This window comes from Pseudomonas sp. KT_2_4 (assembly GCF_041410225.1).
In the GTDB taxonomy this organism is placed as follows: domain Bacteria; phylum Pseudomonadota; class Gammaproteobacteria; order Pseudomonadales; family Pseudomonadaceae; genus Aquipseudomonas; species Aquipseudomonas paracarnis.
Map to the genome: position 1 here is coordinate 1717836 of NZ_CP166962.1, position 110350 is coordinate 1828185.

Consider the following 110350-nt stretch of genomic DNA (forward strand, 5'->3'; position numbering starts at 1 on the left):
CACCTCGGCCTACCGATCGGCAACCTGTCGTCGCAGTTCTTCGCCAACGTCTACCTCGACGCCCTAGACCAGTTCGCCAAGCACCAGCTGAGGGCCAAGCACTACATCCGGTACGTGGATGACTTTGTGTTCCTGCATGAGTCGCCGCAGCAGCTCAACCAGTGGCTGGCCGAGGTCGAAGCTTTCCTGCCCAAGCTCGGCGCCAAGCTGAACCCCACCAATACGATCCTGCAGCCCGTGGATCGCGGCGTCGACTTCGTGGGCCACGTCATCAAGCCGTGGAGGCGCACAACTCGTAAGCGATCACTGGCCCAGGCACTGAAGCGCACTGCCGCGGCGCCCGCCGAGGATCTGCGCGAGCCAGCCAACAGCTACTTCGGCCTGCTCAGTCAGGCCAGCCACAGCCATACGGACCGGGCAGCACTCGCCCGCGTCGTGCTGAAGCGCGGCAATAGCGTCAACGCCGCGCTGACCAAGACCTTCCAAAAAAAGTAACTCCCCCACTCCACCGCCCGGGCATGGCCCGTCAAGGACTCCCCGTGAAACGAATTTACCTCAGCGGGCCCATGAGCGGCTTGCCCGGGCTGAACTTCCCCACCTTCCACAGCATGACCGCCAGCCTCCGCGCCAGCGGCCACACAGTCACCAACCCCCGCCGAGATCAACCCAGAAGGCGGCACCTGGACCGACTGTATGCGCCGCGACATTGCCGCCCTGATGGACTGCGACACCGTGGCCACCCTGCCCGGCTGGGAGAATTCAAAGGGCGCAAAACTGGAAGTCCTGATCGCCGAGAAGCTCGGCATGACCGTTGTGGATGCCCATGATCTGGTAACGAGGGAGGCTGTATGAGCGGCCAAGGTCACAGCAACAATAGGATGGCACGGGCAAAGCTGGGGCTTGTGTCTCACGACAACACTGGCGGTTATTTCATTGTCGAGTGCCAGGGGTGCGGGGTTGTTTATCCCAGCTTTCAGTGCGGTGGCGGTGACGCGATAGCCGATACCGGCGACTACAACGACGCCATATGCCCTCACTGTGGACAGGAATCGCCGGAGGAATGCAGCAATGTCGGCCTGGTCTGGAACACACAGCAGCTCAAAATCAACGAGCTGCAACAACGCCTGAACGCAGCGGATGAGTGTTGGGACAAGTTGGTCAGTGCGGTACGGTCAATCAACCGCAGCCCGCACTACATGGTCAAAGCGATCGACGACGACCAGCCGCAGTACAGGCAGCGCAAGGAATGGATTGATTGGGTGCTTGGGCTTTGCGATGCAGCGCCTAGCACCAAAGAGCGATCCAACAAGGACTACGCCATCGAGCACGCCGAATACATGGCCAAGTCAGCCGATGATGTGCTGGCGAAGTTCCAGGCATACGGCCTGGCCCTTCTGGCCGTCGATGAAGGCGGCGACGACGGTGAAGGTGAGCTGTTCGAGAATATCGACTCCGCCCGTGGCAACCTGCAGGAGTCACTGGTGGATCTGCGCAGCATGGTTTACGAATTTCGAAAGCGTGCCGCCAAATCCCGATAGGAGTACATCCGTACTCCTGCGCAATACATGTAACCCCTCCCCCTTCAAAGTCAGCCGCTATAGCGGCAAGGACGAAGTCATGCCTGAAGAAATCAACAAAGCCTGGCCGGACCACTTCCGCTATATCGACACCATTGGCCCGGAAGGCCTGGAGGTGCACTGCATCACCTATCAGGTGATCGGCGAAACCGCGCAGTGCTTCTACATCGGCGATAACCATACCTGCGACTTGGTCAAAGGCCCGCAATACAGCTGGACCGCTGAGGCGGTTAAGAAGCGCAGAAAGCGCGTGCTGAAAGACGGTGGCAACTGGGGCCGTCGATTCGCCTACACCGACAAGGCACTGGCACTGCGCTCTTACAAGGCACGCAAGGCCTGGCAGCTGCGACACGCTCGTCTGTCAATGGAGCGGGCCCAGGCGGCAATCGGGTACTTCGGCGATGGCCGGGCAGAAAGTGTGATACCGGGTGCGGCAGTGACAATCCCGAACGAATACATCCAGGGCTTAAATTGGGAGGACTACTGATGATTGCCACCCTCTGGTTCGCCTACGTCTTCATCTACAAGGGGCCAAGGCCATGAAACAGCATCGCGTTTTGATCGGCGACTGCATTGAGTCGATGCGGACGCTGCCAGACCAATCAGTGAGCACCTGTGTCACGTCTCCGCCCTACTACGGCCTGCGCGATTACGGCATGGCCGGTCAGATCGGCCTTGAGGAAACTCCTGCGGAATTCGTGGCGCGCCTGGTGGACGTATTTCGGGAGGTCCGACGGGTGTTGCGCGATGATGGCACGGCATGGGTGAACATGGGCGATAGCTATGCCAATGGGGGCAGGACTACTCGCGGCGCAGATGAAAAGCTGGACGCTCGCACAATGAGCGTTCGCCCTCGAGATCCGGCCGGCATCAAGCCGAAAGACCTCATGGGCATCCCCTGGCGCCTCGCCTTCGCCCTTCAAGATGATGGCTGGTACCTGCGCCAAGACATCATTTGGCACAAGCCGAATCCGATGCCTGAATCCACCAGGGACCGGTGCACAAAGGCGCACGAGTACCTGTTTCTCTTGAGCAAGTCACCACGCTATTACTATGACCAGGATGCGATCAAGGAGCCTGTAGCGCTGAGTTCGATCACACGAATGGCTCAGGATCTCGAGCAACAGCGAGGCAGTGATCGAGTGCCCGGAAAGTCGAACGGCCCAATGAAAGCGGTGCGCAGCAAGCGGGATAGTTTCAAGCGCGATGATTCAAAGCGAGAGCAAGCTATCCCTGGGCAATCACTGGGAACACACCGGCCAGATCGAGAGGAAAGCGCCTGGCCCTTGGACACTCGAAACAAGCGCAGTGTGTGGACGGTGCCGACGCAAGGTTTCAAGGGTGCGCACTTCGCCACTTTCCCGCCTGACCTGATCAGACCTTGCATTCTGGCCGGCGCACCACTGGGCGGCGTCGTGCTTGACCCGTTCGGCGGTGCCGGTACGACGGCGGTGGTCGCCATGCAAGAAGGCCGAAAATCGATCCTGTGCGAACTGAACCCGGAATATGCCGCAATGGCTGAACGCCGGATCGCGGCCGCCTGGCTCGACGGCGCGGCGCAGATGGATGTCTTCCGCGACACAGTGCAACACCCAGCAGCCTAACCCCAATCCCCCACATGCCTGCCGGTGAGCGGAGTCAGGGCAACTGACTGTCGATCCATCGTTCAGCTGCCGCCATTGCCTCATCAAGCGCTGCCGGATAGTCAGGCCAGGGGCCTTCCAACTCTGCTGCAACCTCACCCAAGCCATTGATGGGTGCTGGCTCAATGATCTTCGCGGCAACAGGGCTCTGGTCGTTCGGGCGACGCCAATCGAACTTGAGAAAAATCACGTGGCCCCGGTAAGCGTGCGCTATCGGAGCATCGAAGTTGTGTGACACGTCCATGCCTCATCACGAACTTAGTTGAACCCTTTTGTACACCGCTTCGGTCCTTTTTGAAAGATAGGCAGAAAGCTATCACTCCAACCCCCTATATGCCGCCCCGCGCGGCTAGGACACACCCCATGTTCGCTATGAAACTCACCCTGATACTCCTGGGCGCTTTTCTGTACCTGGCAGGAACCATCGGCTGGTTCGGCTGGCTCGGGCTCGATCTGCTGGACACCGGCACCACCGAGGCACTGCTCTACGCCTTCGCCGGCACATGCGCCTGGCTGCTGATCTCCTTTGGCCTGGCAATCCACATCATCAAGACAGCGCGGCCCACGGTGGGCGGGAGGTAGGTATGGGCGCGCAACAACTGATACCTCGATTCATCCGAGCAAAGGAAGCGCCTGGGTACCTGGGCATGTGCCGGGCAATTTTCGACGAGACCGTCAGGCCCTTCGTCAGCGAGTTCCCCATTGGCGGACGCGGCGTTGGCTTTGATCGACAGGAGCTTGACGACTGGGCCACGGCGTACGTCGAGGCAAAGGCGATTGATAAAAAAGGCGCAACGGAGCAACAATCGCCCCGCAGCGAGCGCCAGAAAGGAGATAAATCATGGCGCGAAAATCGATCACAGGCCTCTCCCAAAGGAAAGGTATCTGGCATATCGACAAGAAAATCAACGGAGAACGACTTTACGAAAGCACTGGAACTGGTGACCGGGAGGAAGCGGAGCGCTACCTGATCTTCAGGTTGGAGCAGATCCGGCAGCAGAAGGTGTACGGTGTGAAGAAGGTCAGGACCTGGCGGGAGGCGGCGACTCGCTTCCTGCTGGAGTTCAAGGATCAGCCTTCAATCAAGCTTTCGGCCCACCACCTTTCTCAGCTCGACCCATTCATTGGCGAAATGCCGCTGACCCACATTGATGACCAGGCCCTGGTGCCATTCATCAAAGACAGGTTGGCGACGAAAAAGCTTGAAGGTGGGAAGGTAAAGAAAGGTGTCAGCAACAGAACGGTGAATATCTCGATCGAGCGAGTGGTTCGTGTTTTGTCGTTGTGTGCCAGGAAGTGGCGAGACGATGAGCGCAGGCCGTGGCTGGATAGCGTGCCGATGCTCACAAAGCTGGAAGAGAATAAGTCGAGCCGCAAGCCGTACCCGATGTCATGGCCGGAGCAGTCGATTCTTTTCGGAGAGTTGCCGGCTCACCTGCAAACGATGGCGCTGTTCAAGGTGAACACCGGCACACGGGAGCAGGAGGTCTGCAAGCTGAGGTGGGATTGGGAGATTGCGGTACCGGAACTGGGCACCAGCGTATTTCTGATACCCGCCGACTTTGGCGGTCGGCATGAGCGCTCAGGCGTGAAGAACGGTGACGAGCGGCTGGTGGTGCTGAACAGTGTGGCCAGGTCGATCATCGAGAAGCAGCGCGGCATCAGCAAGGAATGGGTTTTCCCATACAACGGCACCGCGATGCACCGCATGAACGACTCGGCCTGGAAAAAGGCGCGGGTGAGAGCGGCGAAACTCTGGCAGGAGGAAAACCTTCGCCCCGCTCACCCTGGGTATGCATCCATCAGGATCCATGACCTTAAACACACCTTTGGCCGTCGGCTACGCGCAGCAGGCGTAACTGAGGAAGACCGCAAGGCCCTTTTGGGGCACAAGAACGGCAGCATCACCAGTCACTACTCGGGCGCTGAGCTCGGGCATCTGATTGAAGCTGCGAACATGGTATCAGCAACCGATTCTCGCGGACCGGTGCTGACAATCTTGAAGAGGAAGCAGGCGTGAAAAAACGACGAGTCACGCAAATGTCACGCACATGAAAAAGGCCAATGCTGTGAACATTGGCCTAAGTCATTGAATAATATGGTCGGGACGGAGTGATTCGAACACTCGACCCCTAGCACCCCATGCTAGTGCGCTACCGGACTGCGCTACGCCCCGACTAGGCGTGTTACTGGGTTCGCTTCTTAACGAAGCGAACAGGAATATACCGCAAGCTTTTGAAATGTGGAAGTATTTTTAAAGCTTGAATCATTTTTTCAGCACCACCAGTACATCTTCCAATTCGGAGATCATCTGGCGGATCAGTTGCTTGTATTGGGTGGTGTCGTCTTTGGCTTCATCACCGGACATACGCTGGCGTGCGCCGCTGATGGTGAACCCCTGGTCGTACAGCAACGCGCGGATCTGTCGGATCATCAGCACGTCCTGGCGCTGATAATACCGACGGTTCCCGGTGCGTTTGACGGGGTTGAGTTGAGGAAACTCCTGCTCCCAATAGCGCAGCACGTGCGGTTTTACCGCACACAGCTCGCTGACTTCACCAATGGTGAAGTAGCGTTTGCCTGGGATGACGGGTAGCTCGTCGTTATGACTTGGTTCCAGCATAAGCCTCAACTCGGGCCTTCAACTTCTGCCCTGGACGAAAGGTGACCACACGGCGAGCCGTGATCGGGATTTCTTCTCCCGTTTTTGGATTGCGGCCAGGCCGCTGGCGTTTGTCTCGCAGGTCAAAATTGCCGAAACCGGACAATTTGACCTGTTCGTTGTCTTCCAGAGCGTGTCTGATCTCTTCAAAAAACAGCTCAACCAATTCCTTGGCCTCGCGCTTGTTCAGACCCAACTCTTCGTACAGACGTTCCGCCATCTCAGCTTTCGTCAAAGCCCCCATACGTCACTTCCTTAACGTGGCGTTCAACCTTTGTTCGAGCGAGGTGAGGATATTTTGCGTCGTGGTATTCACCTCATCGTCATTAAGAGTGCGCGATGGATGCTGCCAGGTCAAGCCAACTGCAAGGCTTTTTCTATGCGGATCAATGCCTTTACCCTGATAGACGTCAAATAGCCTGAGGTCTGTCAGCCATTCCCCTGCATTTTCACGGATTACATCCAGAACTGCAGTGGCAGCGACTTCACGGTCGGCAATCAGGGCCAGGTCGCGACGCACTTCAGGGAAGCGCGACAACTCGCTGAATTTAGGCATCTTGCCCGACGCAACTTCAGCCAAGACTAGCTCAAACACAAAGACTGGACGGTCCAGCCCCAAGGTTTTCGACAGTTCTGGGTGAATGGCGCCCACGAAGCCTACCAAGCGACCTTCACGCTCGATACGTGCAGTCTGGCCTGGATGCAAGGCTGGGTGGCTACCCGGCACGAACGTAAAGGCGTCCAACGCACCGGCAAAGCCGAGCACCGCTTCCACGTCTGCCTTGACGTCGAAGAAGTCCACGACCTCACGGCCTTGCGCCCAGCCTTCTGGCAGACGGCTGCCGCAAACGACGCCCGCCAGCATCGGCTCTTGCTTCAAGCCATCAAGCTGGCCGACGAAACGCAAGCCGCTTTCGAACAGACGCACGCGGTCTTGCTGGCGGTTCAGGTTGTGGGAAAGCGCCTTCACCAGGCCCGGCCACAGCGACGAACGCATGGCAGCCATATCGTTGGAGATCGGGTTGGCCAGCAGCAACGGCTCAACGCCAGGGTTGAACAGTTCGAACTGCTTTGGATCGATGAAGCTATAGGTCACAGCTTCCTGATAACCACGGGCCACCAGCAAGCGACGCAGTTCAGGCAGGTGCGCACGCGCTTCGGCCTTGGGTTGCGGTGCCAGGCGTGCTTGCGGATAGCGAACCGGCAGGCGGTTGTAACCGTACAGGCGCGCCAGCTCTTCGATCAGGTCGACTTCCAGGCTGATGTCGAAGCGATGGCTAGGTACTGCAACCTGCCACTGCCCTTCCCCACCCGCAGAAATACCCAGTCCGAGCGCGGACAGCAGTTGCTCGATTTCAGCCGGTTCGATGACCAGGCCGAGCATTTGCTCAACGCTTTTGGCACGCAAGGTGATCGGCGCAATCGACGGCAGGAACTGTTCGTTGACGGTTTCGGTAATCGGGCCGGCTTCACCACCGGTAATTTCCAGCAGCAGGCCGGTAGCACGCTCCATGGCTTCACGGGCGAGCTTCCAGTCCACACCACGCTCGTAGCGGTGCGACGCATCGGTGTGCAGGCCGTAGGAACGAGCCTTGCCAGCGATCGCGATCTGGTCGAAGAACGCGCTTTCAAGGAATACATCACGAGTGGTAGCGGATACACCGCTGTGCTCGCCACCCATCACGCCGGCAATCGCCAGGGCGCGAGCGTGGTCGGCGATGACCAGAGTGTCGGCACGCAGGCTGACTTCCTGGCCATCGAGTAGCACCAGCTTCTCGCCTTCTTCGGCCATACGCACGCGGATGCCGCCATTGATTTCGGCAAGATCAAACGCATGCAACGGCTGGCCGAGTTCCAGCATCACGTAGTTGGTGATGTCGACGGCGGCGTCGATGCTGCGTACATCGGCACGACGCAGGCGCTCGACCATCCACAGCGGGGTTGGCTTGGACAGGTCGACGTTACGGATCACACGCCCCAGGTAACGCGGGCAAGCGTTGGGCGCCAATACTTCAATCGAGCGTACTTCGTCGTGTACCGCAGGTACGGCAGCGACCGCTGGACGGGTGACAGGCGCGTTGTACAGCGCACCCACTTCACGGGCCAGGCCAGCCAGGGACAGGCAGTCGCCGCGGTTGGGGGTCAGGTCGACCTCGATGCTGGCGTCTTCCAGTTCCAGGTAAGCACGAATGTCCTGACCCACTGGCGCGTCGGCCGGCAGCTCCATCAGGCCATCATTGCCCTCACCTACTTGCAGCTCGGCCTGGGAGCACAGCATGCCGTTGGATTCAACGCCACGCAGCTTGGCCTTCTTGATCTTGAAGTCGCCCGGCAACTGGGCGCCGATCATGGCGAACGGGATCTTCAGGCCCGGGCGCACGTTAGGCGCTCCGCACACGACCTGAAAGGTTTCCGAGCCGTTGCTGACCTGGCACACACGCAATTTGTCGGCATCCGGGTGCTGCTCGGTGCTCAACACCTCGCCCACCACCACACCACTGAAAACACCGGCGGCCGGCGTAACGCTATCGACCTCAAGACCGGCCATCGACAGACGAGCAACCAACTCGTCGCGATCTACCTGCGGGCTTACCCAGCCACGCAGCCATTGTTCACTGAATTTCATCCTGCTCTCCTAAAGATTCGTTACGACTAGCGAAATTGCGCGAGGAACCGCAAGTCGTTGTCGAAGAACAGACGCAAGTCGTTCACGCCGTAACGCAGCATGGCCAGACGCTCAACGCCCATGCCGAAGGCAAAGCCCGAGAACTCTTCCGGGTCGATCCCGGACATGCGCAGCACGTTGGGGTGAACCATGCCGCAGCCCATCACTTCCAGCCAGCCGGTCTGCTTGCACACACGGCAGCCTTTACCGCTGCACATCACGCATTCCATGTCGACTTCAGCCGATGGCTCGGTGAACGGGAAGAACGAAGGACGGAAACGTACCGCCAACTCTTTTTCGAAGAACACCCGCAGGAATTCTTCGATGGTGCCTTTGAGGTCGGCGAAATTGATATCGCGATCAACCAGCAGGCCTTCGACCTGGTGGAACATCGGCGAATGGGTGATATCCGAGTCGCTACGGTACACACGGCCTGGGCAGACAATGCGGATCGGCGGCTTGTTCGCTTCCATGGTGCGGACCTGTACCGGCGAGGTATGGGTGCGCAGCAGCATGTTGGCGTTGAAATAGAAGGTGTCGTGCATCGACCGGGCCGGGTGATGGCCTGGGATGTTGAGCGCCTCGAAGTTGTGGTAGTCGTCTTCGACCTCAGGGCCTTCGGCAATGCCGTAGCCGATGTGGGTAAAGAACTGTTCGATACGTTCCAGAGTCCGGGTGATCGGATGCAGACCGCCCGAGGCCTGGCCACGACCAGGCAAGGTCACGTCAATGGACTCGGCGGCGAGCTTGGCCGCAAGATCGGCCTCCTCGAGCGACGCCTTGCGCGCATTGAGAACCTCTGTGACACGCTCCTTGGCGACGTTGATCAGCGCACCGACTTGCGGACGCTCTTCAGCAGGCAGATTTCCCAGGGTCTTCATCACCTGAGTCAATTCACCTTTCTTGCCAAGGTAGTGAACCCGGATTTGCTCCAGGGCATTTACATCTTCAGCGCTTTGCACAGCCTCAAGGGCTTGGGCGACGAGCGCGTCCAGGTTTTCCATGTACAGACTCCAGATACAAAATAGGGGAAGAGCTTGAAGGCTCTTCCCCTATTTATGACGTTTACCACCTTGGGCCACAGGAGTAGCCCAGGGTGACTGTCGGGGGTACTTAAGCCAAGGAGGCTTTAGCTTTCTCGACAATCGCAGCAAACACCGCTTTTTCGTTCACGGCCAGTTCAGCCAGAACCTTACGGTCGATTTCGATGGACGCTTTTTTCAGGCCAGCGATGAAACGGCTGTAGGACAGACCGTTAACACGTGCACCAGCATTGATACGAGCGATCCACAGAGCGCGGAACTGACGTTTTTTCTGACGACGGTCGCGGTAGGCGTATTGGCCTGCCTTGATTACCGCTTGCTTGGCAACACGGAATACGCGTGAACGCGCGCCGTAGTAGCCTTTAGCAAGTTTCAGAATTTTTTTGTGACGCTTACGGGCCATGACGCCACGCTTTACACGAGCCATGAGTTACTTCCTCTATTCTTGAACCAAAATTAACGAAGGCGCAGCATGCGCTCGACTTTTGCCACGTCAGACGGATGCAGCAAGCTGCTACCGCGCAGTTGACGCTTACGCTTGGTCGACATTTTGGTCAGGATGTGGCTCTTGAAAGCGTGCTTGTGCTTGATGCCGTTAGCAGTTTTCAGAAACCGCTTAGCAGCACCACTTTTAGTTTTCATCTTTGGCATGTTCGGTACTCCGCATTCAGTTGATAAACATAATCAGAAGGCCTGCCGTGCCCTGTTGATTACTTCTTCTTTTTCGGGGCGATGACCATAATAAGCTGGCGTCCTTCCATCTTAGGATGCTGTTCGACCGAACCGTACTCGAGCAGGTCAGCTTCAACCCGCTTGAGGAGTTCCATCCCCAGCTCCTGGTGGGCCATCTCACGGCCGCGGAATCGCAAGGATACCTTGGCCCTGTCCCCATCACTCAGGAAACGTACCAGGTTGCGCAGTTTTACCTGGTAATCCCCTTCCTCCGTCCCTGGACGAAACTTGATTTCTTTTACTTGAATCTGCTTCTGGTTCTTCTTCGCTGCGGCAACCTGCTTCTTCTTTTCGAAGATCGATTTGCCGTAGTCCATCACCCGACAAACAGGTGGGATTGCATCGGCGGAGATTTCCACCAGGTCCAGCTTGGACTCTTCTGCAATACGAAGCGCTTCATCAATCGAGACGATGCCAATCTGCTCGCCATCAGCGCCAATTAACCGAACCTCGCGTGCCGAGATATTCTCGTTGATCGGGGCTTTCGGTGCAGCTCGTTTATCTTGTCTCATTTCACGCTTAATAATAATTACTCCGAATCTGGGCGACCACGCCGGGAAACCGCTTGCGCGAGGAACTCAGCGAACTGGGCGACGGGCATCGAGCCCAGGTCAGCACCTTCACGAGTACGCACAGCGACAGTCTGCATCTCGACTTCCCGATCTCCGATAACCAAGAGATAGGGAACCTTGAGCAAGGTATGCTCGCGGATTTTAAAGCCGATCTTTTCATTTCTCAAGTCGGACTTGGCACGAAACCCGCTTTCGTTGAGAGTTTTTTCAACTTCAGCGGCAAAATCTGCCTGTTTATCAGTGATATTCATGATCACTGCCTGAGTCGGAGCCAGCCACGCAGGGAACGCGCCCTCGTAGTGCTCGATCAGGATACCGACGAACCGCTCGAACGAACCGAGGATCGCCCGGTGCAGCATAACCGGGTGTTTACGGCTGTTGTCTTCGGAGACGTATTCGGCTCCCAGACGGATCGGCAGGTTAAAATCGAGCTGCAGGGTACCACACTGCCAGACACGGCCAAGGCAATCTTTGAGCGAGAACTCGATCTTCGGACCGTAGAAGGCGCCCTCACCCGGCTGCAGATCGTACGCAAGGCCCGCACTGTCGAGCGCAGCGGCCAGTGCCGCTTCAGCGCGATCCCACAGCTCGTCGGAACCGACGCGCTTTTCCGGACGAGTGGACAGCTTCATCTCGACTTCGGTAAAGCCGAAATCGCGATAAACGTCCATGGTCAGCTTGATGAACGCCGCGGACTCGGCCTGCATCTGCTCTTCGGTGCAGAAGATGTGGGCGTCGTCCTGGGTGAAGCCACGCACGCGCATGATGCCGTGCAGCGCACCCGATGGCTCGTTACGGTGGCAGGCACCGAATTCGGCCAGGCGCATCGGCAACTCGCGGTAGCTCTTCAGGCCCTGATTGAAGACCTGCACGTGGCACGGGCAGTTCATCGGCTTGATGGCGTAGTCGCGGTTTTCCGACTGGGTGGTGAACATGTTGTCGGCGTAGTTGGCCCAGTGCCCGGATTTCTCCCACAGGCTGCGATCGACCACCTGTGGAGTCTTGATCTCCAGGTAACCGTTTTCGCGCTGCACCTTGCGCATGTACTGCTCAAGCACCTGGTACAGGGTCCAGCCATTCGGGTGCCAGAACACCATGCCCGGCGCTTCTTCCTGAAGGTGGAATAGGTTCAGGCGCTTGCCGATCTTGCGGTGGTCGCGCTTTTCGGCTTCTTCGATGCGCTGGATGTAGGCGGCCAGCTGTTTCTTGTCAGCCCAGGCAGTGCCGTAGATCCGTTGCAGTTGCTCGTTCTTTGCATCGCCGCGCCAGTAGGCACCGGACAGCTTGGTCAGCTTGAACGACTTGAGAAAGCGCGTGTTCGGCACGTGCGGGCCACGGCACATGTCGACGTATTCTTCGTGGTAGTACAGGCCCATGGCCTGCTCGTCCGGCATGTCTTCCACCAGGCGCAGCTTGTAGTCTTCGCCACGCGCGGTAAACACGTCGATCACTTCGGCACGGGGGGTGACTTTCTTGATGACGTCGTAATCTTTTTCGATCAGCGCGTGCATGCGCTGCTCGATGGCCGCCAGGTCGTCCGGAGTAAAAGGACGCTCATAGGCGATGTCGTAATAGAAGCCTTCTTCAATGACCGGCCCGATCACCATCTTGGCGGTTGGATACAGTTGCTTGACCGCATGGCCAATCAAGTGCGCGCAAGAGTGGCGAATGATCTCCAGCCCCTCTTGGTCCTTGGGCGTGATGATTTGCAGGCTGGCGTCGCTGGTGATCAGGTCGCTGGCGTCAACCAGCTTGCCGTCGACCTTGCCGGCCACGGTGGCCTTGGCCAGGCCAGCACCAATGGATGCGGCGACCTCGGCTACGGAAACCGGATGATCGAATGAACGTTGACTGCCGTCGGGAAGAGTAATAGTTGGCATGGCGCCTCCTCTCCTAGTGGTGACCCCTACCAAAGGTCACGTGGGTTGGGATGAGCCAGTACAAGATCCAACACCAGGCCGTTCAATGAAGAACGCCTGCCTTACAGCGGCAGGAGCCTTTCGGCCAACCGATAATCGAACCAGAGTGACTGGAGTGAACAAAAAGGACCTGGCAAGGCGGCAAATGGCGCGCCCGGAAATAGCCAGGCAAGGATGCTAGCACAGATGAACGGTCATCGCGTCGGCCAAGAGTTGGGTAAAGAGCAATTCATGGCTTTATAGCTGCGAAAGTGAACTTGAGCTGTACGCAGGGCCTCAAAGCCACTGAGAATCGCCGTTCGTCCTCGACCCAAAGGAGCATCCCATGATGCGTTTTACCTCTACCCTCGCTGTCGCCGCTACCCTGAGCCTCCTTTCCCTCGGCGCGCAGGCTGCAGCGCCTTCCAACTGGCCAGCCGGCGCCCGTGACGCCTTCGTCAACGACTGCAGTGCCGCCGCCAGCCAGAACGTGGACGTCAAGACCGCCAAGGCCCACTGCGAATGCGGCGCTGACAAGATCAATGCCGAATTGAGCACTGCCGAGATCAAGGAATTGATGACCAACCAGAACGCCAGCCCGGAGCTTAAAAACAAAGCGGTCGCGGCTATTTCGTCCTGCAAAGTGGTGAAGAAAAAGTAAGATTGGCTGACGATTCGACGGCCATTTCGCTGGAAAAACAGCCTGAAAACTGCCATTTCACACAAATTATGCAGGTTTTACGGCTTTTTTTAACAGCTGATATTTCGTCGCAAAGCCCCGTAAATCGGGGCTTTCAGCCGAATGATGAATCAAACGCAAAGCGATTGATTAGCAAACAGTGCCTTGGGGGGGCTCCCAAGCCGAACATTTCGACTATGATAGCCCAGTGTGCCCAGTTGGCCTGAGCAGCACAGCACTACTGAAAATATATGTTTCTTGGAGATACACCATGTCTAATCGCCAAACCGGCACCGTTAAATGGTTCAACGATGAAAAAGGCTTCGGCTTCATCACTCCTACAGGTGGCGGTGACGACTTGTTCGTACACTTCAAAGCTATCGAAAGCGACGGTTTCAAAAGCCTGAAAGAAGGCCAAACCGTTTCCTTCGTGGCTGAGAAAGGCCAAAAGGGTATGCAAGCTGCACAGGTTCGCGGCGAGTAATTCTCCGCTGAGCTAAAAAAACCCCGTCCATGTGACGGGGTTTTTTATGGGTAATGCAAAAGCCGTATCAGCCGCAGTTAACCCGGTTGATCACCAGATTGTTGTCGGTGTTCAGGTTCAAGCGGTCGGAGCGATATTCCAGCGTGATCATGTCATTGGGCTTGAGAATGCGTGCATTCTGCGCGCCGGCACGTGTGCGAGCTTGCTCCAGCAACTGGGGCGAGGCCTTCTGGCCGATGGCGAACTCTGCAGCCTTCGACTCACAGCGGCTATGACCGGCATCGGTCGCAGTGGCAGCTTTGCCTGGCTCAGAGGCACCCGGGGTGCTGCAACCTGCCAACGCGAGCGCAGCCAACAAAGTACCGAATGATGCGAGCTTCCAAGGCATGAAGCCTCCTATGATAAAAAGTGGAGAGAGATCGTGCGACATCAGTCAAAGCGATTGGTTTCAAGACGTTAACCGCTTGTGGGCAAGTCTGCCTGACTCACTGCTGGCAAGCGCCCTGTCAATCGTGACTAGATATGAACGCACTTAGTAGATGTCGATATAGTCTGACGTCGCTGTAGGCCAATTCTGCTTCAGCGCGTTAAAAATCTGCATGACCCACACTTCATCACTGGCCGCCACGAGGCCGACATAACCGGAACCCTTGGCCCAGGTCTCCAGGCGAAACAGCAGGCCACCGATATCAGCCCCACCGACTACGCCGGAAGAAATGTAGGCAACGCCTGCCTTGCTCACCCGCAGCTGGGTATGTTCGTCGTCACTGGCGCTGCCAAGCAGTTGGCGCACGGCCTCCAGCGTCAGGTTGTCGGGGTTGCTCAAATCGATTTGCACGCGGTGTTTCCGGGCCATTTAACAGGCCGACAGTGTCGCACAGCCGCTGCTTCATGCCTAAGTAGCAGTGCCAAATGCCGTACAAAATGCTTAACTGCGCCCATCTGGAACGGCGTTCCAGTGCACTACCCCGCATTTTCAGCCCGTGAGATTTCCATGACCACCGTAACGCTTCAAGCCGACATCAAAGCCAAGTGGCCCCAAGGGCAAAGTTCCTACAGCCCCGGAAGCCCGGAAGAACTGGCGATCATTGGTATCGATCTGTTGGTCAAGGAACTGGGCACCCAGGCGGCGCAAGCGTTCATCGGCCAGATATTCGAGAAATACCCGGCCGACTACAGGGGCGCCCAAGAGCGCGATTAGAACCGGGCGACGAGTGCCGCCCCGCTAACTTACTTCAGACGCGCCAGGCGCTCGGTCAACAGATCGAAGAAGCCCTGGGCGTCGCCATTCTCAACCCAGAACACATTCTTTGGCTGCTTGAGCCCATCGTACCAATCGACGATGGTCTGGCCGAAGGTCGGGCCTTCGCGGCTGTCGACTACCATATTGGCCTCACGACCGCTGAACAGCGAAGGCTTGAGCAGGTACGCCACCACGGTAGCGTCATGGACCGGGCCACCCGGAATGCCGTAGTGCTCCATATCGCCTTTGACGTACTCATTCAGAATACTGCTGACGACCTTGCTCGCGTTGTTGTTCAGGTCCGCAATCTTCTTCAGGCGGGCGTCGCTGGTGAGGACTTTATGGGTCACGTCCAACGGCAGGTAGGTCAACTTCACACCGCTTTTGAGCACGATCTCCGCCGCCACCGGATCGGCGAACAGGTTGAACTCAGCCACTGGGGTGATATTGCCGCCATTGAAGTGGGCGCCGCCCATCACGACCACTTCCTTGATGCCCTGGGTGATTTCGGGCGCTTGAGTCAGTGCCAGTGCCAGGTTGGTCTGCGGGCCGAGCATGGCGATGGTGATGCTGTGCGGCTTGGCGCTGCTCAGGGTGTTGATCAGATAGTCGACCGCATTGCCTTCGGCCAGACCTTTTTTCGGTTCATGCACCGTGACGCCCGAGATGCCTTCCTTGCCATGAATATTCTCGGCGTAGATCGGTTTGCGCAGCAGCGGCGCTGGCGCACCGGCGTACACCGGGATGTCCTCGCGCCCTGCCCACTCGCGCGCCAGGCGTGCGTTGCGGGAGGTCTTGTCCAGGCGCACATTGCCGGCGACGGTGGTCAGCGCACGAATGCTCAACTCCTGCGGCGAGGCCATGGCGAACAGCAAGGCCACCACGTCATCGGCACCCGGGTCGGTATCGATGATCAGGTCGATTTTTTCCGCCGCTTGGGCGCTTGCAGCAGTGAGCGCGGACAAAAGCAGAACACTCCGGAACAGGTTTTTCAGGGTAGGTAGACCACGTTGCATAAAGCACTCCTTGTCATTGGGGGGACGCTAGAACGTTACGCCGGACACCAGCGCGATATTGCAGTACGGCTGGCATTCGCCAGTGCGCACCACGGCGCGGGCATTGCGGCTCAATTGCTTGAATTGGTCATGGCTGAGCAGGCGGCGCTCACCCAGTGCAGCCTGCTCTGTGAGCGCATTTAGCGCGGTCAGCGCGGGCGGTTGCTTCAGCAGGATCTCTTCTGCCAGCACATGGCTTTCCACCTGCATTTCGCTAAGCACGATGCGCAAGGTGCTGATGAAGTCAGGGATGCCCTGAGTCAGTGCCAGGTCGATCAGTTCGACGCCGGGAGGCACCGGCAGGCCGGCATCGCCGATGACCAGGATGTCGCCGTGACCCAGGGACGCGATCACGCGCGACAGGGCGATATTCAGCAAAGGTGTCTTTTTCATGCGGGCACAAAACCTTGTACGTCGTGCAGCGTAGGAATGGAAGGCTGAGCGCCGGCGCGGGTCACTGACAATGCCGCCGCCACCTGGCCAAAACGGATCGCCCGGGCTTCGCTCTGGCCCGCGGCCAGCGCGGCGGCAAAGCCACCGACAAAGGTATCGCCAGCAGCGGTGGTATCCACCGCCTTGACCTTCGGCGCCACCAGGTGCTCAAAGCTCTGGCCGTCGGCAAACAGCGCGCCCTGGGCGCCCAGGGTGATGATGACCTTACCGGCGCCCGCCTGGATCAGCGCGGTCGCGGCGACCTTGGCGCTGTCGAGGGAGTCGACCGTCACGCCACTCAGAGCGCTGGCCTCGCTTTCATTGGGGATCAGATAATCGATCGAGGCATACCAATCAGCGGGCAACGGCCCGCTTGCCGGGGCCGGGTTGAGAATGACCGTCTTGCCCAGTTCGCGCCCCCGCTGGAGCGCATACCCAACAGTCTCCATCGGCACCTCAAGCTGGCAGATGATCACGTCTGCCGCCTGCAGCACAGCGTCGCACGTTCGCAGCGACGCAGGCGTCAGCTCACCGTTGCTGCCGGCCACAATGACAATGGCGTTCTGGCTGCTGTCATCGACCACGATCAATGCCACACCGCTGGAGCCGTCCACCGTGCTGACGGCCTGGCAATCGATCCCTTCCACCAACAGCGCATCGCGCAATTGGCTGCCATAGGCGTCGGTACCGATGCATCCCACCATGGCGACACTCGCCCCCAGGCGTGCCGAGGCGACGGCCTGGTTGGCGCCCTTGCCGCCGGGCACAGTGGAGAACGTCTGGCCGATCAGGGTTTCACCGGCACGCGGCAAGCGACTGGCGCGAGTGACCAGGTCCATGTTCAAGCTGCCTATTACCACTACTTTTGCTGGCATACATCAGTACTCATCAATTCGGTTCAGCGGTATTGGGCGAACACATCAGCCAATGGCGCAGTCGACTCACGCAAAACAATACTGGGCGTCACGATACGTTGATCGATCGGCAGTTGGGGTGTTGCTATTCGTTGCAGTAACAATTCGGCCGCAGTCTCGCCCAATTGCAGGATCGACTGGCCGACCGTCGTCAGCGCGGGGTAGACGTAGCGCCCCATCTGGATGTCATCGAAACCGATGACCGACAGCTCGCCCGGCACCCGCACATTGCGCTCGGCGGCGGCGCGCAGCACGCCAAAACCAATCATATCGTTGCTGGCGAAAATCGCGCTGGGCGGGTGTTGCGATAATAACTCTACGGCTGCGGCATACCCGCCCGTGCTGGTGAAATCGCTTTCCAGGGTACGACTGGCCAACACCTCGATGCCCGCCTCACGCAATGCACGCTGGTAACCCGCCAGGCGCATCTGCGCCACGCGGGTATGCCCAGGGCCGCCGATACAGGCGATGTCCCGGTGCCCCAGTTCAAGCAAGTGCCGGGTCGCCAGGTAAGCGCCCTCTTCGTGATCGATGCGCACCAGGTCCACATCAATCCCATCCAGCGCCCGGTCGACAATCACCATGGGCGTGCGCACTGCACTCAAGCCCGCGGCAAGGCCACTGTCATCGCCGCCCACGGATGTCACGATCAAGCCATCGACGCGCTTTTCCAGCAACACGCGCAAGTAACTGCGCTGTTTCTCTGCGTCGTCATCCGAGTTGCAGAGGATCACGCAATAACCATTACGCTCGCAGTAATCCTCGATACCCCGAGCCAGTTCGGCAAAATACGGGTTGAGGCTATTGGGCACCAGCAGGCCGATGGTGGCCGTGGTCTTGGCCTTGAGCGAGCGTGCGACGGCACTGGGCACGTAGTCCAACTGCTTGATCGCCGCCTCGACCTTGATGCGTACCGGCTCGCTGACTGGGCGCGTCTTGTTCACCACATGGGACACGGTGGTGTAGGAAATACCTGCAAGCGCTGCCACATCCTTGATCGTTGCCATGGTTCAGCCCCGCCGACTGGCGCGCTGGCTGCGGTAAGTGTCGAGGACCACGGCAATCACGATCACGGCACCAGTAATGATGCGTTTAGTCGGTTCCGTCGCACCGATCTGTGCCAGCCCGGCGGCCAAGACCGAAATAATCAACACCCCGAAGAACGTACTGATGACCGAGCCACGCCCGCCCATCAGGCTGGTGCCGCCGATCACCACGGCGGCGATCACTTGCAGCTCCAGGCCCGAACCGGCATTCGGGTCCGCCGCTTCCAGGCGCGAAATCTGGAACAGCGCCGCCACACCGGCCAGCAGGCCCATCAGGCTGAACACCAGAATCTTGTATGGCTTGGGGTTAATACCCGCCAGGCGCACCGCTTCTTCGTTGGTACCGATGCCGATCAGGTAACGCCCGAACACAGTACGGGTCAGCACCAACTGGGCCGCGATGATCACCAGCAAGGCGATGATGAACGACGGGGAAATACCAAAAGCAATCGGGTTGGACAGCCAGGCAAACGAGTCACCGATATAAGCGGTGCGCGAGCCCGTCATCTGGTAGGCCACGCCGCGGGCCATCTCCAGCACGCCGAGGGATACGATAAATGAGGGAATGCGCCAGGCCACCGTGATGGAACCGGTGATGGTGCCGGCCAACGCCGCGCAGCCCATGCCCAACAGGGCGGCGGGCAACACGCTCCAGCCCCAGCCCAGGATCGCCACGCTGACTGCCGAGGCTGCCAATGCCAACACCGAGCCCACGGACAGGTCGATGCCGCCAATGATCAGGATGAAGGTCATGCCCACCGCGAGCACCATCAGGTCAGGAATCTGGTTGGCCAGGGTGCTGAAGGTGTCATAGGACAGGAAGTGATCGCTGAGCACCGAGAACAGCGCAATCATCGCCAGCAAGGCACCTGCCAGCCCCAGGTAAGTACCCAGGCCATAGAAGTTGCCGCCAGTTTTACCGGGGGAAATGCTTGTTTTCATGGGGTATTCCTAGGCGCGGCTTCGTTGAGCAGCGCATCACGTTTCTGATAGCCGGCAAAGGCGGCGGCGAGCAATTCGTCCTGGGTCCAGCTGTCACGCTCGAAGGTCTCGATCAGCCGCCCGGCGGACAACACACCGATGCGGTCACAGATCAGCATCAGCTCACGCAGGTCACTGGACACCACTACCAGCGCTTTGCCCTGACGGGTCAACTCACCGAGCAAAGCGTAGATGTCGAACTTGGCACCGACGTCGATACCACGGGTGGGCTCATCGAACAGCATCACCGCGCAATCGCGCTCCAGCCAGCGGCCAATCACCACCTTCTGCTGGTTACCACCCGACAGCTCGGACACCAGTTGCGTCGGGCTGGAACTGCGGATACGCATGGCGTCGATCTGGCGCTTGGCCAGAGCGGTTTCGTTGCGACTGTTGACGACGCCACCGCCGGAAATTTCCGGCATGTTGCCCAGGGCGATGTTGGCGCTGATGGATTGGGTCAACAGCAGGCCCTCACCCTTGCGGTCTTCGGTGATCAAGGCAATACCATGACCGACCGCGTCCACCGGCGAGCGAATGCTCACCACCTTGGCCGGCGAACCCAAGGCCACGGTGCCGCTGTCGGCCGGGTCGGCGCCGAAGATCAGGCGCAGCAATTCGGTGCGGCCGGCGCCGATCAGGCCGGAAATGCCATAGATTTCACCGGCGCGCACTTCAAAGGACACATCGCGGACCTTGTCCGAACGGGTCAGGCCCTTCACCGTCAAGGCCGGGCCTCCGATGGTGCGCGGGCCCAAATCGATGTGTTCACCCAGTTCGCGACCGACCATCAAGGTCACCAACTGCTCACTGTTGTAATTGGCCATCGGCTCGACGCAGACCAGCTTGCCGTCGCGCAATACCGCAATGCGCTGGGCGACACGGGCCAACTCTTCGAGCCGGTGAGAAATATAAATGATCGCCACGCCTCGAGCCTGCAGGCGCGTGATTTGTTCGAACAGCATCTCGACTTCACGAGCAGTAAGCATCGCCGTGGGCTCGTCGAGGATCAGTACATGGCAGTCGCCGATCAGGTTACGGGCGATCTCGACCATTTGCTGGTGACCGATGCCCAGGCTGCCCACCAGCGTGTCCGGGTCGATCGCGTCCAGGCCGACTTGGGCCATGGCTTCGATCGCGGCTTTGCGCAGTTGTTTGCGGCTGATCCAGCCACAGCGGCTCGGCAGGTTATCCAGGAATAGGTTCTCAGCCACGGTCAGCGTCGGCAGCAGGTTGAGTTCCTGCATGACCATGCGCACGCCCAAGGCTTCGGCTTGGGTGCGGCTGGCGGGGCGGTAATCCTGACCATTGAATTGCATGTGCCCGGTAGTGGGCGTGACCAAGCCACCGATGATCTTCGACAAGGTGCTTTTGCCTGCGCCGTTCTCACCGGTCAGCGCCAACACTTCCCCGCGATTGAGCGTCAGGGTGATGTCGGACAGAACCGGTTGGGCATAGGTCTTACCGATACCGCTGACCGAGAGGACAGCGTTCGGGGCGGAAGATGACATAGGAAAATCTCCAGGCGCCCGCTCAGGACGAGCAGGCGCTGTTGGGTACTGCCAGGATTACTGCTTGATGACGAGCTCGACCGGGGTTTCGATCACGCCATCTTTGGCATCGACTTTCTCACCCTTGACCAGCTTCAGCGCGTTCTGGATACCAAACACGGCTTGCTGGGCAGCGGCCTGGTCAGCGGTGGCCAACACACGACCGTCCTTGAGCATTGGTTTGATCGCGTCAATGTTGTCATAACCCACAACCAGCACCTTGCCGGCCTTGCCTGCCGCACGCACGGCGGAAACAGCGCCCAGGGCCATGTTGTCGTTACCGGCCAACAGCGCCTTGATATCCGGTGTTTCGCTCAGCATCGCTGCCGCGATCTTGTTGCCTTGGTCGATTTCCCAGTTACCGGATTGGGTGGAAACAATCTTCATGCCTGCCGCGTCCATCGCATCCTTGAAGCCTGCGGTGCGCTGCTGGGCATTGGTGGTAGTGGGGACGCCCTCGATGATGCCGACCTTGTCACCGGCGGCCAGTTGCTTGGCCAGGTAGTCGCCCACCAGCTTGGAGCCTTTGCGGTTATCCGGGCCTACGAACGGGATATTGAGGTTTTTGCTTTTGAGTACTTCCGGGTCCAGGCGGTTGTCGATGTTGACGACTTTGATACCGGCATCGGAAGCTTTCTTCAGCACACTGGCGAGTGCCTTGGAGTCGGCGGGAGCGATGACAAGCGCATCGACCTTGGCGTTGATCATTTCGTTGACAATGGCGATCTGCGCGCTGGTATCGGTTTCGTTCTTGATGCCGTTGGAGATCAACTTGAATTCTGTTGCGTGCGCTTTCTGGTAGTCCTTCGCACCGTCGGTCATGGTGACGAAAAACTCATTGGCAAGGGACTTCATCACCAAACCCACGGTAGGCGTTTTGGCAGCGTCATCGGCAAATGCAGAAGAGAGAGGCAAAGCGGCGGATGCGGCAGCAAGCACAGCAACAGCAAGAAGACGTCCAGCAAATGGCAGCTTCATGGGTTTACTCCGATCTTATGATTATTGTGAGCAACGCTTGCACCGAAGACCCCTTCGGCAGCCCTCCCACCTGGGCGGCTGATACGAGCTGTCACGATGTGCCAAGGGCGCAGTGAAACATCTCGCAAACGTTTGCGTTGAGCAAACTATGAGAACCTTGTCGAGATTTGTCAACGGTAGCAGCAAGGCTTTCATGGACGCCCTCCAGGCCCTTCCTTCAGCTATCGGCCGCTGATACGTTTAAGCAAGCTCGCCCTCTCTGACCTTCGCTGAAACGACAGCCTGGGGGGCGAATGATCATGCAGGGTGCCCGGACAAATGGTGAACGCTTTTCGGACAACCGAACACCACAGCCCTTCTCGTTCGGAAAGCCGGACAGCACCGACCCCCACCAAACCGAAATCTTGCTTTAAGTTGTTTTAAATCAATAAGTTAATTTAAAAAAACCAACATACTCAGCCTGGTACAAATCCTGCTCTTTCTCAGCACCTCGCGGCGTTCAGAACCGCCCGGGTGTTCTAGATGAACCTGCTACAGCACTCATCAAAAACCAGAGAGAAAAATAATGAAATCTGCATTGAAGAACGTTATTCCGGGCGCCCTGGCCCTTCTGCTGCTGTTCCCCGTTGCCGCCCAGGCAAAGGAAGTTGAAAGCAAGACCAAACTGTCCAACGTGGTCATCCTCGCCACCGGCGGCACCATCGCTGGCGCCGGCGCCAGCGCGGCCAACAGCGCCACCTACCAGGCAGCCAAAGTCGGCATCGAACAACTGATCGCCGGCGTTCCTGAGCTTAGCCAGATCGCCAATGTTCGCGGCGAACAAGTAATGCAAATTGCGTCGGAAAGCATCAATAACGAAAACCTGCTGCAATTGGGTCGCCGTGTCGCCGAATTGGCCGACAGCAAGGACGTGGATGGCATCGTGATCACCCACGGCACCGACACCCTTGAAGAAACCGCCTACTTCCTGAACCTTGTGGAAAAAACCGACAAGCCTATCGTGGTCGTCGGCTCCATGCGCCCAGGCACCGCGATGTCGGCAGACGGCATGCTCAACCTGTACAACGCCGTTGCGGTCGCAGGCAGCAAGGAAGCCCGCGGCAAAGGCGTGCTGGTGACCATGAACGACGAGATCCAATCGGGTCGCGACGTCAGCAAGATGATCAACATCAAAACCGAAGCCTTCAAGAGCCCATGGGGGCCAATGGGCATGGTCGTTGAAGGCAAATCCTACTGGTTCCGCCTGCCGGCCAAGCGTCACACCATGGATTCTGAGTTCGACATCAAGACCATCAAAAGCCTGCCTGACGTTGAAATTGCCTACGGCTACGGCAACGTGAGCGACACCGCTTACAAAGCATTGGCCCAAGCGGGCGCCAAAGCGATCATTCACGCCGGTACCGGCAATGGCTCGGTATCGTCCAAGGTCGTTCCAGCATTGGTGGAATTGCGCAAGCAAGGCGTGCAGATCATTCGTTCTTCCCACGTCAACGCCGGTGGCATGGTTCTGCGTAACGCCGAACAGCCAGACGACAAATACGACTGGGTCGCCGCCCTTGACCTGAACCCGCAGAAAGCCCGCATCCTGGCCATGGTCGCACTGACCAAGACCCAGGACAGCAAGGAACTGCAACGGATCTTCTGGGAATACTGATCCCTGCTGATTCACCTGTAGATGCTTTTGTGGCGAGGGAGCTTGCTCCCTCACCATATTCAACCCCTCTCCCCCCGCACCTCAACAAACTTCCTGATTCGCTGTCAGACGAACTTCTTGAAATTTAAGCAGTTGCGAAATTTCCTACAGTTAAATACTGTATGTGCGTACAGCCAATTAAGGAATGTTCTGTGGCAAAGCCCTCTTCCGCAGCCCCTGCATCGCCTGACGCCTACCAGCGCCTGGCTATCCGCGTGCAAAAAATCATCAATTCGACCAACGCCCAAAAAGCCAAGGCAGCGTTGATCTTCCGTTTACCCGATGAACCGGAGACCGATTGGCAACGTTTACTGGAAGAGATTTCGGAAAACGACAACGTCACCCTCGCCTATCGAGATGACGGTGGCGTGCAGATTTTCTGGGTTGTGCCGAAGGAAGATTGATTCAATGAGTGCCCGTTTTATTGCTGTGTGCTGTCTGTTTTTAACCGTCACCGCCAACGCCCAAGCCCCTCGAACCTTCAGCGAAGCCAAGAAAATCGCCTGGAAGCTCTACGCGCCGCAATCCACCGAATTTTATTGCGGCTGCAAATACACCGGTAACCGGGTCAACCTGAAAGCCTGCGGTTACATCCCCCGCAAAAACGCCAACCGCGCCGCGCGCATTGAGTGGGAACACATCGTACCGGCCTGGCAAATCGGGCATCTGCGCCAATGCTGGCAAAATGGCGGGCGAAAAAACTGCACGCGCCATGATGAGGTGTTCAAGCGCGCCGAGGCAGACCTGCACAACCTGGTGCCGAGCATCGGCGAAGTGAATGGCGACCGTAACAACTTCAGCTTTGGCTGGCTGCCGGTGCAAAGCGGGCAGTATGGCTCATGCCTGACCCAGGTGGACTTCAAGGCAAAGAAAGTCATGCCGCGCCCGTCCATTCGCGGAATGATCGCACGTACGTATTTTTATATGAGCAAGCAATACGGCCTACGCCTGTCGAAGCAGGACCGGCAATTGTATGAAGCCTGGAACAAGACCTATCCGGTGCAAACCTGGGAGCGCCAGCGCAACCAGACCGTGGCTTGCGTGATGGGGCGCGGCAATGAGTTCGTCGGCCCGGTCAACCTGAAGGCCTGCGGCTGAACGTGGGCGGGGCTGCCCGCCCACCTGGCCTGCTGCTACTGCGCAGCCTTGTGTTCGATGATCTCCGACACGGTGTCGTTTTTCTTGGCCCGTGCCATTTTTTCGTTTAGCAGCGCCTGCTTGGCTTCGGCCTCGGCTTTGGTCGCGAACGGCCCCAATAGCACCTCATCCTTGCCGTCGACTTTGACGATATAGAAATTGAAGCCGTGTTCCAGCAACCAGGCGGTCAGGTCGGTGATCGCCTGCAGCTTGTGGTCCGGCGGGCCGACCCGTATATCCCACTCCTGAGCGGCAATCGCACCGGTTTGCGGCAGGCTTTCGGTCACGGCAGGCTTGGCCTTGGGGGCATCGACCGACTTACCTTCACCGCATCCGGCCAACGCCAACACCACAATTGCCATCGCTACTTTACGCACTGCCCTGCTCCTTTGAGGATCAAAGAGGCAACTTTACCATTCACTGTCTATTCTGGCCGTCATAAACGTTGGCTTAAACAATGCGAATCATGTATCGCGACCTGTATGATACCGCCATGGGAATTAATGTCGCCTCTATGCGTCCTAGAAAGAGGCAGTCACAGGGAAGCGCTTCGCAGTAAGCTACACACATCCGACACCTACCCTGTCTGAAACATGTGTCCTTAAAAGTAATTCAAGGAGAAGTCCATGCTTATACTCACCCGCAAAGTCGGTGAAAGCATAAACATCGGTGATGACATTACGATCACCATCCTGGGCGTTAGCGGCCAGCAAGTACGAATCGGCATCAACGCCCCTAAGGATGTTGCCGTGCATCGCGAGGAGATTTACCAGCGTATCCAGGCCGGCCTGACTGCACCCGATAAAAACCAGACGCCTTGAAACGCCTCCAGTAGCCAGCCTTTTCGTTCACTGTAACGGCTGGCGAAAACCCAATTGGCCTGCTCGCGTTTCCCCGCGTGACCAGCGCGCCTTGAGCTTTCCCTTCGCTGCAAGATGAAACTGTCAGGGTATCCGGAACTTGTCGCGCTATTGGCAGCCCAATTTCTGACACTTTATCCTGCCATCCGAGTGCATTTCAGGAACACGTCGATGAGGCCAGCCGCGTCGCAATCCCTTGTTTCCAGATCCTGGATGATTGCCCTGTTGATAGGGCTGACCTTCGTGGCACTCGGGTGTGGCCTGAGAATGGAAGTTGAAGGGGCCGATCCCGACACCCATTCCTGGGTGGATCTGGCGCTTCTACTCTGTGGCTACCTGCTTGTGTTCTGCCTCAAGCCCATCCAGAAGGTGATCTTGCGCAAGCTGTGTCAGCGCGCCGCTCATCGCGCCCATGAAAAAGCCGCACGCTGAGGGAGTTTAGCGGTTATCGGATCGCCGGTATTTACACCGCCGCACCACCACCTATCATTGGGCTTGCGTTGCGCAGCTAATCAAAGGTGCAAAAGCAGATGGACACCCTCAACAAATCCCAAATCGAAAAAGCCTTGGCAGAACGCCTGCCGAGCTACAGGGTTGAGTGCACGCTGCATGCCGACGGCACCCTGTCAGCCGTGCTCAGCGGCCCAGAGACCGATCACTTCGCGATTACCGGCATCGTGCGTGCGCACTATCACGGTACAGAGGCCATCAACCAGCTCGCCACCGAGATACTCAGGGAAATGGTGATGTCGCGCCAAGGCATGAAAAACAGCCGGTTGCAGGCGCTATCAGACTCCCTCGACTGCCTGGAAGGCCGAGACCGGTAACGGACTTAAGGACAGCAAGCCATCAGCCCCACGCTCGGCTTTCAACGCACTATATTCCTCGATGCAAGCATGGGCAGTCATCATCGGCGCCATGTGTGTCGAGGTCACCACCATGATATCCGCCCCCGCCGCTTCCCCAGCCTGAATGCCCACTGTGACGTCCTCGAACACCAGGCAGTCTTGCACCGGCACGCCCAGGCGCTGGGCACCCAGCACATAACAGGCCGGATCGGGCTTGCCCGTCTTTACATCTTCGGCTGTCACCAGTACCGCCGGCACCGGAATGCCCGCCGCTTGCAGCCGGCGCACGGCCAACGCTTTTGGCGCAGAGGTGACCAACGCCCATTGATCGACGGGCAGGCTGGCCAAAAACGCCACCGCGCCGGGAACTGCCACGATGCCTTCGACATCGTCCAGCTCAGCCTCGGTGATCCACTGGGCTTCTACCTGTGGATCGACACCCGGCAACGCCTGGCGGGTGATCGTATCAATTGCGCGGGCACCATGAATGGTGTGCAGGAACGCTTCCACATCCAAGCCATGCCGTGCAGCCCAGATGCCCCACACGCGCTCCGCAGCCGCAATGGAGTTGAGCAGGGTCCCGTCCATATCGAACAGAAAGGCGCGGTAACGCCGGGTAAATACGTTTGGAGTTGGGCTGGACACTGCACGGCTTCCTCATGGGCTGGGCCCCTGCAATCTACGGATCACCTTGACGCTTGTAAACGCCGAGATCTGGCCCGTCAGTTCCGAGGCAAAAATGACGAACTTGTCATGATCCTGTTGGTTGGCTGTTGGGGTCGCCTGGTTACCGTGAGCTCACTACCCACCCGGAACGTGAGACACCACCATGAAACTGATTGCCCTGGGCTTCGCCGCTTTGCTCGTCACTGGCTCGGTATTCGCTGCCGACGCCGCCCCTGCCGCCAACGTGATCCATGACAAGACCGGCTTCTTCGTGCACCTGGATGTCGCCAAGGTGCTGTCGAGCACCGACACCTACGGCCAATGCGGGGTTGTGCCGGCGCAACTGCGCTACCTGGACCACCAAGACCGCGAACATGTGCTGGATTACCAAGTCCAGGGCACCGGTTGCGCCAATGACAATTGATCGGGCTACACTGGCGCAACTTATTGAAGCAGAGCACTTCCCATGAACATCCTTGTAGTCGAAGACGAACCCAAGGCCGGCAATTATCTGCTCAATGGCCTGCAGGAACTGGGGCATTGTGTGAGCCTGGCCCGCGATGGCGTGGACGGTTTGCACCAGGCCCTTGAAACGCCCTTCGACGTGATCGTACTCGACGTGATGATGCCGAAAATGGATGGCTGGGAAGTGCTGCGTCGCCTGCGCAAAGAGGCCGATACGCCGGTGCTGTTCCTCACCGCCCGCGATGACATCGCCGACCGCATCAAAGGCCTTGAACTGGGTGCCGATGACTACCTGATCAAGCCCTTTTCGTTCGCCGAACTGGTGGCGCGCCTGCGTACCCTCAACCGTCGTGGCCCGAGCCGGGATGAAGAGCAACTGCACATCGCCGACCTGCACATTGACGTACTCAAACGTCGGGTCACCCGCGCCGGCACGCGCATTACCCTGACCAACAAAGAGTTCGCCCTTCTGCACCTGTTTGCCACGCACCAGGACCAAGTGCTGTCCCGCTCGCTGATTGCTTCGCGGGTATGGGACATGAACTTCGACAGCGACACTAATGTGGTGGATGTCGCCGTGCGCCGCCTGCGCCTGAAAATCGACGACCCGTTCCAGCTCAAGCTGATCCACAGCGTGCGGGGCATTGGCTACCGCTTCGATACCCAGCCATGAGCCGCCAGCACCCTTACTCCCTGACCCTGCGCCTGGCATTGATCTTCGCCCTGCTCGCCTTCGCCCTGCTGGCAACCCTGGGCGTGGCGCTGTACCGGGAGCTGGAGCGCGAACTGATCCGCCGCGATGACGCCGCGCTGATATCGCGAGTGGATCAGTTGCGCAACCTGCTTAACGACAGCAATACCTTGGACTTGATCAAGACCAAGCCAGAGCTGTTCCAGAACATGTTGGGCAACCGCGAATCGGTGCTGAGTATCGCCGCACCCGGCCAGCAGCCGCTGCTGCTGGTAAACCCGGGAAATATTGAGTTGCCGTCGATCCAGCCGCTGCCCAAGGATCACCGGCTCATATTGAGCGACGTGCAACATTTGCCAGGCCTGAACGGCATTCCCTTCTCGCTGGTGGCCGTGGACATCGACTCCGGCGACCTGGGCAGCTTGCAAATCACCAGCGGCCGCCTGATGACCGAGCGCACCGCCGTGCTCGCCAGTTATCGACTCAGCGTCTACATCCAGGCGAGTATCGCCGCGATCATCCTGGCGCTGGTGGGTTACCTGCTGGTTCATCGCGGCTTGCTGCCGTTGCGCCGCCTGGCCCGGCATGCCCAAGGGATCGGCGTCAGCAACCTGGCCGAACGCCTCGACAGCCAAGGCGCGCCGAAAGAATTGCTGCCCATGATCGACTCGTTCAACACCATGCTTGAGCGCCTGGCCAAAGGCTTTGTACAACTGGGCCAAGTGTCCACCGATATGGCCCACGAACTGCGCACCCCGATCAACAACCTGCTCGGCGAAACCCAGGTGGCCCTGCAGCAGCAGCGCAGCATCGAGAGCTACCAGCAACTGCTGGCCTCCAATGTCGAAGAGCTGGAACGCCTGGCGCGAATGCTCGACAACATGCTGTTCCTGGCCCGCACCGACCCCGCCAGCGCACTGCGCCAACGCCAGGCGCTGGACGCGGCGGATGAAGTGGAACGCATCGCGGATTACTTCGAGGGGCTGGCCGGTGATGTGGACATGCACATCACGGCCTTGGGCGAAGGGGTGATCTGGGCTGAACCAATGCTGCTGCGCCGTGCCTTGGCCAACCTGTGTGCCAACGCCATCAAGTATGGCGCGCCGGGCTCGGAGCTGAGTATCCAGGCAGTGCCGGATGGCGCGGGCATCAACCTGAAAGTCAGCAACCAAGGCCAGACGATCCCGGCTGAGCACCTGCCGCGGCTGTTCGAACGGTTCTACCGGGTCGATGAATCCCGCGAGCGGTCATCCCAGTCCAACGGCCTGGGACTCTCGATCGTGGCGACCATCATGCAGCTGCATAACGGGCGGTACCGTGTAAGCAGTGAAGATGGCGTGACCTGTTTTGAGTTGTTTTTCCCCGGCCGTGAAGCCTGAGGGCGCTGCACCTCAATCAAACGCACCGTTCAGAACTTCGTAGATGATACCGGTCGCAATGGCCACCAATATCAAGTCGGTTCCCGCTTGCTGCCATTCGTAACCATCATAACGAGGCAACTGCCCCAGCAAGCGGCCGTCCAGCTTCTTGGCGATACCAGGCGGCAGGGGCTTGCCGCGTGCCAGGTTTTTCTGAATGCCAGGCGGTAAGGCTGGCCCTGGGCGCCAATAATCGCGGTGACCGCCCAGCACGTTCAGTACAAGACCGCGATCAACGCTGAAGTCATTTCTGGATTGGCCGCCCTTGTCTTTGGCCTTACCCGGCCCGCCCTGGGCATTACCTTTGTTATTACCGTGACCTTTGCCGTTGTCCTGCCCACCATAGGCATCACCCTTGTTATTGCCTTGGCCTTTGCCATTACCTGGATCTGCAAGGGCAAGGCCACTGGTGACGGACAGTGCAAGCGACAACGCAGCCGATACAAGTTTCGTACGCTTTAACATGGCGACTTTCCGAGGCAAGGGTGTGCTGGAACTGTAGTTGAAATTGCAACACAGCGTACAGCTGTCAGCTGATCTGGCCACCGGCAAGGACGACATCCGCCTGGGTTTGCCAGGCTGCCAGCGCCGCAACCCGCAGCCCTTCCACGGTTGTCGATAGCACCATCGACGGCTCGCTCGATCCGGGCAAGCCGGGAACGTGAATAAACCCACTGCGCACCCCAGTCCCCACCAAGGCGTGCTGCAAACGATAAAACACCTGGTTGCACACAAACGTCCCCGCCGTCTGCGATACCGAGGCCGCAATACCCGCCTCACGCACCGCCTTGACCATGCCCTTGATCGGCAACGTCGAGAAGTACGCCGCCGGGCCGCCCTCCACCACTGAGGTATCAATTGGCTGAACGCCCAGATTGTCGGGAATACGCGCATCGTTAACGTTGATCGCAACGCGCTCGATGGAAATATCACTGCGCCCAGGCCCCAGGCCCGTGGCGATGACCATTGCCGGCTGCAGTTCGTTGATCAACTGCAGCAAGGTCTCGGCGGCGGTGGCAAATGCGCAGGGCAAGCAACGCGCAACTATCTTCACGCCCTCGCTCAACGGCACACCGTCCAACTGGCGCACGGCCTCCCAAGAAGGGTTTACCGCCGCCTTATCAAAGGGCTCGAAGCCCGTCAGCAATACGTTTTGCACAATGACCTCACATCAACAGGTAAAGCAGCACGATATTGACCACCAGCATCATCAGCGCCGTGGGTATCTGGGCCTTGATCACCGCATTTTTGTCCGGCAGTTCCAGTAGCGCCGCCGGTACGATATTGAAGTTGGCCGCCATGGGCGTCATCAACGTACCGCAATAGCCCGAGAACATACCAATGGCCGCCATCACCGCAGGGTTGCCACCGTAAATCCCCACCAGCACCGGCACGCCGACGCCACCGGTCATCACCGGAAAGGCCGCAAAACCATTGCCCATGATCACGGTAAACAAGGCCATGCCCAGCACATAGACCATCACCGCCACCAACTTGTAGTCCAGGTTGATGTAGGTGGTGGTGACATGAGCGACCGCCGTGCCCACCCCGGCCTCATTGAACAACAGCCCGAGCATCGCCAGCATTTGCGGAAGCACCATGGCCCAGCCCAGGGCTTCGGTCAGGCGACGGGATTCGCGTAACGCTTGTACCGGCGTATCCCGGGTCAGCCAGCAGGCCAGGCCAAGGGCAATCAGGCAACCGATGCCCAGGGAGACGAAGGTGGTGTTCTTCGGGTCCAGCAGCGGTACACCACCGATTTCGGTGTGTTTGAGCAACACTGAGCCAATCACCGTGGTCAGCGGAATCGCCAACGCCGGGATGAACAATTTGTGGCCCAGGCGCCCGGCACTGGCGCGAGACGCCTTGTCGTGCAATTGGGCATGCTGGCCACGACCAACGCCGCCCAAGCCCGCAATCAATGCCATCACCACCACACCCACTCCGATGACCACCGAGGGCAGCCGCTCGCCTATAAGGAACGGTACGGCGAACAACAACCAGAACAGCGCACTGGACCAGCGCTTGGGGTGGGAACGGTCGAGCAGGATCATGCCGGCGGTGATCAGCAACAGCACACCCGCCAGCCAGTACAGGTATTGAATGGAAATAATCATTGAGCAGCCTCCACTGGGGCGGTGGCCGAGCTCATTTCGCGGGTCAAGCGCCGGTCGAAACGATGCAGCCGGACAGCGTGGATGATGAAGGCACAGATCGCCGTCGGGATGCCCCACACCGCAATGTGCAGCGGCTCCACATCAATCCCCGAGCCGAGCAGGAAGGTGTGCATCAACGCAATCGCACCAAAGGCCACGAAGATGTCCTCACCAAAGAACAACCCGACGTTGTCGGTGGCAGCGCACATGGCCAGTACCTTGTGGCGTAGCTTGTCAGGCAGCTTGCCATAACGTTTTTCTGCGGCGCCCTCGGCCATCGGCGCCAGCAGCGGCCGCACCATCTGCGGATGCCCACCCAGGCTCGTCAACCCCATGGCCGCCGTGGACTCACGCACAAACAGATAGATGATCAACAAACGCCCGACCGTGGCGCGTTCGAAGCGTGCAATCCAGTTCTGCGCATGCAGGCGCAGGCCATGGCGTTCCAGCAGGCCAATCACCGCCAGCGGCAATAACAGAATCAGTTGCAAGGCACGGGTCTGAAGGAAGCCATCGCCCATGGTGGCGAGAATTTTTTCCAGCGGGAACTGGGCGGCAAGCCCGGTGGCGATGGCGGCCGCGGTGACCACCAACAGCGGATTGAAGCGCAATACAAAGCCGACCACGATGACAAGTACGCCGATCAACGGCCATAAGTTCACAACAGTTTGCATGGCGAAGAGGTCCTTTAGTGCGCGCTGCGGCGCCATTACAGCAGGATGTGGGCAAAGGGCTCACAGCATGAAAATGGCGTGCAATCGGCTCGGTTTTTTATTGTTGACCTGGAAGGTCGAGCGTCAGTGGCGGCAACTTTGCTGCCTGGGGACGGGGGTGTCCAACAAGAAAAATTGTTGCTGCAAACCAATAATTTTTGTGGGGGGATGGCATCGGGGGTACGGCACCATGGAGAGATTCAGCGCAGTTTTTTTGGAAAAGACGTGAGGATGAACTCGCTATGGCGTCGGCAGGGAAAATTCCTGATCTGCACCTATACTCCACGGTGCAGCTGTGTGTGCTTGCAGTTCATTCACGGTGTCACGCCGACAATGAGGGTTCCCGCTATGTATGCCGGACAAATGAGTAATATGGCGACCACGCTTGGCGAAATACGCTGCCAGCTGTTCGCCCAGGTAATTTGCCTGCTGGCGGTGGCGACGCTTTTCGCCTGATTGGACATACAAGCCCTGAAAGGACGCCGCCCGGCGTCTTGACTTTCCTTTGCCCAAATTTCAGGCAACAAAAAAGGGCCCACCTTTCGGTGAGCCCTTCCAGACCGCCCAGCAGAGCGGATTTTGTTTGGTAGGCGCGATTGGACTCGAACCAACGACCCCCACCATGTCAAGGTGGTGCTCTAACCAACTGAGCTACGTGCCTGCTGTGAGGCGGCATTCTACGGAATTCCGGAGGGGTGTCAACATCTTTTTTGCAGCTAACCCTATGAATATGCGAATTTTTTATTTGCGTCGGGTACACCCGTGATTTCCGGGTGGCTGGCAGGCAATTTTCAACTCAGGTAGGATCGGCGCACTCGTAAAAAATATAAAACAGAGGTTCCAGAATGGCGAACACCCCCTACCCCCAGTCGTATTACGCCGCTTCTGCGAATGAAGTCCCGCCCCGTCCTGTGCTGCAAGGTGAAGTCGAGACCGACGTGTGCGTGATCGGGGCTGGCTATACCGGGCTTTCCAGTGCGCTGTTTTTGCTGGAGAAGGGCTTTCGCGTCACGGTGCTGGAAGCCGCCAAGGTCGGTTTTGGTGCTTCGGGCCGCAACGGTGGGCAGATCGTCAACAGTTACAGCCGCGATATCGATGTGATCGAGCGCAGTGTCGGGCCTCAGCAGGCGCAGTTGTTGGGGCAGATGGCGTTTGAAGGCGGCAGGATCATCCGTGAGCGCGTGGCCAAGTATCAGATCCAGTGCGACTTGAAGGACGGCGGCGTGTTCGCCGCCCTCAATAGCAAGCACATGGGCCACTTGGAGTCGCAGAAGCGCCTGTGGGAGCGCTACGGCCATACGCAACTGGAGTTGTTGGACGAGCACCGCATCCGCGAAGTGGTGGCCTGTGACAACTATGTGGGCGGCCTGCTGGACATGAGCGGCGGTCATATCCACCCGCTCAACCTGGCGCTCGGTGAAGCCGCGGCCGTGGAATCCCTGGGCGGCACGATCTATGAGCAATCGGCAGCGGTGCGCATCGAGCGCGGCGCTAATCCGGTGGTGCATACCGCCGAAGGCAAGGTCAGGGCCAAATTCATTATCGTCGCGGGGAACGCTTACCTGGGCAATCTGGTCCCGGAGCTGGCGGCCAAGTCGATGCCGTGTGGCACCCAAGTGATCACCACGGCGCCACTGGGCGATGAAGTAGCCAAGACTTTATTGCCACAAGATTACTGTGTCGAGGACTGCAACTACCTGCTCGACTACTACCGCCTCACCAGCGACAAGCGCCTGATCTTCGGCGGCGGCGTGGTGTATGGCGCGCGGGACCCGGCGAATATCGAAGCGATTATACGGCCGAAAATGCTCAAGGCATTTCCGCAACTGAAGAACGTGAAGATCGACTACGCCTGGACTGGCAATTTCCTGCTGACCCTGTCGCGTTTGCCGCAGGTCGGTCGCCTGGGTGACAACATCTATTACTCCCAGGGCTGTAGCGGCCATGGCGTGACGTACACGCACCTGGCAGGCAAAGTACTGGCAGAGGCCTTGCGGGGTCAGGCAGAGCGTTTTGATGCGTTTGCGGGTTTGCCGCATTACCCGTTCCCGGGTGGGCAAATGTTGCGCACGCCGTTTGCGGCGCTGGGGGCTTGGTACTACGGGTTGCGAGATAAATTCGGGATGTAAACACTGTAGGAGCGAGCTTGCTCGCTCCTACAGGGCTGCGCTTCAGAGCCGGTCGCGAGCAATCCCGCTGCGAATCCGCACGATATCCGCCAATACCGCCAACGCAATTTCCGACGGCGTCCTGCTCCCCAGGTTAAGCCCGATGGGCGCGTGTATCCGCGCCAGTTCAGGCTCCCCCAACCCACCGATGCGGCGCAGTCGCTCAAAGCGCTTCTGCGAGGTCTGCAACGACCCCATCACGCCAATGTAGAACGCGTCGGTACGCACCGCTTCCATCATCGCCAGATCGTCGATACGCGGGTCATGCGTCAGCGCAACCACCGCCGTATCACGGTGACAGCCGCCATCGGCAATAAACACCGACGGCAACTGGCGACGAATCTCCACGCCATTGAGCACCACGCCTTCGAGCACTTCATCGCGTGGGTCGCAGAGAATCACTTCGAACCCGAGGCCGACTGCAAACTCGGCACACGCCTGCGCCACGCTGGAGTACCCGGCCAGCAATAGACGCTGAGCCGCACCGACGCGGAGGCGCACCCGCTCACTGTCACGCTCGATGCGCGCGCCCTGCTCACAATCAGCGACCAGGCGGCGCGCCCCGCTGGCCAGGTCGACCTGGCGAATCAAGCGCCGCTGCCCGAGCAGCGCCGACTCCACTTCACGCAGGTGCGCCTGCACCTCGCAGTCAGGCTCGAACTTCTCAACCAATACTTCGAGAATGCCGCCGCAGGGCAGGCTGACCCGCGAGCGCGGATCGTCCCCTGCGCCGTAGCGCACCACGTTGACCGCATCGAGAAACGCACCGTCAGCGACGCGTTCGAGAAAGTCTTCCTCGACGCAACCACCCGACAACGACCCAATCCACTGCCCTGCGGCGTTCACTGCCAGCAACGAACCCGGCGCACGCGGCGCCGAGCCGTAGGTGGCCAGTACCGTACAGAGCCAGATGCGTTGCCCGGCCACCGACCACTCCAGCGCCCGTCGTATCACCTGCAGGTCCAGATGCTGCATGTCAGTGCGCCTTGTGCTCGATGGACGGCGCCTCAGCCTGCAACTTCTGCACATCGCTCACCGCCAGCTCCGCCGATTGCCCGCCCCAGCCTTGGCGCAGGTAATTGATCAGATCGGTGAGTTGCGCCGGGCTAAGTTTTCCAGCGAAGCCCGGCATCGGTTGCATGTGCTCGAACCCGGAGAACTTCTGCTCACCGATCCCGTCCTCGATCACCCGCACCAGGTTGCGCGGGTCTTCCAGACGCAGCGTGGTGTTGCCGCGCATCGCCACCGCGATGTGCGGCTTGCCTTCACCACCGGCGGCATGGCAACCGGCACAGACGTTCAGGTATTCCTGGCGGCCGCGCTGAGCGCTCGGGCCGAGCTTGTCCACCGGCACTTCGACCAACGCCTTGGCTGCCGGCGGTTTATCGCCGAGCAGGAAGGTCGCCATCGCGGCCAGGTCCGCATCGCTCAGGCCCTGGGTGCTGTTGTGGAACACCGGGAACATCTCGTTGAACATCGTCCCTTGTGCGCTCATGCCGTGCTTGAGGAACGTGGCCAGGTCCTGCTCATTCCAGCCGCGTGCGGCCAGGTCCGTGGCGAGCAGGCTGGGCGCCAGATAGCCATTGAGGATGCCGCCGGTCAGGCGCTTGTCCAGCTCCATCGCACCGGGCAGGCCACGTGGCGTGTGGCATTCGCCGCAGTGGCCGAGCACTTCGACCATGTACTGGCCGCGCTTCCAGGCTTCGCTCTTGCCTTCGGCCGGTTCCAGTTTCAGCGCTTTGCCGTACAACACGTTCCAGCCCATCAAGCCCAGGCGCACGTTGAAGGGAAAGCTCAGGCTCGTGACCGGCGCTGCGCGCTCGATCGGCTCGATGGTTTTGAGGTACGCATGAATGGCGTCCGAGTCTTCACGCGGCATCAGGTGGTACGAGGTGTAGGGCATCGCCGGATACAAGTACGCACCGTCGCGACGCTTGCCTTCGGTCAACGCAGCGAAGAACTCGTCATCGCTGTACAAGCCGATGCCGTGTTCTTTGCTTGGCGTGATATTGGTGCCATAGATGGTGCCAAACGGCGAGACAATCGGCAGGCCGCCGGCAAACGGCGCACCGCCCGGTGCAGTGTGGCAGGCCATGCAGTCAGCGGCGCGGGCGAGGTATTCGCCGCGCTTGGCTTGATCATCAGCGTGGGCAAACAATACCGGCGCGGCCAGGCCGGCCGCCAAGGCCAAGCGGGTCAGAAAAAGCTTCATGCTTAACCCTCCTTGACCAGGCCGAGATCGGTCAGCACGTTGCGGGTGGCGTTGTAATAACGCACGTACCCGGTACAACGGCAGACGTGATGACCGAGGCTGTCCTCGATGATTTGTTCCAGCTTGCTGTACACGGTCGGCTGGCGTTGCAGTTTCTCCACTAACACGGTCGCCGCATTGACGAAGCCCGGCGCGCAATAGCTGCACTGAAAGGCGAACTCATCCACGAAGCGCTGCTGGATCGGGTTGAGCTCAGTGACCTGGCCCGACTCATCGCGCTTGGCGTGGCCTTCGATAGTGCGCACTTGCTTGCCTTCAAAGTAATGCGCGCCGGTGATGCAGGTGCGCACTTCTTCGCTGGTGCCGTCCGGGTTGTCGACGATCACCACACAGGCGTGGCAAATGCCTTGGCCACAGCCCAGCCGCGAGCCCGTGAGGTTTTTGTATTCGTGCAGGTAGTCGATCATCGGCAGGTCATCAGGGATGTCCACCGGGCCGACGGGTTGACCATTGAGGGTCAGTTGAAGCGGACGGTTAGCCATTGAGGGCCTCCTTGATGCGTGCAGCCGTGATTGGCAGGTCGCGAACACGTTTACCGATGGCGTGTGCCACCGCATTACCAATGGCCCCGACAATCGGGATCATCACCACTTCAGCGATACCTTTGGACGGGTCGCTTGGCGACAGCGCCGGCAGAATCTCCGAGGTCTGTTTCCATACGGCAACGTGACGCGCCATCGGCAGACGGTAGCGGTTGAAGTTCCAGTCGCCCTCCCCCGGCCCGCCTTCGTACAACGGCATTTCCTCCATCAACGCGTGACCGATACCCATGGCCACTCCACCTTCGAGCTGGCCTTTGACCAACTCTTCAACCAGCACACGCCCGCACTCGACCCATGAATGGTGATTGAGCACTTCGACCTGCGCCGAACCCTTGTTGACCTTCAACTCGACCAACGTGGCGACGGGGCTGTAGTACGTCACCGCAGCGTTATTCAACTGGGTGGCGGGATAGCTGACGTTCTGGCGATCGAGCAGGTGGAAACCGGCAGTGCTCATCAGCGCCTGCTTGGCTTTCGGTGCGCCATCGCCGTATTTCACCGCCAGACCGTCGAGCGGCAGGCGCTCGCGCACACCGTCGATGCTGTACTCAGCCTCGGCCCAGCTCCAGCGGTTGAACCCGTGGACCGTGGCAGCGGTGACCAGGCCGCGCTCATGAGCGCGCTTGGCCAGTTCTTCAAAGCTCAATGGCTGCATGCCGTTGGCAGTGAGCTTGCCGTCCACCCAATGTGCGTCTTCGCGGCGCACCACATAGGGGTTGGCCTGGCCGCCGAACGGGCCCTGGCGCCAGATCTCCAGCGCCGCTGGCCACAGGCCGTGGTTGAACAGCACACGCGCCGCTTCACGGGTGGCGTGGCTGAAGTAGTACGCCGAGTTGGTCGCGGACGACGCCGACGCGAGCTTGCCCACCCAACGCGGGTTGCGCAGCAGGTTGTCCTGCTCGGCCTGGCTCATGGTGTAGGGGTTGCCGCCGGTGACCAGTTGCATTTCCTGCCATTGTGTTTCGCCGGTCTTCACTTCGTGGGCCGGGCTGCCAAGGAAGTCGGCGACCACCAGCGATTGCGAAGTGGACATGCCGGTGCCGATTTCGATCCCGATGTGGCGCAGGCTGATGCGGCCGTCAGCGCTGAATTCAACACTGGCCATCGGCGCTTCGGAACCGGTGCCGAAGTCTTTCTGGCAGATGGCAAAACCGACGCCATACCAGTTATCCGGGTCTGCGGCTTCGCGCTGTTGCTTGATCGCGTCGCGGTTTTTCCATACGTCGTGCGCAGCGGCCTTGTCGAGAATTTCGTGCAGCCGCAACGCACCGGCAGGGATCGCTCCCTGGGTGTTCTTCATGCCCGAACGCAGTGCGTTCTTGCGCCGCAATTCAATGGCATCCACACCGAGGCGACCGGCGATTTCGTCGACCATCATTTCGGTCGCCGCCATGCTTTGCAGGGTGCCGTAGCCCCGCATCGAACCGGCTTCAACGCCACGGGAATGGTACGCGGTGACTTGCAGGTCGTTCTGCGGCATGTAGTAGATCGACTGCGCCGCCGTGGCGCCGACCGCAGCCACCGACGGGCTGTAGTTGATCCGGCCACCGCCGTCGACGCTCATGTCGGCGAGGAAGATTTTGAAGCTGTGGTCGTTCTTGTCGACCGCCAACTGATAGCGGATATCGAACGGGTGACGCTTGATGCCGCTCTGGAATTGCTCGTAACGATCATTGGCCAGACGCACCGGTACACCGGCGCCATACAACGCAGCGAGGGCGGCGTAGTAGACGAAAATGTTGTGGTCTTTGGAACCGTAACCCACGGTATAACCCGGATGCGTGTTCAGGTGGGCCAGGCCGAAGCGCGACGGCGAGATCATCTTGGCGGTCTCGGTCGCCACTTCCAATGGGCACTGGGTGGCCACCACAAAGTGTAGGGTCTTGGTCGCCGGATCGTACCAACCGTTGCCGTTGTCCGGCTCCATGGCGGCCGGTTCGATCGATGGGGTTTTGTAGCGCTCGTCAAACACCAGCCAGTTGTCCGGTGGCGTGTTGATCTGGCTCTTCATGCGCTCGGCGTAGAACAGCCCGCGCTCGGTCAGGTTGCCGTGCAGGTTTGGCTGGGAATTCCACACCGGGCGACGGTTTTTCAGCATCGGGAACAGGATCGAATCCTTGAGGCTGGCGAATTCGTCTTCGTCGGCCGAGGTCGGGCCACCCACGCGCACGTAGCGGAAGCTACCGTAGGGGTCACCTTCGTAATACGGCACTTTGGCACCGTAACGAATCGCCTTGTCATTGAACTTGAGCTTGTTCTTGGCCTGACGGAAACGCTCGAAGTCGTTCCAGATCAGGATCGCCACCGGGTGACCGATGAACATCGGCACTTTGCCCTCGGGCAACAACGGATCCGGCGCATGTTCTTCCGGGAAGACGATACCGTCTTTGTCCAGGTCGGCAGCGGTGACAATGCGGTCCGGCTGCAACTCGGCGCCAAGCCACGACAGGTCGTAGCCCGCGTAGATGTGGTCGGCCTTGATGGTTTTGAGCAACATGGCGTGACCTTGCTGCTGGGGCCAGCCAGGCATGTCCTTGGAACGGATGTCGCGGGCAAACACCTTGCTGCCGCAGACTTTCGACAAGGCATCGTTACGCTGGCGCGCCTTGCCGTTATGGCCGAGCCACTTTTCAGACGGCACGGTCACGCTGTTTTCCATCAAGGCAGCCAGCGCCTGGGTGCTGAGCGGCGTGAGCGTGACACTCACACCCGCCACCAGCCCGCCCTGAAGGAACGAGCGCCGGGTTATTTCACGGTTGGACATGGATCATCCTCTGAGCGGTTATAAATCCGCCCTTATGGTTAAGTACACCGAATCTGGAGACTTGCAGAAGCCTTTCTCGACGAATCAAAAGGCCATGATGACAGTGCAAAGTTGACCGAAGGGTTAACTTTAAAGGTTTCTGCGCCTGCGGCAAATAACCACATTGAAATTTTTTGACACAAGAACGCAAAAACGGCCGACAGAATCGAAATGATCTGTCGGCCGTTTGCCGATAATGAGCGCTGGTGGTAGCGAAGAAGATGAGGTTTTTTCCAAACCCCAGACACAAAAAACCCCGGTCTTTCGACCAGGGTCTTTGCTATCGGATCAAGGTGAGCCAGTGGCTTTCCTTGTGCTTCAAGGCGTTCAGTGGGCCTTGAGGCAGATATGGCGCAGCGGACGGGACTCGAACCCGCGACCCCCGGCGTGACAGGCCGGTATTCTAACCGACTGAACTACCGCTGCGTATCGCTTGGCTGATTGAGCATGAACCCTCAACCACCTTTAAACATCTGATCGATCAGCCTTGGCTGTTCAATCTCAAGCCCGACAGATCGAACCTGGAAAATATGGCGCAGCGGACGGGACTCGAACCCGCGACCCCCGGCGTGACAGGCCGGTATTCTAACCGACTGAACTACCGCTGCGCGTCGGTGCAACCTTTAACGTTGCGTCTTGCCCTAGGGGCAAAACTCTCAAGAAGTGGTGGGTGATGACGGGATCGAACCGCCGACCCTCTGCTTGTAAGGCAGATGCTCTCCCAGCTGAGCTAATCACCCTTTGCTTCGTTGAGGCCGCGAAATTTACGCAGGTAGCGGACCTAAGTCAATAGCCTGCTTGAAGTTTTTCTGAAAAAGACAAAATAACTTCAAGGCGGCTACCCGCCCTACTCGCTGTAAATCATCTTCTTGCTCATGCCGCCGTCCACCACGAACTCTTGCCCGGTGACGAACCCGGCCTGGCGTGACAACAACCAGGCCACCATCGCCGCCACGTCCTCCACCGTCCCCACCCTGCCCGCCGGATGCTGGGCATGATCGGCGTCGGTGAGCGGCTCTGCACGCCGCGCAGCCGGGTCACGTGCGTCGATCCAGCCAGGGCTGACCGCATTGACCCGCACTTCGGGACCCAGGCTCATGGCCAACGCGTGGGTCAGGGCCAACAGCCCACCTTTGCTGGCCGCATAGGCTTCGGTGTCCGGCTCGGATTGACGCGCCCGGGTCGAGGCCAGGTTGACGATAGCGCCGCCGTGGGCACGCAGGTAAGGCGCGCAGTGCTTGGCCAACAGCATCGGCCCGCTGAGGTTGACCGCCAGCACCCGATTCCAATACGTCAGATCGAGGCTTTCCAGGGTGATATTGCGCGGGTCGGCCACCGCCGCATTGCACACCAACGCATCCAGGCGCCCGAACTGCCCCAGCACCTCGGCGACACCCTGGGCCACTTGCTTCTCGTCGGCCACGTCCATGGTGATAAACCAGGCATTGTCGCCCAGCACCTTGGACACCTTGGCACCGCGCTCGCGGTCCAGGTCGGTCAGTACCACCTGCCAACCTTCACTGATCAGCCACGCGGCAATCCCGAGGCCAATGCCCCGCGCCGCGCCCGTCACCAGCGCCACGCGCCCGTTACTGGCCGCCGCAGCCTCCATGGACCACTCGATCACAAGGCCGCCAGCCCGCGGGCCAGGTCTGCCTGCAAGTCAGCAACATCTTCCAGGCCCACCGCGATGCGAATCAGGCTGTCCCGGATGCCGGCCGCTTCACGCTCCTGCGGCGCCAGGCGCCCGTGGGAGGTGGTGCTCGGGTGGGTGATGGTGGTCTTGCTGTCACCCAGGTTGGCGGTAATGGAGATCAAGCGCGTCGCGTCGATGAAGCGCCAGGCGCCGTCTTTGCCGCCCTTCACTTCAAAACTCACCACCGCCCCGAAACCACGCTGCTGGCGCTGGGCCAAGGCGTGTTGCGGGTGGCTCTTGAGGCCGGCGTAATGCACTTTCTCGATACCGTCCTGCTGCTCCAGCCACTCGGCCAGGGCCTGGGCGTTGGCACAATGGGCTTTCATGCGCAGGCTGAGGGTTTCCAGGCCTTTGAGGAAGATCCAGGCGTTGAACGGGCTGAGGGTCGGGCCGGCGGTGCGCAGGAAGCCCACCACTTCCTTCATCTGCTCGCTGCGACCGGCCACCACGCCGCCCATGCAACGGCCCTGGCCGTCGATAAACTTGGTTGCCGAGTGCACCACGATGTCCGCACCCAGCTTCAGCGGTTGCTGCAAGGCCGGGGTGCAGAAGCAGTTGTCCACCACCAGCATCGCGCCCTTGGCATGGGCGACTTCGGACAGCGCGGCGATGTCCACCAGCTCAGCGAGCGGGTTGGACGGCGATTCGACGAACAACAGCTTGGTATTGGCCTTGATGGCCGCCTCCCAACCGGACAGGTCCGCCAGGGGCACGTAATCGACTTCAATACCGAAACGCTTGAAGTACTTCTCGAACAGGCTGATGGTCGAGCCGAACACGCTGCGCGATACCAGCACATGGTCGCCGGCGCTGCACAGGCTCATCACCACCGCCAGGATGGCCGCCATGCCGGTGGCAGTCGCCACGGCCTGCTCGGCACCTTCCAGGGCCGCAATGCGCTCTTCAAACGCACGCACGGTCGGGTTGGTGTAGCGCGAATACACGTTGCCCGGCACTTCGCCAGCAAACCGCGCAGCGGCGTCGGCGGCAGTACGGAACACGTAGCTGGAGGTGAAGAACATCGGGTCGCCGTGCTCACCTTCCGGGGTACGGTGCTGGCCGGCGCGCACAGCCAGGGTATCGAAAGCTACGCCATCGAGGTCGCTGTCCAACCGACCGGCATCCCATTCCTGACTCATGCTGCGACTCCTTACTCAATGCTTTATTTAAGATACAAAACCGGCCCCTCAGGGCCGGTGTTTACTCAGTTGTTATACAGGTCGATGATCGCGCTGACCGCCTGGGTCTTGATCTTCGACGAGTCGTTGCGCGCTTGCTCGATCTTGTTCAGGTAGGCCTCGTCGACATCGCCGGTGACGTACTTGCCGTCGAACACGGCGCAGTCGAACTGCTCGATCTTGATCTTGCCACCGCCAACCGCTTCGATCAGGTCCGGCAGGTCCTGGTAGATCAGCCAGTCGGCGCCGATCAGGTCGGCCACGTCCTGGGTCGAACGGTTATGCGCGATCAGCTCATGGGCGCTCGGCATGTCGATACCGTACACGTTCGGGTAACGCACCGCAGGCGCAGCGGAACAGAAGTACACGTTCTTCGCCCCGGCTTCGCGGGCCATCTGGATAATCTGCTTGCAAGTGGTGCCGCGCACGATGGAGTCATCCACCAGCATCACGTTCTTGCCGCGGAACTCAAGCTCGATGGCGTTGAGCTTCTGGCGTACCGACTTCTTGCGCGCAGCCTGGCCGGGCATGATGAACGTACGACCGATGTAGCGGTTCTTCACGAAGCCTTCGCGGAATTTGACGCCCAGATGGTTGGCCAGCTCCAGCGCGGCGGTGCGGCTGGTGTCCGGAATCGGGATGACCACATCGATATCGTGCTCGGGACGCTCGCGCAGGATCTTCTCGGCCAGCTTCTCGCCCATGCGCAGACGCGCCTTGTAGACCGAGACGCCGTCGATGATCGAATCCGGACGCGCCAGGTAGACGTGTTCGAAGATGCACGGGGTGAGTTTCGGCGCTACGGCGCACTGGCGGGTGTGCAGCTTGCCGTCTTCGGTGATGTAGACAGCCTCGCCCGGCGCCAGGTCGCGGATCAGGGTGAAGCCCAGCACGTCCAGGGACACGCTTTCGGAGGCGATCATGTACTCGACGCCTTCGTCGGTGTGACGCTGGCCGAATACGATCGGACGAATGCCGTGGGGGTCGCGGAAACCGACGATGCCGTAACCGGTGATCATCGCCACCACCGCATAACCACCGACGCAACGGTTGTGCACGTCGATCACGGCGGCGAACACGTCTTCTTCGGTCGGCTGCAGCTTGCCGCGCTGGGCCAGCTCGTGGGCGAACACGTTGAGCAACACTTCCGAATCGGAGCTGGTGTTGACGTGGCGCAGGTCAGATTCGTAGATCTCCTTGGCCAGTTGTTCAACGTTGGTCAGGTTACCGTTGTGCGCCAAAGTGATGCCGTAAGGCGAGTTGACGTAGAAAGGTTGAGCTTCGGCCGAGGTCGAGCTACCGGCAGTCGGGTAGCGCACATGGCCAATGCCCATGTGCCCGACGAGGCGCTGCATGTGACGCTGATGGAACACGTCACGCACCAGGCCATTGTCCTTGCGCAGGAATAACCGGCCGTCGTGGCTGGTCACAATACCGGCAGCGTCCTGGCCGCGGTGCTGGAGGACGGTTAGCGCGTCATACAGCGCCTGATTGACGTTCGACTTACCGACGATACCGACGATGCCACACATGCGACGCAACCCCTACTTAATGAATCTTGACTGAACACAGCTTACTGAGGCGTTTTGGCCGGTAAGAGGTGTTCCTTGAACGGAAGATCAGCGGGTACGCTGATTCCGCTGGCCAGCCACTGACTGCTCCACCCCAGAATGAGGTTCTTGGACCAGTCTGCAACCAATAGAAATTTTGGCACGAGTACCGACTCCTGCCACCACGAATCCTGCTGTACCGGCCCCAGGCTCAACAGCCCGACCGCCACGACCACCAGCAGCGCGCCACGCGCAGCCCCGAAGGCCATGCCGAGAAATCGATCGGTCCCTTCGATGCCGGTGACACGTATCAACTCGCCAATAAGATAATTGACCATTGCCCCCACCAACAGCGTGGCGATGAACATGATGGCGCAGCCCGCGATGACGCGAGCCGAAGGTGTCTCTATGTACCCGGCCAGGTAGACCGACAGTGAACCACCGAACATCCAGGCTACGACTCCTGCAATGATCCAGGTCAGCAACGACAGTGCTTCTTTTACGAAGCCGCGGCTCAGACTGATCAAAGCGGAGATGGCGACGATTGCAACGATCGCCCAATCAACCCAGGTAAATGGCACAGTGCAGCCTACGTACGGATAAGGCGGCGCATTTTAGCAGAGCGCCGGGCTATCGGTAAGCGGTGATTGCGGCTGCTTTGCAAATCAATAGATTGGGCGGTGTGAACGCCATTTCAAGCCCACCATAAATCAATGTGGGAGCTGGCTTGCCTGCGATGAGGGCGGCACATTCGACATCGTTGTCGATTGAACCACCGCCATCGCAGGCAAGCCAGCTCCCACATTTAGAGCATATTGTCCGTTCAGCCGCGCTCGGGCTGGAAACGCACCACAAACCCGTTGAGGTTCTGCTGACGACCCAGCAAATCGCGCAGGCGATCTGCCTCGGCACGCTCGATCAGCGGCCCCACGAACACACGGTTCTTGCCATCGGCACTGCGGATATAGGCGTTATATCCCTGGGCACGCAGCTTTTTCTGCAAGGCATCGGCGCTTTCGCGATTGGCCAGGCTGGCGAGCTGGATCGACCAACTGATCGGCAAGCCATTAGGGTCGATGCGGCTCTGACCCACATCCGGCTTACCCGGTGCAGCAGGCTGCGGCGCCACAGGCTTGGGCGCTGGCGCCGGTGCAGCCGGTTTGGCGGCGACAGCCGGGGCTGGCGTCGGCTTGACCACCGGCACACTTGGCTGCACCGGCATCGAAGGGGCCTGCGAAGGTGCCTGTTGGGTGACGACCTCCTCCTCGACGGGCACAGGTTCTTCCGGCAACACCTGAGGCTCAGGCACAACTACCGGTTCGACTTGAACCTGGGGCACCACCGGCGCCTGGGGCGCAGCGGGAGCTTCAACCACCACCTGGCGCTGTTCGTCCTGGCGGGAAAACAGCATCGGCAGAAAGATTACCGCCAACGCCACCAGCACCAGGGCCCCGACCATTCGCTGCTTGTATGCGCTATCCAGTAATGCCATGTGCAGCTTCCTCCGTGGAGCGCCGGGCCAGCCATTCAAGCGCCTCGGCAACACAATAAAATGATCCGAACAACAGGATTTCGTCTTCGGCCGCAGCCAGCGCACACTGCGCCTCAAGGGCGGCAGTGATGCTTGCATACGACGTCACGGGCGCGCCAAGGTTCTGCAAGGCAGTTTCCAGCTCAACCGCAGGACGGCTGCGCGGCGTATCCAGCGGCGCAACGGCCCAAGACTGTACGCTGCCAAACAACGGCGCTATTACGCCATCAAGATCCTTGTCGGCCAGCAACCCGAACACCGCCAGGCGGCGGCCGGCCGGTGGTGTGCGCGCCAGGCGCTGAGCCAGATAGTGAGCCGCATGGGGGTTATGCCCGACATCCAGCAACAGGTTCAGGCGCTTGCCTTGCCAGTCCAGCACCCGGCGATCCAGGCGCCCCACCACCTTCGTCGCTCGCAGGGTTGCGCCGATCTGCTTGGCATCCCACGGCAGATCCAGCAGCAAATAGGCTTGCAGCGCGAGTGCGGCGTTTTCCATCGGCAGGTTCAGCAACGGCAAATCGAGCAGCTCTACCACCTTGCCACGGGCATCACGCCCACGCCATTGCCAGTGGGTCGCACCGATGTCGAGATTGAATTCACGACCTCGCAGGTAGAACGGGCAATCCAGCTCGCGCACCTTGTCCAGCAAAGGTTGCGGCGGATCCAGGTCGCCACAGAGCGCGGGCCTGCTCTGGCGGAAGATCCCGGCCTTTTCATAGGCCACAGACTCGCGGGTATTGCCTAGATAGTCGGCGTGATCAACACCGATGCTGGTGACCAGCGCCAGGTCCGCATCCACCACGTTGACCGTATCCAGGCGCCCGCCGAGGCCGACTTCCAGCACGACCACATCCAGCTGCGCACGCTCGAACAGCCAGAACGCCGCCAGGGTGCCCATTTCGAAATAGGTCAGGGAAGTCTCGCCACGCCCGGCCTCCAGGGCCGCGAAGGCTTCGCACAGTTGGGCATCAGTGGCTTCTACGCCATTGAGCTGCACCCGCTCGTTGTAGCGCAGCAGGTGCGGCGAGCTGTACACGCCGACTTTGAGGCCCTGGGCCTGCAACAGCGCGGCGACAAAGGCACAGGTAGAGCCCTTGCCGTTGGTGCCGGTCACCGTGATCACACGCGGTGCCGGCTGACCCAACCCGAGGCGGGCCGCTACCTGTTGCGAGCGCTCCAGGCCCATGTCGATGGCGGACGGATGCAACTGCTCAAGGTAGGCGAGCCATTCGCCCAGGGTACGTTGGGTCATAGGTTTGCAGGCACCGGCGGCACGACGATCGGCTCGACTTTAGGCGCGACGTACACAGGCGTCGGCAGGCCCATCATTTGCGCCAGCAGGCTGCCCAGGCGCGGGCGCAACTCGCCACGCGGGATGATCAGGTCGATTGCACCGTGCTCCAGCAGGAACTCGCTGCGCTGGAAGCCTTCCGGCAGTTTCTCCCGCACGGTCTGCTCGATCACGCGTGGGCCGGCAAAGCCGATCAGGGCTTTAGGCTCGCCAACGATCACATCGCCCAACATTGCCAGGCTGGCGGACACGCCGCCGTAGACCGGGTCGGTCAATACGGAGATGAACGGAATGCCTTCTTCACGCAGACGCGCCAGTACCGCCGAGGTCTTGGCCATTTGCATCAGGGAAATCAGGGCTTCCTGCATACGCGCACCACCGGAGGCGGCGAAGCAGATCATCGGGCAACGGTTTTCCAGGGCATAGTTGGCAGCGCGAACAAAGCGCTCACCGACGATGGCACCCATGGAACCGCCCATGAAGGAGAATTCGAAGGCCGAAACCACCACCGGCATGCCCAGCAGCTTGCCGCTGACCGAAATCAGCGCGTCTTTCTCGCCGGTCTGCTTCTGCGCGCCGACCAGACGGTCCTTGTACTTCTTGCTGTCGCGGAACTTGAGACGGTCAACCGGCTCAAGGTCGGCGCCTAGCTCATTACGGCCGTCGGCATCCAGGAAGATGTCGATACGGGCGCGGGCGCCAATACGCATGTGGTGGTTGCACTTGGGGCAAACGTCCAGGGTCTTTTCCAGCTCCGGGCGATACAGTACCGCGTCGCAGGATGGGCATTTGTGCCACAGACCTTCAGGAACCGAGCTTTTCTTCACCTCGGAACGCATGATCGAAGGGATCAGTTTGTCTACTAACCAGTTGCTCATGCTTTCTTTTCTCCAGTACCGGTGGCTTGAACACAGCCCCGCGTATGCCCTTGAGCTAAATTCATATGTGGCGATGACACAGGCGGGACGGGGTCAGACGTTGGACCTGCCATTTCCCGCCCGTATCCTCAGCCTTCCAGACAACCTGCCAGCGCAGGGTTGCCACTTCGTTTCCGGGCCACCCACAGGCGGCGCCGGGCTGTTTTACACAGTGGTAGTTATGGACGGCGGCAGACTGCCAGCCGTCACATCCCACCCCTGCTGTTGCGCACGGCCTGCATGAACGCGCGAATCTTGCTCGGGTCCTTGATCCCCTTGCCCTGCTCCACCCCACCGCTGACGTCGACGGCATACGGCCGAACCTGTTCGATGGCCGCCTGGACGTTCTCTGAGGTGAGCCCACCCGCGAGAATAACCGGCTTGCTCAACCCCTCGGGAATCAGCGACCAGTCGAACGCCTCGCCCGTACCACCGGGTACGCCTTCGACGTAGGTGTCCAGCAGAATCCCGCGAGCGCCGGCATACGCGGCGCAGGCTGCGGCAATATCGTCCCCGGCCTTGACCCGCAACGCCTTGATGTACGGGCGCTGATAGCTTTCGCATTCCTCTGGCGATTCGTCGCCGTGGAACTGCAACATATCCAGCGCCACCGCATCCAGGGTCTCGTTGAGCTCGCAGCGGCTGGCGTTGACAAACAACCCCACGGTGGTCACGAAGGGCGGCAACGCAGCGATAATCGCCCGCGCCTGCAGCACATTTACCGCCCGTGGGCTCTTGGCATAAAACACCAGGCCAATGGCATCCGCCCCCGCTTCGACTGCCGCCAGCGCGTCTTCTATGCGGGTAATCCCGCAAATCTTGCTGCGAACGGCTGACATGTCGTAGGAACCTCAGGGTTGGTCCGAGAAAGTCCCGGATGGTAACAAAAGCTTTTCCGGGCGTCAGCCGCCAAGTTCGCTGAAACCGGTGAGGAAGTGCGGCCCGATAAAGCGTTCCGGCAGTTCGAACTCGTCGCGGTACTCCACATCCACCAGATACAGGCCGAACGGATGCGCCGTGACCCCGCCCGTGCGGCGGATGCGGCTTTCCAGCACTTCCTTGGCCCACTCCACCGGGCGTTCACCGGTGCCGATGGTCATCAGCACCCCAGCGATATTGCGCACCATATGATGCAGAAAGGCCCCGGCACGGATATCCAGCACGATCATCTTGCCGTGGCGCGTCACCCGCAGGTGGTGGACTTCCTTGATCGGCGACTTGGCCTGGCACTGCCCGGCACGGAAGGCGCTGAAGTCATGCACCCCCACCAGATGCTGCGCGGCTTCGGCCATACGCTCGGCATCCAGCGGGCGGTGGTTCCAGGTGATTTCTTCATTGAGGTGCGCCGGGCGGATCTGATCGTTGTAGATCACGTAGCGGTAACGCCGGGCGATGGCCTTGAAACGGGCGTGAAAATGCGCGGGCATGACCTTGGCCCAGCTGACACTGACATCATGGGGCAAATTGATATTGGCCCCCATCACCCACGCCTTCATCGACCGCTCGGCCTGGGTGTCGAAGTGCACCACTTGGCCACACGCGTGCACGCCGGCATCGGTGCGCCCGGCACACATCAGCGACACCGGCGAGTTGGCGACTTTGGACAGGGCGTTTTCCAGGGTTTCCTGCACCGTCAGCACCCCGGAGGCCTGACGCTGCCAGCCGCGATAGCGCGAGCCTTTGTATTCCACGCCCAGGGCGATGCGGTAAAAGCCTGCGGCCGCCATTTCGGCAGCCGCGTTATCTATATTTGCCAAGAACTGAGAGCCTGATGAGTTGCGCAAAGGCGGGCATTATAGGGCGTCAGGGTGCATAAGAGGGGGCTTTTAATCTGGGGCTTTTGTGGCGAGGGAGCTTGCTCCCGTTCGACAGCGCAGCTGGAGCCCGCTTTTCAGGGGCGCTACGCACCCCAGCGGGAGCAAGCTCCCTCGCCACAACAAGCCCGCTCCCACATTTTTCTGCGTCGGCCGTTAGATTCTGCCGAGCATTTCCTTGGCTTCGCTACGCTGACCCTCGTCGCCTTCGGTCAACACTTCGGACAGGATATCTCGCGCGCCGTCCGCATCGCCCATGTCGATGTAGGCCTGGGCCAAGTCGAGCTTGGTGGCCACTTCATCAGTGCCAGAGAGGAAATCGAACTCTGGCTCATCCTCAGCACCCAGCGCGGCATCTTCAGCCGTGAAGGAAGGCTCGATCGGCGGATGCTCCAGACTCTGTGACAAACGATCCAGTTCAGCGTTGACGTCGTCCAGCTCCGAAGCAAAAGCATCGGGCTTGGCTGCCGGGGCGCTCGGCTCGTCCGCCAGCGAGAGGTCAAAGTCTTCTGGCAGGTCGAATTCGTCCAGCGCGGCCGGCGTCAGGGTCGGCGGCTCAACCGGCGGGATATCCTTGATCTGCCCTTCAAGGCCCGACAGGAAGTCGTCATCGGATTGCGACGTCGGCGGGTCCAGTTGCAGGTCCAGATCGAAGTCCGACAGGTCCGGCGCATCGGCCTTGGGCTCAGTCTGTTGTTTGAGCAGCGATTCAAAGGTTTGCTGGTCTTGCGCGATCTCGGCCGGCGAGGCGGCTTCTAGGTCATCCAGACTCAGGTCGAAATCGGTGTCGAAGGTGTCTGCCTGCGGGGCCGGGGTCGGCTTGTCATCGAGCAGGTCCTTGACGTACTGCGCATCCAGGGCCGCGGCAGCCACTGCGGCACTGACACCCGCCGCCAACACGGCCATGGCCGGGAAACGCGCCTTGAGCTGCTCGACCTGGGCATGGTTCTCACCGTTGGCCACCAACTGGCGCTCCTGGGTGACGAACCCGTCCTTGTTGTTCTGCAGCCCATAGACTTCCATCAGCTTCAAACGCAGGTCGCTGCGCTTGGGCTCGCGCTTGATGGCTTGTTCAAGCACATCCGCCGCCTGGTTCAGATGGCCACGGTCGATATGGGATTGGGCCTGGGCTAGGGCGTCACTGGCGTTTTCCTGAGCCACGGCAACCGCCAACGGCGCCAGCACGGAGGCGACCGTCGGTGCCACTACCGTCTCAACCACCGGCGCCGGCGCGGGCGCAGATGCTGGCGGCGTTGCGGTGGCGAGCTTGACGCTCGGCGGCGGCACTTCAAGGCCCTCGAAGCTGTCAGGCGGCAGGTCTTGATCGATATTGGAAACGAACTCAGGCTCTTCGGCCAACGCCCGTGCCATACGCAGATGTTTCTCTTCTTCGCGGCGAGCATTGCGATGGCGTGCCCACAGCAGCAGAAGCAGCAACACCACCAGCAGGGCCGCACCGCCAAGGATGCCGAGCACAATCGGGTTGGTCAGCAGGTCGTTGAACTTGCCTTCGGTGCTGGCCGGCGCAGCAGCCGGCTTGGCCGGTTCAGGCACTGGCGCTGGTGTTGCAACGGGGGCCGCCGGCTCAGCTGCCGGTTCACCCGGCAACTGCGCGGGCATCGCGGCTGTCTGTGGCTCGCCCGTTTGCGCTTGCAAACGAGCCAATTGGTCATTCTTCAGCTGGATCAGCTTCTGCAGCTTGTCCAACTGGCTTTGCAAGTCGGCGGCACGGCTTTTCAGTTCTTCGTTGTCGCGCCGCGTGGTGTCGAGCTCTTCCTGGGTCATTGCCAGCTTGTCGCTCAGGGCGCGGCTGTCACCGACGGTGCCCTTCGCGCCTTTCTTGGCAGCTTCGGCCGACACCAGGCTCAGGTTATCCTTGGCCTGGGTACTCGACGGCGCATTGCCGGCCTGGGTGCGTTTGGTCGCGTCCAACTGCGGCTTGCCGGCCACTTGGCTCTGAGGGCCACGGCGGCCCTGGCGCCAGGCGGCGTTCTGCGCGCTCACTTCGGCAATCGCTTGCGGCTGCGCCAGCGCTGTACTTTGCGTGGTATCTGGCAGGCGCAGGACCTGGCCGGTTTTCAGGCGGTTGATATTGCCGTCGACAAAGGCATCCGGGTTAAGCGCCTGGATGGCCAGCATCGTTTGCTGGACCGAGGCGCCATTGCGGTTCTTTGCGGCAATTTCCCACAAGGTGTCGCGGGACGTGGTGGTGTGCTGGGCAGGCGTGCTGGCGGCTGGCGCGGTGCTGGCCGGCGCGCTCGCTGTCGGCGCTGGCTGATCGAACTTGGCCGGGTCGAGCAGTACGCTGTAGTCACGCATCAAACGGCCATTGGGCCATTGCACCTGCATGAGAAAGCGCACATAGGAATCGGGCAGAGGCTTGCTGGAGGTCACGCGCACCACACTGCGCCCCTCGGGGTTGATCACCGGGGTGAACGTCAGGTCATCGAGAAACGCCTGGCGGTCGACACCCGCATCCACGAAGGCCTGGGCCGACGCCAGGCTAGGGGTGATCTCGGACGCCGTAAGGCCGCCCACATCGCGCAATTCGATTTCCACCGACAGCGGCTGGTTCAACTTCGACTTGAGGGTCATCTCCCCAAGTTGCAGCGCCTGCGCCATACCGGAGGACAGCGCCGAGGCGGCCGCTATTGCTAACACCAGTTTGCGAACTTGAACCATAGCCTCATCCTTTGTTTGAACGCTTCCCGCCCTGCGAGAAGGTTGGTAACCGCTGCCATTAGGCATGGCGAGCCGATAGGTCACCGACGCGCTTGTGTTTCACTTGGGACCAAGCATAGCGCCTGGTTAGAATCAATCTACAAATTGCCGCCAAGTATCTTTTACACAAGGCCTTTTATCAACAACTGCGCCAGCTCCACGGCGTTCAGGGCCGAGCCTTTGCGTACGTTATCTGACGTCAGCCAAAGATTTAGTTCCGCCGGGTCGTCGATACCGGCGCGAACTCGCCCTACATACACCACGTCCTGGCCGACGGCGTCGCCTACGGCCGTGGGGTAATCGCCCTCCTCGACCCGCTCTATTCCCGGTGCAGCGTCGAGCGCACGGTTCACCGCGTCCAGGTCGACCGGCGCGGCCAGTTGCAGCGACACAGCCAGGCTATCGCCGAAAAACACCGGGGCTTGAACGCAGGTGGCGGAAATCTTTAGTAAAGGTGTTTCCAGCACCGCACGCAGTTCGTGTACGAGACGTTTCTCTAGGGCGGTATGACCTTGGGCATCCGGCGTGCCGACTTGCGCCAGCAGGTTGAACGCCACTTGCCGATCAAAGAACGCCGGTTCCAAGGGACGCACGTTCAACAGTTCAGCGGTCTGGCGCGCCAACTCGCTGACGGCCTCGCGGCCCTGGGCAGAGATGGCCAGGTTAGCGGTGACGCTCACGCGCTGGATGTCCACCACACCGCGCAAGGGCGCCAGCACCACCGCGAGGTACGTGGCACAGGGGCTCGGGCTGCCGAGTTGAAAAGGCTTTTTCAACGCGTTCAGCACATGGGCGTTGGCCTGCGGTACCACTTGCGGCGCCTGCTCGGCGGGCAATGCGCCGGACAAGTCAATCACCGCGCAACCAGCGGCGGTGGCACGCGGGGCGAAGCTCAAGGTCACCGCCGGGCCTGCAGCGAAGAACGCCAACTGCACCTTGCTGAAGTCAAACGTGTCGACTTCTTTGACCCGCACGTTCTTGCCCCGAAACGGCACCGAAGCCCCCGCCGAGTTGCTGCCCGCCAGCAGGTACAAGGTGCCAACCGGGAACTCCAGTTCTTCGAGAATCTGCACCAGGGTTTCACCCACGGTACCGGTGGCGCCGATCACGGCGATTTCAAAGGTCTGGGTCATGGGGTTGCCTCGGGCATTACGGGGGAGCGGCACTTTACCGGGTGGTAGAGGGTGAGGCAATTACAGCCCCCCTGATCGTTCCCACGCTCTGCGTGGGAATGCCTCCTGTGACGCTCCGCGTCACGCCTCTAAAGCAGACGCAGAGCGTCCAGAGCTGCATTCCCACGCAGAGCGTGGGAATGATCACAAAGGCAACAAAAAACCCGCGCCTGTCACCAGAACGCGGGTTTCTGTTATTGCCTCAAGCGATCAACGCTCCAGCAAAATCCGCAACATGCGACGCAACGGCTCAGCCGCGCCCCACAGCAGTTGGTCGCCGACGGTGAACGCGCCGAGGAACTGGCTGCCCATGTTCAGCTTGCGCAGACGGCCCACCGGTACATTCAGGGTGCCGGTGACCTTGGTCGGGCTCAGCTCCTGCATGCTGATATCGCGGTTGTTCGGCACCAGCTTGACCCAGGGATTGTGCTGGCTGATCAGGCCTTCGATATCGGCGATCGGCACGTCTTTGTTCAGCTTGATGGTCAGCGCCTGACTGTGGCAACGCATGGCGCCAATGCGCACGCAGATGCCATCCACCGGGATCGGGTTCTTGAAGCGACCCAGGATCTTGTTGGTTTCGGCCTGGGCCTTCCACTCTTCACGGCTCTGGCCGTTAGGCAGTTCCTTGTCGATCCACGGGATCAAGCTACCGGCCAATGGCACGCCAAAGTTCTCGGTCGGGTAAGCGTCGCTGCGCATGGCCTCGGCCACACGGCGATCGATGTCGAGGATGGCGCTGGCCGGGTCAGCCAGTTGATCGGCGACAGCGGCGTGAGTCGCGCCCATCTGCTTGATCAGTTCGCGCATGTTCTGCGCGCCGGCGCCGGAGGCCGCCTGATAGGTCATGGCGCTCATCCACTCCACCAGGCCCGCTTCGAACAGGCCACCCAGGCCCATCAGCATCAGGCTCACGGTGCAGTTGCCGCCCACGTAGTTCTTGGTACCGGCGTCCAGTTGCTGATCGATGACCTTGCGGTTGACCGGATCGAGGATGATCACCGCGTCGTCCTGCATGCGCAGGCTCGAAGCGGCGTCGATCCAGTAACCCTGCCAGCCGGCTTCGCGCAGCTTGGGGAAGACTTCGCTGGTGTAGTCGCCACCCTGGCAGGTCAGGATCACGTCGAGGCTCTTCAACTCTTCAATGCTGTAGGCATCCTTGAGCGGGGCAATATCCTTGCCCACGGACGGCCCTTGGCCACCTACGTTCGAAGTGGTGAAAAACACCGGCTCAATAAGATCGAAATCCTGCTCTTCCAGCATCCGCTGCATGAGCACGGAACCGACCATACCGCGCCAACCGATCAGACCTACACGTTTCATCGCAACTACACCTTGTTAAAAAGTGGGCCGCCTTGCAGCAACAACTGCAAGCGGGCCCGAGAGATTACAGATTCCGCAGCGCGGCGACTACTGCGTCGCCCATTTCTTGCGTCCCGACCTTGGTGCAACCCTGGGACCAGATATCGCCCGTGCGCAAGCCCTGATCCAGCACCAGGCTGACAGCCTTCTCGATGGCGTCCGCCGCATCGCCCAGGTTGAAGCTGTAGCGCAGCATCATCGACACCGACAAAATCGTCGCCAGCGGGTTGGCAATGCCCTGCCCCGCGATGTCTGGCGCCGAACCGTGGCACGGCTCGTACATACCTTTATTGTTGGTGTCCAGGGACGCCGACGGCAGCATGCCGATGGAACCGGTGAGCATCGACGCCTGGTCGGACAGGATGTCGCCGAACAGGTTGTCGGTGACGATCACGTCGAACTGCTTGGGTGCGCGCACCAACTGCATGGCGGCGTTGTCGACGTACATGTGGCTCAGTTCGACGTCCGGGTAATCCTTGGCGACTTCTTCGACGATTTCACGCCACAGCTGGCTGGAAGCCAACACGTTGGCTTTATCCACCGAGCAGACCTTTTTACCGCGCACCCGCGCCATATCGAAACCGACACGGGCGATACGGCGGATTTCGCTCTCGCTGTACGGCAGCGTGTCGTAGGCCTGGCGTTCGCCATTTTCCAACTCGCGCACGCCCCGTGGCGAGCCGAAGTAGATACCGCCGGTCAGCTCGCGCACGATGAGGATATCCAGGCCCGCCACCACTTCCGGCTTGAGGCTCGACGCGTCGGCCAGTTGCGGGTAGAGGATGGCCGGGCGCAGGTTGCCGAACAGGCCCAGTTGCGCACGGATTTTCAGCAGGCCGCGCTCAGGGCGGATATCACGCTCGATCTTGTCCCATTTCGGCCCACCCACGGCGCCGAGCAGCACGGCATCGGCAGCCCGGGCGCGGTCGAGGGTCTCGTCGGCCAGGGGCACGCCGTGCTTGTCGATGGCGGCGCCGCCGATCACATCGTGGCTCAGCTCGAAGCCCAGGTTGTACTTGCTGTTGGCAAGCTCAAGGACCTTGACCGCTTCGGCCATGATTTCCGGACCAATACCGTCGCCAGGGAGAATCAGAATCTGCTTGCTCATGCGTTCCTCATTTCATCAAGCGACCCGCCCGTGGGCAGGTCGGGAAAAATCAATCAGCGTTCGGCGAAGACCACCAGCACATCGGTGCTGAAGGTGCCGTCGGCTTGAATGTCGTAATAATCGCGCACTTCCTGGCCCATCGCCTGTTGCAGCTTAAGGATTGCCGCACGCAATACCTCTGGCGTGCGCATGCGCTCGACCCACGAGGTGTATTCCAGGCGCAAGCGCTGGCGACTGCTGTTGCGCACGTGCAGGCCAGCCTCACTCAACTGGCGCATCCACTCGGCGCCGGAGTAATCACGCACGTGGCTGGTGTCGCGCAGCACTTCGACGGTTTGCAGGTAAGTGTCCAACAGGGGGCTGCCCGGTGACAAGACATCCACAAATGCCGCCACGCCGCCCGGCTTGAGCACCCGGCGCACTTCACGCAGGGCCAGGCCGAGGTCGCTCCAGTGATGGGCCGAATAACGGCTGAATACGAAGTCGAACTCACCCTCGGCAAAGGGCAAGCGCTCAGCGGCGCCGTGCACGGTGCGGATGTTGTCCAGGTTGCGGTCTTTGGCGGCGGCGGCCACCACGTCGAGCATGGGCTGGGACAAGTCGTAGGCCACCACTTCTTTGACCAGAGGCGCCACATGGAAGCTGACATGACCGGCACCGCAGCCCAGGTCCAGCAAGCGTGCAGCGCCCTGCCCGGCCAGCTCGGCCTGTAGCACAGCGAATTCGGTGCCCTGGGCGTGTACGGCGCTGCTCAGGTAGGCCGAGGCTTGCTCGCCGAATTGTTTTTGCACGACTTGGGTGTGGGCGGTGGTGGTCATGGTGGCTTTCCTTGGGGTTTGTGGTGGTTGCACTGGCGCTATCGCAGGCAAGCCAGCTCCCACCGTTGGAATGCACTCCAATGTGGGAGTCGGGCTTGCCCGCGATGGGGCCCGCACGGTTACCGCAAATCAGGCATCGCGAAACAACCAGGGCTGGCTCGCCCGGTGCCTGGTTTCAAACGCAGCAATCGCATCGCCGTCCTGCAAGGTCAGGCCAATGTCATCCAGGCCGTTGATCAGGCAGTGCTTACGGAAGGCATCCACTTCAAAGTGGTACACCTTGCCGTCAGGGCGGGTCACGGTTTGCGCGGCCAGGTCCACCGTCAATTGGTAGCCGACATTGGCCTCCACTTGCTGGAACAACTCGTCCACTTCTGCGTCGCTCAAGATGATCGGCAACAGGCCGTTCTTGAAGCTGTTGTTGAAGAAGATATCGGCGTAGCTCGGCGCGATGATGCTGCGAAAGCCGTACTCTTCCAGGGCCCACGGCGCGTGTTCACGGCTGGAGCCGCAACCGAAGTTTTCCCGGGCCAGCAACACGCTGGCACCTTGGTAACGCTCGGCGTTGAGCACAAAGTCCTTGTTCAGGGGGCGCTTGGAGTTGTCCTGGTAGGCGTAGCCCACGTCCAGGTAGCGCCACTCATCGAACAAGTTGGGGCCGAAACCGGTGCGCTTGATCGACTTCAAAAATTGCTTGGGGATGATCTGGTCGGTGTCCACATTGGCACGGTCCAACGGCGCTACAAGGCCTGTATGTTGGGTAAAAGCTCTCATCGGGTTTTCCTCAGATCAATTCGCGAACGTCGATGAAACGACCGTTGACGGCAGCAGCGGCGGCCATGGCCGGGCTCACCAGGTGGGTACGCCCACCCGCGCCCTGACGCCCTTCGAAGTTACGGTTGGAGGTCGATGCGCAATGCTCGCCCGACTCCAGGCGGTCCGGGTTCATCGCCAGGCACATCGAGCAGCCCGGCTCCCGCCATTCAAAACCGGCTTCGAGGAAAATTTTGTCCAGCCCTTCGGCTTCCGCCTGGGCTTTAACCAGCCCGGAACCTGGCACCACAATGGCTTGCTTGATAGTCGAGGCCACCTTGCGGCCCTTGGCGATCACCGCCGCGGCGCGCAGGTCTTCGATCCGCGAGTTGGTGCAGGAGCCGATAAATACACGGTCCAACTGGATATCAGTGATCGCCTGATTGGCGGTCAACCCCATGTATTTCAAGGCGCGCTCGATGGAGCCGCGCTTGACCAGGTCGGCCTCTTTGGCCGGGTCCGGCACGTTCTGGTCAACGGCCAAGACCATTTCCGGCGAAGTGCCCCAGCTGACTTGCGGCTTGATCTGCGCAGCGTCGAGTTCGACCACGGTGTCGAACACCGCATCGGCGTCGGAGACCAGGTCTTTCCAGGCTTCGACGGCGGCGTCCCAATCGGCGCCTTGCGGCGCGAAGGGGCGACCTTTGACGTATTCGACGGTTTTTTCGTCCGCCGCCACCATACCCACGCGGGCACCGGCTTCGATGGACATGTTGCAGATGGTCATGCGGCCTTCAATGGACAGGTCGCGGATAGCACTGCCGGCGAACTCGATGGCATGGCCGTTGCCGCCTGCGGTGCCGATCTTGCCGATCACGGCCAGTACGATGTCCTTGGCGGTCACGCCAAACGGCAATTGGCCTTCGACGCGCACCAGCATGTTTTTCATTTTCTTGGCCACCAGGCACTGGGTGGCAAACACGTGCTCCACCTCGGAAGTACCGATGCCGTGGGCCAGGGCGCCGAATGCGCCGTGGGTGGAAGTATGGGAGTCACCGCAGACCACGGTCATGCCCGGCAAGGTTGCGCCCTGCTCCGGGCCGATGACGTGGACGATGCCTTGGCGCACGTCGTTCATCTTGAATTCGGTGATGCCGTATTCGTCGCAATAGTCGTCAAGGGTCTGCACCTGCAACCGCGAGACCTGGTCGGCAATGGCGTCGATGCCGCCTTTGCGCTCAGGAGTGGTCGGCACGTTGTGGTCCGGCGTGGCGATGATGGAGTCGACGCGCCAAGGCTTGCGCCCGGCCAGTCGCAGGCCTTCGAACGCTTGGGGCGAGGTCACTTCATGGATGATGTGACGGTCGATATAGATCAGCGACGATCCATCATCGCGACGTTTCACTTCATGGGAATCCCAAAGCTTGTCGTAAAGCGTTTTGCCGGCCATCAGTCGGTCCTCATCAGCGGTGCTTCTATACGCCGGGCTTTTCAATAACCCTTTGGCTTGTGAGGCTGATGGTATGGCGCTACATTAAATAACTCAAATTCATATTTTTTATGCTTTGGATTACCAACTGGAATAGCACCATGGACCTGGCCAACCTCAACGCCTTTATTGCCATCGCCGAGACCGGCAGCTTCTCCGGCGCCGGCGAACGCCTGCACCTGACCCAACCGGCCATCAGCAAGCGCATCGCCGGTCTGGAACAACAATTGAAGGTACGACTGTTCGACCGCCTGGGCCGCGAAGTCGGCCTGACCGAGGCCGGGCGGGCCTTGCTGCCCCGCGCCTATCAAATCCTCAACGTGCTGGACGACACCCGCCGGGCCCTGACCAACCTCACCGGCGAAGTCAGCGGCCGCCTCACCCTGGCCACCAGCCACCATATCGGCCTGCACCGCCTGCCACCGATTCTGCGCACCTTCACCCGGCAATACCCGAATGTGGCACTGGATATTCAGTTTCTGGATTCAGAAGTGGCCTACGAAGAAATCCTCCACGGCCGTGCGGAAGTCGCAGTGATCACCCTGGCGCCAGAGCCCCACAACCTGGTGCGCGCCACCCGGGTGTGGGACGACCCGCTGGATTTTGTGGTGGCGCCGGAACACAGCCTGATCAGCAACGGTTCCGTCAGCCTGGCGGATATAGCCGGGCATCCGGCGGTGTTTCCCGGAGGCAATACCTTTACCCACCATATTGTCAGCCGCCTGTTCGAGGCGCAGGGCCTGATGCCCAATATCGCGATGAGTACTAACTACCTGGAAACCATCAAGATGATGGTCTCCATCGGTCTGGCCTGGAGTGTGTTACCACGCACCATGCTCGACGATCAGGTGGCAAGTATCGCTTTGCCGGGCATACAGCTCAGTCGCCAGCTAGGCTATATCGTGCACACCGAAAGGACGCTGTCGAACGCTGCGCGGGCTTTCATGAGCCTGTTGGATGCACAGGTCGATCTGCCAGGGTTATCGGCATGACACCGTGCGGGCCAAGGGTTTGGGTCAAACCGCGCGGTTTTCTCAATGAGCCAAGGCCCTTTGATAATGCGCAACCCCCTTGACCCGATTCCACCCCTGCCCCGCATCTACGCCCTGGACCCTCAAGCGGCGGAACAAAGCTGGGACAGTGCCCCGCAGCTGCTGGCGGCCCTCAATGCCGCGCGGCTGGGTGCCTGGTGCTGGGAAATCGACACAGGAAGAATCAGTTGGTCACGGGGCACCCAGGCGCTATTCGGCTTTGACCCGCGCCAGCCTCTGCCCAAGGACCTGGACTACCTCGACCTGCTGGCCCCGCAAGACAGCGCGCGGGTGGTGCGCGGCTTTCATGCGGTGCTCGCCGGAGAGCCCTTCGACCGCGCCATGCACCACCGCATCCAATGGCCCGATGGCAGCCTGCACTGGCTGGAAATCAGCGGCAACCTGGCCCCCGACAAAGCCGGACGGCGACGCATGATCGGGGTGATCCGCGAGATCACCCACCAACGCGACCGTGAACATGCCCTCAGCCATTCGGAAAAGCGCTTCGCCACACTCTTCCACCTGTGCCCGAACATGGTGCTGCTGACGCGCCAGGCCGACGGCTTGATCAGCGAAGCCAACCAGTATTTCGAGATGCTGTTCGGCTGGCCAGTGGCCGATGCCATCGGCCGCACCACCCTGGAACTGGGCCTGTGGCGCCATCCGGAACAGCGGGCGCTGCTGGTCAAGGCCACCCAGCGCAAAGGCGAACCCATCACCATGGAAGTGCAGTTCTGCGCCAGCAACGGCCAGATCCATGACGGCACCCTCAGCGCACAAAAGGTCGAACTGGACGGCGAGGCGTACCTGATCAGCACGTTCCTGGACACCACCGAACGTAAAAACGCCGAGCAAGCACTCAAGGACAGCCAGGAGCGCCTGGACCTGGCTCTGGATTCCGCGCAACTGGGCACCTGGGATTGGCACATCCCCAGCGGCATGCTCTACGGCTCGGCGCGTGCCGCCCAGTTGCACGGGCTGGAACCCGCGCCGTTCCATGAATCCTTCGATGCGTTTTTTGAGGGCATGTCCGATGAAGACCGCGAGGGTATGCGCCATGCGTACCGCAGTTTGCGCGAAGGCCCGGACGGCAACTATCAGTTGACCTACCGCGTGCAAATGGAAGACGGCAGCCCGCGTTACCTGGAGAGTCGCGCACGCCTGTATCGCGATGAGTCAGGCAAGCCCCTGCGCATGGCCGGCACCTTGCTGGATATCACCGACCAGGTCGAGCGCGAGCAACGGCTGACCGCCTCGGAGGAAAAGTTCGCCAGCCTGTTCCAGGCCAGCCCCGACCCGATCTGCGTCACCTGCCTGGACAGCGGCGCGTTCATCGAGATCAACCCGGCGTTTACCCAGACGTTTGGCTTTACAGCCGCCGAAGTACTCGACAAAAGCGCCGAACAAATCGGCCTGTGGGACGACTCCAGCAAGCGCCTGCAACGCATCGAGCAGGTGATTCGCGAGCAGGCCCTGAGCAATGTGGCCATCGTGGTGCATCACAAGGACGGCCAAAGCCTGACTTGCATGATTTCCAGCCGTTTAATCAAGGTCAGCGACCAGCCGTGCATCGTCACCACGCTGCGCGATATTACCCAACAGCAACGCTCGGAAGCCGCACTCAAGGCCAGTGAAGAGAAGTTCGCCAAGGCGTTCCACTCCAGCCCCGATGCGATTTCCATCACCGAGCGCGACACCGGCCGCTATGTGGAGGTCAACGATGGCTTTTGCCGCCTGACCGGTTACCGCACCGAAGAGGCCATCGGCCTGACCCTGTACCAGATCGGCATCTGGGCCGACGAAAACCAACGCGCCGCACTGTTGGCCGAGTTGCAGATCAAGGGGCGCATTCACCACCTGGAAATGCTCTGGCGCAACAAGCGTGGCGAGGTACTGGCGGTGGAGGTCTCGGTGGAGCCGATCACCTTGAATGAAACCCCCTGCCTGCTGCTGACCGCACGGGATGTGAGCCTATTGAAGAACGCCCAGGCACAAATCCGGCACCTGGCCTATCACGACCCGCTGACCAACCTGCCGAACCGCGCACTGCTGATGGACCGCCTGAGCCAGCAGATCGCCCTGCTCAAGCGCCACAACCTGCGCGGCGCCCTGCTGTTTCTGGACTTGGACCACTTCAAGCACATCAACGACTCCCTCGGCCACCCCGTTGGCGATACCGTGTTGAAAATCGTCACCGCGCGCCTGGAAGCCAGCGTGCGCATGGAGGACACCGTGGCGCGCTTGGGCGGCGATGAGTTTGTGGTATTGCTCAGCGGCCTGGAGGGCACCCGCCAGACGGTCAGCAGCCAAGTGCAAGCGCTGGCCGATACCCTGCGCGAATTGCTCTCGGAGCCGATGTTTCTCGACGGTCATCGGCTGCAGGTCACACCCAGCATTGGCGTGGCACTGATCCCCGACCACGGCACCACACCCGCCGATTTGCTCAAGCGCGCCGACATCGCCCTGTACCGCGCCAAGGACTCCGGGCGCAACACCACGCAGATGTTCCACAACAGCATGCAAAGAACCGCTAGCGAACGCCTGCGCATGGAGACTGACTTGCGCCTGGCCTTGTCACGCGGCGAATTCAGCGTGCATTACCAGCCCCAGGTGGATGCGCGCGGCAACCGGATAGTCGGCGCCGAGGCCCTGGTGCGCTGGCAGCACCCACAATTGGGCGCGCAGTCACCGGCGGAATTTATCAAGGTATTGGAAGACAGCGGCCTGATCCTGGAGGTCGGCACCTGGATTCTCGATGAAGCCTGCGGCGCCTTTGCCCAGTTGATTGCCGATGGCCTGGTAGACCCGCTCAATTTCAGCCTGTGCGTGAATATCAGCCCCCGGCAGTTTCGCCAGAACGACTTCGTGGAACGGGTGGAGCACAGCCTCAAGCAACACGGCCTGCCGTTCAGCCTGCTGAAACTGGAAATCACCGAAGGCATCGTGATCCAGAACCTGGACGATACCGTGGTGAAGATGCGTCGCCTGAAAAAACTCGGCGTGAGCTTTGCAATGGATGATTTCGGCACCGGCTACTCATCCTTGACCTACCTCAAGCGCTTGCCGGTGGATGCGCTGAAGATCGATCAGTCGTTCGTGCGCGATGCGACCCACGACCCCAATGATGCAGAAATCATCCGCGCCATTGTGGCCATGGCGCGCAGCCTGAACCTGGAAGTCATCGCCGAGGGGGTGGAAACCCTGGAGCAACTGGCGTTCCTGCAAAAGCTCGGCTGCCATTTATTCCAGGGCTATTTGCACAGCCGACCGTTGCCGATCGAGGGGTTCAGGCAACTGCTGGAGTAAGGCTGCCGGTTAAACGGCTGTTGGATGCGGCATACCCAGCAGGCGGCTGACTTGGTTCAAGTCCGTCTCCCGGCGTAGGGCCGTGAACAACTCCACCGCTTGCGGGTAGTTGCGCGTGAGCATCGCCAGCCATTGTTTCAAGCGGCCGGGCGCCTGCTTCTCCGTCAGTTGCGCCACCGACTGACGCCAGAACTCCTGAAGCATCGGCTGCATCTGCGCCCAGGTCATCTCGACCACCTCTTCGCCGGCCTTGGCCGCCACAATCTGCCGCGCCAGATCGGGCCGCGCCACCAGGCCACGGCCCAGCATGATGTCTTCGGCGCCGCTGATTTCGCGGCAGCGTTTCCAGTCTTCGACGCTCCAGATATCGCCATTGGCAAACACCGGCACCTTGACCACGTCCTGCACCCGCGGGATCCACTCCCAATGAGCCGGCGGCTTGTAGCCATCGGCCTTGGTGCGTGCATGCACCACGATATGCGCAGCGCCGCCCTCGGCCAGGGCCGTGGCGCACACCAGCGCGCCATCCGGGCTGTCGAAGCCCAGGCGCATCTTGGCGGTCACGGGAATATGGGCGGGTACGGCGCGGCGCACGTGCTCGACGATCTGGTTGAGCAGCTCCGGCTCCTTGAGCAGCACCGCGCCACCTCGGGATTTATTCACGGTCTTGGCCGGACACCCGAAGTTCAGGTCGATCACTTCAGAGCCCAATTCACAGGCCAGGGCGGCATTTTCCGCCAGGCACACTGGGTCGGAACCGAGCAACTGCACCCGCAACGGCACACCCGCCGCCGTGTGGGCACCGTGCAGCAGTTCAGGCGCGAGCTTGTGGAAATAGGCAGGCGTGAGCAGGCGGTCGTTGACCCGGATGAACTCGGTCACGCACCAGTCGATACCGCCCACGTGGGTCAACACGTCCCGCAGGATGTTGTCGACCAACCCCTCCATGGGCGCCAAAGCAATTTGCATGGAAAACACTCAACAAAAATCGTGGCGCAGTTTACTGGGTTTCCCGCGGCAACCGTTAACCCCCTGTCAGGGCGGGGCCGTAACCTTCAATAAACTCGGCGGGCATGCGCTTGGGCTTGCCGCTGGACAACTCAATACATACGAAGGTTGTTTGCGCGCGCAGCAGGGTCGCGCCGTCACGGGGGCGTACCAGTTGGAAACGGCGGGTCATCTTCAGGCGCTGGTCCCAGTCGACGATCCAGGTGGCCAGTTGTAACTCATCGCCCTCATAGCCTGCCGCCAGGTAGTCGATCTCATGGCGTACCACGGCCATGGCGCGGTCGAGGCGGCGGTATTCGGTGAGGTCCAGCCCCAGGCGCTGGGAATGGCGCCAGGCACAACGCTCCAGCCATGAGACGTACACCGCATTATTGGCGTGCCCCAGGCCGTCGATGTCCTCAGCCGCAACCTGCAGATCGATGATGAACGGCGTTGCCAAATCCCAGCCCATGCCTTGCTCCAGTCGATTGATGTCGGCGGGGCAGTGTATCAGGCGATCTGGCGCTCCTGTAGACGGCAGCCGGCCAATAGGGCGAGCACAGCATCGATGACCTGCGGGTCGGCGAGCACTTTCTGGTGGCCGCCCTGCTCCAAGCGCAGCAGGCGGCTGTCGAACCAGGCTTCGTGAATGGCTTGAGCCGCCCTGACCGGAACAAAGGTGTCGTCTTCGGCGTGGACGATCAGGCCGGGAATGTTCAGTTGGTAGTGGGCCACGTCCAAATGCTTGAGCGCCATGCCCATGCTCAACTCCACCTCTTGGATAAAGGCTGAGCGCGCCCGTGGCGGCAAGCCGACCATGCGGGTGAACCTGCGTAGCACATCCAGAAAGCGCGACGGTGCGGCAATGCTGACCAATGCCTGCGTACGCAACCCCAACTGCACCGCCAACATCGCACTGGCGCCGCCCATGGAATGGCCGACCACCGCATACAGCGGCGGCAGCTCGGCCGCCGCCTCAAGCATGGCGCGGGCAAACAGCAGTACATGGGCTTCACGCCCTGGCGACCGGCCGTGAGCGGGACCGTCCAGGGCTATCACCGAATAGCCGTTGTCGACCAACGCCGTGATCAAGCTGGCGAATTGAGTCGGCCGGCCTTCCCAGCCATGCATCAGCAGCACCGCCGGGCCATGCCCCCATCGCAACGCCGACAGACCGAAACGCAGGGTAATGCGCTCCGATTGGGCCAGCAGCGGCAGCTCCCAGTCACGCGGCGGCAGATCGCGCGGGGTCATGAAGGTGCGACGCATCTTGCTGGCGACCGCATGCGGCGCAAGGCGCCCCACCGTGCCATTGAAACCACGAACCCAGGTCAATGCGCCCATCTCGCGTCCCCTTTTTCAGCGTACCGCCGACTTGGCCGCACGTATCACCCGATCCGATAACTCGCCCGGCCCCAGCGCCCGCGCCAGGGTCAGCCCCCCGACCATCAAGGCCATGTCCGCCAGGGCTTTGTCGATCTCTTCAGGGCTGCCGGCCAGTTGCGCAGCCATCAACTCGACGTGCTCGTTCAAGACCTCGCGAAAAGCATCCGGCAAGCGCCCCATCTCCCCCACCGTCGCGGGCAACGGGCAGGCCTGGGTCGTGGAGTCGCGGTGCTTGCGTGACAGATAAAACGCGGCGACCAACGTGCGACGCTCTTCGCCGGTCAGCTGGTCATCCAAGTCATCGATGGAGGCGCGGCGCTGCGCCAACAACTGGTTGAACGCTTCCAGCATCAGTGCGTCTTTGCTTTCAAAATGCGCGTAGAAGCCTCCTACCGTCAGCCCAGCCGCCCCCATCACCTCGCCCACACTGGGCTCAGCCGGGCCACGCTGGATCAACGCCGCGCTGGCAGCCTGCAAAATACGTTCGCGGGTTTGCGCTTTTTTATCGCTCATCGAAGCCTCCGTCTCTCATGGGGTTTAATATTATTACCATAATAATATTTGGCAAGCGACAAGCACGACCGCCGGTCAGAACAGAAAAATGGGTAATAAAGGAGGGAATTGGCCAAACGCCAGACAAACAAAAGGGCCATTCAATAATTGAATGACCCTTAAAAATCCCGCAGAGCGGGTAATCGTGGCGTCCCCTAGGGGACTCGAACCCCTGTTACCGCCGTGAAAGGGCGGTGTCCTAGGCCACTAGACGAAGGGGACACAAACCTTCTATACAACTGATCAGCGCTGAGAACTGATCGATTCAAGGACGGTGTGGCCGGAACCTTGAACCTGTAAAATTGGTGGAGCTAAACGGGATCGAACCGTTGACCTCTTGCATGCCATGCAAGCGCTCTCCCAGCTGAGCTATAGCCCCGGATTTTTCGTCTCGCGACGCAGCAGACCTTTCGAGCTGCTTGTTGAAACTGGCGTCCCCTAGGGGACTCGAACCCCTGTTACCGCCGTGAAAGGGCGGTGTCCTAGGCCACTAGACGAAGGGGACAAAACCTTCTGTACATCTGATCAGAGCTGAGACCTGATCAATTCAAGGACGGTGTGGCCGGAACCTTGAACCTGTAAATTGGTGGAGCTAAACGGGATCGAACCGTTGACCTCTTGCATGCCATGCAAGCGCTCTCCCAGCTGAGCTATAGCCCCTCATCGGTGAGGACGGGGCGAATCTTAATGGCGGTTTGGAAACGTGTCAAATTTATTTTCAACAATTTCCAAAATTTTTTGCCGGGATAACAATCACTTACCGACGAAACCCCGAAAAACCGGGGTTTCGTGCCCTAAGCGGCCTGCTTAAACGATAGCGCCCAGCAGCTTTTCCCATTCCTTGTTTTCTTTCTTCGATACACCCCCAAGCAAATCAAGGGCTTGGCGTAGACGGAAACGAGTCAAGTCCGGGCCGAGAATTTCCATCGCATCAAGCACCGACACCGAACTGGCCTGCCCGGTGATTGCGGCAAACATCAGCGGCATGGCATCGCGCAGTTTCAGCTCCAGGGATTCCACCACCGCCTGGATGGTCGCGGTGATCGCATCCTTCTCCCACTGACGCAGGCTTTCAAGCTTCCACAGGATCAACTGCATCAGCTGGCGCACCTGATCACCGGAAAGCTTCTTGGACTCGAACAGCTTGGGATCGGGATTCACGCCACCAGCAAAGAAGAAACTGGCCAAGGGTGCGACCTGGCTGAACGTCTCTACCCTGCCCTGCACCAACGGCGCAACTTTCATCATGTACTCGGGGTTCAATGCCCACTGCTGCACACGGGAGGCAAACTCCTCCACGGGCAAGTCACGCAGCCACTGACCATTGAGCCACGACAGCTTCTCGATATCGAAGATCGGCCCACCGAGGGAGACGCGGGACAGGTCGAAGTTGTCGACCATTTCCTGCAGCGAGAACTTCTCGCGCTCGTCCGGCATAGACCAGCCCATGCGACCCAGGTAGTTGAGCATCGCCTCAGGCATAAAGCCCATGCGCTCGTAGAACGTCACCGACGTCGGGTTCTTACGCTTGGACAGCTTGCTCTTGTCCGGGTTACGCAGCAGCGGCATGTAGCACAGCTGCGGTTGCTCCCAGCCGAAGTATTCGTACAGCAGGATCAGTTTCGGCGCCGATGGCAGCCACTCTTCGCCGCGCAGCACATGGGTGATGCCCATCAGATGGTCATCGACCACGTTGGCCAGGAAGTACGTCGGCAAGCCGTCGGTCTTCATCAGCACCTGCATGTCCATGCGGTCCCACGGGATTTCGACGTCACCGCGCAGCATGTCCGGCACCACGCATACGCCTTCGCTTGGCACTTTCATACGAATGACGTGAGGCTCACCGGCGGCCAGGCGCGCAGCCACTTCTTCCTTGGACAACAGCAGCGCACGGCCATCGTAGCGCGGGGTTTCGCCACGGGCCTGTTGCTCGGCGCGCATCTGGTCCAGTTCTTCGGCGGTGCAGAAGCACGGGAAGGCATGGCCCATATCGACCAGTTGCTGGGTGTACTGCTTGTAGATGTCGCTGCGCTCGCTCTGGCGATACGGACCGTGAGGGCCGCCCACGTCCGGGCCTTCAGCCCAGGTAATGCCCAACCAGCGCAGGGCATCGAAAATCTGCTGTTCGGACTCACGGGTGGAGCGCAGTTGATCGGTGTCTTCGATCCGCAGGATGAACTCACCGCCATGCTGCTTGGCAAAGCAGTAGTTGAACAGGGCGATGTAAGCAGTACCGACGTGGGGATCCCCAGTAGGCGATGGCGCAATGCGCGTGCGGACGGTGGTCATGGCAGGTCTCGAATGGGCGATATAACTGAAAATTGAAACAAGGGGCGAATGGTAACAGCCTGGGTGATTTCTGGAAAACCGAGGCGCGGCCATCGCAGGCAAGCCAGCTCCCACATTGACCGTGTTCACAGATCAATGTGGGAGCCGGGCTTGGCCGCGATGAAGCCAGCCCAATCTACGCAAATCAAACAGCCAACAGACGCTCACGCAACTTGCCAATCTCATCACGCGTCTGCGCCGCCGCTTCAAACTCCAGATCCCGCGCCAGCTGGTACATTTTTTCTTCCAACTGCCGAATCCGCTTGGTGATCTCACTCGGCGAGCGCAGTTCGTTCTCGTACTTGGCACTTTCCTCGGCAGCCTTGGCCATGCCCTTGCGCTTCTTGCTGCGCGAGCCTGGCACGGTGGCGCCTTCCATGATGTCGGCAACGTCCTTGAACACGCCCTTGGGGGTGATGCCGTGTTCCAGGTTGAACGCGATCTGCTTGTCGCGACGACGCTGGGTCTCGCCAATCGCACGCTCCATGGAACCGGTGATGCGGTCCGCATACAGGATCGCCCGCCCATTGAGGTTACGCGCCGCTCGGCCGATGGTCTGGATCAGCGAGCGTTCGGAGCGCAGGAAGCCCTCCTTGTCCGCATCCAGGATCGCCACCAGCGACACTTCCGGCATGTCCAGGCCTTCGCGCAGCAGGTTGATCCCCACCAGCACATCAAAGGTGCCCAGGCGCAGGTCGCGGATGATTTCCACGCGTTCCACAGTGTCGATGTCCGAGTGCAGGTAACGCACGCGCACGCCGTGGTCGGCCAGGTAATCAGTCAAGTCTTCGGACATGCGCTTGGTCAGAGTGGTGACCAGCACCCGCTCTTCCAGGGCCACGCGCTTGTTGATTTCCGAGAGCAAGTCGTCGACCTGGGTCAGCGCGGGGCGGATTTCGATTTCCGGGTCCACCAGGCCAGTGGGACGTACCAGTTGCTCGATGACGCGGCCCGCGTGCTCGGCTTCATAGTTGCCGGGCGTAGCGGAGACGAAGATGGTCTGCGGGCTGATGGCTTCCCACTCGTCAAAGCGCATCGGCCGGTTGTCCAGCGCCGACGGCAGGCGGAAACCATATTCCACCAGGGTTTCCTTGCGCGAACGGTCGCCCTTATACATGGCGCCCACCTGCGGCACGCTGACGTGGGATTCGTCGATCACCAGCAAGGCGTCCGGCGGCAGGTAGTCATAGAGCGTCGGTGGCGGCGCCCCGGAGTCACGGCCCGACAGGTAACGCGAGTAGTTTTCGATGCCGTTGCAGTAACCCAGTTCCAGGATCATCTCCAGGTCGAAGCGAGTGCGCTGCTCCAGGCGCTGGGCTTCCACCAGCTTATTGTTGGAGCGCAAGTATTCCAGGCGCTCGGCCAGCTCGACCTTGATGCCCTCGATGGCGCCCATCAAGGTTTCGCGTGGGGTCACGTAATGGCTTTTGGGGTAGAAGGTGAAGCGTGGCAGCTTGCGGATCACTTCACCGGTCAACGGGTCGAAGGCTGACAGGCTTTCGACCTCATCATCGAACAGCTCGATGCGAATCGCTTCCAGGTCGGATTCCGCCGGGTAGATGTCGATCACATCGCCGCGCACCCGGAAGGTGGCGCGGGCAAAATCCATGTCGTTACGGGTGTACTGCAGGCTCGCCAGGCGCCGCAGCAATTCGCGCTGGTCGAGTTTGTCACCACGGTCGACGTGCAGCACCATCTTCAGATAGGTTTCCGGGCTGCCCAAGCCGTAGATGCACGACACCGTGGTGACGATGATCGCGTCTTTGCGCTCCAGCAGTGCCTTGGTGGCCGACAGGCGCATCTGCTCGATGTGGTCGTTGATCGACGCATCCTTCTCGATAAAGGTATCGGACGACGGCACATAGGCTTCGGGCTGGTAGTAGTCGTAGTAGGAAACGAAATACTCCACCGCGTTGTTCGGGAAGAACGCCTTGAACTCGCCATAGAGCTGCGCCGCCAGGGTTTTGTTCGGCGCCAGCACCAGGGTCGGGCGATTGGTCTGGGCGATCACGTTGGCGATGCTGAAGGTCTTGCCGGAACCGGTCACCCCAAGCAGCGTCTGGTGCGCCAGGCCGGCCTCGATGCCTTCGACCATCTGACGAATGGCTTCCGGTTGATCGCCGGCGGGTTCAAAACGGGTAACGAGCTGGAAATCCGACATAACGTACCTCGTGAAGTCACCCCAGACTCGACACCGCCAGGGACGAAATAGCTCAGCAACCCGCGAATAGTCATCGCAGGTTGCAGGAAAAAACCATGATAGCTGTAGAAGTGGTGTCGAATGTGACGGGTTTCAAGGCCGTCTTCCTACACGACCTTTATCGTCAATGTTGCAATAAGACTAACGGTCAGCAAATAAACCGAAAAACTTGGCCGAAAAGCCGTTTCCGTTGTCGCTCTCAGCCGTGATGGCCTCTATACTAGCTCCCCGTTTGTGCACCGCTCTAGTGCATTCGGCTGGAGCGCGACACGTCCCTCCTACCCCCCATAGAGCTGCCGCAAAAATGAGCCTGTTCTCCGCTGTCGAAATGGCACCACGCGATCCAATCCTGGGCCTCAACGAAGCATTCAACGCCGACACACGAACCACCAAGGTGAACCTTGGCGTGGGCGTTTACTGCAACGAGGAGGGGAAGATTCCACTCTTGCGTGCCGTTGCCGAAGCGGAAGCCATTCGTGTGGCGCAACATGCCGCCCGAGGCTACTTGCCAATCGACGGCATCGTGGCGTACGACCAGGCCGTGCAAAAGCTGCTGTTTGGCGCTGAGTCGCCACTGTTGAGCGCAGGCCGTGTGATTACCGCCCAGGCCGTGGGCGGCACTGGCGCGCTGAAAATCGGCGCCGACTTCCTCAAGCAACTGCTGCCCAACGCCGTCGTCGCCATCAGCGACCCAAGTTGGGAAAACCACCAGGCGCTGTTTGAAAAAGCCGGTTTCCCGGTGCAGACCTACCGCTACTACGACGCCGCCACCCACGACGTGAACCGTGCCGGCCTGCTCGAAGACCTCAACGCCCTGCCGCCACAGTCCATCGTGGTGCTGCACGCCTGCTGCCATAACCCGACCGGCGTCGACCTCAGCCCGGCCGACTGGCAAAACGTGCTGGACGTGGTCAAGGCCAAGAACCTGGTGCCGTTCCTCGACATGGCCTACCAGGGCTTCGGCGACGGCATCCACGAAGACGCCGCCGCGGTGCGCTTGTTCGCGGAATCAGGCTTGACCTTCTTTGTGTCCAGCTCGTTCTCCAAGTCGTTCTCCTTGTATGGCGAACGCGTAGGCGCGCTGTCGATCGTCAGCGAGTCCAAGGAAGAAAGCGCGCGCATCCTGTCCCAGGTCAAGCGTGTGATCCGCACCAACTACTCCAACCCGCCCACCCACGGCGCAGCCATCGTTGCCGCAGTGTTGAACAACCCTGAGCTGCGTGCCCAGTGGGAAGCCGAACTGGCCGAGATGCGCCTGCGCATCCGCGGTATGCGCGAGCAGATGGTCGCCGAACTGGCCAAGGCCGCGCCAGGTCACGACTTCAGCTTCGTTGGCCGCCAGCGCGGGATGTTCTCCTACTCCGGTTTGAGCGTTGAGCAAGTCACCCGTCTGCGCAGCGAGTTTGGTATCTACGCACTGGATACCGGCCGTATCTGCGTAGCGGCGCTGAACCAATCGAACATTGGTGCCGTGACCAAGGCGATTGTCGAGGTGCTGTAAGCAAGCCGGCAAACGTAAGACGAAGGGGGAAGCCACTGGCTTCCCCCTTTTTATTGGCGAACACACTAGACTGAACGCCGACTGCCTCTTTGCTGCGAGAACCCTAATGAGAAACGATGACCTGGACCTGCGCGCCGACCGCGACGAACTGCACGACTACGCCCCACGCGCACCGCAAGCCAAGCGCCAGAAGAGCCTGGTGTTGCAGGTTGCGCTGGGAGTATTCCTCGGTGGGTTGGCGTTATGGCTGGTACAACTGGGCGCGACGGCAATCATGGCCAAACTGGCCATGGGCACCCTGCAGTTCGGCGGCTGATGTACGACACCTGTGGGAGCTGGCTTGCCTGCGATAGAGGCGGTTCAGTTAAAGATTCATTAACTGACACACCGCTATCGCAGGCAAGCCAGCTCCCACATTTGATCTAGGATGCTGGCAGATTGCGTTCTTCCAGCAGTTTTACGAAGCTGTTCAAGCTTTGTGACACCGTGCCCCGCCGCCAGATCAGCCAGGTATTCAAGATACGGAATGTGTCGGGCAGCGGCCACACACTCACCGCCGCACACCCCGGCATACTCTCCAGCATGCTGCGTGGCATCAGCGCCAGCCCGGCCCCGGCGCTGACACAGGCCAACATGCCGTGGTACGACTCGATCTCGAAGATCCTGCCCGGCACCGCGCCATCCTGTGAGAACCAGCGTTCGAAGTGATGCCGGTAAGAGCAGTTGGAGCGAAACGTATAGATGTTCTCGCCATTCACATCCTGGCCGCGGGTGATCGGCGCGTGATGCAGTGGCGCAATCACCACCATCTCTTCCTCGAACACCGCCACACCCTCTAGCGTGGAATGCAGCACCGGCCCATCGACAAAGGCCGCCGTCAGCCGGCCCGACAGCACACCTTCGATCATGGTGCCCGAGGGCCCCGTGCTCAGGTCTAGCTCGACCTTGGTGTATTGCTGGTTATACGCCGCCAGTAACGCAGGTATACGCACGGCCGCCGTGCTCTCCAGCGAGCCCAGGGCAAAGGCGCCTTGGGGCTCCTCCCCCGCCACCGTCGCACGGGCTTCTTGCACAAGGTCGAGAATGCGCCGCGTATAGCCAAGGAAATTCCACCCGGCCGGCGACAGGCGCAGGCGGCTTTTCTCGCGGATAAACAACTCCACGCCCAGGTCCTGCTCCAGTTGTTTGATGCGCGTGGTGAGGTTCGATGGCACGCGATGAATCAACTGCGCGGCGGCGCTGATGCTGCCTTGCTCGGCAACGGCCTTGAAGATTTCCAGCTGCACCAGATCCAAATCATTCTCCATTCATGAACGTATTGCTTAATATTATTCAGTTTCCAGAAAACATACAGCCCCGTACGCTGGCCCCATTCCACTCATTCAGCCGGACGGTGCCATGAACAATGCTATCTCCCACCAGACCCACGCCCTGTCGATCAACCCCGCCAGCGGCGAAACAGTCGGCAGCTACCCCTACGAAAGCGCAGAACAGCTGAACGCCGCCCTCGCCCGCTCGACCGATGCCTTCCGCACCTGGCGCCGCACGCCTGTGAGCCAGCGCGCCGAATACCTGCTGGCCCTGGCTGCCGCCCTGCGTGAGCAAGCTGAAGACATGGCGCAAATGATCACCCTGGAAATGGGCAAACCCATCGCCCAGGCCCGTGCCGAAATCGAAAAGTGCGCCCAACTGAGCGAATGGTACGCCGCCCACGGCCCGGCCATGCTCGCCCCGGAGCCCACCCTGGTGGACAACGGTAGCGCCCGGATTGAATACCGCCCACTGGGCCCGATCCTCGCGGTAATGCCGTGGAACTTCCCGGTATGGCAAGTGCTGCGCGGCGCGGTGCCGACCCTGCTTGCCGGCAACACCTACGTGCTCAAACATGCGCCCAACGTAATGGGCAGCGCCTACCTGATCCAGCAAGCGTTGCGCAAAGCCGGTTTTGCCGAAGGCGTGTTTGAAGTCATCAACGTAACCCAGGACGGCGTGTCCACCGCCATCGCCGACCCACGCATCGCCGCCGTGACGCTCACCGGCAGCGTGCGCGCCGGCATCGCCATCGGCTCACAGGCCGGGGCCGCGTTGAAGAAATGCGTGCTGGAACTGGGCGGCTCCGACCCCTTTATCGTGCTCAACGACGCTGACCTCGACGCCGCCGTACAAGCCGCTGTCATCGGCCGCTTCCAGAACAGCGGCCAAGTCTGCGCCGCCGCCAAGCGCTTGATCATCGAAGCGGGCGTGGTTGAAGCCTTCACCGCCAAATTCCTAGAAGCCAGCCGCGCCCTGGTGATGGGCGAGCCCACCTCCTACAGCACCTATATCGGCCCCATGGCGCGTTTTGATCTGCGTGACGAACTGCACGGCCAGGTCCAGGCGACCCTGGAAGAAGGCGCCGCGCTGCTGCTGGGTGGCCATAAAGTCGCGGGCGCGGGCAATTACTACGAACCGACCGTCCTGGCTGACGTCACCGACCAAATGACGTCGTTCAAACAGGAACTGTTCGGCCCAGTAGCCTCGATCATCACCGCCCGCGACGCCGAGCACGCCGTGGCGCTGGCCAATGACAGCGAGTTTGGCCTGACCGCGAGCATCTTCACCAGCGACTCGGCAAAGGCGCGGGCTATTGCCGATCAGTTGGAAACCGGCGGGGTCTTTGTCAACGCGTTCAGCGTCTCAGACCCGCGGGTGGCGTTTGGCGGCGTGAAGAAGAGCGGGTTCGGCCGCGAGCTGTCGCACTTCGGCGTACGCGAGTTCTGCAATGCGCAGACGGTGTGGCTGGATCGCAAGTAAAGCTGCAACGGCTAGGCATCGTCGGTGCGCGCATCGAACGCCGCCTGCGCCTGCAGCACCGCTTCCGAATGGCTGAGCGTCCAGGCGTAAAGCGCCTTGAACGGCTCTTCCAGCGTCCCCCCCAGCGGCGTAATGCTGTACTCCACCGCCACCTGCGAAGACGCGATGACCCGGCGCGCCAGAATGCCACTGCGCTCAAGACGGCGCAGGCTCTGGGTCAGAGCTTTTTGCGTGATGCCGTCCAGGCGACGCCTGATTTCATTGAAGCGCAACGGTTTTTCGCACAAAGAGCCCAGTATCAGCACCGACCACTTGTCGGTGATCTGATCAAGCAATAATCGGCTGGAGCAATCGGCTTTGAATACCTTCACGGTACCGTCTTGAGTCAGCGCCGGGTCATGATCGAGCATGTGGTTTCCTCTGGGATACCTGATAGCTTTAAAGTGCCTAATTGATATTAGGTATACACAATATACTATCAAGACTCATTTCAAATGGAGTCTCTGGCAATGAGTGTTACGAATCTGGATGCTTTGTTTCAGCCATTTGCGCTGAAATCCCTGGCCCTGAAAAATCGCATCGTCATGGCACCCATGACCCGTTCGTTTTCCCCCACCGGTGTACCAGAAGAAAACGTCGCCGCCTATTATCGCCGACGTGCCGAACACGACGTCGGGCTGATTCTCTCAGAAGGCACCGCCATTGATCGCCCCGGCGCACGTAACGACCCCGGCGTCCCGCTGTTCCATGGCGACCGGGCATTGGCGGGCTGGAAACAGGTCATCGACGGCGTGCATGCGGCAGGCGGCAAAATGGGGCCGCAAATCTGGCATGTCGGATCGGTGGGCAATCCCTTCAACGACTGGGCGCCCGAGACAGGTATCGAAGGCCCTTCCGGCCTCGCCGCACCCAGTACGCCACGCGGTGACGCGATGAGTGATGAAGCCATCGCCGATACGATTGCGGCTTACGCCAAGGCGGCTGCCGACTCCAAACGGTTAGGGTTTGATACCGTTGAAATACACGGTGCACACGGTTACTTACTCGATCAGTTCTTCTGGGAAGGCACCAATCAGCGTCCCGACCAGTTCAATGGCGCATCCATCAAGGAGCGCTCGCGTTTCGCCGCAGAGGTGGTCAAGGCGATACGTGCAGCAGTAGGCCCGGCGTTCCCCGTGATATTGCGGGTGAGCCAGTGGAAGCAGCAGGATTACAGCGCGCGCCTGGTGACCACGCCGAACGCCATGTCGGACTGGCTGGTGCCGTTGGTGGAAGCGGGTGTCGATATCCTGCATTGCTCACAACGGCGTTTCTGGGAAGCCGAATTTCCCGAACTGGATGGCGAGCAGGGGCTGAACTTCGCCGGCTGGGCCAAGAAACTCACCGGCGCGGCGACCATCAGCGTGGGCTCGGTCGGCCTGTCCGGGGACTTTCTTGCCGCCTTCGGAGGCGAAAGCTCTCAACCCGCCAGCCTGGATAATCTAGTGCACAGGCTTGAACGCGAAGAATTTGACCTCATCGCCGTTGGCCGCGCATTACTGAGCGACCCACAGTGGGCCAGCAAAATTCGCACGGGAGAGACCTCCAGCCTGAAAGCCTTCAGCCCATCGGATCTTGCTGAGCTCATCTAGCCAATAGGCCCAAGTCAGCCCCGACTATGCCGTCGCACGCACTGCACCAACCCGTCCAGTGCCGGGGGATTCACCGGCGCGAGCACACAGACCGTGTGCTCGCGCTTGCCTTCCGCAACTGTCAGGGTGTAATGCACCCGGCCTGGGTTGCCAGGCTCGGGATCGGTGCTTTGCGGCAACTGGAAAAAACCCGACGCTTCAATCAGTTGCCGCAACTCCTGCTGATCAGGCTCGGGCAGCGCGTCCAACTCTACCGTGCGCGGCTTGGCCAACCCCGGAAAAAACGCCGGTCCGCCGCTTTCCTTGATTGAAATTCGCATGGTTTTTCCTCGCCGCTCAGGCGGCTTCGTCAAACGTTTATGCCCACCGCTTTCCAGCCTTCCTTGACTGCCTTTTGCTCAGCTTTGTTCACACCATAAAGCTGGCCGGCAATATCGTGCGTGATACGTGCAAAACGCAAAAAGCCGGAATTGGGCCGCAACCGCGAATCGCGCAGTGCGTCATACCAGATACGCCCGGCACGCTCCCAGGCGAACCCGCCAATCCGGGTGGCCACCTGATAGAACGCGTGGTTGGGAATGCCGGAATTGATATGCACCCCACCATTGTCCTCGTAAGTGTGCACAAAATCATCCATGTGCCCAGGCTGCGGGTCTTTGCCCAGCAGCTTGTCATCAAACGCGGTGCCCGGCGCTTTCATCGAACGCAGAGCGGTGCCTTTGATCTTTTTGGTAAACAGCCCCTTGCCGATCAACCAGTCGGCGTCCTCGGCCTTTTGCTTCAGCGCGTACTGCTTGATCAGCGAACCAAACACATCCGACAGCGACTCGTTCAGCGCACCGGATTGATTAAAATACATCAGCTTGGCTTCATCCTCGGTCACGCCATGGGCCAACTCATGGCCAATGACGTCGAGTGCCACGGTGAAGCGGTTGAACAGCTGCTGGTCGCCATCGCCGAACACCATCTGGGTCGAATTCCAGAACGCATTGTTGTAGTCCTGGCCGAAGTGCACCGTGGCGTCCAGCGCCATGCCCGCATCGTCGATGGAGTTGCGGTCGAAGACCTGGTCGAAAAAATCGAAGGTTGCGCCCAGGCCGTCATAGGCTTCGTCTACTGCGGCATCGCCACTGGCGGGCTGCCCTTCGCCGCGAATCAGCTTGCCGGGCAGGCTGTCGGTGTTTTCGGCACTGTAGATCGAGCGTTGCTTCTCGGCGCCCACGGCCAGTGCCATGCGGGCCGGGCCCTTGGCGGGTACCGCGACCATACGCAACGAGCGGAACGTGCTGTCCTTGGCGCGCGTGCGTAATGCGACCTCCCGTTGGGCTTTATCCCCGTGGCGGGCGATCTGGTCGAGCATGTACGGCGGGATCAGGCAAAAAATCGGGTTGCGCAGTTGGCGAACACACATGAGCTGGCTCCTTTTTGGCGTGTGATGAACGTCCGGGTAACGGTTTTCAGGATAGTCCTGAGTTCGCCACCTGGGCCAAATTGTCATGAGTTTGTGTTTCAGTGGTGTTTATCCGAGGCCCATAAGGAACATGCCCATGCCTGCCCGCACAGCTAACATCGACCTTTCCCATCGCCCAAGGCTCGCCGACCTGCGCCCATTGGTCGCAGCCAGCCCCAGCCTGCTGGAAGCCAGAGCCGCGACGCCGCGTGTCACAGCAGCCAAGGACCTCAAAAACCGCGCGGGCTATGCCGACGACTTCCTCAGCGACTTCGTGGTGCCATGGCCCACGGTTGACCAGCCACTGGCAGGCGACGTGCAACCCAAGCGTCTGGACTACACGCATTTCTCCATCACCCTGTCGCGCTCTCGACGACTGGCGCTGTACGTGGGGGTGAATATCGACGGCGCCAAGCATGTAGACATCACCCGCAGCAACGACACCTGGGCCTACGATGGTCGCCTACCCCTGGAGGCGCAGGTAGGTGAAGAGCTCTATGCCGGCAATGGCCTGGACCGCGGCCACCTGGTACGGCGCCAGGATCCCAATTGGGGCGACGAGGCGACCACCGCCAACTTCGACACCTTTCACTTCACCAACTGCTCGCCACAGATGAGCGGCTTCAACCAGAAGACGTGGCTGGAACTCGAAGACTACATCCTCGACAACACCCAGCGCTGGAAAGCCCGGGCCACGGTATTTACCGGACCAGTGTTCGCCGATGACGACCGACTTTACCGTGGCGTGAAAATCCCCAAGGCGTTCTGGAAAGTGGTGGCCTACCTCAGCGACGAGGGCAAGCCGTCCGCCAGCGCCTACATGATTGACCAGAGCCGCGAACTGGGCCAACTCGACCTGGTATTCGGCCCGCTGCGAACCTACCAGCGCAGTGTGATTGCGATCGAACAATTGACCGGCATCCGCTTCGCCAACCTGGCCGACTACGACGGCTTCAGCAACGAAGAGCGCGCCACAGGCACCCGGATCGAAGCGCTGATCCGCGGCCCCCAGGATATTCGGCTCTGACGCTTCTTTTGTAGCAGCGAGCTTGCTCGCGAAGACCAGGAAAGCGCCGCGGGGCATCAGGTGCCCAGCGTTATCGTTGACGACCTTCGCGAGCAAGCTCGCTCCTACAGGGATGATCGCTTACCATACGGCCGCCGGTTCCCGTATGGGACTAACAGGGAATTCGAAACGCCGCACGCGGCGTGAACCGAAACTGCCCCCGCAACTGTAGATGCCGAGCCTGCCCTTGAATGCCACTGGACCACGTCCGGGAAGGCGGGGCATGGCGACGACGCATCAGTCAGGAGACCTGCCGGCCCAGCTAATTCACTAACCGGCGGGGTGTCCGGGAAGGACATCCTGGCCCTGCGTATCAGCAGCGCCCATGGGCGTATTTCCGAGCCGTACCTCCCCTGCTGCACCTACGGTTCACAAGGAGATCGCCTCATGCTGCCACGCGTTACCGCCCTGATCGCAGGTTTGAGTGTGTGTGCCCTGGCGCAAGCCGCGCCCACTCAGTACCCGCTGACCCTGCAAAACTGCGGCAGCACCCTGACCTTCCAGCACGCCCCCGCCCGCAGCGTGACCATCGGCCAGGCCGCCACCGAGATGCTCTACGCCCTGGGTGTGGGCGACAAGGTGGTCGGCACTTCGCTGTGGTTCAACAACGTGGCGGCGCAGTACAAGGCCCAGGACGATCACATCGAGCGCCTGGCCAACAACGAGCCCAGCTTTGAAGCCGTACTCGCCAAGCGCCCGCAACTGGTGGCCGCCGAGCTGGAATGGGTGGTGGGCCCCCAAGGCGTGGTCGGCACCCGTGAGCAGTTTCATGAACTGAAGATCCCCACCTACCTGTTGCCGTCCGACTGCGAAGGCAAGGACAACCTGGTGGGCGCCGATGGCACGCGATTGGAGCCCTTTCGCATCGAGACGATCTACCAGAGCCTCCAGCAACTGGCGCAGATTTTCGACGTGCAGGATCGCGGCCAACAACTGACCGACGAACTCAAGGCGCGCCTGGCCAAATCCGTCGCCACGGCCCAAGGCAAGGGCTTGCAGCAAGCCAGTGCACTGGTGTGGTTCTCCAGCGCCGAAATGGCCAGCGACCCTTACGTAGCCGGCCACAAAGGCGTGCCGCAATTCATGCTGCAAGCCCTTGGCCTGCGTAACGTGGTGCAGTCCGATGAGGAGTGGCCCGCCGTCGGCTGGGAAACCATCGCCAAGGCCAATCCCACCTTCCTGGTGATCGCACGCATGGATCGCCGTCGCTACCCGGCCGACGACCATGAAAAGAAACTCGCCTTCCTGCGCAGCGACCCCGTGACCCGCAACATGGACGCGGTGAAGAACAACCGCATCATCATCCTCGACGCTCTGGCCTTGCAGGCGAGCCTGCGCACCTTCGAAGGCCTTGAACAACTGGCGGCCGCCATTGACGGCTACCACCTGGGCCAATGATGCGCACCCTACTCGCCCTGGCGTTGCTGCTGCTCGCCCTGCTCGCTGGCGTCGCCATCGGTGAAACCGCTATCGAACCGCAGGTGGTGCTGCAGGTGCTCGCCAATAAACTCTGGGGCGCCGGCTACGTACTGGACCCCATCGACGAAGGCGTGGTGTGGAACTACCGCCTCACCCGTGCATTGCTGGCCGCAGCTTGCGGCGGAGGGTTGGCAACGTGCGGGGTGATCCTGCAATCGCTGCTGCGTAACCCGCTGGCCGACCCGTACCTGCTGGGCATCAGCGCCGGCGCGTCAACCGGCGCGGTGCTCGTGGCCTTGATCGGCGTGGGCGGTGGCCTGGTGTCGTTGTCGGCGGGCGCGTTTGTGGGGGCGATGGCGGCCTTTGCGCTGGTGACGCTGCTGGCGCGGGCCAGCGGATCGTCCAGCGGTACCGGGCAGATCATCCTCGCGGGCATCGCCGGTTCACAGTTGTTCAATGCCCTGACCGCGTTCCTGATCACCAAGTCGGCCAGCTCCGAACAAGCCCGCGGCATTATGTTCTGGCTGCTGGGCAACCTCAGCGGCGTACGCTGGCCGTCGGTGTGGTTGGCGGTGCCGGTGGCGGTCGTGGGGCTCGCGGTGTGCCTGTGGCACCGGCGGGCACTGGATGCGTTCACCTTCGGCAGCGACTCGGCGGCCTCCCTCGGCATCCCGGTGCGCCGCGTGCAATTTGTGCTGGTGGCCTGCGCCGCGCTGGTGACGGCGGTGATGGTGTCCATCGTCGGCTCCATCGGGTTTGTCGGCTTGGTGATTCCCCATGCGGTGCGCCTGTTGCTTGGCACCGGGCATTCGCGCTTGCTGCCGGCCAGCGCCTTGGGGGGCGCGCTGTTTCTGATCGCTGCAGACGTGCTGTCGCGCACCTTGATCAAGGGCCAGGTGATTCCGGTGGGGGTGGTGACCGCATTGGTAGGCGCGCCGGTGTTTGCGCTGATCCTGATTGGCCGGAGGAATGCGCGATGAGCGTGCTCAGTTGCCGCGGCCTGGGCTTCAAAGTGCGTGACGCGCAGTTGCTGCGTGACATTGACCTGGACGTGCAGTTGGGTGAAACCCTCGGTATCGTCGGGCCCAATGGTTCAGGCAAATCCACCCTGCTCAAATTGCTGGCTGGTTTGCGTGTGCCGGCCAGCGGCGAAGTTCGCCTGGGTGGCAAGCGGCTCGGTGAGTTGTCGCGCCGCACCATCGCGCAGCAATTGGCGGTTGTGGAGCAACAGGCCGACACCGACGACGCCATCCGCGTGTTCGACGCCGTGGCCCTGGGTCGCACGCCATGGCTGTCGGCATTGAGCCCCTGGTCGCGTGAAGACGACGCCATCGTGCACCAGGCCCTGCATGACGTAGACGCCACCCACCTGAGCCAACGCGCCTGGCGCAGCCTCTCGGGGGGCGAACGCCAGCGCGTGCACATCGCCCGCGCCCTGGCGCAACGCCCGCAGATTTTATTGCTGGATGAGCCGACCAATCACCTGGATATCCAACATCAACTGGCGATCCTCAAAGGCGTGCAAGGCTTGCCAGTGACCACCTTGATTGCGCTGCATGATTTGAACCAGGCGTTGACCTGTGATCGCCTGGCCGTGCTGGATCGCGGGCAACTGGTGGCGCTGGGCGCGCCGCTGCAAGTGCTGACGCCACAGCGCTTGCAGGAGACCTTCGGCGTGCAGGGGCATTACCTGACGGACCCGTTCGACGGCGCGCAAATCCTGCGCCTGCGCTCCAACTGAATCCGTAGGTTGGGGCAGCTTGCTCTGGTGACGGTCTGACGGCCAACTGTGGTCCAAATGTGGGAGGGGCTTGCCCCCGATGAGGGAGTGTCGGCAAGCCCCCTCCCACATTGGTTCTACAGAGGCCGATGCATGTGGGTGGTTTGCCAGATCGGGTCGGCCTCGACATCCACCACCTCAAACCCCTGCCTGCGCCAGAAATCAATCGCACCGGGCAGAAACGGATGGGTATGCAAGTACATCATCTCTACGCCATCGGCCCGCGCCAGCGCCTCCAGCGAGCGGTATAACCGGCCCGCCAGGCCCAAGCGTCGCGCTGCCGGGAGCACATACAGGCGCACGACTTCCACCGTCTTGCGCCCCTGGTAGTTCAACTGCGGGAAGCGGCCGTCGTAGGGCCGATAAGCCACCGCGGCAACGATCCGGCCTTCGGCACGAGCAATCAAAAACCGCCCGCCCCCCTCAAGGTAGATCGCTTCAAACTGCGCCAGATCGTGGGGGACGCCGGTGGCACTGAGCGTGGGAAACAGTTCATCCCGCGCCAGCAAAGCGAAGCTCAGCACCTGGGGAATGTCAGCGGCCTGCACCGCCTCGATACTAACGCTCATCGCCAAGGATGCGGCTCGTTATCCACTGGCGAGCGTAAGCCAACACGCGATCGGCCATCGCCACCGGAAAGTGAATAAACCCGTGGGCCGCTTCTGGCAGCAAATGAGCCTCCACCGTTGGCCATCGCTCGGCAATCAGCAGAGTGTCATCCTTGAGCGGGTCCAGTTCACCCACAAACATCAACGCGGGCGGCAGCCCTTCAAAGTCCCCATACAAGGGCGACAACGGTGGCTGACGGCGCGTCTCGTCGCTGATCCCCGGCGTCAGCAGGCGCAGCGCCTGGACCATGCCCGGCCCGTCCAGCAACAAGGTGTCCGGCCCGGCCGTGCGCACACTGGGCGTGCCGGTCAAATCGTAGACGCCGTAATACAACACCGCGCCGCTCACCCGCTGGAGCAACTCGGGCCATTGCTTGAGCGCCAACAAAGTGGCCGCCGCCAGGTGCCCGCCGGCCGATTCACCGACAAAAAACACCGGCAGGCCGGCAAACTCCGGGCAGTCCGCCAAAAGCCAGCGCGCAGCCGTCAGGCAGTCATCCAACAGCCCTTCAATTGGCGTATCCACCGCCAGTCGGTAATCCACCGACACTACCGCCACGTCGCACGCATTCACCATGCCGAGGTTAAGGCCGTCATCCATTTGCGCATTGCCGATCACCCAGCCACCGCCGTGGATATCCAGCACCACGCCTTTGGGCGGGCCAGCGGGCCGCAGGATGCGCAAGGGGATCGCCCCGAGCATTTTGCGTTCCGCCAGGGGCGCCTTCTTGAAGGTCTGGCTGGCACGCAACAGCGCCTGGATCAGACGCGGCATCACGCGGTTGCGGACCTTGAAGCGCGGCATCCACGCCAGTTTGCGATTGAAGCGGCGCATCTGGGCCAGTTCGGGCTCGCTGGCAGGCCAATGCTGGTAGGCCATCAGCGGTTATTACGCAGGATCGAGAAGTTCAACGCCGCGGCCACGCACAGCCACACCAGATACGGAAACAGGATCAGGCCGGTAATCAAATCCAGGCGCACGGCCAGCAGCACCATCGCTGCCACGGTGAGCCACAAGAGCACGATAATCACCATCCCGGCGAACAACCGATGGGCACCAAAGAACACCGGCGTCCACAGGGTGTTCAACGCAATTTGCGCCGCCCACAGGGCCAACACCATTTCGCTGCCGGGGATCAGGGTCAAGCGGTAACCGGCCCAGGCCAGCAGCAGGTAGATGATCGTCCAGGCCACTGGGAACAGCCAATTGGGTGGGGTGAAACTGGGCTTGACCAGGGATTCGTACCAGGCGCCGGGTTTGAAGATCACGCCAGTGCTGGCGGCGGCGGCGCAGGCAAGCAGGAAGATGAAAAAGGTCATGATCGGTCCTTGAGGTCCAGTGGATGGAAAACAGTACACTGCTTTTAAGTGACTCAAGCAACCGCGGATAAATTCAATGGGGGCGGCAAAATACCCGCGCTTCTACGCGTCATGAAAATTGGTTATGGTCGGCAACATCCAGCACCGTTGCCCGAGACATCCCCTTGCCCCAGCTTGCCGATCACCGCAGCCGCCCCTGGTCAGTGTTCCTGATCTTCCTGCGCCTGGGCCTCACCTCTTTCGGCGGGCCGATTGCGCACCTGGGCTATTTTCGCCAAGAGTTCGTCACCCGCCGCCGCTGGCTCAGCGAGCGCAGCTATGCCGAACTGGTCGCCCTGTGCCAGTTCCTCCCCGGCCCGGCCAGCAGCCAGGTCGGTATCGCGTTGGGCCTGTCCCAAGCAGGTTACCGGGGCGCGACGGCAGCCTGGGCCGGGTTCACCTTGCCGTCGGCCATCGCCCTGATTCTGTTTGCCCTGGGGCTGGCCCACTACGGCGGCGCCCTCCCCCATGGCGCGCTGCACGGCCTCAAGGTTGTCGCCGTGGCGGTGGTGGCCCAGGCCGTATGGGGCATGGCACGCAACCTGTGCCGAGGCGTTTTACGGGTGGCGTTGATGTTGATCGCCGCCTGCGTGGTGCTGCTGCAACCCTCCGCCTGGGCTCAAGTCGGGGTCATGGTGGTTGCAGGCGTGGCCGGCCTGTTGCTGCTCAAGCCCGAGAACAGCAACGAGCCCGACGCCCTGCCCATCGCCATCAGCCGCCGCGCCGGAGCCCTGTGGTTGATGCTGTTTTTGCTGTTGCTGGTGGCCTTGCCACTCCTCGCCGCATGGGCGCTCAACCCCACGCTGGCGCTGGTGGACGCCTTCTACCGCACCGGCGCGCTGGTATTCGGCGGCGGCCACGTGGTGTTGCCATTGCTGCAAGCCGAAGTGGTGCCCAGCCAATGGGTCAGCAACGATGTATTCCTCGCCGGCTACGGCGCCACTCAAGCTGTGCCCGGCCCACTATTCACCTTCGCCGCCTTCCTCGGCGCCTCCATGACCCACGCCCCGAGCGGTTGGCTTGGCGGGGTGATCGCGCTGCTGGCGATCTTCGTCCCGTCGTTCCTGCTGATCTTCGGTGCCTTGCCCTTCTGGGCCAACCTGCGCAAAAGCCCGCGCACCCAAGCCGCGCTCGCCGGGGTGAACGCGGCGGTGGTTGGCCTGTTGTTGGCGGCGCTGTACCAGCCGGTGTGGACCAGTGCGGTTTTCACTGGCTATGACGCCGCACTGGCGTTGCTCGCACTGATCGCGCTGACGGTGTGGAAGCTGCCGCCATGGTTGGTGGTGTTAGGTTGCGGCGTACTCGGGGGGTTACTGGATTTGTGAGCGGGGGCTCAGCCCGGCTCGACAATCTTGAGCCACGGCCAACGCGCCTGATAACTCCTGGCCTTGTGCAAAAACAGCGCCGGCTCCGGATGCAAAGGGTTGATGCGCAAGACACCCTGCTCCACATCCTCCAAGCCATAAGGCGCATACACCTCGCCCGAGGCAATATCCAGCGCAATGCACGTACCCGCCACCAGGTAACGGTCAACCCCTTGCCGGGCCGAATGCAACTGCGGGTAAGGCCGGCCAAACCGCTGCCCATACCAAAGGTGCACCCGCGCCTGATTCCTGACCTCCACATTCACCCCCAGGTCTTGGAATAGCACCTGCGCCGCACGAATTACCGCGTCTTCCGCCTCGTAGGACAGGTCCTCGTCAAAGTAAAAAACGTCATAGTCCTTCACGCCCTGAGCCGCCGGCAGATTCGTCTGATGGTTCCACACCGCCTGGAACAAACAGCCCGCCGTGAGCAAGCACTGCTGCACACCAAGCTCCGGCAGGCGCGCGGTGATGTGCGCATTGATAGGGTTGGCCATGGCCAATTCGAGCAAGGTGTCGACAGTCAATGTCATGTTCAGTCCTCCATCGTCAGCGCCAACCATAACACCTGAATATGGCACTCCTGTAGGAGCAAGCTTGCCCGCCAAGCGCCCTGCCTCGGCTGATGACTATCCCTTCACTCAATAGCTCGCCCACTCGCCGCGTCTTCCTAATCCGCGTAAAACGACTCGGCGAGTTGGATGTTGATGAAGTGGGGCGGGGGGTTACCGTGCGGTTGCCGGCAGCTCCTGGCACCACTTGATAGAACGCAGCGCTTCCTCGGCAGGCACAAGCGCGTAGCGCGAGTAAAACATTGTTCCGCTGAAACGACGGCCGTCGACTTCGCCCAAGGTCTGCCCATCCTTGTAGTCAGAGGTGCTGAGTTGATCGGCGATGTAATACACCTTGCCATTCTCGACGGTGATATCGAAACGCTGGTTAACCATACCGCTGATGATCGGTGGCGAGGTGGAGGCAACGCTGTGCTTGCCGGCGGGAATGCCGGCCTTGAAAAAACTACCGGAAGGCAAGCTGCCGACGGTGCGGCCATCGACCTGAATAGTCGGGGCGACCCCGCCACCGATGCTCGCCGCCGTGCGATAAAAGTAAACCGTGGCCTCATCCGCACGAGGTTCAGCCGGTGACGTGAAGAACGGTTGGCCTTTGAGGTCCGGACCGCTGATGCAACCGGTCAGTGAGGCCAGGGCTGCGAACAGGCCGACCCAGAGTAGCGTAGAGCGCTTCATGCATGAATTCCTTGAACGGGGATCAGTGGGCGTCGGGGTCGATGACTGTCACCGGTACCGACTTCAAATCGTGCACAACCCTTTACCGAAGTCAGTGGCATCAGAACTCGGCCAAGGCACAAAACCGCTCTTCGGCGTCAGATTCACGATGTTCCGGTCCTTGAGCATCGGGTACTTGCGCTTGAGCGCCTGCACCGTGTCATCGGCATTGTTCACGTTTGACAGGCAAAAGCGCAGGGCATCGACGCGCAGATCACCGATATAGAGAGTTTCCCCGGCCTTCACCGAGAAAACCGCAGGCACCGGGCGCGGCATCGACTTACCCGCGTAATACACGTAATGCCACTGCGTGTACTCATACTCACCCGGTGGCACTTCATACATGAAGTAATGGCCCAGCACAGAGGGGGATGGCTGATCATCTTCATTGCCCAGCGTCGTCAGCCGTAATACGGTGCCCGGGGCTCCCTGTTGCTTGATCTCAACCACCAGCCCATGGGGCTGCATCATCGGAAAGCTCTCACCAACCGAACCCACGATGATCGCCTTACTTGGGTCCGGTGCGTGCTTGCCGTCGTAGCGTGACGTAGCGCACCCGGACAAAAGGGTCGCGCAAAGTGCGACTGCGCCCCAGACAAGATGTTTACTGCTGACTTTCCCTAGCATTGGTTTTTTCCGATCAATAATCTTGCAGTTTGTAGAGCCCACCCGAACGAACCAAAAGTTCGCACATCTGGTGCTTCGTTGCTGGCTCGTCGGCCTCTATTGTCCAGCTACCCGCACCCTGATAACAACCCACTCCTGTAGGAGCGAGCTTGCTCGCGAAAAACCCAAACGATCACGCAGCGCCTGAAGGCAAAATCCGATTCCCCTGCCGCACCTTGCTCCATTGCCTACGCCTGCGTCAGAATCCGCCGGCTTGTGCGCTGAGGTGGCCGTCTCTAAGGTGGCTCGGTCGCTGAATTGTTCAGTGATCGGGTTTAGTAGCCCACCTCAGACCTAACAAGTGCACACGCTTCATCCATCAGACGCTCCCGTCTGTGCTTGATGGTGGCTGTGCGTAGGGCGTCCTCGGACGCGCCGGTTTTGTTAGGTTCCACCGGTCTACTAACCTGCGTACAGCTACCGCCCTTATTGTTTAGTAGCGATGGGGAAGTGGCCCAAGCAAGGAACTTAACCATGGTTAACGATTCAACCACCCTCTTCACCGTCGCCCCAAACGCCAGCAACGAAACCCTCATCACCAACAGCTACGAAACCTTCACCAGCGTCAGCACCCTGCTGCTCGAACTGTCCGAAGACCTCAACGGAAAACACCGCGACATCGCCCTGGCCATCCACCAACTGAGCGAACTGGGTGTACTCCTCACCGCCAGACTCCTCGACCGCGAAGCGCCCTGCCCTGGCTGATGATCAGCTCTTCAACTCATTAGGTCGATGACTCGTCGGGTCGTTGTAAGCCACGTACAACGACTCGGCGGTTTGGCACTTGATGGCTTTGGTGGATTCAGACTCGGCACAAAGCCATCTGCGATGACGAGAGCGGCGACTGCTTTCGGCCAAAATCAGATTATGGACACGCCGCTTATCCGACGGTAATGTGCAACACGCGTCATGTCGTTTTGCCATAAAATCTCCTGGCGCCTTTTCAGGAGCATTACTTAAGCTGAGCAGGGAGTTACGCATGAGCAAGGGACGTTATCAAATACAAATGGCGGACAAAGTACGCCACATATGCCGTCTACTCATAGTTATGAGTAAATAATAATTATGGAAGTCATAACTCTCAAGAGCTGGGATGAGTACGACAAAGCCGTCTCACGAAAGCATTATAGAAAATGGATTTATCGCGGCCAAATAGATGCCTCTTGGAAGCTGGAAAGTTCCTTACACCGCGCATTTGAAGAATGCTCAAACGATTCATAAGGCATATACAAGAATAGAAAAGCGCATAAACAGAGTGGAGCATGAGCGAGTAATGATCGATCGCTTTATATGCCACGCACATATTTATCTATCATCATTACCCAAAGAAGGTGATCCTTTAAGTTGGTTATCGTTAATGCAGCACCATGGAGCACCAACTAGGCTGCTCGATTTTACGTTCTCTCCATACATTGCGTTATTTTTTGCTCTTGAGGCAGGTGAAGGAAGCGCTGCAATTTACTGTCTAAATCATCATGCTATAAAAAATGATGACGACGAATATTTTGGCAAAAACCGTCTTGAAGTTTACTCAAGAATACTCGAAGGTGATAAAGCATCTGATGACCCATGTCTGTTCGCCTTTGAACCGACATTTTCTAATCATCGCCTGCTTTCTCAGCAAGGATTGTTTGTGGCTACAAACACATTGAAGCTTTCGCATGAAGAAATAGTTAAAGACTATCAGATAGGCAACTCTGACATCGTCAAGTACGTAATCCCAAAAAAATTACGCTATAGCGGTTTAAAAAAGCTAAACCAAATGAACATCAATGCAGCCAACATTTATCCAGGTCTTGATGGCTTCTGCAAAACAATGTGTAGGCAGCCGGTATTTGGCTTAGAGTGGCAGCGAAGAGTTGGTAATTAGTCGAAAAGGGAACAAAGTTGTTTTCCTAGAGGGGAATCCGCCCCTTTTCTACGTCGAACGCCGGACGTCAAAAAGGTGCGTTTTTGTTTACCTGTTAGCTTCACATTAGCAGTCAGCCTGAGTCGAGCTTAAGGAAATCATATGAGAAAACCTAGAATATTTATAGCTTCAGCGGTAGAAAGCTTGGATGTGGCTGATGCATTCAACGTAAACCTAGATCATCAGGCTGAGGTAACGGTTTGGAAACATGGGTTTAGCCTTTCTCAGAACACGATTGACTCTCTGGTGAAAATGGCAGAATCAGTGGACTTCGCAATCTTCGTTTTCACACCAGATGATATTGCGAAAATCAGAGACCAGCAAAAACACATTGTCCGAGATAATGTGCTTTTTGAGCTTGGCCTATTTGTCGGTACTTTAGGTAAAGAGCGATGCTTCATCGTTAAACCCCGAGACACCGAGCTGCATTTTCCGACTGACCTTCTGGGCCTTACACCCGCAGATTACAACGGTGAAAGGTCTGATGGAAATTTAGAAGCCGCTGTAAATCATCCATGTGCACTAATCAAGAAGGAAGTAGCAAATCTAGGCTTGCTGTCACAGGATCTAAATATTGAAACAAAACCCCGCAGGAAGGCCGGATACAATTACAAACTTGGTGACGTTGAACATCGCCTTTTGGCAAAAGTTCTTGAAAGCTACGCTAGCTCACCGGATGGCGTATCTGTATGGAGTACATTTAACGATTTGAAAGGGGTTGAACAAGGGATACTGAGTTTAGCGGCGATTAAACTAGAAAGGGGTGGATTCCTAGATAAAAGTATCGCTATAAATCACGATTATAATGGCTCTGAATATTATGCATTCTCAATAACTGCCGACGGAATAGATTACCTGTTGGAAAATGAGGAGTTGCTTCATAAAGCAAATAAAAAAGTGGATTCCGTTGATTTCGATAGAGATATCCCCTTCTAGATTTTCGCAAAAAACGCGAAAAGGCGACGGATTTATCTCTAGAGAAAAATTCGTCTCCTTTTTCGTTGACTGTCAAACTTGCTCTAAAACGCTCTCACACAACCTCGGCCAACAGCAGCCATTCGGAAGCGCCTAAAAATCAGATTCGATTCAGCACCCAAAAGTAGCCAGGCCGAGAAACAGCATCAAACCGCGATTGCTTCTTGCAGCTTGAATTCAAGAAACATCCATTTTATTGACGAGTTCGATCCGTGAAAATGCAAGCTTCTGCATTTCTCTACGACGTCGAAAATCTCTAGCATCAGATGCAAAATCTATAACAGTTCGTACAACTGCTTCCTGCGGGTCTTTATCTAGCATTCGTCCAACCCAGTCTCTCCAAGGAACAATCAAATGCTCAACGGAAACTTGCTCATATGGATCTCGTGCCGCTGCGATTATATAACCGACAACCACAGCCATTGAATGGTCAAAGACTACATTCCCGATTGGGCCACCCAGGATAAACTCGGCCACTTCATTTGCGCATGAAGCATTTGCCGTATATCTATGGTAGAGGTCCGAATTTTCTTGGCGCAATACCATTAGAGGAATTAGCAAAGGAATATCTAAGAAATGATCTTTTGGAATGCTGCGCAGCATCAATCTTAACCTAACAACAAGCTGATCAATATCTCGAAGAGTAAACTTAAATCGTATTGCTAAAAAACTTAGTACTTTCGCCCCATACTCATAATCATCCCGTTCTGAATGTCGCGACTTGAAGTATTCCAATATGTCAGGCTGCCTAATTCGAGCATTAATGTACACTCCCACATCCACTAAATTTAGATGGTAATCCAAATCGATAAACCTTCTCAAATAATGAGAACCATCGAATGCTGAGCCATAAACCCCCTGAAAACTCTTACTAAGCTGGTCACGATTTATCGCAAGAACAAAGACCAAGCGATCCACGTCGAACAAATGCTTTATTCGTTCCAAAACCTCGATTGCGTAAGTTGGTTTGCATCTATCCAGCTCATCAACAAAAAGAATTAGATTTTCTTGTCCTTCTGGCAATGCGTCGAGAGCCTTACTCAACTGAACCTTAAAACGCTCTAAGGATTTCTGTTTGATATTAAAGCTATCTACTAGACTACCAACAGAGCCACCGGCCAGCTCGGAAGCGAGTTTTTCGTATTCCTTATCTAGATCTAGAGCACCAAAGGTGGCAGCCTTTGCGGCAGCAACTGCGGTGGATTTGATAATGCTTGGCGCATATGTTTTTGCTTTCTCCCACGCATTTCTGACGGCAGGCGTATTACTCTGGTCACTAAGCCAGCGATCCAGTACAGATAACATCGGCAGCAAGGGATCCTCAGCGAAATCGCTTTCCCAAGCATTGAGATATAGGCTGACTTTATTTTCGTAACTCAAGTAACACTGCCAAAGCCGAAAAAAAGTAGTTTTTCCTCCCCCCCACGGGGCATCTATAGCGAAAACCAATGGAGACTGCGCATTCAGCAAAACTGGCGACAGATTCTCAATCTCTGCATGCCGCCCTAGTAAGTCTTGAGGACAAGGCCAAACGTTTGTATCGAATTGGAGACTTTTGAAGCGTAGCTGGATTGATTTTCTCTCAAAAGAAGTCGTAGCGTCCGTAGTCATAAGGTTTCTCCTATTTTAGATTTGTGTTGGCGATGACCAAATGCTCCCCTTTTCCACTATGAGCTTTTTTGGTCAATTGTAACTCGTAACGGTACATCTTCTCTCAGTCATAAGGATCGTGGGGACTATTATTTACTGGCCTACATCCTGAAAGCGGGCCAACCCATACCGCTTACGTGGCTTATCAACGAAAAGGTTCTGGAAGAAGTAGGGTGTGGTTGGGGAGACGAATCTGAGCCTGCTGGTTATCACATTGGATCGATTGCGAATTATTTAGCCACGGTGACTGGAGCGCTTTAATAGGCGAATATTTAAGGGCCGGTCGAGGCAGTCAAGAAGATTAAGTGAACTATTCTGCAGTTCTCTTAGCTGGCTATCTCCGTGGCTTTTGCAAGGTTAGCCTCGGAGATTGAAGCTCACAATCCCTGACCTAGCGATCCATCGCGAGTGACTGCTAGCCGATAGGGACCGCTCACGGACGTCCGCCTCCGGCTATAAGCGCATATTCTTACACCTGCATGAGGGCTGCGTACATAAGTGCTCGCATTATCGACGCAGCGCAGAGCAATGGCCCCGTCAGCGGTCCGGCTTGTGGCCTCTCATCCTTCTGTCCGGTGACGACCCAGCTAGATATCATACTGACTTAAAGGTAAGATGGATTAGTTTGAGCACGTGCCTGTCTTCTACATAATGTTGCACATTGGCTATTGGTATGTCGTGGTTGACCCGATTACCGTATATAACCAATCAATATGATACGTACAGATGCTAGTAAAATTAATACTGAAGAGTTTAATAAATTCGCTCCTCCCACTTGTTGCCAATATTCGCCAACTCAATTAGGCCATTTGAATGCGTCCATAGCATTAAACGAAGCCCACGACCTCCACTGCTGACGTGCGTTCTCCAAGCTTTACGACCATCGCGCATTAACTGAGCATTGGAGGTTTCAGAAGTATCAAACGTATCTATTGAATTCTTGGGGTGCCCCGCCAAGGCCCGAATGACGGTCTGAAAAGCTAAACTACTGAAGGCGTGGGTACCAGAGCATTCGTGCCCTAACAGAGAACCTCGAAAATTCTCACCCAAAGTAAAACATTGATCATCAAAACTTTTCGGATCATGCCCATTGGCTGCTAAAAACTGTACAACACCAAAATATAGTGAGCGTTTGAGTTCTGAATCATTTGCAGATTTCTGGTAGAGACTTTCCGCATCGACCCTCAGGATATAGTCAACCAAGTTGTCCGAAATCGATATTTTGTGACTAATCTCTTTAGGCACTTCAAACTGTCCTGGCACTACGCTGGTTATCGTTCCCGTAACAACTGCATCTCGAGGAAAGTCAGGTAAGTGATGATGAAATACGATATGATCGTATCCAAATCCAGCATTTTCGAGGCTCAGATCAACCATCAAGTTCGCAAGGTGCTCTTCTCTATCCGCATCGCTATGAAGGTCAAGATCAACCTCTAACGAAACGTTCTGCCACTCGGCAAGAATCTTCTCATCCACTTTAAGCTGAGCAACATTATTTACTAAGTAAATTACTGTCTTAGTGATGTGATCCGCACCAAAACCAAAATCATGTTTCGCAGGAAAATTCCGCTTAAACAGATCAAAACTAGGATACATTCCTTTATTCTGGAGTTTGAGAAGTGCGTCGGGCTCAAGGAATACTGGTCGCCCTGCCTCGTGCTCGTCCCTAAGTTTTCTGAGGCCTGCGTAATAGTGCTGAATTTTATCTTGCGCGCAGAATGCGCTTGCGAGCAGATAGTCAGCGCTGATCAGAATTCGCATCCCTGCGTTTCCTTGTAATAAGAGGTTTCAGCTTGGGTTGCGGCTTGTCACTGGGATTCTGTCTTTCATTGAATTCCTTACGCGCCGCGGCAACCAATATGTTTTCTACTTCTCGATCACTTTGATCGAAAAATTCGTCGGGCCAGTCCTGAATAACACCAAAACGATTGATCTCGACTTTTCGTATTGAGGAAGCCCCATCATTTTTTTCTATGAAATAAATAGGCGATTCCTCGCCGAGGCGCTCTTGATTACCCTGGGCGATCCGGAGCCTCAACCTATTTATCATATACTCACTGTGGGTCTCTACCAAACACTGCCTGTTAAAACCGGAAATCGCTATGAAGAAATCACAGAGCTTTGACTGAACTTTAGGGTGCAAGTGCAACTCAGGCTGCTCAAGGATCAAAATGTTGTCAGCGTCTGCAAGCAAGCACATTACAAGGATTGGCAAGATCTGACTTACTCCAACCCCGACATGCGTCAGATCTTGAGGATGATCCTTTTCCGAAATATTTACTTTCAGCTCATAACCTAGTTTTCCCTTATCAATTGTTTGGATTTTTTTTACGACTCCCAAATAAGATAACCAGTCATGACAAGCATCTTGAAGTGATGCGGTTTTGTTCGACCAGCTAAATTCTTGGTCTTCGCCTAGCTGTGGCTTAGGATATTTTATGAGTCGTTCTTTATTTGCATGAAGTACCGCAGCAGTATATTCACCTTTCAATCCTATATTTGTGCCAACCTCTTGATCCATGAATGGATAGACGGCAGAAGGCTCATTCCGGAGAGGCTTTAAATATTTGATGCTCTTAGGAAACTCAACCCGCAACTGCTGGCTCGCGGGAGATAGCAACTTCAAATCGTACTCTTCGATACGCGACTCTTTAACTTCAACAGAATCATACCAAATTTCTTGAATCGCTGTACGGTGTTTGTCGACGAACTCTATCAAGGATTGCTGCTGAACTTTCTCCAGGCTTTCTAAAAACTCAAACCATTCGCCAAGCTTGATTTTTTGCTCTAGAAAAGCTTGGGGAAAGAGCTTATTAGTAAGTTTAAAATTTGCAGTAATAAAATCCTCTTGAATGGAAGCAGGCACCTGTTTTTTGTTGGTTTTTTTTTGATCCGAGATACTTACGCCGATACGCGCAAGGGAGCTTAGTAGAGCTGTTTTTAACGCACCTCGCTCATCATCTATACGCTTGTTAACCTCCCTAAATATTTCAGGAGGAAGTTCAATAGGGGACGAGTTTCCGGACGAATGCCGTGCGAACAAATGGATATTCTTTCTGCACATAGCACTCACAATATATGCGGAAAGTTTTTTAGTATGGTTGTACCTTATTAGCAGTTCACGTGGCAGCAAAGGCCCCTTGCAACCTAGCACCTCATGGTCAGGGTATTCTTTTTCTAAAGCCTCATTATCCTTGGATTTTAAATCGACAATTTCATAATCGTAGCTATACGTGCGAACACCCTGTATTATTGGAGCCTTCGCGGGCCTTAACACTATATGCTCTTCCAGTGCCGGATCATCTGGGGTATTTTGAATTCGCATTCTTAGGCTTTGTATTGGTGGGTGAAATACCTCCTCACCTCCGTTGGATTTTTTCTTTGCGCCGAATTCCAAGTCCAGCTCAACTTTCTCAGGCGCATCATTAATGAGCCTTGAACTATCATTATGCAATCTTACTTTAATCCGGGTCGTACTCGAATCGCTATAATTAGATCTAATGTCATCATAAGCCCCCAAGCGAGCTAGGTGACCATTCAAAACTACAGAATTAGAAGTCTGCCGTGCACTTAAAGTCTGACTTAGCAGTAACAGTGCTTGAAGTATAGAGCTTTTTCCACTGCTATTTGAACCACAGAACAGCGTAAGTCGGCCTAGCCGTATCTCGTCCGTTTCTATAAATGATTTTAAATTTGAAAGCTTCAATGTCTCGATCATCGTTTCCTATCCTTGAACGCTGCTGGTCGATTGAGCACGTAAAATCTTATACCTATCTGTCAGAAATATATCCGATTCCATATATATTCGAAGCTAGGACCACGCCTGTATCGTCATGTCATGGTGCCATGTATCGTTGGGTTGTTCACCACCTGTATTTAAATTTTTCAATGATGGTCAATGAAAGCATCGGAGCCAGCCGCGATTCGGTTGCTGCTTCCGGCCTTCGCCCAATGAGCCCTTTTCGCGCCTCACACTGAGCTTATAGGCTGCAATGGGTCGAAAGTCGTCTATCGGTAACGACATCGGGATCTCGCCACGCCCCGCGCAAACAGGGGAAACGTCCGCTTTTGCCCGATTTTTGCCGTTCGTGAAGGACAGCAACCGACCAACCTGATACCCAGAGTTAAACCACCGGTATCCGGTACACAACCGAATCATATTTCTCCGCCATCCGCCTCTCAATGACCACTCCCCCCAGAGCTTCAGCAATACGTCGACTCGCACGGTTCTGCATCGCAACAGGGTAAATGAAGTGCTTTGCTGCCACCCACTGGCTAGACCATTGAACAACCGCCCGCACCGCTTCCCCCCCAAAGCCCAACCCATGTTTATCTTCACGGATCCAGATCCCCAACTCCGGTGTTTCACTGCCGGTATGGTGCAGCCCGACCAAGCCGGTAAAACGAGCACCTACCCGCTCCCTGACTGTGAACACGATGTCGCTGCCATCCGCTATCGCAGGCAGCCACTGCCCCCAGACTTGCGCGTACTCTTCCAGTGAGGCAGGCGGTTCCCAGGACATGTAGCGAGTCAGAGACGGTGAGATACAAGAGAACGACTCAACAGCGTCCTGCTCGCAGAAGGGCTCGATGCTCAGGCGTTGCGAGAGAATGCGGATCGCGTGGGTGTCCACTGGCATTGCAATTTCCTTCCTGGGGGCCGTTACTCCATGTATGCCGTGAACATACCATGCGGGTCGCTTCATCAGTATCAGGCTCTCTATACTGAGCCCCCAGGATGGTAGCTAGAGCACCCAATATGCACGTCGCACCCAATCAAAATTCCCCCATCAGTTTGGTCCCGGTTCAACAACGCGACTTGGATAATCTTGTAGCCATTCGAATCGAGGCCATGCGCGATAGTCTGGAGCGTGTTGGGCGATTTGATCCAGCCCGTGCGCGGGAGCGGTTTGTTGGCGGCTTTGAAGCTCGCGACACACGCTATATCGAGGCAGCTGGAGAGCGGGTGGGTTTCGTAGTGGTGAAACGTCACCACCATGAACTCTTGCTCGACCACTTGTATGTCAGGCCGAGCGCGCAAGGGTCAGGGGTAGGGTCTGCTGTTCTCTCTCAGATTTTCAAAGAGGCGGATGCGGCTGCGCTGCCTATCAAAGTAGGGGCTCTCAAAGAAAGCGCTTCGAATCGCTTTTATACCCGCCATGGCTTCCAGTTCATCGAAAGCAGTGACTTCGACAATTATTATGTTCGCCAGCCTATTCCAGCGATTGGCGCTCATTCCGGAACCATGGGCTGACTGGCACTAGCCCTTCAGCTCACTAGCCCGATTGCTCGCCGCGTCGTCATACGCTACGTACAACGACTCTGCGATTTGGCTTTTGATCGCCTTTGTGGCCTCCAGCCCCAGCACAAAACCCTCGGCTTTACCGCCAGCACGGTTGAGTTCTTCATGGGTGGAGGCGCCAGTAATGGCGTCAAGCAGCTTGGCGGCGTGGGGGCCGACGCCTTTGGGGAGGGAGATCTGGTCGATGGACATTATCGCTACCTTGAAAAATGGAGTTCGGGAGCGAGTGAAACCACTGCCGGGGCTGGCATGGTAGACCTGTTTGCCATGAAAGGGGTCGCTTTACGCGCAGCGGCGCTATTCTTTGCGGCTACGCAGTCAGATGGGGTCATTGGTAAATCTGGAGGGGCTTATGGAGTATTGCGTTGAGGGCTACTGCCTTCGGCCATTGGCATGTGACGATTTCGAGAGGATCAGCCGTTACGAACGCGTCAATCGCAGGCATCTGCAACCCTGGGAGCCGCTCAGGGACGAGGAATACTTCACCACGGGCAACGCCAAGGCCAGGGTCGAGCAGCAGGTCAACAATATGCAGGCTGACAACGCTCTGTGTTTCCTCTTGCTTGCCGAAAGCGGAGAGGTTCTAGCGCGGTGTAACTACACGAACATTGTGAGGGGCGTTTTTCAGGCCTGTCATCTCGGCTTTTCGTTGGCGGAATCTGCCCAAGGTCGCGGTTTGATGAATAAAACGCTTCAGGTCACTAACCGACACTGTTTTGAGCAGTTGGGTCTTCACCGGATCATGGCCAATCATTTGCCCCGCAATGTGCGGAGTGAACGCCTTCTGGAGTCGCTGGGGTTTGAGAAGGAGGGACATGCGCGAGCCTATCTAAAAATCGCTGGCGTTTGGGAGGACCATACGTTGAGATCGTTGATCAACCCTGAACAATAAGCGCCCCACCCCACTTAGGAAAAAGCTGATGTCTACCGAGCCCCTCTGCCTGGTTTTCGTACCCGCCCTGGCAGCCGTGCTGACCGCCGCCGAATCGAAAAAAGGCGCACCTCTCAGCGAAGTCGAAGTGTGCAATATCCGCGACCAGGCCACCTGCATTGCGGTAACCTTCTCCACCGCGTTGGTGATGGAACAAGAACGGGGTTACCCGGATATCGTTGCCGAGGATTGCTGGAATGAGTGGCAACGGTTGCGTCCTTCGCTTCAATAGCGCCCGCTCTGATCAGCATAGGTATCTACACAACTCTGTAGCGCTCAACGGTAACCACGATGCGAAGCGAGCCGCTGTTGATCTTGATCTTGATCTGCTTTTGATCTCAGGCGCCCCGTTAAACCACGCTGGCCGAACGCAGGCTTGAATTCGTGGGTAACCCGGCAGGACGCCGGGTTAGCCGCCCCGCGCCATGGATGGCGCGTGGCGGCGGCCCACGGATTCAAGACTGTGTTCGGGCACACCGAGCCTAGGCGAGGTGCCGAGTGGTGGGGCAAGAGCGCTTTGCTTACTTTCGCGCTTTTCGAAAGTGAGCCGCCGTCAGGGCGGAACCCTAAGTGGCCGTTACCGCAGGAATGGATATGTACTCGGTATAGCTGTGTCGCCTATAAGGCCGCCTTCGCGAGCAAGCCCGCTCCCACAGTTTGATTGCGGGGTGTCAGGTAGATTGGCGTCGGCTGGCAGGCCGCGATCGCAGGCAAGCCAGCTCCCACAGTTGGATCGTGGGGGGTCAGGTAGATTGGCGTCGGCTGGCAGGCCGTCTTCGCAGCGATGCGGCGACCCGACAAGCCAGCTCCCACATTTGGATTTCGGAGCGTCAGATGGATATGCGCCGGCTGTCAGGCCGTCACGGGAGCAAGCTGCCTTGCCACAGATTTAGCGTCGTGCCGAAGTTGTGTAAATACCTATGCTCTGATCAGCCTATCGGCTGAAGCCCCAACCCACTCCCAGGATTCACGGACCTCCTTTTTATGCCGCCAGCCTCACGCGACCACGCCCGTATCGAACGCCGCCTCATCGCAGCCCTGACCGACGCCTGCGAGATCGCAAAGGCCGAAATCCCGGGCTTCGACTGGTTGACCCACACCGTCGACTACCGCGCCTTCCCCCAAAGCCTGCGGGTGATCTGGGTGTTCGACAGCGTTGCGAGCAAGGCTCACGCCCTCGCGACCGGCGCGGACGCCCGTATGCGCGAGCTGACTACCGCCGCGCTGGATGACGCTGACGTGCACGTCCCGAACATCGCCCGCTGCGTCAGTTTCGACTCCGAAGAGGAATGCCACCTTCGGCATGGCGGCGATTGGCGTCGGCGGCTGGCTACTCTCCGGGCGATCTGAATCGTGCCACGGGTTGCTGACTTCGCTATTGCACCTTACACGTCAGCCAAGCCCCCCAGAACAGGCTGCTGAAGAAACGGGTCGCGTCGCCGAAGCCAGCGTCGTGCAACAGCTTCTGCACTGCGGCCTCGGAATGTGGCGGGTCAGCGCCTTGAAGGATTTTGCCGAGCTTGGCCTTCACTTCGTCCGGGGTGGCGCCATGCTGACGCCACCGTTGGCCCCACGCCGCCAGCAGCAACGGCTGGCTGGCATACGCGTAGTGATTGCCCGCGACGATCAGCGGTGCCCCCGGTTTCAGGTGCGCCCGAATCGATCGCAGCATTCGGGCCTTGGCGTCATCACCCTCCAGATGGTGGAGCACACCGATCAAGGTGGCGGCGTCGTATGACGCGTCTGGTGCCAGGTCTTCAAGCGTCCCGAGATGCAGGGTGGTTCTATCAAGCAAGTGGTTGGCTTCCAACTGCTGCCTTGCCGCGTCGAGCATCGGCTGGGAGGGATCAACCGCCATGAAGCGCCATTCCGGTTCAAGGCTGGCCATGGCGATGATCTCCTGCGCCGTACCGCCGGCGCCGACCACAAGTACCTTGGCCGAAGGGGCATCACCAAGGCTTGCCGCGAGCATGCAGGCTGCCAGGTCCTGGCACGCGTCATAGCCCGCCAACGCGATACGGCTTTGTCGTGCGTACTCGTTGGCTCTTGAGGTATCGAATTTGTCAGCAGGATTGGGTGAGGATGAGTTCAAGGCGGTTCTCCGTGGCCTTGACGCAAATTACGTTAACCGTCGCAGTAAGAAAAATGCATTAATTTTATGCGCTGCATTCCCGAGGGGAATGCGGGAGCGTACGAGTGGAGAGGTTGCAGGATCGTACAAGCCTGCTGACCGCTTGCTTGGGTAGTCTGGCCTTCTCATCGACAGGAAGATCCCGCATGACTCAAGCACAGCCTGTAAACCTTGCTCAAAAAGCCTCGCTCATCGACCAGCAATGGAGCCCAAGAGTAGTCGCCGAAATGAACGACTACCAGTTCAAGGTCGTGCGTATCGAGGGTGAATTCATTTGGCATTCGCACCCCGAAACCGATGAAGCGTTCCTGGTGCTTGAAGGCACGTTGCGTATCGACCTGCCGGATGGCCCGGTGTATGTGAAGCCGGGTGAGTGGTATGTGGTGCCGCGTGGCATTGAGCACAGGACCGCCGCCGAAGGTGAAGCCAGGCTGATGATGATCGAGCCAAGGGGCATTTTGAATACCGGGCATGAAGGCGGTGAGCGTACCGCGTTGAATGACCAGTGGATTTGAGCGCTGAGGCTTATTGCCTTTTGTAGGAGCGGGCTTGCTCGCTCCTACTGGCATTCGGGCAAGCCCCAAGCCCTATCGCCTTTGAATCTGCACCGTAGCAAACGTCGGCTCGTCGCGCGCCTGCTCCAGTGTATTTCTGGGCTGTTGCGGGGCCAGGGATTGCCCCTCTGGCCGTAACGCAGGCGGCGGATGCAGGCGCATGTCCGAGCGCTCATCGCTGGGCGCCACGCCGAAGAAATCCCGGTAGCACTTGGAAAAATGCGGCGTGGAGACAAAGCCGCAAATCACCGCCAGTTCGACAATCGAAATGGGCGTCTGCATCAGCAACTGGCGGGCACGGGTCAGGCGCAGTTTGAGGTAATAGCGCGATGGCGTGCAGTACAAGTGCTTCTGGAACATACGCTCCAACTGGCGGCGGGACACGTGCACGTAGGCGGCCAGTTCGTCGAGGTCGATGGGTTCTTCCAGGTTGGCTTCCATCAGGGCGACCACTTCTTGCAGCTTGGGCTGTTGCGTGCCGAGCAGGTGCTTGAGCGGCACGCGTTGGTAGTCGCGCTCGTTGCGAATGCGCTCGTACACGAACATCTGGGAAATCGCCGCCGACAGCGTGTGCCCGTGATCGCGGCCGATCAGGTGCAGCATCATGTCCAGCGGCGCAGTGCCGCCAGAGCTGGTAAAGCGGTTGCCGTCGAGGGTGAACACGCTGGAGCTGACCTTGACGCGGGTAAACGCCTCCTGCATCGACGCCATCAGCTCCCAATGCACGCTGCACTGGAAGCCATCAAGCAACCCCGCCTGGGCCAGCGCCCAACTGCCGGTGCATACCGCGCCGAGACGTTTGCAGTACAGGCGCGCCTGGCTGCGCAACCAAGCGATGAGCGCAGGGCTGATAGCCTGTTGAATGCCGACGCCGCCGCACACGATCACCGCATCAAAACCGCGCTGGTCCTGCGCGCACGCATCCGGGGTCACCGACACGCCATCGCTGGCCCACACCGGCTGGCCGTCCAGGCTCAGGGTTTGCCAACGGTAGAGCTCTTCGCCCGCCAATTGGTTGGCCATGCGCAGCGGCTCGACGGCACACGACAGCGATATCAGCGTGAATTGGTCCAGCAGCAAAAAGCCGATGGTCTGGCAAACAGGTGCCTCGGTTTCCATCACCGCTACCCCACGGGCGTGATCAGGACTGTTCCAGCGCCACCGGCTTGGGTGCCCGGTTGTGCTGGCGCGACGTGACCAGGCCGATAAAGGAAATCACCAACGCCAGGCCAATGGTCGAGGACACTTCGGTGCGGTGCTCGGGCGTCACCATCATTACCCCCAGGGCCAGGCAGATGAACACGATCACCAGGTAAGTCAGCCAGGGAAACAGCCACATGCGAAAGGTCAACTCGACGTTCTGCCGAAGCAGCAAGCGACGCATACGCAGTTGCGAGATAGCGATCACCAGGTACACCAACAACGCGATGGCGCCGGAGCTGGCGAGCAGGAACTGGAACAGACCGGCCGGCATGAAGTAGCTCAGCAACGTAATGCCCGCACCGATGATGGTGCTGGCGATCACCGCAGCCCTGGGCACGCCCGCCTTTGAGGTGATTTTAAGTGCCGGTGGCGCATCGCCGCGTTTGCCCAGGGAAAACAACATGCGCGAGGAAATGTAGATTGAGGAGTTCATGCAACTGGCTACCGCGATCAACACCACCACATCGACCATGAACTTGGCGTTGGGGATGTTCATAATTTCCAGTGCACGCTGATAGGAACCCACGGACGCCAGTAGCGGATCGTTCCAGGGCACCACGGAAATCACGACGGAGATCGACAACAGGTAGAACACGCCAATGCGCCAGATCACCGAGCGGGTAGCCTTGGCGATGTTCTGCGCCGGGTTGCTCGATTCCGCTGCGGCGATGGTCACCGCCTCAGTGCCGATGAAGCTGAACATGATGGTAATGAACGCGCCTACCACCGCCGACAGGCCGTTGGGGGCGAAACCGCCGTGTTCTTCCATCAAGCGGCTCAAGCCGCTGGCTTCGCGATCCGGGATCCAGCCCATGAGGACGCTGAAGCCCAGGCCGATAAAGCCGACGATGGCGATCACCTTGGCCATGGCGAACCAGAATTCGAATTCGCCGTATTTGGCCACGCTGAACAGATTGGTGATCACCAGCAGAACGATTGAGATCAACGCAAACAGCCACGCATCGACCTGAGGGAACCACTGATTGAGCACATGCCCGGCGGCCAAGGCTTCGATGGGAATGACCAGCACCCAGAACCACCAATACAACCAGCCGATGGTAAACCCCGCCCACGGGCCGATGGCCTGGTCGGCGTAGGTGGAAAACGAACCGGTGTCCGGGCGCGCCACCGCCATCTCCCCCAGCATGCGCATGACCAGCACCACCAGCAGGCCGGAGAACAGGTAAGCCAGCAACACCGCTGGCCCTGCTGCGGCGATGGCATGTCCGGAGCCGACAAACAACCCCGCGCCGATGATGCCGGCGATGGACAACATAGTCACGTGGCGGGGCTTGAAGCCTTGCGCCAGCTGACCGTTAGAATCGTTGGGAGTCGGGCTAATCATTGTTTTTGTTGTGCTCAGGCGGCCAATGACCCTCACCTTAAGTGCGCGGGGCCCGGTACAAGTAGCCTGGTTACGCCATCATCGAGTCTGATATCGACATTGGTCATGGCGGTGCACGGGTTTACCGAGCGTCACGCCTTACTCTTGAACGCTGCGTATGAGCGAGCCAAACAGCTCCCCACGCGGCATCTTGTCCAGTGGGATACCGGCATTCTCGAACCACTCCTGGCCGGCTTCCGGATGCGGCCCGCTCAGCACCACAACGCCTTTCTGGTAGGCATAGCGCGCCGCTGCCACATCGCCATTGCGGTAAGTGGCGAGGGTCCTGTAGGGCGCGGCGGCACTGGCCTTGGGAAAGTACGGGCCGTCCTGATAGAACACATGATCAGCCTGGCCGTCCCACGTCACCCGCACAGCAGCGTCGTCGATACCGGTCACTTCAAAACCGGGGCGGCCGGCTTCGGTGTCCAGCGCCTGGGGGATCAGCCCGAGATTGTTGTCGTCCGCCAGGTAGGCGCCCATGCACAGGCCCAGGTAACGGCCACCCTTGGCAACATAGTCGCGGATAGCCTCGGCACGCTCATCACCGAGACTGTCGAGGGCGCCGGGGATGTCCTGGCCGCCGCCGGGTTGTACATAAAGGTCGTAGCGGGCCAGGGTGTGTGGGGTGATGTCGATGGGTTCGTCGGCACCCACGAAGTCGATCTGGTAATTCGGGTTGAGACGCTGCAAGGCGGTTTTCACGTTTTCCGAGCAGTCCGGGCAGCCTGCCGGGCCTCGGTAGATGGCGACATGGGTAATGGGGCCTGCGCCGTGTACGGGTAAAGGGTGCAGCGTCGCAACGGCGAGAAACGTGGCAGCGAGGGCAGGCAGTTTCATGGGCTCGGCTCAACGGTCAGTTGAATGGGTTTGATCCAGTGGTCGCAGCGCCAAGCCTATAACGATGAGCCTTTTGAATTCGTGAAGAGTTGTAAATCCACGGGGGCCACTCATCCACTTCCCAGCATCTGCCATAACGACGCGCCTACGCCGGTAATGCTCTCACCGGCGATCAGCCCCGCCGCTGCCGTGATCGCAAAGCGCTGCGTCACACTTGGCCAGCGACAGCTCACGGCCCAGGTCATGATCGCGCCAAGGGCCATCATCAGCGACACCGACGCAGGCAAGACAAACGCCAGTCCCAAGGCTGCCGCACTCGGCAGGTAGCGGGCGCGATGGGTGGGTAATGTGCTGTCGAGTATGCCCAGCAGCACGCCGAACAAGCTTGCAATGCCGATGGCCCAGCGGATGCTGGGGGACAGTGAATCCAAACCGTGCGTCAGGGTTTGGGCCACGGCTTTCCAGGTGGCGACGGCCGGGGCTGGCCATTGTTCGGTGAGCAGCATGGTTTGCGGGTCGGGGATCAACGCCAGGTACGCGAATACGCCGACGATGCTGCCGACAAAAATCCCAAGAATCTGGGCGATAACCTGTTTGTGCGGCGTCGCGCCAATCGCCTTGCCCACCTTGAAGTCATTCATCAGGTCCGTGCACTGCCCCGCCGAACCGCCAGCGGTGTTGGCGCTCATCAGGTTGATCGGTACCTGGCCGGGCGCAGCGATACCAAAGCTCAGCTGGGACAGTTGCCCGATGGCGCCAATGGGCGGAATACCGGTAGCCCCCACCACCCGCGCAGCGACGGCGGCCAGGCAGATCGCCAGGGGAATGGTCAGCAGCGCCATCCCAAGGTTGATACCGAACAACAGCGCTTGCAGGCTCACCACCAACACTATCGCCAGCGCGAACCCCACGGCAGGCCCAGGCTTGGGAACCGCCCAGGGCGTGCCGCCAGCCGCTCGGGTTGAGCGATGCAACGCCCACAGGCGAATCGCCAGGGACGCCAGGGTGGAACACACCATCAGGCTCACGCCGGGCCACAGCAGCCACTCCACCAGCGCGGCAAATTGCGGGCCGCTGCTGTCAGCGGGCAAGCTCACCAAGCCATTGGCCAACAGCCACGGCCCCAGCCCGCCCCATGCCAGCAAAGCGCCGAGCAGCAGGGTCAGGCCCACGCGAATGCCGATGATGCCGCCGAACCCCAGCAACAGCAGAGAGGGGTCGGCGGTGAAGGTCAGGCGCTCCAACTGGGCGTTCGGCGACCAGCGCGGGAAGGCCCACATAAAGGTATCCACCCACTTGACCAACCCGGACAACAACGCTGCGCCGAGCAGCACTTTCAAGCGCGTGGCGGCTTCGCTGCCATGGTTGTAGATGTGCAGCAGGGTTTCCAGGGTGGCCATGCCTTCGGGAAATTTCAGCGCCTTGTCATTGAGCAATGAAGGCCGCAGGTACCACGCGATCCAGATCCCCAGGAAGCTCACCGAAAACACCCAGGCGATCATCGGCAGCGCGGCCAGTTGGTTGCCGGTGAGCAAGGTATAAGCCGGGATGGGCGCGACCAGCCCGCCGGAAATAATCGACGCCGCGGCTGAGGCCACGGTCTGGTTGATATTGCTCTCGTGCAGGGTCCACGGCAGGTGTTCAGCGGAACGCCGGGCCAAGCCCTGCCAGAGGCCATAACCGATCAGCAAGGCGATGATCGACATGTTGAACGACCAGCCGATCTTCAAGCCTGCGTACACATTGGAAGGGGTCAGCAGGATGCCCAGCACGATCCCGGTGATGACTGCCCGCAGGCTCAGTTCGCGCTCTACGGGCGCGATTGACGAGGTGGAGTGCATGCAGATTCCTTTCGAGAAAAGCCAGTGCCACGTTTCAAGTGAGCGCAGGGAGATTCGAAGGTTCACCTGTTGAACCTGGGTCTAAGGCTGTAAATGTGGGAGCGGGCTTGCTCGCGAAGGCGTCGGCCCAGCAAACATCGAGGCTGACTGACCCACCGCTTTCGCGAGCAAGCCCGCTCCCACAGGAGATCTGCGCTTAACTGACTGGCATTAGGGCAAGCCTCCTCCAACATGGCTTCTGGCTATTTGGCGAACGCGTATTCCCCACCCCGCTCCACCGCCTTGCGATAAGCCGGCCGCGCCTGGAGCTTTTGCAGCCACGCCGCGAGGTTCGGGTAGGCCTGCAATTTGCCCTGGGCCTGGGCGACTTCGCCGATAAAGCTCATCTGGATATCCGCGCCGCTGAGTGCGTCGCCCACCAGGTACGGCGTGTGGCCCAGCACATCATTCAGGTAGCCCAGGTAGTTGGCCAGCTCCGATTCAATCCGCGGATGCAGCGGCGCACCCGCTTCACCCAGGCGTCCGACGTAGAGGTTGAGCATCAGCGGCAGCATGGCCGAGCCTTCGGCAAAATGCAGCCATTGCACATAGCTGTCGTAGGCATCGGTGGCCGGGTCGGGTTGCAGTTGGCCGTTGCCGTGGCGGCGGATGAGGTAGTCGATGATCGCGGCGGACTCGATCAGCACACGCGAGCCGTCTTCGATCACCGGGGATTTGCCCAGGGGGTGAATGGCCTTGAGCTCAGGCGGCGCCAGGTTGGTCTTGGCGTCGCGCTGGTAGCGTTTGATGTCGTAGGGCAGGCCCAGTTCTTCAAGCGCCCACAGGATACGTTGTGAGCGGGAATTGTTGAGGTGGTGAACAGTGATCATCGAGGCAACACCTTGGGGGGATTTAAGAGAAGACTACAGCGTAGCGGTGAAGTGCCGCGAATGTCGCCAGGCAGCACCGGCCTGCACGATCGAATGTGGGAGATGTCGAGCTTTAGCGAGGCTTCGAAGGCTGCGGCATTCACGACATGGATGTTGCCTGATACACCGCTCGAAGCCTCGCTAAGGCTCCACATCTCCCACACTGGACCGGTGGCGGTCAGGCGAGCAACTGATCGATCCACTTCACCTGCTGCACGATCTCCTGCACTTTCTGCTCGGGCACCGCCTGCCGCGCCTGTTCGAGGCTGGCCAATGTCTTGCGCTTCTGGCGCAACATCCGTTGCCATTTCGCCACAAACGCCGGGCTGCGGGCCTGCATTTGCAGCGGGCCGAAGTACAGTTGCTCGGCGGTATAGGTGACCGCCTCGGCGCGTTCGGCAACGATGATTTCGTAGTAGAAGCGGTTTTCCAGCAGCAGCTCCTCGTGCAGGATCCGGTAGCCGTTGTCCATCAACCATTGGCGCAGGGGCTGCTCGCCGCCGTTGGGCTGCAGGATCAGGCGTTCCCGGCCATTGAGGTGCGCCTTGCCGCTTTCGAGAATGTCGCGGATCGTCTCGCCGCCCATGCCGCACAGGCTGATGGCGGTAATGTCATCGCCGGCTTGAATCGCCGCCAAACCATCGGCCAGGCGCACGGTGATGTGCTGCCTCAGGCCGTTGTCGGCCACGGTACGGCTGGCCGCCTGAAACGGTGTCGCGGCCACTTCCCCCGCCACGGCCGCCGCAATAGCGCCGCGGTGTATCAGGGCCACCGGCAGGTAGGCGTGGTCGGAGCCGATATCGGCCAGGCGGGCACCCGTCGGTATGTGCGCGGCAACGCGCTCCAGGCGCTGGGACAAGGTGTGTTCGTTCAACGGTGATTCCTTAAGAGTGCCCGGAAAATCGATCCCGGCTGTTGGTCAAGTGCAGCACCATGGCCGCCCGTGCGGCGTCCGGGTCCTGGCGCTTGATAGCGTTGTAGATGGCCTCGTGTTCCAGGCTCGCCAACTGCCCCAGTTGGGCAAAGTCCGCGCCGCCGCGCTCGACGGCATTCACCTGGGTGCGCGGAATCATCGCCGTGCCCAGGTGCTGCATGATGTCGGTGAAAAAGGTATTGCCGGTGGCTTCGGCGATCAGTTGGTGAAAGCGCTTGTCCTCCTCCACACAGCTGTCGTTGTTGGCCAGGGAGGCTTGGTAGTCGTCCAGCGCCTGGCGCATGTGGGCCAGTTGTGCCTCGCTCCTGCGCAGCGCGGCCAACGCCACCGCTTGCACTTCCAGGCCCAGGCGCAATTCGAGCATGTTGCGCACGCTGGCGACCGTGTCCACATGCAAGCGCAGGCCCGGCTGCGTGTGCTGCTCCAGCACAAAGGTGCCGATGCCGTGACGCGTCTCCACCAGCCCCGACGCCTGCAGCTTGGACAAGGCCTCACGCACCACGGTACGGCTCACCCCATGCTCAAGCACGATGGTGGATTCGGACGGCAGTTTTTCACCCGGCTTGAGTTGTCCCAACTGGATGCGCTGGGTCAGTGCCTCGACCACGCCCTGGGCCAGGTTGGCGGAACGTTTACGCACAGGCGGCGTGCTTTTAATCGGCATCGAGACGGGTCCACGGGGTTGGGCTGGGGGGAGCTTATCACCCTGAGCGCACGGGGCGATGGGTGGTGGCGAAAAACACCCAACTTGTATGACAACACACTCATCCCACCTCACCCGACCCTGTCTTCGCTTTGAGAGAAGCGCACACCCCGAGCCGTCACCAGCGGGGCAAAACCCAATAAAATCTGGCAAATAACCAAACTAGCCAATCTCAATACCGGCTTATAAGAACAAAAACAGCCCTCACAGGATTGCGGCCTTCAAAAAACAACTTGTATGATGTCTGTCAACAAAACACCAAACCCGCATAAAAATAATCAGGGGGAGTTTTCATTCGTGAAGCATTCAAGCCCAGCATCTGCCGTACCCGAAAGTGATTCAGCGCTCGCCCGCGCCGTGAGCAAAGTGAAGGGTCATGTGCTCCC

Annotated in this window: 114 protein-coding genes, 9 tRNA genes and 1 riboswitch (2 of these 124 only partly in view); of the genes, 41 read left to right on the forward strand and 82 right to left on the reverse strand. The window is 59.3% G+C overall.

Annotated elements, in window-relative coordinates:
- From AB9N64_RS07735 to AB9N64_RS07755, 5 genes are all read left to right on the forward strand, one after another.
- Nucleotides 1-495: the 3' portion of an RNA-directed DNA polymerase gene (locus AB9N64_RS07735; protein WP_371360144.1), read on the forward strand. 663 nt of this gene lie to the left of the window's left edge; 495 of the gene's 1158 nt are visible here — the last part of the coding sequence; the start codon falls outside the window, past its left edge; its stop codon occupies nt 493-495.
- A gap of 198 nt (nt 496-693) precedes the next feature.
- Nucleotides 694-852 carry a DUF4406 domain-containing protein gene (locus AB9N64_RS07740; RefSeq protein WP_272949752.1) on the forward strand — a complete coding sequence of 53 codons (159 nt, stop codon included), beginning with the start codon at nt 694-696 and terminating at the stop codon, nt 850-852.
- Nucleotides 849-1538 carry a hypothetical protein gene (locus AB9N64_RS07745; protein WP_371360145.1) on the forward strand — a complete coding sequence of 230 codons (690 nt, stop codon included), beginning with the start codon at nt 849-851 and terminating at the stop codon, nt 1536-1538. The genes AB9N64_RS07740 and AB9N64_RS07745 overlap by 4 nt, the downstream gene beginning before the upstream one ends.
- Nucleotides 1539-1617: 79 nt before the next feature.
- The gene (locus AB9N64_RS07750; protein ID WP_371360146.1) at nt 1618-2064 is read left to right on the forward strand and encodes a hypothetical protein; all 447 of its coding nucleotides are present in this window, start codon (nt 1618-1620) and stop codon (nt 2062-2064) included.
- A gap of 52 nt (nt 2065-2116) precedes the next feature.
- Nucleotides 2117-3181 carry a site-specific DNA-methyltransferase gene (locus AB9N64_RS07755; protein WP_371360147.1) on the forward strand — a complete coding sequence of 355 codons (1065 nt, stop codon included), beginning with the start codon at nt 2117-2119 and terminating at the stop codon, nt 3179-3181.
- A gap of 34 nt (nt 3182-3215) precedes the next feature.
- Here AB9N64_RS07755 and AB9N64_RS07760 read toward each other — a convergent pair whose 3' ends face one another.
- Nucleotides 3216-3464: a hypothetical protein gene (locus AB9N64_RS07760; protein WP_236202614.1), complete on the reverse strand. Its 249-nt coding sequence runs from the start codon at nt 3462-3464 to the stop codon at nt 3216-3218.
- Between the two features lie 119 nt (nt 3465-3583).
- Here AB9N64_RS07760 and AB9N64_RS07765 point away from each other — a divergent pair, with 119 nt between their 5' ends.
- From AB9N64_RS07765 to AB9N64_RS07775, 3 genes are read left to right on the forward strand one after another with little or no spacing between them, the layout of a single operon-like run.
- Nucleotides 3584-3802: a hypothetical protein gene (locus tag AB9N64_RS07765; RefSeq protein WP_371360148.1), complete on the forward strand. Its 219-nt coding sequence runs from the start codon at nt 3584-3586 to the stop codon at nt 3800-3802.
- 2 nt (nt 3803-3804) lie between these two features.
- On the forward strand, nt 3805-4191 hold the full coding sequence (locus tag AB9N64_RS07770) for a hypothetical protein (protein WP_371360149.1): 387 nt from the start codon (nt 3805-3807) through the stop codon (nt 4189-4191).
- The gene (locus AB9N64_RS07775; RefSeq protein ID WP_371360386.1) at nt 4077-5240 is read left to right on the forward strand and encodes a tyrosine-type recombinase/integrase; all 1164 of its coding nucleotides are present in this window, start codon (nt 4077-4079) and stop codon (nt 5238-5240) included. The genes AB9N64_RS07770 and AB9N64_RS07775 overlap by 115 nt, the downstream gene beginning before the upstream one ends.
- A 79-nt stretch (nt 5241-5319) precedes the next feature.
- Here AB9N64_RS07775 and AB9N64_RS07780 read toward each other — a convergent pair.
- The 9 genes from AB9N64_RS07780 to thrS form a co-directional block, all read right to left on the reverse strand.
- A tRNA-Pro gene (locus AB9N64_RS07780) sits at nt 5320-5396 on the reverse strand.
- 90 nt (nt 5397-5486) lie between these two features.
- Nucleotides 5487-5843 (reverse strand): MerR family transcriptional regulator, encoded by a 357-nt coding sequence (locus AB9N64_RS07785; RefSeq protein ID WP_003174972.1) that lies wholly within the window; start codon nt 5841-5843, stop codon nt 5487-5489.
- Nucleotides 5824-6126 carry an integration host factor subunit alpha gene (ihfA, locus tag AB9N64_RS07790; RefSeq protein WP_002553164.1) on the reverse strand — a complete coding sequence of 101 codons (303 nt, stop codon included), beginning with the start codon at nt 6124-6126 and terminating at the stop codon, nt 5824-5826. Before ihfA ends, AB9N64_RS07785 begins: the two co-directional genes overlap by 20 nt.
- A gap of 3 nt (nt 6127-6129) precedes the next feature.
- On the reverse strand, nt 6130-8508 hold the full coding sequence (gene pheT, locus AB9N64_RS07795; RefSeq protein WP_058410053.1) for a phenylalanine--tRNA ligase subunit beta: 2379 nt from the start codon (nt 8506-8508) through the stop codon (nt 6130-6132).
- Nucleotides 8509-8534: 26 nt separating this feature from the next.
- On the reverse strand, nt 8535-9551 hold the full coding sequence (pheS, locus tag AB9N64_RS07800; RefSeq protein WP_003192486.1) for a phenylalanine--tRNA ligase subunit alpha: 1017 nt from the start codon (nt 9549-9551) through the stop codon (nt 8535-8537).
- A 109-nt stretch (nt 9552-9660) separates the two neighbouring features.
- Nucleotides 9661-10017 (reverse strand): 50S ribosomal protein L20, encoded by a 357-nt coding sequence (gene rplT, locus AB9N64_RS07805; RefSeq protein WP_003192488.1) that lies wholly within the window; start codon nt 10015-10017, stop codon nt 9661-9663.
- 29 nt (nt 10018-10046) lie between these two features.
- Nucleotides 10047-10241: a 50S ribosomal protein L35 gene (gene rpmI, locus AB9N64_RS07810; RefSeq protein ID WP_002553160.1), complete on the reverse strand. Its 195-nt coding sequence runs from the start codon at nt 10239-10241 to the stop codon at nt 10047-10049.
- 59 nt (nt 10242-10300) lie between these two features.
- Nucleotides 10301-10852 (reverse strand): translation initiation factor IF-3, encoded by a 552-nt coding sequence (gene infC / locus AB9N64_RS07815; protein WP_015884933.1) that lies wholly within the window; start codon nt 10850-10852, stop codon nt 10301-10303.
- On the reverse strand, nt 10852-12774 hold the full coding sequence (gene thrS, locus AB9N64_RS07820; protein ID WP_003192490.1) for a threonine--tRNA ligase: 1923 nt from the start codon (nt 12772-12774) through the stop codon (nt 10852-10854). The genes infC and thrS overlap by 1 nt, the downstream gene beginning before the upstream one ends.
- 364 nt (nt 12775-13138) lie before the next feature.
- On the opposite strand from thrS, the gene AB9N64_RS07825 reads away from it, so the two are divergent.
- Nucleotides 13139-13453 carry a hypothetical protein gene (locus tag AB9N64_RS07825; protein ID WP_019820908.1) on the forward strand — a complete coding sequence of 105 codons (315 nt, stop codon included), beginning with the start codon at nt 13139-13141 and terminating at the stop codon, nt 13451-13453.
- A 289-nt stretch (nt 13454-13742) separates the two neighbouring features.
- Nucleotides 13743-13955: a cold-shock protein gene (locus AB9N64_RS07830; protein WP_003192493.1), complete on the forward strand. Its 213-nt coding sequence runs from the start codon at nt 13743-13745 to the stop codon at nt 13953-13955.
- Between the two features lie 67 nt (nt 13956-14022).
- Here AB9N64_RS07830 and AB9N64_RS07835 read toward each other — a convergent pair whose 3' ends face one another.
- Complete coding sequence (locus AB9N64_RS07835; RefSeq protein ID WP_003192494.1) at nt 14023-14343, reverse strand: I78 family peptidase inhibitor; 321 nt, start codon at nt 14341-14343, stop codon at nt 14023-14025.
- A 144-nt stretch (nt 14344-14487) separates the two neighbouring features.
- On the reverse strand, nt 14488-14793 hold the full coding sequence (locus tag AB9N64_RS07840; protein WP_014719123.1) for a hypothetical protein: 306 nt from the start codon (nt 14791-14793) through the stop codon (nt 14488-14490).
- Nucleotides 14794-14949: 156 nt separating this feature from the next.
- Here AB9N64_RS07840 and AB9N64_RS07845 point away from each other — a divergent pair, with 156 nt between their 5' ends.
- The gene (locus AB9N64_RS07845) at nt 14950-15156 is read left to right on the forward strand and encodes a hypothetical protein (RefSeq protein WP_014719124.1); all 207 of its coding nucleotides are present in this window, start codon (nt 14950-14952) and stop codon (nt 15154-15156) included.
- A gap of 29 nt (nt 15157-15185) precedes the next feature.
- Here the strand turns inward: AB9N64_RS07845 and AB9N64_RS07850 are convergent, their stop codons facing one another.
- Genes AB9N64_RS07850 through AB9N64_RS07880 form a run of 7 tightly spaced genes read right to left on the reverse strand, consistent with a single transcriptional unit; the run spans nt 15186 to nt 22154 of the window.
- The gene (locus tag AB9N64_RS07850; protein WP_019820906.1) at nt 15186-16214 is read right to left on the reverse strand and encodes a nucleoside hydrolase; all 1029 of its coding nucleotides are present in this window, start codon (nt 16212-16214) and stop codon (nt 15186-15188) included.
- Between the two features lie 27 nt (nt 16215-16241).
- A complete protein-coding gene (rbsD, locus tag AB9N64_RS07855; protein WP_019820905.1) occupies nt 16242-16646 on the reverse strand; it encodes a D-ribose pyranase in 405 nt (134 codons plus the stop codon).
- The gene (gene rbsK, locus AB9N64_RS07860; protein WP_019820904.1) at nt 16643-17560 is read right to left on the reverse strand and encodes a ribokinase; all 918 of its coding nucleotides are present in this window, start codon (nt 17558-17560) and stop codon (nt 16643-16645) included. Before rbsK ends, rbsD begins: the two co-directional genes overlap by 4 nt.
- Nucleotides 17561-17583: 23 nt before the next feature.
- Nucleotides 17584-18606 (reverse strand): LacI family DNA-binding transcriptional regulator, encoded by a 1023-nt coding sequence (locus tag AB9N64_RS07865; protein WP_014719128.1) that lies wholly within the window; start codon nt 18604-18606, stop codon nt 17584-17586.
- A 3-nt stretch (nt 18607-18609) separates the two neighbouring features.
- Nucleotides 18610-19587 (reverse strand): ABC transporter permease, encoded by a 978-nt coding sequence (locus tag AB9N64_RS07870; RefSeq protein ID WP_003192502.1) that lies wholly within the window; start codon nt 19585-19587, stop codon nt 18610-18612.
- Nucleotides 19584-21137 carry a sugar ABC transporter ATP-binding protein gene (locus AB9N64_RS07875; protein WP_019820902.1) on the reverse strand — a complete coding sequence of 518 codons (1554 nt, stop codon included), beginning with the start codon at nt 21135-21137 and terminating at the stop codon, nt 19584-19586. The genes AB9N64_RS07870 and AB9N64_RS07875 overlap by 4 nt, the downstream gene beginning before the upstream one ends.
- A gap of 57 nt (nt 21138-21194) precedes the next feature.
- Nucleotides 21195-22154: a sugar ABC transporter substrate-binding protein gene (locus tag AB9N64_RS07880; protein ID WP_102666119.1), complete on the reverse strand. Its 960-nt coding sequence runs from the start codon at nt 22152-22154 to the stop codon at nt 21195-21197.
- A 565-nt stretch (nt 22155-22719) separates the two neighbouring features.
- Between AB9N64_RS07880 and AB9N64_RS07885 the strand changes: the two genes are divergently transcribed.
- The 3 genes from AB9N64_RS07885 to AB9N64_RS07895 all read left to right on the forward strand — a co-directional run bounded on the left by AB9N64_RS07885 (nt 22720) and on the right by AB9N64_RS07895 (nt 24945).
- A complete protein-coding gene (locus tag AB9N64_RS07885; RefSeq protein ID WP_019820900.1) occupies nt 22720-23808 on the forward strand; it encodes an asparaginase in 1089 nt (362 codons plus the stop codon).
- 191 nt (nt 23809-23999) lie between these two features.
- Nucleotides 24000-24251 carry a DUF1654 domain-containing protein gene (locus tag AB9N64_RS07890; RefSeq protein WP_014719132.1) on the forward strand — a complete coding sequence of 84 codons (252 nt, stop codon included), beginning with the start codon at nt 24000-24002 and terminating at the stop codon, nt 24249-24251.
- 4 nt (nt 24252-24255) lie between these two features.
- Nucleotides 24256-24945, forward strand: coding sequence for an endonuclease (locus tag AB9N64_RS07895; protein ID WP_014719133.1), 690 nt, complete (start codon nt 24256-24258; stop codon nt 24943-24945).
- Between the two features lie 35 nt (nt 24946-24980).
- Here AB9N64_RS07895 and AB9N64_RS07900 read toward each other — a convergent pair whose 3' ends face one another.
- The gene (locus AB9N64_RS07900) at nt 24981-25346 is read right to left on the reverse strand and encodes an SPOR domain-containing protein (protein ID WP_019820896.1); all 366 of its coding nucleotides are present in this window, start codon (nt 25344-25346) and stop codon (nt 24981-24983) included.
- 264 nt (nt 25347-25610) lie between these two features.
- On the opposite strand from AB9N64_RS07900, the gene csrA reads away from it, so the two are divergent.
- From csrA to AB9N64_RS07915, 3 genes are all read left to right on the forward strand, one after another.
- On the forward strand, nt 25611-25805 hold the full coding sequence (csrA, locus tag AB9N64_RS07905) for a carbon storage regulator CsrA (RefSeq protein ID WP_003192511.1): 195 nt from the start codon (nt 25611-25613) through the stop codon (nt 25803-25805).
- A gap of 210 nt (nt 25806-26015) precedes the next feature.
- Nucleotides 26016-26276 carry a hypothetical protein gene (locus tag AB9N64_RS07910; RefSeq protein ID WP_014719135.1) on the forward strand — a complete coding sequence of 87 codons (261 nt, stop codon included), beginning with the start codon at nt 26016-26018 and terminating at the stop codon, nt 26274-26276.
- 98 nt (nt 26277-26374) lie between these two features.
- The gene (locus tag AB9N64_RS07915; RefSeq protein WP_014719136.1) at nt 26375-26671 is read left to right on the forward strand and encodes a hypothetical protein; all 297 of its coding nucleotides are present in this window, start codon (nt 26375-26377) and stop codon (nt 26669-26671) included.
- Here the strand turns inward: AB9N64_RS07915 and AB9N64_RS07920 are convergent.
- Nucleotides 26633-27337, reverse strand: coding sequence for an HAD-IA family hydrolase (locus AB9N64_RS07920; protein ID WP_371360150.1), 705 nt, complete (start codon nt 27335-27337; stop codon nt 26633-26635). The two genes, AB9N64_RS07915 and AB9N64_RS07920, sit on opposite strands and share 39 nt — an antisense overlap.
- Before the next feature lie 184 nt (nt 27338-27521).
- On the opposite strand from AB9N64_RS07920, the gene AB9N64_RS07925 reads away from it, so the two are divergent.
- Genes AB9N64_RS07925 through AB9N64_RS07935 form a run of 3 tightly spaced genes read left to right on the forward strand, consistent with a single transcriptional unit; the run spans nt 27522 to nt 29893 of the window.
- Nucleotides 27522-27782 (forward strand): DUF2790 domain-containing protein, encoded by a 261-nt coding sequence (locus tag AB9N64_RS07925; protein WP_014719138.1) that lies wholly within the window; start codon nt 27522-27524, stop codon nt 27780-27782.
- Nucleotides 27783-27824: 42 nt separating this feature from the next.
- Nucleotides 27825-28496: a heavy metal response regulator transcription factor gene (locus tag AB9N64_RS07930; protein WP_003192516.1), complete on the forward strand. Its 672-nt coding sequence runs from the start codon at nt 27825-27827 to the stop codon at nt 28494-28496.
- Complete coding sequence (locus AB9N64_RS07935) at nt 28493-29893, forward strand: heavy metal sensor histidine kinase (RefSeq protein WP_020300940.1); 1401 nt, start codon at nt 28493-28495, stop codon at nt 29891-29893. The genes AB9N64_RS07930 and AB9N64_RS07935 overlap by 4 nt, the downstream gene beginning before the upstream one ends.
- A 12-nt stretch (nt 29894-29905) precedes the next feature.
- Here the strand turns inward: AB9N64_RS07935 and AB9N64_RS07940 are convergent, their stop codons facing one another.
- The 5 genes from AB9N64_RS07940 to AB9N64_RS07960 all read right to left on the reverse strand — a co-directional run bounded on the left by AB9N64_RS07940 (nt 29906) and on the right by AB9N64_RS07960 (nt 33462).
- A complete protein-coding gene (locus tag AB9N64_RS07940) occupies nt 29906-30397 on the reverse strand; it encodes an anti-virulence regulator CigR family protein (protein ID WP_014719140.1) in 492 nt (163 codons plus the stop codon).
- Between the two features lie 64 nt (nt 30398-30461).
- The gene (gene pcp / locus AB9N64_RS07945; protein ID WP_032903936.1) at nt 30462-31091 is read right to left on the reverse strand and encodes a pyroglutamyl-peptidase I; all 630 of its coding nucleotides are present in this window, start codon (nt 31089-31091) and stop codon (nt 30462-30464) included.
- A 7-nt stretch (nt 31092-31098) separates the two neighbouring features.
- Nucleotides 31099-32049 carry a DUF979 domain-containing protein gene (locus AB9N64_RS07950; protein WP_019820885.1) on the reverse strand — a complete coding sequence of 317 codons (951 nt, stop codon included), beginning with the start codon at nt 32047-32049 and terminating at the stop codon, nt 31099-31101.
- Nucleotides 32046-32762 carry a DUF969 domain-containing protein gene (locus AB9N64_RS07955; RefSeq protein ID WP_197865080.1) on the reverse strand — a complete coding sequence of 239 codons (717 nt, stop codon included), beginning with the start codon at nt 32760-32762 and terminating at the stop codon, nt 32046-32048. The genes AB9N64_RS07950 and AB9N64_RS07955 overlap by 4 nt, the downstream gene beginning before the upstream one ends.
- Before the next feature lie 623 nt (nt 32763-33385).
- Nucleotides 33386-33462, reverse strand: a tRNA-Val gene (locus tag AB9N64_RS07960).
- A gap of 184 nt (nt 33463-33646) precedes the next feature.
- On the opposite strand from AB9N64_RS07960, the gene AB9N64_RS07965 reads away from it, so the two are divergent.
- Nucleotides 33647-34930 (forward strand): NAD(P)/FAD-dependent oxidoreductase, encoded by a 1284-nt coding sequence (locus AB9N64_RS07965; protein WP_371360151.1) that lies wholly within the window; start codon nt 33647-33649, stop codon nt 34928-34930.
- Nucleotides 34931-34972: 42 nt separating this feature from the next.
- Here AB9N64_RS07965 and AB9N64_RS07970 read toward each other — a convergent pair whose 3' ends face one another.
- From AB9N64_RS07970 to leuC, 23 genes are all read right to left on the reverse strand, one after another.
- The gene (locus tag AB9N64_RS07970) at nt 34973-35944 is read right to left on the reverse strand and encodes an XdhC family protein (protein ID WP_014719145.1); all 972 of its coding nucleotides are present in this window, start codon (nt 35942-35944) and stop codon (nt 34973-34975) included.
- Nucleotide 35945: 1 nt separating this feature from the next.
- Nucleotides 35946-37181 (reverse strand): cytochrome c, encoded by a 1236-nt coding sequence (locus AB9N64_RS07975; RefSeq protein ID WP_060767761.1) that lies wholly within the window; start codon nt 37179-37181, stop codon nt 35946-35948.
- 2 nt (nt 37182-37183) lie between these two features.
- Complete coding sequence (locus AB9N64_RS07980) at nt 37184-37723, reverse strand: (2Fe-2S)-binding protein (RefSeq protein ID WP_014719147.1); 540 nt, start codon at nt 37721-37723, stop codon at nt 37184-37186.
- On the reverse strand, nt 37716-40547 hold the full coding sequence (locus AB9N64_RS07985; protein ID WP_371360152.1) for a xanthine dehydrogenase family protein molybdopterin-binding subunit: 2832 nt from the start codon (nt 40545-40547) through the stop codon (nt 37716-37718). Before AB9N64_RS07985 ends, AB9N64_RS07980 begins: the two co-directional genes overlap by 8 nt.
- A 388-nt stretch (nt 40548-40935) precedes the next feature.
- Nucleotides 40936-41012, reverse strand: a tRNA-Asp gene (locus AB9N64_RS07990).
- A gap of 105 nt (nt 41013-41117) precedes the next feature.
- A tRNA-Asp gene (locus AB9N64_RS07995) sits at nt 41118-41194 on the reverse strand.
- 56 nt (nt 41195-41250) lie between these two features.
- A tRNA-Val gene (locus tag AB9N64_RS08000) sits at nt 41251-41326 on the reverse strand.
- A gap of 107 nt (nt 41327-41433) precedes the next feature.
- The gene (locus tag AB9N64_RS08005; protein ID WP_014719149.1) at nt 41434-42198 is read right to left on the reverse strand and encodes an SDR family oxidoreductase; all 765 of its coding nucleotides are present in this window, start codon (nt 42196-42198) and stop codon (nt 41434-41436) included.
- Nucleotides 42199-42209: 11 nt separating this feature from the next.
- Complete coding sequence (locus tag AB9N64_RS08010) at nt 42210-43421, reverse strand: O-succinylhomoserine sulfhydrylase (RefSeq protein WP_014719150.1); 1212 nt, start codon at nt 43419-43421, stop codon at nt 42210-42212.
- A 65-nt stretch (nt 43422-43486) separates the two neighbouring features.
- A complete protein-coding gene (gene purF, locus AB9N64_RS08015; protein WP_003192537.1) occupies nt 43487-44992 on the reverse strand; it encodes an amidophosphoribosyltransferase in 1506 nt (501 codons plus the stop codon).
- A 41-nt stretch (nt 44993-45033) separates the two neighbouring features.
- Nucleotides 45034-45591: a CvpA family protein gene (locus AB9N64_RS08020; protein WP_014719151.1), complete on the reverse strand. Its 558-nt coding sequence runs from the start codon at nt 45589-45591 to the stop codon at nt 45034-45036.
- A 242-nt stretch (nt 45592-45833) separates the two neighbouring features.
- On the reverse strand, nt 45834-46502 hold the full coding sequence (locus tag AB9N64_RS08025; protein ID WP_014719152.1) for an SPOR domain-containing protein: 669 nt from the start codon (nt 46500-46502) through the stop codon (nt 45834-45836).
- Nucleotides 46486-47793 carry a bifunctional tetrahydrofolate synthase/dihydrofolate synthase gene (folC, locus tag AB9N64_RS08030; RefSeq protein ID WP_019820868.1) on the reverse strand — a complete coding sequence of 436 codons (1308 nt, stop codon included), beginning with the start codon at nt 47791-47793 and terminating at the stop codon, nt 46486-46488. Before folC ends, AB9N64_RS08025 begins: the two co-directional genes overlap by 17 nt.
- On the reverse strand, nt 47790-48710 hold the full coding sequence (accD, locus tag AB9N64_RS08035) for an acetyl-CoA carboxylase, carboxyltransferase subunit beta (protein ID WP_014719154.1): 921 nt from the start codon (nt 48708-48710) through the stop codon (nt 47790-47792). Before accD ends, folC begins: the two co-directional genes overlap by 4 nt.
- A gap of 245 nt (nt 48711-48955) precedes the next feature.
- Nucleotides 48956-49588, reverse strand: a complete 633-nt coding sequence (locus AB9N64_RS08040; RefSeq protein WP_014719155.1) for a phosphoribosylanthranilate isomerase — start codon at nt 49586-49588, stop codon at nt 48956-48958.
- Nucleotides 49589-49651: 63 nt separating this feature from the next.
- On the reverse strand, nt 49652-50476 hold the full coding sequence (gene truA, locus AB9N64_RS08045) for a tRNA pseudouridine(38-40) synthase TruA (protein WP_003192549.1): 825 nt from the start codon (nt 50474-50476) through the stop codon (nt 49652-49654).
- 243 nt (nt 50477-50719) lie between these two features.
- Nucleotides 50720-53245 carry a FimV/HubP family polar landmark protein gene (locus tag AB9N64_RS08050; protein ID WP_371360153.1) on the reverse strand — a complete coding sequence of 842 codons (2526 nt, stop codon included), beginning with the start codon at nt 53243-53245 and terminating at the stop codon, nt 50720-50722.
- Nucleotides 53246-53406: 161 nt separating this feature from the next.
- A complete protein-coding gene (locus tag AB9N64_RS08055) occupies nt 53407-54417 on the reverse strand; it encodes an aspartate-semialdehyde dehydrogenase (protein WP_072433786.1) in 1011 nt (336 codons plus the stop codon).
- Between the two features lie 249 nt (nt 54418-54666).
- A complete protein-coding gene (asd, locus tag AB9N64_RS08060) occupies nt 54667-55779 on the reverse strand; it encodes an aspartate-semialdehyde dehydrogenase (RefSeq protein ID WP_003192554.1) in 1113 nt (370 codons plus the stop codon).
- Between the two features lie 64 nt (nt 55780-55843).
- Nucleotides 55844-56926: a 3-isopropylmalate dehydrogenase gene (gene leuB, locus AB9N64_RS08065; protein ID WP_014719158.1), complete on the reverse strand. Its 1083-nt coding sequence runs from the start codon at nt 56924-56926 to the stop codon at nt 55844-55846.
- Between the two features lie 53 nt (nt 56927-56979).
- Nucleotides 56980-57744: a class I SAM-dependent methyltransferase gene (locus AB9N64_RS08070; protein ID WP_130174886.1), complete on the reverse strand. Its 765-nt coding sequence runs from the start codon at nt 57742-57744 to the stop codon at nt 56980-56982.
- A gap of 129 nt (nt 57745-57873) precedes the next feature.
- A complete protein-coding gene (gene leuD, locus AB9N64_RS08075; protein WP_014719160.1) occupies nt 57874-58518 on the reverse strand; it encodes a 3-isopropylmalate dehydratase small subunit in 645 nt (214 codons plus the stop codon).
- Nucleotides 58519-58528: 10 nt separating this feature from the next.
- Nucleotides 58529-59947, reverse strand: a complete 1419-nt coding sequence (leuC, locus tag AB9N64_RS08080; RefSeq protein WP_014719161.1) for a 3-isopropylmalate dehydratase large subunit — start codon at nt 59945-59947, stop codon at nt 58529-58531.
- Nucleotides 59948-60087: 140 nt separating this feature from the next.
- Here leuC and AB9N64_RS08085 point away from each other — a divergent pair, with 140 nt between their 5' ends.
- Nucleotides 60088-60978, forward strand: a complete 891-nt coding sequence (locus AB9N64_RS08085; RefSeq protein WP_014719162.1) for a LysR family transcriptional regulator — start codon at nt 60088-60090, stop codon at nt 60976-60978.
- A gap of 66 nt (nt 60979-61044) precedes the next feature.
- Nucleotides 61045-64323 carry an EAL domain-containing protein gene (locus AB9N64_RS08090; protein ID WP_014719163.1) on the forward strand — a complete coding sequence of 1093 codons (3279 nt, stop codon included), beginning with the start codon at nt 61045-61047 and terminating at the stop codon, nt 64321-64323.
- A gap of 9 nt (nt 64324-64332) precedes the next feature.
- Here AB9N64_RS08090 and AB9N64_RS08095 read toward each other — a convergent pair whose 3' ends face one another.
- From AB9N64_RS08095 to uvrB, 10 genes are all read right to left on the reverse strand, one after another.
- Nucleotides 64333-65292 (reverse strand): tRNA-dihydrouridine synthase, encoded by a 960-nt coding sequence (locus AB9N64_RS08095; RefSeq protein WP_014719164.1) that lies wholly within the window; start codon nt 65290-65292, stop codon nt 64333-64335.
- A 55-nt stretch (nt 65293-65347) separates the two neighbouring features.
- Nucleotides 65348-65782, reverse strand: a complete 435-nt coding sequence (locus tag AB9N64_RS08100; RefSeq protein ID WP_020300953.1) for a thioesterase family protein — start codon at nt 65780-65782, stop codon at nt 65348-65350.
- Between the two features lie 38 nt (nt 65783-65820).
- Nucleotides 65821-66654, reverse strand: a complete 834-nt coding sequence (locus tag AB9N64_RS08105) for an alpha/beta fold hydrolase (RefSeq protein WP_371360154.1) — start codon at nt 66652-66654, stop codon at nt 65821-65823.
- A 15-nt stretch (nt 66655-66669) separates the two neighbouring features.
- On the reverse strand, nt 66670-67209 hold the full coding sequence (locus AB9N64_RS08110) for a TetR/AcrR family transcriptional regulator (protein WP_014719166.1): 540 nt from the start codon (nt 67207-67209) through the stop codon (nt 66670-66672).
- Nucleotides 67210-67394: 185 nt separating this feature from the next.
- Nucleotides 67395-67470 (reverse strand) — tRNA-Glu (locus AB9N64_RS08115).
- A gap of 81 nt (nt 67471-67551) precedes the next feature.
- Nucleotides 67552-67627, reverse strand: a tRNA-Ala gene (locus AB9N64_RS08120).
- A gap of 50 nt (nt 67628-67677) precedes the next feature.
- A tRNA-Glu gene (locus tag AB9N64_RS08125) sits at nt 67678-67753 on the reverse strand.
- Between the two features lie 79 nt (nt 67754-67832).
- Nucleotides 67833-67908: transfer RNA gene (locus AB9N64_RS08130), tRNA-Ala, on the reverse strand.
- Nucleotides 67909-68055: 147 nt separating this feature from the next.
- Entirely contained in the window at nt 68056-69537 is a 1482-nt protein-coding gene (gltX, locus tag AB9N64_RS08135) for a glutamate--tRNA ligase (protein WP_058410039.1), read from the reverse strand.
- A gap of 184 nt (nt 69538-69721) precedes the next feature.
- Nucleotides 69722-71737: an excinuclease ABC subunit UvrB gene (gene uvrB / locus AB9N64_RS08140; protein ID WP_003192575.1), complete on the reverse strand. Its 2016-nt coding sequence runs from the start codon at nt 71735-71737 to the stop codon at nt 69722-69724.
- Between the two features lie 343 nt (nt 71738-72080).
- On the opposite strand from uvrB, the gene AB9N64_RS08145 reads away from it, so the two are divergent.
- Nucleotides 72081-73277, forward strand: coding sequence for an amino acid aminotransferase (locus tag AB9N64_RS08145; RefSeq protein ID WP_137270621.1), 1197 nt, complete (start codon nt 72081-72083; stop codon nt 73275-73277).
- Nucleotides 73278-73383: 106 nt separating this feature from the next.
- The gene (locus AB9N64_RS08150) at nt 73384-73593 is read left to right on the forward strand and encodes a hypothetical protein (protein WP_005789784.1); all 210 of its coding nucleotides are present in this window, start codon (nt 73384-73386) and stop codon (nt 73591-73593) included.
- 106 nt (nt 73594-73699) lie between these two features.
- Here AB9N64_RS08150 and AB9N64_RS08155 read toward each other — a convergent pair whose 3' ends face one another.
- Entirely contained in the window at nt 73700-74572 is an 873-nt protein-coding gene (locus tag AB9N64_RS08155) for a LysR family transcriptional regulator (protein ID WP_019820847.1), read from the reverse strand.
- Between the two features lie 103 nt (nt 74573-74675).
- Here AB9N64_RS08155 and AB9N64_RS08160 point away from each other — a divergent pair, with 103 nt between their 5' ends.
- Nucleotides 74676-76070: an aldehyde dehydrogenase family protein gene (locus AB9N64_RS08160; RefSeq protein ID WP_371360155.1), complete on the forward strand. Its 1395-nt coding sequence runs from the start codon at nt 74676-74678 to the stop codon at nt 76068-76070.
- Between the two features lie 11 nt (nt 76071-76081).
- On the opposite strand, the gene AB9N64_RS08165 is transcribed toward AB9N64_RS08160, so the two are convergent.
- Entirely contained in the window at nt 76082-76480 is a 399-nt protein-coding gene (locus AB9N64_RS08165) for a helix-turn-helix domain-containing protein (RefSeq protein ID WP_019820843.1), read from the reverse strand.
- A gap of 99 nt (nt 76481-76579) precedes the next feature.
- Here AB9N64_RS08165 and AB9N64_RS08170 point away from each other — a divergent pair, with 99 nt between their 5' ends.
- Nucleotides 76580-77701: an NADH:flavin oxidoreductase gene (locus tag AB9N64_RS08170; RefSeq protein ID WP_014719171.1), complete on the forward strand. Its 1122-nt coding sequence runs from the start codon at nt 76580-76582 to the stop codon at nt 77699-77701.
- Nucleotides 77702-77715: 14 nt separating this feature from the next.
- Here the strand turns inward: AB9N64_RS08170 and AB9N64_RS08175 are convergent, their stop codons facing one another.
- Nucleotides 77716-78021 (reverse strand): protealysin inhibitor emfourin, encoded by a 306-nt coding sequence (locus AB9N64_RS08175; RefSeq protein ID WP_003192587.1) that lies wholly within the window; start codon nt 78019-78021, stop codon nt 77716-77718.
- Between the two features lie 29 nt (nt 78022-78050).
- A complete protein-coding gene (locus tag AB9N64_RS08180; RefSeq protein WP_014719172.1) occupies nt 78051-79112 on the reverse strand; it encodes a M4 family metallopeptidase in 1062 nt (353 codons plus the stop codon).
- A 136-nt stretch (nt 79113-79248) separates the two neighbouring features.
- Between AB9N64_RS08180 and AB9N64_RS08185 the strand changes: the two genes are divergently transcribed.
- From AB9N64_RS08185 to AB9N64_RS08200, 4 genes are all read left to right on the forward strand, one after another.
- Nucleotides 79249-80178 carry a DNA/RNA non-specific endonuclease gene (locus tag AB9N64_RS08185; protein WP_073842545.1) on the forward strand — a complete coding sequence of 310 codons (930 nt, stop codon included), beginning with the start codon at nt 79249-79251 and terminating at the stop codon, nt 80176-80178.
- Nucleotides 80179-80296: 118 nt separating this feature from the next.
- A riboswitch (cobalamin riboswitch) is annotated at nt 80297-80490 on the forward strand.
- A 114-nt stretch (nt 80491-80604) separates the two neighbouring features.
- Nucleotides 80605-81615, forward strand: a complete 1011-nt coding sequence (locus AB9N64_RS08190) for an ABC transporter substrate-binding protein (RefSeq protein WP_038450897.1) — start codon at nt 80605-80607, stop codon at nt 81613-81615.
- Nucleotides 81612-82616, forward strand: a complete 1005-nt coding sequence (locus tag AB9N64_RS08195) for a FecCD family ABC transporter permease (RefSeq protein ID WP_371360156.1) — start codon at nt 81612-81614, stop codon at nt 82614-82616. The genes AB9N64_RS08190 and AB9N64_RS08195 overlap by 4 nt, the downstream gene beginning before the upstream one ends.
- Complete coding sequence (locus tag AB9N64_RS08200; protein ID WP_014719176.1) at nt 82613-83377, forward strand: ABC transporter ATP-binding protein; 765 nt, start codon at nt 82613-82615, stop codon at nt 83375-83377. Before AB9N64_RS08195 ends, AB9N64_RS08200 begins: the two co-directional genes overlap by 4 nt.
- 116 nt (nt 83378-83493) lie before the next feature.
- Here the strand turns inward: AB9N64_RS08200 and AB9N64_RS08205 are convergent, their stop codons facing one another.
- Genes AB9N64_RS08205 through AB9N64_RS08215 form a run of 3 tightly spaced genes read right to left on the reverse strand, consistent with a single transcriptional unit; the run spans nt 83494 to nt 85344 of the window.
- Nucleotides 83494-83985 carry a GNAT family N-acetyltransferase gene (locus AB9N64_RS08205; protein ID WP_020302467.1) on the reverse strand — a complete coding sequence of 164 codons (492 nt, stop codon included), beginning with the start codon at nt 83983-83985 and terminating at the stop codon, nt 83494-83496.
- Nucleotides 83975-84904 carry an alpha/beta hydrolase gene (locus AB9N64_RS08210; RefSeq protein ID WP_038450902.1) on the reverse strand — a complete coding sequence of 310 codons (930 nt, stop codon included), beginning with the start codon at nt 84902-84904 and terminating at the stop codon, nt 83975-83977. Before AB9N64_RS08210 ends, AB9N64_RS08205 begins: the two co-directional genes overlap by 11 nt.
- Nucleotides 84904-85344 (reverse strand): TspO/MBR family protein, encoded by a 441-nt coding sequence (locus AB9N64_RS08215; RefSeq protein WP_014719179.1) that lies wholly within the window; start codon nt 85342-85344, stop codon nt 84904-84906. The genes AB9N64_RS08210 and AB9N64_RS08215 overlap by 1 nt, the downstream gene beginning before the upstream one ends.
- Before the next feature lie 164 nt (nt 85345-85508).
- On the opposite strand from AB9N64_RS08215, the gene chrA reads away from it, so the two are divergent.
- Complete coding sequence (gene chrA / locus AB9N64_RS08220) at nt 85509-86708, forward strand: chromate efflux transporter (protein WP_371360157.1); 1200 nt, start codon at nt 85509-85511, stop codon at nt 86706-86708.
- An 8-nt stretch (nt 86709-86716) separates the two neighbouring features.
- Here the strand turns inward: chrA and AB9N64_RS08225 are convergent, their stop codons facing one another.
- From AB9N64_RS08225 to AB9N64_RS08235, 3 genes are all read right to left on the reverse strand, one after another.
- Nucleotides 86717-87280 carry a nucleotidyltransferase family protein gene (locus tag AB9N64_RS08225; protein WP_032903824.1) on the reverse strand — a complete coding sequence of 188 codons (564 nt, stop codon included), beginning with the start codon at nt 87278-87280 and terminating at the stop codon, nt 86717-86719.
- A 192-nt stretch (nt 87281-87472) separates the two neighbouring features.
- Entirely contained in the window at nt 87473-87994 is a 522-nt protein-coding gene (locus AB9N64_RS08230; RefSeq protein WP_058410026.1) for a DUF2846 domain-containing protein, read from the reverse strand.
- 63 nt (nt 87995-88057) lie between these two features.
- Entirely contained in the window at nt 88058-88660 is a 603-nt protein-coding gene (locus AB9N64_RS08235; RefSeq protein WP_371360158.1) for a hypothetical protein, read from the reverse strand.
- A 513-nt stretch (nt 88661-89173) separates the two neighbouring features.
- Here AB9N64_RS08235 and AB9N64_RS08240 point away from each other — a divergent pair.
- The 3 genes from AB9N64_RS08240 (at nt 89174) to AB9N64_RS08250 (ending at nt 91544) form a co-directional block, all read left to right on the forward strand.
- Nucleotides 89174-89404 carry a DUF6124 family protein gene (locus AB9N64_RS08240; RefSeq protein WP_371360159.1) on the forward strand — a complete coding sequence of 77 codons (231 nt, stop codon included), beginning with the start codon at nt 89174-89176 and terminating at the stop codon, nt 89402-89404.
- Between the two features lie 568 nt (nt 89405-89972).
- Nucleotides 89973-90569 (forward strand): FRG domain-containing protein, encoded by a 597-nt coding sequence (locus AB9N64_RS08245; RefSeq protein ID WP_371360160.1) that lies wholly within the window; start codon nt 89973-89975, stop codon nt 90567-90569.
- A 141-nt stretch (nt 90570-90710) separates the two neighbouring features.
- Complete coding sequence (locus AB9N64_RS08250; RefSeq protein WP_371360161.1) at nt 90711-91544, forward strand: TIR domain-containing protein; 834 nt, start codon at nt 90711-90713, stop codon at nt 91542-91544.
- Nucleotides 91545-91760: 216 nt separating this feature from the next.
- Here AB9N64_RS08250 and AB9N64_RS08255 read toward each other — a convergent pair whose 3' ends face one another.
- The 4 genes from AB9N64_RS08255 to AB9N64_RS08270 form a co-directional block, all read right to left on the reverse strand.
- The gene (locus AB9N64_RS08255) at nt 91761-93194 is read right to left on the reverse strand and encodes a P-loop NTPase fold protein (RefSeq protein ID WP_371360162.1); all 1434 of its coding nucleotides are present in this window, start codon (nt 93192-93194) and stop codon (nt 91761-91763) included.
- A 792-nt stretch (nt 93195-93986) separates the two neighbouring features.
- A complete protein-coding gene (locus AB9N64_RS08260) occupies nt 93987-94994 on the reverse strand; it encodes a hypothetical protein (protein ID WP_371360163.1) in 1008 nt (335 codons plus the stop codon).
- Nucleotides 94972-96951: a DUF3696 domain-containing protein gene (locus AB9N64_RS08265; protein WP_371360164.1), complete on the reverse strand. Its 1980-nt coding sequence runs from the start codon at nt 96949-96951 to the stop codon at nt 94972-94974. The genes AB9N64_RS08260 and AB9N64_RS08265 overlap by 23 nt, the downstream gene beginning before the upstream one ends.
- A 406-nt stretch (nt 96952-97357) precedes the next feature.
- A complete protein-coding gene (locus tag AB9N64_RS08270) occupies nt 97358-97873 on the reverse strand; it encodes a GNAT family N-acetyltransferase (protein ID WP_371360165.1) in 516 nt (171 codons plus the stop codon).
- 119 nt (nt 97874-97992) lie between these two features.
- Here AB9N64_RS08270 and AB9N64_RS08275 point away from each other — a divergent pair, with 119 nt between their 5' ends.
- A complete protein-coding gene (locus AB9N64_RS08275) occupies nt 97993-98487 on the forward strand; it encodes a GNAT family N-acetyltransferase (protein WP_371360166.1) in 495 nt (164 codons plus the stop codon).
- A 6-nt stretch (nt 98488-98493) separates the two neighbouring features.
- On the opposite strand, the gene AB9N64_RS08280 is transcribed toward AB9N64_RS08275, so the two are convergent.
- Entirely contained in the window at nt 98494-98727 is a 234-nt protein-coding gene (locus AB9N64_RS08280) for a hypothetical protein (RefSeq protein WP_020302473.1), read from the reverse strand.
- Between the two features lie 160 nt (nt 98728-98887).
- On the opposite strand from AB9N64_RS08280, the gene AB9N64_RS08285 reads away from it, so the two are divergent.
- From AB9N64_RS08285 to AB9N64_RS08295, 3 genes are all read left to right on the forward strand, one after another.
- The gene (locus AB9N64_RS08285) at nt 98888-99427 is read left to right on the forward strand and encodes a GNAT family N-acetyltransferase (RefSeq protein ID WP_371360167.1); all 540 of its coding nucleotides are present in this window, start codon (nt 98888-98890) and stop codon (nt 99425-99427) included.
- A gap of 28 nt (nt 99428-99455) precedes the next feature.
- Nucleotides 99456-99698, forward strand: coding sequence for a hypothetical protein (locus AB9N64_RS08290; protein WP_371360168.1), 243 nt, complete (start codon nt 99456-99458; stop codon nt 99696-99698).
- 752 nt (nt 99699-100450) lie between these two features.
- On the forward strand, nt 100451-100816 hold the full coding sequence (locus AB9N64_RS08295; RefSeq protein WP_020302475.1) for a hypothetical protein: 366 nt from the start codon (nt 100451-100453) through the stop codon (nt 100814-100816).
- A gap of 25 nt (nt 100817-100841) precedes the next feature.
- Here AB9N64_RS08295 and AB9N64_RS08300 read toward each other — a convergent pair whose 3' ends face one another.
- The gene (locus AB9N64_RS08300; RefSeq protein ID WP_371360169.1) at nt 100842-101558 is read right to left on the reverse strand and encodes a class I SAM-dependent methyltransferase; all 717 of its coding nucleotides are present in this window, start codon (nt 101556-101558) and stop codon (nt 100842-100844) included.
- Between the two features lie 185 nt (nt 101559-101743).
- Here AB9N64_RS08300 and AB9N64_RS08305 point away from each other — a divergent pair, with 185 nt between their 5' ends.
- Nucleotides 101744-102112: a cupin domain-containing protein gene (locus AB9N64_RS08305; protein ID WP_371360170.1), complete on the forward strand. Its 369-nt coding sequence runs from the start codon at nt 101744-101746 to the stop codon at nt 102110-102112.
- Between the two features lie 72 nt (nt 102113-102184).
- Here the strand turns inward: AB9N64_RS08305 and AB9N64_RS08310 are convergent, their stop codons facing one another.
- From AB9N64_RS08310 to AB9N64_RS08340, 7 genes are all read right to left on the reverse strand, one after another.
- Nucleotides 102185-103270, reverse strand: coding sequence for a GlxA family transcriptional regulator (locus tag AB9N64_RS08310; protein ID WP_371360171.1), 1086 nt, complete (start codon nt 103268-103270; stop codon nt 102185-102187).
- A gap of 22 nt (nt 103271-103292) precedes the next feature.
- Nucleotides 103293-104699: an amino acid permease gene (locus AB9N64_RS08315; RefSeq protein WP_130175190.1), complete on the reverse strand. Its 1407-nt coding sequence runs from the start codon at nt 104697-104699 to the stop codon at nt 103293-103295.
- A gap of 138 nt (nt 104700-104837) precedes the next feature.
- The gene (locus AB9N64_RS08320; RefSeq protein ID WP_014719200.1) at nt 104838-105578 is read right to left on the reverse strand and encodes a BPL-N domain-containing protein; all 741 of its coding nucleotides are present in this window, start codon (nt 105576-105578) and stop codon (nt 104838-104840) included.
- A gap of 110 nt (nt 105579-105688) precedes the next feature.
- Nucleotides 105689-107419: an OPT family oligopeptide transporter gene (locus tag AB9N64_RS08325; RefSeq protein ID WP_130175191.1), complete on the reverse strand. Its 1731-nt coding sequence runs from the start codon at nt 107417-107419 to the stop codon at nt 105689-105691.
- Between the two features lie 242 nt (nt 107420-107661).
- Complete coding sequence (locus tag AB9N64_RS08330; protein ID WP_034126187.1) at nt 107662-108288, reverse strand: glutathione S-transferase family protein; 627 nt, start codon at nt 108286-108288, stop codon at nt 107662-107664.
- A 217-nt stretch (nt 108289-108505) separates the two neighbouring features.
- Complete coding sequence (locus AB9N64_RS08335) at nt 108506-109201, reverse strand: tRNA (adenine(22)-N(1))-methyltransferase TrmK (protein ID WP_014719203.1); 696 nt, start codon at nt 109199-109201, stop codon at nt 108506-108508.
- Nucleotides 109202-109211: 10 nt separating this feature from the next.
- Nucleotides 109212-109925: a FadR/GntR family transcriptional regulator gene (locus tag AB9N64_RS08340; RefSeq protein WP_014719204.1), complete on the reverse strand. Its 714-nt coding sequence runs from the start codon at nt 109923-109925 to the stop codon at nt 109212-109214.
- A gap of 336 nt (nt 109926-110261) precedes the next feature.
- Here AB9N64_RS08340 and AB9N64_RS08345 point away from each other — a divergent pair, with 336 nt between their 5' ends.
- Nucleotides 110262-110350, forward strand: partial view of an MFS transporter gene (locus AB9N64_RS08345; RefSeq protein ID WP_019817553.1) — the beginning only. Its footprint extends 1261 nt past the window's final position; 89 of the gene's 1350 nt are visible here — the first part of the coding sequence; its start codon is at nt 110262-110264; its stop codon lies off the right edge, out of view.

What these genes read in the sequence shown, in the direction of transcription:
- AB9N64_RS07740 (WP_272949752.1), top strand. Translation starts at nt 694, where the DNA reads ATGCGCCGCGACATTGCCGCCCTGATGGACTGCGACACCGTGGCCACC.
- AB9N64_RS07745 (WP_371360145.1), top strand. Translation starts at nt 849, where the DNA reads ATGAGCGGCCAAGGTCACAGCAACAATAGGATGGCACGGGCAAAGCTG.
- AB9N64_RS07750 (WP_371360146.1), top strand. Translation starts at nt 1,618, where the DNA reads ATGCCTGAAGAAATCAACAAAGCCTGGCCGGACCACTTCCGCTATATC.
- AB9N64_RS07755 (WP_371360147.1), top strand. Translation starts at nt 2,117, where the DNA reads ATGAAACAGCATCGCGTTTTGATCGGCGACTGCATTGAGTCGATGCGG.
- AB9N64_RS07760 (WP_236202614.1), bottom strand. Translation starts at nt 3,464, where the DNA reads ATGGACGTGTCACACAACTTCGATGCTCCGATAGCGCACGCTTACCGG.
- AB9N64_RS07765 (WP_371360148.1), top strand. Translation starts at nt 3,584, where the DNA reads ATGTTCGCTATGAAACTCACCCTGATACTCCTGGGCGCTTTTCTGTAC.
- AB9N64_RS07770 (WP_371360149.1), top strand. Translation starts at nt 3,805, where the DNA reads ATGGGCGCGCAACAACTGATACCTCGATTCATCCGAGCAAAGGAAGCG.
- AB9N64_RS07785 (WP_003174972.1), bottom strand. Translation starts at nt 5,843, where the DNA reads ATGCTGGAACCAAGTCATAACGACGAGCTACCCGTCATCCCAGGCAAA.
- ihfA (WP_002553164.1), bottom strand. Translation starts at nt 6,126, where the DNA reads ATGGGGGCTTTGACGAAAGCTGAGATGGCGGAACGTCTGTACGAAGAG.
- pheT (WP_058410053.1), bottom strand. Translation starts at nt 8,508, where the DNA reads ATGAAATTCAGTGAACAATGGCTGCGTGGCTGGGTAAGCCCGCAGGTA.
- pheS (WP_003192486.1), bottom strand. Translation starts at nt 9,551, where the DNA reads ATGGAAAACCTGGACGCGCTCGTCGCCCAAGCCCTTGAGGCTGTGCAA.
- rplT (WP_003192488.1), bottom strand. Translation starts at nt 10,017, where the DNA reads ATGGCTCGTGTAAAGCGTGGCGTCATGGCCCGTAAGCGTCACAAAAAA.
- rpmI (WP_002553160.1), bottom strand. Translation starts at nt 10,241, where the DNA reads ATGCCAAAGATGAAAACTAAAAGTGGTGCTGCTAAGCGGTTTCTGAAA.
- thrS (WP_003192490.1), bottom strand. Translation starts at nt 12,774, where the DNA reads ATGCCAACTATTACTCTTCCCGACGGCAGTCAACGTTCATTCGATCAT.
- AB9N64_RS07825 (WP_019820908.1), top strand. Translation starts at nt 13,139, where the DNA reads ATGATGCGTTTTACCTCTACCCTCGCTGTCGCCGCTACCCTGAGCCTC.
- AB9N64_RS07830 (WP_003192493.1), top strand. Translation starts at nt 13,743, where the DNA reads ATGTCTAATCGCCAAACCGGCACCGTTAAATGGTTCAACGATGAAAAA.
- AB9N64_RS07835 (WP_003192494.1), bottom strand. Translation starts at nt 14,343, where the DNA reads ATGCCTTGGAAGCTCGCATCATTCGGTACTTTGTTGGCTGCGCTCGCG.
- AB9N64_RS07845 (WP_014719124.1), top strand. Translation starts at nt 14,950, where the DNA reads ATGACCACCGTAACGCTTCAAGCCGACATCAAAGCCAAGTGGCCCCAA.
- AB9N64_RS07850 (WP_019820906.1), bottom strand. Translation starts at nt 16,214, where the DNA reads ATGCAACGTGGTCTACCTACCCTGAAAAACCTGTTCCGGAGTGTTCTG.
- rbsD (WP_019820905.1), bottom strand. Translation starts at nt 16,646, where the DNA reads ATGAAAAAGACACCTTTGCTGAATATCGCCCTGTCGCGCGTGATCGCG.
- rbsK (WP_019820904.1), bottom strand. Translation starts at nt 17,560, where the DNA reads ATGCCAGCAAAAGTAGTGGTAATAGGCAGCTTGAACATGGACCTGGTC.
- AB9N64_RS07865 (WP_014719128.1), bottom strand. Translation starts at nt 18,606, where the DNA reads ATGGCAACGATCAAGGATGTGGCAGCGCTTGCAGGTATTTCCTACACC.
- AB9N64_RS07870 (WP_003192502.1), bottom strand. Translation starts at nt 19,587, where the DNA reads ATGAAAACAAGCATTTCCCCCGGTAAAACTGGCGGCAACTTCTATGGC.
- AB9N64_RS07875 (WP_019820902.1), bottom strand. Translation starts at nt 21,137, where the DNA reads ATGTCATCTTCCGCCCCGAACGCTGTCCTCTCGGTCAGCGGTATCGGT.
- AB9N64_RS07880 (WP_102666119.1), bottom strand. Translation starts at nt 22,154, where the DNA reads ATGAAGCTGCCATTTGCTGGACGTCTTCTTGCTGTTGCTGTGCTTGCT.
- AB9N64_RS07885 (WP_019820900.1), top strand. Translation starts at nt 22,720, where the DNA reads ATGAAATCTGCATTGAAGAACGTTATTCCGGGCGCCCTGGCCCTTCTG.
- AB9N64_RS07895 (WP_014719133.1), top strand. Translation starts at nt 24,256, where the DNA reads ATGAGTGCCCGTTTTATTGCTGTGTGCTGTCTGTTTTTAACCGTCACC.
- AB9N64_RS07900 (WP_019820896.1), bottom strand. Translation starts at nt 25,346, where the DNA reads ATGGCAATTGTGGTGTTGGCGTTGGCCGGATGCGGTGAAGGTAAGTCG.
- csrA (WP_003192511.1), top strand. Translation starts at nt 25,611, where the DNA reads ATGCTTATACTCACCCGCAAAGTCGGTGAAAGCATAAACATCGGTGAT.
- AB9N64_RS07910 (WP_014719135.1), top strand. Translation starts at nt 26,016, where the DNA reads ATGAGGCCAGCCGCGTCGCAATCCCTTGTTTCCAGATCCTGGATGATT.
- AB9N64_RS07915 (WP_014719136.1), top strand. Translation starts at nt 26,375, where the DNA reads ATGGACACCCTCAACAAATCCCAAATCGAAAAAGCCTTGGCAGAACGC.
- AB9N64_RS07925 (WP_014719138.1), top strand. Translation starts at nt 27,522, where the DNA reads ATGAAACTGATTGCCCTGGGCTTCGCCGCTTTGCTCGTCACTGGCTCG.
- AB9N64_RS07930 (WP_003192516.1), top strand. Translation starts at nt 27,825, where the DNA reads ATGAACATCCTTGTAGTCGAAGACGAACCCAAGGCCGGCAATTATCTG.
- AB9N64_RS07935 (WP_020300940.1), top strand. Translation starts at nt 28,493, where the DNA reads ATGAGCCGCCAGCACCCTTACTCCCTGACCCTGCGCCTGGCATTGATC.
- AB9N64_RS07940 (WP_014719140.1), bottom strand. Translation starts at nt 30,397, where the DNA reads ATGTTAAAGCGTACGAAACTTGTATCGGCTGCGTTGTCGCTTGCACTG.
- AB9N64_RS07950 (WP_019820885.1), bottom strand. Translation starts at nt 32,049, where the DNA reads ATGATTATTTCCATTCAATACCTGTACTGGCTGGCGGGTGTGCTGTTG.
- AB9N64_RS07955 (WP_197865080.1), bottom strand. Translation starts at nt 32,762, where the DNA reads ATGCAAACTGTTGTGAACTTATGGCCGTTGATCGGCGTACTTGTCATC.
- AB9N64_RS07965 (WP_371360151.1), top strand. Translation starts at nt 33,647, where the DNA reads ATGGCGAACACCCCCTACCCCCAGTCGTATTACGCCGCTTCTGCGAAT.
- AB9N64_RS07970 (WP_014719145.1), bottom strand. Translation starts at nt 35,944, where the DNA reads ATGCAGCATCTGGACCTGCAGGTGATACGACGGGCGCTGGAGTGGTCG.
- AB9N64_RS07975 (WP_060767761.1), bottom strand. Translation starts at nt 37,181, where the DNA reads ATGAAGCTTTTTCTGACCCGCTTGGCCTTGGCGGCCGGCCTGGCCGCG.
- AB9N64_RS07980 (WP_014719147.1), bottom strand. Translation starts at nt 37,723, where the DNA reads ATGGCTAACCGTCCGCTTCAACTGACCCTCAATGGTCAACCCGTCGGC.
- AB9N64_RS07985 (WP_371360152.1), bottom strand. Translation starts at nt 40,547, where the DNA reads ATGTCCAACCGTGAAATAACCCGGCGCTCGTTCCTTCAGGGCGGGCTG.
- AB9N64_RS08005 (WP_014719149.1), bottom strand. Translation starts at nt 42,198, where the DNA reads ATGGAGGCTGCGGCGGCCAGTAACGGGCGCGTGGCGCTGGTGACGGGC.
- AB9N64_RS08010 (WP_014719150.1), bottom strand. Translation starts at nt 43,421, where the DNA reads ATGAGTCAGGAATGGGATGCCGGTCGGTTGGACAGCGACCTCGATGGC.
- purF (WP_003192537.1), bottom strand. Translation starts at nt 44,992, where the DNA reads ATGTGTGGCATCGTCGGTATCGTCGGTAAGTCGAACGTCAATCAGGCG.
- AB9N64_RS08025 (WP_014719152.1), bottom strand. Translation starts at nt 46,502, where the DNA reads ATGGCATTACTGGATAGCGCATACAAGCAGCGAATGGTCGGGGCCCTG.
- folC (WP_019820868.1), bottom strand. Translation starts at nt 47,793, where the DNA reads ATGACCCAACGTACCCTGGGCGAATGGCTCGCCTACCTTGAGCAGTTG.
- accD (WP_014719154.1), bottom strand. Translation starts at nt 48,710, where the DNA reads ATGAGCAACTGGTTAGTAGACAAACTGATCCCTTCGATCATGCGTTCC.
- AB9N64_RS08040 (WP_014719155.1), bottom strand. Translation starts at nt 49,588, where the DNA reads ATGTCAGCCGTTCGCAGCAAGATTTGCGGGATTACCCGCATAGAAGAC.
- truA (WP_003192549.1), bottom strand. Translation starts at nt 50,476, where the DNA reads ATGGCGGCCGCAGGCTTTTACCGCATCGCCCTGGGCGTGGAATACAAA.
- AB9N64_RS08050 (WP_371360153.1), bottom strand. Translation starts at nt 53,245, where the DNA reads ATGGTTCAAGTTCGCAAACTGGTGTTAGCAATAGCGGCCGCCTCGGCG.
- AB9N64_RS08055 (WP_072433786.1), bottom strand. Translation starts at nt 54,417, where the DNA reads ATGACCCAGACCTTTGAAATCGCCGTGATCGGCGCCACCGGTACCGTG.
- asd (WP_003192554.1), bottom strand. Translation starts at nt 55,779, where the DNA reads ATGAAACGTGTAGGTCTGATCGGTTGGCGCGGTATGGTCGGTTCCGTG.
- leuB (WP_014719158.1), bottom strand. Translation starts at nt 56,926, where the DNA reads ATGAGCAAGCAGATTCTGATTCTCCCTGGCGACGGTATTGGTCCGGAA.
- AB9N64_RS08070 (WP_130174886.1), bottom strand. Translation starts at nt 57,744, where the DNA reads ATGACCACCACCGCCCACACCCAAGTCGTGCAAAAACAATTCGGCGAG.
- leuD (WP_014719160.1), bottom strand. Translation starts at nt 58,518, where the DNA reads ATGAGAGCTTTTACCCAACATACAGGCCTTGTAGCGCCGTTGGACCGT.
- leuC (WP_014719161.1), bottom strand. Translation starts at nt 59,947, where the DNA reads ATGGCCGGCAAAACGCTTTACGACAAGCTTTGGGATTCCCATGAAGTG.
- AB9N64_RS08085 (WP_014719162.1), top strand. Translation starts at nt 60,088, where the DNA reads ATGGACCTGGCCAACCTCAACGCCTTTATTGCCATCGCCGAGACCGGC.
- AB9N64_RS08090 (WP_014719163.1), top strand. Translation starts at nt 61,045, where the DNA reads ATGCGCAACCCCCTTGACCCGATTCCACCCCTGCCCCGCATCTACGCC.
- AB9N64_RS08095 (WP_014719164.1), bottom strand. Translation starts at nt 65,292, where the DNA reads ATGCAAATTGCTTTGGCGCCCATGGAGGGGTTGGTCGACAACATCCTG.
- AB9N64_RS08100 (WP_020300953.1), bottom strand. Translation starts at nt 65,782, where the DNA reads ATGGGCTGGGATTTGGCAACGCCGTTCATCATCGATCTGCAGGTTGCG.
- AB9N64_RS08105 (WP_371360154.1), bottom strand. Translation starts at nt 66,654, where the DNA reads ATGGGCGCATTGACCTGGGTTCGTGGTTTCAATGGCACGGTGGGGCGC.
- AB9N64_RS08110 (WP_014719166.1), bottom strand. Translation starts at nt 67,209, where the DNA reads ATGAGCGATAAAAAAGCGCAAACCCGCGAACGTATTTTGCAGGCTGCC.
- gltX (WP_058410039.1), bottom strand. Translation starts at nt 69,537, where the DNA reads ATGACCACCGTCCGCACGCGCATTGCGCCATCGCCTACTGGGGATCCC.
- uvrB (WP_003192575.1), bottom strand. Translation starts at nt 71,737, where the DNA reads ATGTCGGATTTCCAGCTCGTTACCCGTTTTGAACCCGCCGGCGATCAA.
- AB9N64_RS08145 (WP_137270621.1), top strand. Translation starts at nt 72,081, where the DNA reads ATGAGCCTGTTCTCCGCTGTCGAAATGGCACCACGCGATCCAATCCTG.
- AB9N64_RS08150 (WP_005789784.1), top strand. Translation starts at nt 73,384, where the DNA reads ATGAGAAACGATGACCTGGACCTGCGCGCCGACCGCGACGAACTGCAC.
- AB9N64_RS08160 (WP_371360155.1), top strand. Translation starts at nt 74,676, where the DNA reads ATGAACAATGCTATCTCCCACCAGACCCACGCCCTGTCGATCAACCCC.
- AB9N64_RS08165 (WP_019820843.1), bottom strand. Translation starts at nt 76,480, where the DNA reads ATGCTCGATCATGACCCGGCGCTGACTCAAGACGGTACCGTGAAGGTA.
- AB9N64_RS08170 (WP_014719171.1), top strand. Translation starts at nt 76,580, where the DNA reads ATGAGTGTTACGAATCTGGATGCTTTGTTTCAGCCATTTGCGCTGAAA.
- AB9N64_RS08175 (WP_003192587.1), bottom strand. Translation starts at nt 78,021, where the DNA reads ATGCGAATTTCAATCAAGGAAAGCGGCGGACCGGCGTTTTTTCCGGGG.
- AB9N64_RS08180 (WP_014719172.1), bottom strand. Translation starts at nt 79,112, where the DNA reads ATGTGTGTTCGCCAACTGCGCAACCCGATTTTTTGCCTGATCCCGCCG.
- AB9N64_RS08185 (WP_073842545.1), top strand. Translation starts at nt 79,249, where the DNA reads ATGCCTGCCCGCACAGCTAACATCGACCTTTCCCATCGCCCAAGGCTC.
- AB9N64_RS08190 (WP_038450897.1), top strand. Translation starts at nt 80,605, where the DNA reads ATGCTGCCACGCGTTACCGCCCTGATCGCAGGTTTGAGTGTGTGTGCC.
- AB9N64_RS08195 (WP_371360156.1), top strand. Translation starts at nt 81,612, where the DNA reads ATGATGCGCACCCTACTCGCCCTGGCGTTGCTGCTGCTCGCCCTGCTC.
- AB9N64_RS08200 (WP_014719176.1), top strand. Translation starts at nt 82,613, where the DNA reads ATGAGCGTGCTCAGTTGCCGCGGCCTGGGCTTCAAAGTGCGTGACGCG.
- AB9N64_RS08205 (WP_020302467.1), bottom strand. Translation starts at nt 83,985, where the DNA reads ATGAGCGTTAGTATCGAGGCGGTGCAGGCCGCTGACATTCCCCAGGTG.
- AB9N64_RS08210 (WP_038450902.1), bottom strand. Translation starts at nt 84,904, where the DNA reads ATGGCCTACCAGCATTGGCCTGCCAGCGAGCCCGAACTGGCCCAGATG.
- AB9N64_RS08215 (WP_014719179.1), bottom strand. Translation starts at nt 85,344, where the DNA reads ATGACCTTTTTCATCTTCCTGCTTGCCTGCGCCGCCGCCGCCAGCACT.
- AB9N64_RS08225 (WP_032903824.1), bottom strand. Translation starts at nt 87,280, where the DNA reads ATGACATTGACTGTCGACACCTTGCTCGAATTGGCCATGGCCAACCCT.
- AB9N64_RS08230 (WP_058410026.1), bottom strand. Translation starts at nt 87,994, where the DNA reads ATGAAGCGCTCTACGCTACTCTGGGTCGGCCTGTTCGCAGCCCTGGCC.
- AB9N64_RS08235 (WP_371360158.1), bottom strand. Translation starts at nt 88,660, where the DNA reads ATGCTAGGGAAAGTCAGCAGTAAACATCTTGTCTGGGGCGCAGTCGCA.
- AB9N64_RS08240 (WP_371360159.1), top strand. Translation starts at nt 89,174, where the DNA reads ATGGTTAACGATTCAACCACCCTCTTCACCGTCGCCCCAAACGCCAGC.
- AB9N64_RS08245 (WP_371360160.1), top strand. Translation starts at nt 89,973, where the DNA reads ATGATCGATCGCTTTATATGCCACGCACATATTTATCTATCATCATTA.
- AB9N64_RS08250 (WP_371360161.1), top strand. Translation starts at nt 90,711, where the DNA reads ATGAGAAAACCTAGAATATTTATAGCTTCAGCGGTAGAAAGCTTGGAT.
- AB9N64_RS08255 (WP_371360162.1), bottom strand. Translation starts at nt 93,194, where the DNA reads ATGACTACGGACGCTACGACTTCTTTTGAGAGAAAATCAATCCAGCTA.
- AB9N64_RS08260 (WP_371360163.1), bottom strand. Translation starts at nt 94,994, where the DNA reads ATGCGAATTCTGATCAGCGCTGACTATCTGCTCGCAAGCGCATTCTGC.
- AB9N64_RS08265 (WP_371360164.1), bottom strand. Translation starts at nt 96,951, where the DNA reads ATGATCGAGACATTGAAGCTTTCAAATTTAAAATCATTTATAGAAACG.
- AB9N64_RS08270 (WP_371360165.1), bottom strand. Translation starts at nt 97,873, where the DNA reads ATGCCAGTGGACACCCACGCGATCCGCATTCTCTCGCAACGCCTGAGC.
- AB9N64_RS08275 (WP_371360166.1), top strand. Translation starts at nt 97,993, where the DNA reads ATGCACGTCGCACCCAATCAAAATTCCCCCATCAGTTTGGTCCCGGTT.
- AB9N64_RS08280 (WP_020302473.1), bottom strand. Translation starts at nt 98,727, where the DNA reads ATGTCCATCGACCAGATCTCCCTCCCCAAAGGCGTCGGCCCCCACGCC.
- AB9N64_RS08285 (WP_371360167.1), top strand. Translation starts at nt 98,888, where the DNA reads ATGGAGTATTGCGTTGAGGGCTACTGCCTTCGGCCATTGGCATGTGAC.
- AB9N64_RS08290 (WP_371360168.1), top strand. Translation starts at nt 99,456, where the DNA reads ATGTCTACCGAGCCCCTCTGCCTGGTTTTCGTACCCGCCCTGGCAGCC.
- AB9N64_RS08295 (WP_020302475.1), top strand. Translation starts at nt 100,451, where the DNA reads ATGCCGCCAGCCTCACGCGACCACGCCCGTATCGAACGCCGCCTCATC.
- AB9N64_RS08305 (WP_371360170.1), top strand. Translation starts at nt 101,744, where the DNA reads ATGACTCAAGCACAGCCTGTAAACCTTGCTCAAAAAGCCTCGCTCATC.
- AB9N64_RS08310 (WP_371360171.1), bottom strand. Translation starts at nt 103,270, where the DNA reads ATGGAAACCGAGGCACCTGTTTGCCAGACCATCGGCTTTTTGCTGCTG.
- AB9N64_RS08315 (WP_130175190.1), bottom strand. Translation starts at nt 104,699, where the DNA reads ATGATTAGCCCGACTCCCAACGATTCTAACGGTCAGCTGGCGCAAGGC.
- AB9N64_RS08320 (WP_014719200.1), bottom strand. Translation starts at nt 105,578, where the DNA reads ATGAAACTGCCTGCCCTCGCTGCCACGTTTCTCGCCGTTGCGACGCTG.
- AB9N64_RS08325 (WP_130175191.1), bottom strand. Translation starts at nt 107,419, where the DNA reads ATGCACTCCACCTCGTCAATCGCGCCCGTAGAGCGCGAACTGAGCCTG.
- AB9N64_RS08330 (WP_034126187.1), bottom strand. Translation starts at nt 108,288, where the DNA reads ATGATCACTGTTCACCACCTCAACAATTCCCGCTCACAACGTATCCTG.
- AB9N64_RS08340 (WP_014719204.1), bottom strand. Translation starts at nt 109,925, where the DNA reads ATGCCGATTAAAAGCACGCCGCCTGTGCGTAAACGTTCCGCCAACCTG.